The 115,343-nt window shown below is 37.5% G+C and carries 114 protein-coding genes, 1 riboswitch and 2 other annotated features (2 of these 117 cut by a window edge); of the genes, 75 read left to right on the top strand and 39 right to left on the bottom strand.

Features of this window, described 5'->3' with window-relative positions; translation table 11 throughout:
- Together prmA and T479_RS14645 are read left to right on the top strand one after the other, a co-directional pair.
- On the top strand, positions 1 to 816 hold the 3' portion of the coding sequence (gene prmA, locus T479_RS14650; protein WP_024363048.1) for a 50S ribosomal protein L11 methyltransferase. 126 nt of this gene lie to the left of the window's left edge; 816 of the gene's 942 nt are visible here — the last part of the coding sequence; its start codon lies beyond the left edge, outside the window; its stop codon occupies positions 814 to 816.
- Between the two features lie 75 nt (positions 817 to 891).
- On the top strand, positions 892 to 1,629 hold the full coding sequence (locus T479_RS14645; RefSeq protein WP_025220033.1) for a 16S rRNA (uracil(1498)-N(3))-methyltransferase: 738 nt from the start codon (positions 892 to 894) through the stop codon (positions 1,627 to 1,629).
- A 379-nt stretch (positions 1,630 to 2,008) separates the two neighbouring features.
- Here the strand turns inward: T479_RS14645 and T479_RS14640 are convergent, their stop codons facing one another.
- A complete protein-coding gene (locus tag T479_RS14640) occupies positions 2,009 to 2,833 on the bottom strand; it encodes a methyl-accepting chemotaxis protein (protein ID WP_025220032.1) in 825 nt (274 codons plus the stop codon).
- Between the two features lie 407 nt (positions 2,834 to 3,240).
- Here T479_RS14640 and mtaB point away from each other — a divergent pair, with 407 nt between their 5' ends.
- The 5 genes from mtaB to T479_RS14615 all read left to right on the top strand — a co-directional run bounded on the left by mtaB (position 3,241) and on the right by T479_RS14615 (position 6,773).
- Positions 3,241 to 4,590 (top strand): tRNA (N(6)-L-threonylcarbamoyladenosine(37)-C(2))-methylthiotransferase MtaB, encoded by a 1,350-nt coding sequence (gene mtaB, locus T479_RS14635; protein WP_024363045.1) that lies wholly within the window; start codon positions 3,241 to 3,243, stop codon positions 4,588 to 4,590.
- 226 nt (positions 4,591 to 4,816) lie between these two features.
- A complete protein-coding gene (deoC, locus tag T479_RS14630; protein WP_025220031.1) occupies positions 4,817 to 5,488 on the top strand; it encodes a deoxyribose-phosphate aldolase in 672 nt (223 codons plus the stop codon).
- Positions 5,489 to 5,681: 193 nt separating this feature from the next.
- Positions 5,682 to 5,909, top strand: a complete 228-nt coding sequence (locus tag T479_RS14625; RefSeq protein ID WP_024363043.1) for a spore coat associated protein CotJA — start codon at positions 5,682 to 5,684, stop codon at positions 5,907 to 5,909.
- Between the two features lie 4 nt (positions 5,910 to 5,913).
- Complete coding sequence (locus tag T479_RS14620) at positions 5,914 to 6,165, top strand: spore coat protein CotJB (protein WP_029747265.1); 252 nt, start codon at positions 5,914 to 5,916, stop codon at positions 6,163 to 6,165.
- Between the two features lie 38 nt (positions 6,166 to 6,203).
- Positions 6,204 to 6,773 carry a manganese catalase family protein gene (locus T479_RS14615; RefSeq protein WP_024363041.1) on the top strand — a complete coding sequence of 190 codons (570 nt, stop codon included), beginning with the start codon at positions 6,204 to 6,206 and terminating at the stop codon, positions 6,771 to 6,773.
- A gap of 182 nt (positions 6,774 to 6,955) precedes the next feature.
- Here the strand turns inward: T479_RS14615 and T479_RS14610 are convergent, their stop codons facing one another.
- Both T479_RS14610 and T479_RS14605 read right to left on the bottom strand, forming a co-directional pair.
- A complete protein-coding gene (locus tag T479_RS14610; protein ID WP_024363040.1) occupies positions 6,956 to 7,612 on the bottom strand; it encodes a potassium channel family protein in 657 nt (218 codons plus the stop codon).
- Between the two features lie 25 nt (positions 7,613 to 7,637).
- Positions 7,638 to 8,975: a TrkH family potassium uptake protein gene (locus tag T479_RS14605; RefSeq protein WP_025220030.1), complete on the bottom strand. Its 1,338-nt coding sequence runs from the start codon at positions 8,973 to 8,975 to the stop codon at positions 7,638 to 7,640.
- 128 nt (positions 8,976 to 9,103) lie between these two features.
- Positions 9,104 to 9,246, bottom strand: a riboswitch (cyclic di-AMP (ydaO/yuaA leader).
- 255 nt (positions 9,247 to 9,501) lie between these two features.
- Between T479_RS14605 and rpsU the strand changes: the two genes are divergently transcribed.
- The 13 genes from rpsU to recO all read left to right on the top strand — a co-directional run bounded on the left by rpsU (position 9,502) and on the right by recO (position 21,221).
- Positions 9,502 to 9,675 (top strand): 30S ribosomal protein S21, encoded by a 174-nt coding sequence (gene rpsU / locus T479_RS14600; protein ID WP_004227078.1) that lies wholly within the window; start codon positions 9,502 to 9,504, stop codon positions 9,673 to 9,675.
- A 352-nt stretch (positions 9,676 to 10,027) separates the two neighbouring features.
- A complete protein-coding gene (locus T479_RS14595; RefSeq protein WP_025220029.1) occupies positions 10,028 to 11,359 on the top strand; it encodes an NfeD family protein in 1,332 nt (443 codons plus the stop codon).
- A gap of 25 nt (positions 11,360 to 11,384) precedes the next feature.
- Positions 11,385 to 12,368: a flotillin-like protein FloA gene (gene floA, locus T479_RS14590; RefSeq protein WP_370510659.1), complete on the top strand. Its 984-nt coding sequence runs from the start codon at positions 11,385 to 11,387 to the stop codon at positions 12,366 to 12,368.
- 27 nt (positions 12,369 to 12,395) lie between these two features.
- On the top strand, positions 12,396 to 12,887 hold the full coding sequence (locus tag T479_RS14585) for a YqfB family membrane protein (protein ID WP_024363036.1): 492 nt from the start codon (positions 12,396 to 12,398) through the stop codon (positions 12,885 to 12,887).
- A 54-nt stretch (positions 12,888 to 12,941) separates the two neighbouring features.
- Entirely contained in the window at positions 12,942 to 13,202 is a 261-nt protein-coding gene (locus tag T479_RS14580) for a hypothetical protein (protein WP_024363035.1), read from the top strand.
- Positions 13,192 to 14,304, top strand: coding sequence for a sporulation protein YqfD (locus tag T479_RS14575; protein WP_024363034.1), 1,113 nt, complete (start codon positions 13,192 to 13,194; stop codon positions 14,302 to 14,304). Before T479_RS14580 ends, T479_RS14575 begins: the two co-directional genes overlap by 11 nt.
- Before the next feature lie 2 nt (positions 14,305 to 14,306).
- Positions 14,307 to 15,263, top strand: a complete 957-nt coding sequence (locus T479_RS14570) for a PhoH family protein (protein WP_024363033.1) — start codon at positions 14,307 to 14,309, stop codon at positions 15,261 to 15,263.
- Positions 15,264 to 15,741: 478 nt separating this feature from the next.
- Positions 15,742 to 17,862, top strand: coding sequence for an HD family phosphohydrolase (locus T479_RS14565; protein ID WP_024363032.1), 2,121 nt, complete (start codon positions 15,742 to 15,744; stop codon positions 17,860 to 17,862).
- Positions 17,863 to 17,871: 9 nt separating this feature from the next.
- Complete coding sequence (gene ybeY, locus T479_RS14560; RefSeq protein ID WP_024363031.1) at positions 17,872 to 18,345, top strand: rRNA maturation RNase YbeY; 474 nt, start codon at positions 17,872 to 17,874, stop codon at positions 18,343 to 18,345.
- On the top strand, positions 18,346 to 18,696 hold the full coding sequence (locus T479_RS14555; RefSeq protein ID WP_024363030.1) for a diacylglycerol kinase family protein: 351 nt from the start codon (positions 18,346 to 18,348) through the stop codon (positions 18,694 to 18,696). It begins immediately after the preceding gene.
- A 241-nt stretch (positions 18,697 to 18,937) separates the two neighbouring features.
- Positions 18,938 to 19,351, top strand: coding sequence for a cytidine deaminase (locus T479_RS14550; protein ID WP_029747264.1), 414 nt, complete (start codon positions 18,938 to 18,940; stop codon positions 19,349 to 19,351).
- The gene (gene era, locus T479_RS14545; RefSeq protein WP_025220028.1) at positions 19,338 to 20,255 is read left to right on the top strand and encodes a GTPase Era; all 918 of its coding nucleotides are present in this window, start codon (positions 19,338 to 19,340) and stop codon (positions 20,253 to 20,255) included. Before T479_RS14550 ends, era begins: the two co-directional genes overlap by 14 nt.
- A gap of 171 nt (positions 20,256 to 20,426) precedes the next feature.
- A complete protein-coding gene (recO, locus tag T479_RS14540) occupies positions 20,427 to 21,221 on the top strand; it encodes a DNA repair protein RecO (protein WP_024363027.1) in 795 nt (264 codons plus the stop codon).
- A gap of 29 nt (positions 21,222 to 21,250) precedes the next feature.
- Here recO and T479_RS14535 read toward each other — a convergent pair whose 3' ends face one another.
- The gene (locus tag T479_RS14535) at positions 21,251 to 22,678 is read right to left on the bottom strand and encodes an S-layer homology domain-containing protein (RefSeq protein WP_025220027.1); all 1,428 of its coding nucleotides are present in this window, start codon (positions 22,676 to 22,678) and stop codon (positions 21,251 to 21,253) included.
- A gap of 734 nt (positions 22,679 to 23,412) precedes the next feature.
- Between T479_RS14535 and T479_RS14530 the strand changes: the two genes are divergently transcribed.
- Entirely contained in the window at positions 23,413 to 25,131 is a 1,719-nt protein-coding gene (locus T479_RS14530; protein ID WP_025220026.1) for an HD-GYP domain-containing protein, read from the top strand.
- Between the two features lie 295 nt (positions 25,132 to 25,426).
- Here the strand turns inward: T479_RS14530 and T479_RS14525 are convergent, their stop codons facing one another.
- Complete coding sequence (locus tag T479_RS14525; protein ID WP_024363023.1) at positions 25,427 to 26,812, bottom strand: glycine--tRNA ligase; 1,386 nt, start codon at positions 26,810 to 26,812, stop codon at positions 25,427 to 25,429.
- Between the two features lie 166 nt (positions 26,813 to 26,978).
- Positions 26,979 to 27,155: a binding site (T-box leader), on the bottom strand.
- A 137-nt stretch (positions 27,156 to 27,292) separates the two neighbouring features.
- On the opposite strand from T479_RS14525, the gene T479_RS14520 reads away from it, so the two are divergent.
- From T479_RS14520 to T479_RS14450, 14 genes are all read left to right on the top strand, one after another.
- Positions 27,293 to 27,925: a transcriptional regulator CcpN gene (locus T479_RS14520; protein ID WP_024363022.1), complete on the top strand. Its 633-nt coding sequence runs from the start codon at positions 27,293 to 27,295 to the stop codon at positions 27,923 to 27,925.
- A gap of 18 nt (positions 27,926 to 27,943) precedes the next feature.
- Positions 27,944 to 28,756 (top strand): pyruvate, water dikinase regulatory protein, encoded by an 813-nt coding sequence (locus T479_RS14515; RefSeq protein ID WP_024363021.1) that lies wholly within the window; start codon positions 27,944 to 27,946, stop codon positions 28,754 to 28,756.
- 208 nt (positions 28,757 to 28,964) lie between these two features.
- Positions 28,965 to 30,797 carry a DNA primase gene (dnaG, locus tag T479_RS14510; RefSeq protein ID WP_029747262.1) on the top strand — a complete coding sequence of 611 codons (1,833 nt, stop codon included), beginning with the start codon at positions 28,965 to 28,967 and terminating at the stop codon, positions 30,795 to 30,797.
- Positions 30,798 to 30,829: 32 nt separating this feature from the next.
- The gene (rpoD, locus tag T479_RS14505; protein WP_024363019.1) at positions 30,830 to 31,957 is read left to right on the top strand and encodes an RNA polymerase sigma factor RpoD; all 1,128 of its coding nucleotides are present in this window, start codon (positions 30,830 to 30,832) and stop codon (positions 31,955 to 31,957) included.
- Positions 31,958 to 32,242: 285 nt separating this feature from the next.
- Positions 32,243 to 32,806 carry a hypothetical protein gene (locus T479_RS14500; RefSeq protein ID WP_024363018.1) on the top strand — a complete coding sequence of 188 codons (564 nt, stop codon included), beginning with the start codon at positions 32,243 to 32,245 and terminating at the stop codon, positions 32,804 to 32,806.
- Between the two features lie 489 nt (positions 32,807 to 33,295).
- Positions 33,296 to 33,646, top strand: coding sequence for a cytochrome c550 (cccA, locus tag T479_RS14495; RefSeq protein ID WP_024363017.1), 351 nt, complete (start codon positions 33,296 to 33,298; stop codon positions 33,644 to 33,646).
- Positions 33,647 to 33,804: 158 nt separating this feature from the next.
- Positions 33,805 to 34,497 carry a tRNA (adenine(22)-N(1))-methyltransferase gene (locus tag T479_RS14490; protein WP_024363016.1) on the top strand — a complete coding sequence of 231 codons (693 nt, stop codon included), beginning with the start codon at positions 33,805 to 33,807 and terminating at the stop codon, positions 34,495 to 34,497.
- A 1-nt stretch (position 34,498) separates the two neighbouring features.
- The gene (locus T479_RS14485; RefSeq protein WP_025220025.1) at positions 34,499 to 35,620 is read left to right on the top strand and encodes a Nif3-like dinuclear metal center hexameric protein; all 1,122 of its coding nucleotides are present in this window, start codon (positions 34,499 to 34,501) and stop codon (positions 35,618 to 35,620) included.
- A gap of 15 nt (positions 35,621 to 35,635) precedes the next feature.
- Positions 35,636 to 35,860, top strand: coding sequence for a hypothetical protein (locus T479_RS14480; protein WP_025220024.1), 225 nt, complete (start codon positions 35,636 to 35,638; stop codon positions 35,858 to 35,860).
- Between the two features lie 543 nt (positions 35,861 to 36,403).
- Positions 36,404 to 36,787, top strand: a complete 384-nt coding sequence (locus T479_RS14470; protein WP_211345496.1) for a lactococcin 972 family bacteriocin — start codon at positions 36,404 to 36,406, stop codon at positions 36,785 to 36,787.
- An 88-nt stretch (positions 36,788 to 36,875) separates the two neighbouring features.
- Positions 36,876 to 38,888: a bacteriocin-associated integral membrane family protein gene (locus tag T479_RS14465; RefSeq protein ID WP_025220021.1), complete on the top strand. Its 2,013-nt coding sequence runs from the start codon at positions 36,876 to 36,878 to the stop codon at positions 38,886 to 38,888.
- Between the two features lie 21 nt (positions 38,889 to 38,909).
- On the top strand, positions 38,910 to 39,536 hold the full coding sequence (locus T479_RS14460) for an ABC transporter ATP-binding protein (protein ID WP_025220020.1): 627 nt from the start codon (positions 38,910 to 38,912) through the stop codon (positions 39,534 to 39,536).
- 147 nt (positions 39,537 to 39,683) lie between these two features.
- Positions 39,684 to 39,932 (top strand): DUF2164 domain-containing protein, encoded by a 249-nt coding sequence (locus T479_RS14455; protein WP_025220019.1) that lies wholly within the window; start codon positions 39,684 to 39,686, stop codon positions 39,930 to 39,932.
- 147 nt (positions 39,933 to 40,079) lie between these two features.
- Positions 40,080 to 40,970, top strand: coding sequence for a PhzF family protein (locus T479_RS14450; protein ID WP_025220018.1), 891 nt, complete (start codon positions 40,080 to 40,082; stop codon positions 40,968 to 40,970).
- Between the two features lie 85 nt (positions 40,971 to 41,055).
- On the opposite strand, the gene T479_RS14445 is transcribed toward T479_RS14450, so the two are convergent.
- Positions 41,056 to 41,253, bottom strand: a complete 198-nt coding sequence (locus T479_RS14445) for a YwbE family protein (protein WP_024363006.1) — start codon at positions 41,251 to 41,253, stop codon at positions 41,056 to 41,058.
- Positions 41,254 to 41,303: 50 nt separating this feature from the next.
- A complete protein-coding gene (locus T479_RS14440; protein ID WP_025220017.1) occupies positions 41,304 to 41,840 on the bottom strand; it encodes a tubby C-terminal domain-like protein in 537 nt (178 codons plus the stop codon).
- 285 nt (positions 41,841 to 42,125) lie between these two features.
- On the opposite strand from T479_RS14440, the gene T479_RS14435 reads away from it, so the two are divergent.
- The 4 genes from T479_RS14435 to T479_RS14420 all read left to right on the top strand — a co-directional run bounded on the left by T479_RS14435 (position 42,126) and on the right by T479_RS14420 (position 46,823).
- Positions 42,126 to 42,974, top strand: coding sequence for a MurR/RpiR family transcriptional regulator (locus tag T479_RS14435; protein ID WP_025220016.1), 849 nt, complete (start codon positions 42,126 to 42,128; stop codon positions 42,972 to 42,974).
- A 64-nt stretch (positions 42,975 to 43,038) separates the two neighbouring features.
- A complete protein-coding gene (locus T479_RS14430; protein WP_025220015.1) occupies positions 43,039 to 44,400 on the top strand; it encodes a GntP family permease in 1,362 nt (453 codons plus the stop codon).
- A gap of 85 nt (positions 44,401 to 44,485) precedes the next feature.
- The gene (gene garR / locus T479_RS14425) at positions 44,486 to 45,385 is read left to right on the top strand and encodes a 2-hydroxy-3-oxopropionate reductase (RefSeq protein WP_025220014.1); all 900 of its coding nucleotides are present in this window, start codon (positions 44,486 to 44,488) and stop codon (positions 45,383 to 45,385) included.
- Positions 45,357 to 46,823 carry a four-carbon acid sugar kinase family protein gene (locus T479_RS14420; protein ID WP_025220013.1) on the top strand — a complete coding sequence of 489 codons (1,467 nt, stop codon included), beginning with the start codon at positions 45,357 to 45,359 and terminating at the stop codon, positions 46,821 to 46,823. The genes garR and T479_RS14420 overlap by 29 nt, the downstream gene beginning before the upstream one ends.
- 530 nt (positions 46,824 to 47,353) lie before the next feature.
- Here T479_RS14420 and T479_RS14410 read toward each other — a convergent pair.
- Both T479_RS14410 and T479_RS14405 read right to left on the bottom strand, forming a co-directional pair.
- Positions 47,354 to 48,619, bottom strand: coding sequence for a dicarboxylate/amino acid:cation symporter (locus tag T479_RS14410; RefSeq protein WP_024362999.1), 1,266 nt, complete (start codon positions 48,617 to 48,619; stop codon positions 47,354 to 47,356).
- A 259-nt stretch (positions 48,620 to 48,878) separates the two neighbouring features.
- A complete protein-coding gene (locus tag T479_RS14405; protein WP_025220011.1) occupies positions 48,879 to 49,925 on the bottom strand; it encodes a TRAP transporter substrate-binding protein in 1,047 nt (348 codons plus the stop codon).
- 112 nt (positions 49,926 to 50,037) lie between these two features.
- On the opposite strand from T479_RS14405, the gene T479_RS14400 reads away from it, so the two are divergent.
- Together T479_RS14400 and T479_RS14395 are read left to right on the top strand one after the other, a co-directional pair.
- Positions 50,038 to 51,618 carry an ATP-binding protein gene (locus T479_RS14400; RefSeq protein ID WP_428842421.1) on the top strand — a complete coding sequence of 527 codons (1,581 nt, stop codon included), beginning with the start codon at positions 50,038 to 50,040 and terminating at the stop codon, positions 51,616 to 51,618.
- Between the two features lie 55 nt (positions 51,619 to 51,673).
- Positions 51,674 to 52,375, top strand: a complete 702-nt coding sequence (locus tag T479_RS14395; RefSeq protein WP_024362996.1) for a response regulator — start codon at positions 51,674 to 51,676, stop codon at positions 52,373 to 52,375.
- Positions 52,376 to 52,507: 132 nt separating this feature from the next.
- Here T479_RS14395 and T479_RS14390 read toward each other — a convergent pair whose 3' ends face one another.
- Entirely contained in the window at positions 52,508 to 53,476 is a 969-nt protein-coding gene (locus tag T479_RS14390; protein ID WP_024362995.1) for a 4-hydroxy-3-methylbut-2-enyl diphosphate reductase, read from the bottom strand.
- Positions 53,477 to 53,545: 69 nt separating this feature from the next.
- Positions 53,546 to 54,085, bottom strand: coding sequence for a 4-hydroxy-3-methylbut-2-enyl diphosphate reductase (locus tag T479_RS14385; RefSeq protein ID WP_024362994.1), 540 nt, complete (start codon positions 54,083 to 54,085; stop codon positions 53,546 to 53,548).
- A gap of 392 nt (positions 54,086 to 54,477) precedes the next feature.
- On the opposite strand from T479_RS14385, the gene T479_RS14380 reads away from it, so the two are divergent.
- Positions 54,478 to 56,166, top strand: coding sequence for a methyl-accepting chemotaxis protein (locus tag T479_RS14380; protein ID WP_025220009.1), 1,689 nt, complete (start codon positions 54,478 to 54,480; stop codon positions 56,164 to 56,166).
- A 90-nt stretch (positions 56,167 to 56,256) separates the two neighbouring features.
- On the opposite strand, the gene T479_RS23290 is transcribed toward T479_RS14380, so the two are convergent.
- From T479_RS23290 to T479_RS14360, 5 genes are all read right to left on the bottom strand, one after another.
- Positions 56,257 to 56,430, bottom strand: coding sequence for a FeoB-associated Cys-rich membrane protein (locus T479_RS23290; RefSeq protein ID WP_081769960.1), 174 nt, complete (start codon positions 56,428 to 56,430; stop codon positions 56,257 to 56,259).
- 16 nt (positions 56,431 to 56,446) lie between these two features.
- The gene (gene feoB / locus T479_RS14375) at positions 56,447 to 58,426 is read right to left on the bottom strand and encodes a ferrous iron transport protein B (protein ID WP_025220008.1); all 1,980 of its coding nucleotides are present in this window, start codon (positions 58,424 to 58,426) and stop codon (positions 56,447 to 56,449) included.
- A complete protein-coding gene (locus T479_RS14370) occupies positions 58,423 to 58,650 on the bottom strand; it encodes a FeoA family protein (protein WP_024362991.1) in 228 nt (75 codons plus the stop codon). The genes feoB and T479_RS14370 overlap by 4 nt, the downstream gene beginning before the upstream one ends.
- A 330-nt stretch (positions 58,651 to 58,980) precedes the next feature.
- Positions 58,981 to 59,685: a response regulator gene (locus tag T479_RS14365; RefSeq protein WP_024362990.1), complete on the bottom strand. Its 705-nt coding sequence runs from the start codon at positions 59,683 to 59,685 to the stop codon at positions 58,981 to 58,983.
- Positions 59,678 to 62,386, bottom strand: a complete 2,709-nt coding sequence (locus T479_RS14360) for an ATP-binding protein (RefSeq protein WP_227665361.1) — start codon at positions 62,384 to 62,386, stop codon at positions 59,678 to 59,680. The genes T479_RS14365 and T479_RS14360 overlap by 8 nt, the downstream gene beginning before the upstream one ends.
- 265 nt (positions 62,387 to 62,651) lie before the next feature.
- On the opposite strand from T479_RS14360, the gene T479_RS24350 reads away from it, so the two are divergent.
- Genes T479_RS24350 through kdpC form a run of 4 tightly spaced genes read left to right on the top strand, consistent with a single transcriptional unit; the run spans position 62,652 to position 67,183 of the window.
- Positions 62,652 to 62,732 (top strand): potassium-transporting ATPase subunit F, encoded by an 81-nt coding sequence (locus T479_RS24350; RefSeq protein WP_108029786.1) that lies wholly within the window; start codon positions 62,652 to 62,654, stop codon positions 62,730 to 62,732.
- A gap of 23 nt (positions 62,733 to 62,755) precedes the next feature.
- Positions 62,756 to 64,450, top strand: coding sequence for a potassium-transporting ATPase subunit KdpA (gene kdpA, locus T479_RS14355; RefSeq protein WP_024362988.1), 1,695 nt, complete (start codon positions 62,756 to 62,758; stop codon positions 64,448 to 64,450).
- A gap of 15 nt (positions 64,451 to 64,465) precedes the next feature.
- The gene (kdpB, locus tag T479_RS14350) at positions 64,466 to 66,529 is read left to right on the top strand and encodes a potassium-transporting ATPase subunit KdpB (RefSeq protein ID WP_024362987.1); all 2,064 of its coding nucleotides are present in this window, start codon (positions 64,466 to 64,468) and stop codon (positions 66,527 to 66,529) included.
- Positions 66,530 to 66,541: 12 nt separating this feature from the next.
- Positions 66,542 to 67,183, top strand: coding sequence for a K(+)-transporting ATPase subunit C (gene kdpC, locus T479_RS14345; RefSeq protein ID WP_025220006.1), 642 nt, complete (start codon positions 66,542 to 66,544; stop codon positions 67,181 to 67,183).
- A gap of 87 nt (positions 67,184 to 67,270) precedes the next feature.
- Here the strand turns inward: kdpC and T479_RS14340 are convergent, their stop codons facing one another.
- On the bottom strand, positions 67,271 to 68,326 hold the full coding sequence (locus T479_RS14340; protein WP_024362985.1) for a 2,3-butanediol dehydrogenase: 1,056 nt from the start codon (positions 68,324 to 68,326) through the stop codon (positions 67,271 to 67,273).
- Positions 68,327 to 68,625: 299 nt separating this feature from the next.
- On the opposite strand from T479_RS14340, the gene T479_RS14335 reads away from it, so the two are divergent.
- The 5 genes from T479_RS14335 to T479_RS14315 all read left to right on the top strand — a co-directional run bounded on the left by T479_RS14335 (position 68,626) and on the right by T479_RS14315 (position 72,888).
- Positions 68,626 to 69,927 carry a DEAD/DEAH box helicase gene (locus T479_RS14335; RefSeq protein WP_024362984.1) on the top strand — a complete coding sequence of 434 codons (1,302 nt, stop codon included), beginning with the start codon at positions 68,626 to 68,628 and terminating at the stop codon, positions 69,925 to 69,927.
- A gap of 12 nt (positions 69,928 to 69,939) precedes the next feature.
- Positions 69,940 to 70,836, top strand: coding sequence for a deoxyribonuclease IV (locus T479_RS14330; RefSeq protein ID WP_025220005.1), 897 nt, complete (start codon positions 69,940 to 69,942; stop codon positions 70,834 to 70,836).
- Positions 70,837 to 71,099: 263 nt separating this feature from the next.
- Positions 71,100 to 71,915, top strand: a complete 816-nt coding sequence (locus tag T479_RS14325) for a lipid II flippase Amj family protein (RefSeq protein ID WP_024362982.1) — start codon at positions 71,100 to 71,102, stop codon at positions 71,913 to 71,915.
- Between the two features lie 260 nt (positions 71,916 to 72,175).
- Entirely contained in the window at positions 72,176 to 72,679 is a 504-nt protein-coding gene (locus T479_RS14320) for a DUF6773 family protein (protein ID WP_025220004.1), read from the top strand.
- A gap of 14 nt (positions 72,680 to 72,693) precedes the next feature.
- Positions 72,694 to 72,888: a helix-turn-helix transcriptional regulator gene (locus T479_RS14315; protein WP_024362980.1), complete on the top strand. Its 195-nt coding sequence runs from the start codon at positions 72,694 to 72,696 to the stop codon at positions 72,886 to 72,888.
- 66 nt (positions 72,889 to 72,954) lie between these two features.
- On the opposite strand, the gene T479_RS14310 is transcribed toward T479_RS14315, so the two are convergent.
- The 6 genes from T479_RS14310 to T479_RS14285 all read right to left on the bottom strand — a co-directional run bounded on the left by T479_RS14310 (position 72,955) and on the right by T479_RS14285 (position 77,008).
- A complete protein-coding gene (locus tag T479_RS14310; RefSeq protein WP_025220003.1) occupies positions 72,955 to 73,590 on the bottom strand; it encodes an ABC transporter ATP-binding protein in 636 nt (211 codons plus the stop codon).
- A gap of 13 nt (positions 73,591 to 73,603) precedes the next feature.
- Positions 73,604 to 74,302 (bottom strand): hypothetical protein, encoded by a 699-nt coding sequence (locus tag T479_RS14305; protein WP_025220002.1) that lies wholly within the window; start codon positions 74,300 to 74,302, stop codon positions 73,604 to 73,606.
- Positions 74,299 to 75,036 carry a hypothetical protein gene (locus T479_RS14300; RefSeq protein WP_025220001.1) on the bottom strand — a complete coding sequence of 246 codons (738 nt, stop codon included), beginning with the start codon at positions 75,034 to 75,036 and terminating at the stop codon, positions 74,299 to 74,301. Before T479_RS14300 ends, T479_RS14305 begins: the two co-directional genes overlap by 4 nt.
- On the bottom strand, positions 75,020 to 75,913 hold the full coding sequence (locus T479_RS14295; RefSeq protein WP_025220000.1) for a hypothetical protein: 894 nt from the start codon (positions 75,911 to 75,913) through the stop codon (positions 75,020 to 75,022). The genes T479_RS14300 and T479_RS14295 overlap by 17 nt, the downstream gene beginning before the upstream one ends.
- Positions 75,914 to 76,110: 197 nt before the next feature.
- The gene (locus T479_RS14290; protein WP_025219999.1) at positions 76,111 to 76,500 is read right to left on the bottom strand and encodes a hypothetical protein; all 390 of its coding nucleotides are present in this window, start codon (positions 76,498 to 76,500) and stop codon (positions 76,111 to 76,113) included.
- A gap of 271 nt (positions 76,501 to 76,771) precedes the next feature.
- Positions 76,772 to 77,008 carry a Nif11 family protein gene (locus T479_RS14285; protein WP_024362974.1) on the bottom strand — a complete coding sequence of 79 codons (237 nt, stop codon included), beginning with the start codon at positions 77,006 to 77,008 and terminating at the stop codon, positions 76,772 to 76,774.
- A gap of 108 nt (positions 77,009 to 77,116) precedes the next feature.
- Here T479_RS14285 and T479_RS14280 point away from each other — a divergent pair, with 108 nt between their 5' ends.
- Genes T479_RS14280 through T479_RS14270 form a run of 3 tightly spaced genes read left to right on the top strand, consistent with a single transcriptional unit; the run spans position 77,117 to position 79,166 of the window.
- Positions 77,117 to 77,863: a metal ABC transporter ATP-binding protein gene (locus tag T479_RS14280; protein WP_024362973.1), complete on the top strand. Its 747-nt coding sequence runs from the start codon at positions 77,117 to 77,119 to the stop codon at positions 77,861 to 77,863.
- A gap of 14 nt (positions 77,864 to 77,877) precedes the next feature.
- Positions 77,878 to 78,741 carry a metal ABC transporter permease gene (locus T479_RS14275; protein ID WP_025219998.1) on the top strand — a complete coding sequence of 288 codons (864 nt, stop codon included), beginning with the start codon at positions 77,878 to 77,880 and terminating at the stop codon, positions 78,739 to 78,741.
- Positions 78,738 to 79,166, top strand: a complete 429-nt coding sequence (locus tag T479_RS14270) for a Fur family transcriptional regulator (protein WP_024362971.1) — start codon at positions 78,738 to 78,740, stop codon at positions 79,164 to 79,166. The genes T479_RS14275 and T479_RS14270 overlap by 4 nt, the downstream gene beginning before the upstream one ends.
- 80 nt (positions 79,167 to 79,246) lie before the next feature.
- Here T479_RS14270 and T479_RS14265 read toward each other — a convergent pair whose 3' ends face one another.
- Entirely contained in the window at positions 79,247 to 79,582 is a 336-nt protein-coding gene (locus T479_RS14265) for a hypothetical protein (RefSeq protein ID WP_025219997.1), read from the bottom strand.
- Between the two features lie 310 nt (positions 79,583 to 79,892).
- Positions 79,893 to 80,981 (bottom strand): 3-phosphoserine/phosphohydroxythreonine transaminase, encoded by a 1,089-nt coding sequence (gene serC, locus T479_RS14260; RefSeq protein WP_025219996.1) that lies wholly within the window; start codon positions 80,979 to 80,981, stop codon positions 79,893 to 79,895.
- A 241-nt stretch (positions 80,982 to 81,222) separates the two neighbouring features.
- Here serC and T479_RS14255 point away from each other — a divergent pair, with 241 nt between their 5' ends.
- Positions 81,223 to 81,759 (top strand): hydrolase, encoded by a 537-nt coding sequence (locus tag T479_RS14255; RefSeq protein WP_025219995.1) that lies wholly within the window; start codon positions 81,223 to 81,225, stop codon positions 81,757 to 81,759.
- 395 nt (positions 81,760 to 82,154) lie between these two features.
- Here the strand turns inward: T479_RS14255 and T479_RS14250 are convergent, their stop codons facing one another.
- Together T479_RS14250 and T479_RS14245 are read right to left on the bottom strand one after the other, a co-directional pair.
- Positions 82,155 to 82,664 carry a PCYCGC motif-containing (lipo)protein gene (locus T479_RS14250; RefSeq protein WP_025219994.1) on the bottom strand — a complete coding sequence of 170 codons (510 nt, stop codon included), beginning with the start codon at positions 82,662 to 82,664 and terminating at the stop codon, positions 82,155 to 82,157.
- Between the two features lie 79 nt (positions 82,665 to 82,743).
- Complete coding sequence (locus tag T479_RS14245) at positions 82,744 to 85,056, bottom strand: YhgE/Pip domain-containing protein (protein ID WP_025219993.1); 2,313 nt, start codon at positions 85,054 to 85,056, stop codon at positions 82,744 to 82,746.
- Positions 85,057 to 85,249: 193 nt separating this feature from the next.
- Here T479_RS14245 and T479_RS14240 point away from each other — a divergent pair, with 193 nt between their 5' ends.
- The 6 genes from T479_RS14240 to T479_RS14215 all read left to right on the top strand — a co-directional run bounded on the left by T479_RS14240 (position 85,250) and on the right by T479_RS14215 (position 91,938).
- On the top strand, positions 85,250 to 85,729 hold the full coding sequence (locus T479_RS14240) for a thioredoxin family protein (protein ID WP_024362965.1): 480 nt from the start codon (positions 85,250 to 85,252) through the stop codon (positions 85,727 to 85,729).
- Positions 85,730 to 85,871: 142 nt separating this feature from the next.
- The gene (locus T479_RS14235) at positions 85,872 to 86,573 is read left to right on the top strand and encodes a tetratricopeptide repeat protein (protein WP_025219992.1); all 702 of its coding nucleotides are present in this window, start codon (positions 85,872 to 85,874) and stop codon (positions 86,571 to 86,573) included.
- Between the two features lie 215 nt (positions 86,574 to 86,788).
- Positions 86,789 to 88,969, top strand: a complete 2,181-nt coding sequence (locus T479_RS14230) for a bifunctional diguanylate cyclase/phosphodiesterase (RefSeq protein WP_052599506.1) — start codon at positions 86,789 to 86,791, stop codon at positions 88,967 to 88,969.
- Positions 88,970 to 89,268: 299 nt separating this feature from the next.
- The gene (locus tag T479_RS14225; protein WP_024362962.1) at positions 89,269 to 90,468 is read left to right on the top strand and encodes an NAD(P)-dependent malic enzyme; all 1,200 of its coding nucleotides are present in this window, start codon (positions 89,269 to 89,271) and stop codon (positions 90,466 to 90,468) included.
- An 81-nt stretch (positions 90,469 to 90,549) separates the two neighbouring features.
- Positions 90,550 to 91,107, top strand: coding sequence for a hypothetical protein (locus T479_RS14220; protein ID WP_024362961.1), 558 nt, complete (start codon positions 90,550 to 90,552; stop codon positions 91,105 to 91,107).
- Positions 91,108 to 91,278: 171 nt separating this feature from the next.
- Positions 91,279 to 91,938 (top strand): alpha/beta hydrolase, encoded by a 660-nt coding sequence (locus T479_RS14215; RefSeq protein WP_024362960.1) that lies wholly within the window; start codon positions 91,279 to 91,281, stop codon positions 91,936 to 91,938.
- Between the two features lie 64 nt (positions 91,939 to 92,002).
- On the opposite strand, the gene proC is transcribed toward T479_RS14215, so the two are convergent.
- Positions 92,003 to 92,803, bottom strand: coding sequence for a pyrroline-5-carboxylate reductase (gene proC / locus T479_RS14210; protein WP_024362959.1), 801 nt, complete (start codon positions 92,801 to 92,803; stop codon positions 92,003 to 92,005).
- Positions 92,804 to 93,108: 305 nt separating this feature from the next.
- On the opposite strand from proC, the gene cyoE reads away from it, so the two are divergent.
- Positions 93,109 to 94,059, top strand: coding sequence for a heme o synthase (cyoE, locus tag T479_RS14205; protein WP_024362958.1), 951 nt, complete (start codon positions 93,109 to 93,111; stop codon positions 94,057 to 94,059).
- Positions 94,060 to 94,099: 40 nt separating this feature from the next.
- On the opposite strand, the gene T479_RS14200 is transcribed toward cyoE, so the two are convergent.
- The 6 genes from T479_RS14200 to T479_RS14175 all read right to left on the bottom strand — a co-directional run bounded on the left by T479_RS14200 (position 94,100) and on the right by T479_RS14175 (position 98,793).
- Positions 94,100 to 94,834, bottom strand: a complete 735-nt coding sequence (locus T479_RS14200) for a metallophosphoesterase (protein WP_025219990.1) — start codon at positions 94,832 to 94,834, stop codon at positions 94,100 to 94,102.
- Between the two features lie 322 nt (positions 94,835 to 95,156).
- Positions 95,157 to 95,606, bottom strand: a complete 450-nt coding sequence (locus tag T479_RS14195; RefSeq protein WP_025219989.1) for a helix-turn-helix transcriptional regulator — start codon at positions 95,604 to 95,606, stop codon at positions 95,157 to 95,159.
- Between the two features lie 182 nt (positions 95,607 to 95,788).
- Entirely contained in the window at positions 95,789 to 96,193 is a 405-nt protein-coding gene (locus T479_RS14190) for a hypothetical protein (RefSeq protein WP_024361300.1), read from the bottom strand.
- A 146-nt stretch (positions 96,194 to 96,339) separates the two neighbouring features.
- On the bottom strand, positions 96,340 to 97,668 hold the full coding sequence (locus tag T479_RS14185) for a hemolysin family protein (protein WP_025219988.1): 1,329 nt from the start codon (positions 97,666 to 97,668) through the stop codon (positions 96,340 to 96,342).
- A gap of 31 nt (positions 97,669 to 97,699) precedes the next feature.
- Positions 97,700 to 98,122, bottom strand: coding sequence for a MerR family transcriptional regulator (locus T479_RS14180; RefSeq protein WP_227665360.1), 423 nt, complete (start codon positions 98,120 to 98,122; stop codon positions 97,700 to 97,702).
- Between the two features lie 185 nt (positions 98,123 to 98,307).
- On the bottom strand, positions 98,308 to 98,793 hold the full coding sequence (locus T479_RS14175; RefSeq protein ID WP_227665468.1) for a hypothetical protein: 486 nt from the start codon (positions 98,791 to 98,793) through the stop codon (positions 98,308 to 98,310).
- A 197-nt stretch (positions 98,794 to 98,990) separates the two neighbouring features.
- Between T479_RS14175 and T479_RS24210 the strand changes: the two genes are divergently transcribed.
- The gene (locus T479_RS24210; protein ID WP_255313805.1) at positions 98,991 to 99,119 is read left to right on the top strand and encodes a hypothetical protein; all 129 of its coding nucleotides are present in this window, start codon (positions 98,991 to 98,993) and stop codon (positions 99,117 to 99,119) included.
- Between the two features lie 154 nt (positions 99,120 to 99,273).
- Here the strand turns inward: T479_RS24210 and T479_RS14170 are convergent, their stop codons facing one another.
- The 4 genes from T479_RS14170 to T479_RS14155 all read right to left on the bottom strand — a co-directional run bounded on the left by T479_RS14170 (position 99,274) and on the right by T479_RS14155 (position 101,981).
- Complete coding sequence (locus T479_RS14170) at positions 99,274 to 99,846, bottom strand: 5' nucleotidase, NT5C type (RefSeq protein ID WP_024361296.1); 573 nt, start codon at positions 99,844 to 99,846, stop codon at positions 99,274 to 99,276.
- 13 nt (positions 99,847 to 99,859) lie between these two features.
- On the bottom strand, positions 99,860 to 100,975 hold the full coding sequence (gene ispG / locus T479_RS14165) for a flavodoxin-dependent (E)-4-hydroxy-3-methylbut-2-enyl-diphosphate synthase (protein WP_024361295.1): 1,116 nt from the start codon (positions 100,973 to 100,975) through the stop codon (positions 99,860 to 99,862).
- 96 nt (positions 100,976 to 101,071) lie between these two features.
- Entirely contained in the window at positions 101,072 to 101,416 is a 345-nt protein-coding gene (locus tag T479_RS14160; protein ID WP_024361294.1) for a protein YqfZ, read from the bottom strand.
- A 55-nt stretch (positions 101,417 to 101,471) separates the two neighbouring features.
- Positions 101,472 to 101,981 carry a DUF1189 family protein gene (locus T479_RS14155; RefSeq protein ID WP_024361293.1) on the bottom strand — a complete coding sequence of 170 codons (510 nt, stop codon included), beginning with the start codon at positions 101,979 to 101,981 and terminating at the stop codon, positions 101,472 to 101,474.
- Positions 101,982 to 102,176: 195 nt separating this feature from the next.
- On the opposite strand from T479_RS14155, the gene T479_RS14150 reads away from it, so the two are divergent.
- The 4 genes from T479_RS14150 (at position 102,177) to T479_RS14135 (ending at position 107,863) form a co-directional block, all read left to right on the top strand.
- Entirely contained in the window at positions 102,177 to 103,808 is a 1,632-nt protein-coding gene (locus T479_RS14150) for a Na/Pi cotransporter family protein (RefSeq protein ID WP_024361292.1), read from the top strand.
- A gap of 63 nt (positions 103,809 to 103,871) precedes the next feature.
- Positions 103,872 to 104,351: a DUF456 domain-containing protein gene (locus T479_RS14145; RefSeq protein WP_024361291.1), complete on the top strand. Its 480-nt coding sequence runs from the start codon at positions 103,872 to 103,874 to the stop codon at positions 104,349 to 104,351.
- Between the two features lie 186 nt (positions 104,352 to 104,537).
- Positions 104,538 to 105,143: a superoxide dismutase gene (locus T479_RS14140; RefSeq protein WP_024361290.1), complete on the top strand. Its 606-nt coding sequence runs from the start codon at positions 104,538 to 104,540 to the stop codon at positions 105,141 to 105,143.
- 515 nt (positions 105,144 to 105,658) lie between these two features.
- Positions 105,659 to 107,863, top strand: coding sequence for a peptidoglycan D,D-transpeptidase FtsI family protein (locus T479_RS14135; RefSeq protein ID WP_025219986.1), 2,205 nt, complete (start codon positions 105,659 to 105,661; stop codon positions 107,861 to 107,863).
- A gap of 58 nt (positions 107,864 to 107,921) precedes the next feature.
- Here the strand turns inward: T479_RS14135 and T479_RS14130 are convergent, their stop codons facing one another.
- Positions 107,922 to 108,116, bottom strand: coding sequence for a hypothetical protein (locus T479_RS14130; protein WP_036204720.1), 195 nt, complete (start codon positions 108,114 to 108,116; stop codon positions 107,922 to 107,924).
- A 235-nt stretch (positions 108,117 to 108,351) separates the two neighbouring features.
- Here T479_RS14130 and T479_RS14125 point away from each other — a divergent pair, with 235 nt between their 5' ends.
- From T479_RS14125 to trpE, 8 genes are all read left to right on the top strand, one after another.
- Complete coding sequence (locus tag T479_RS14125; RefSeq protein WP_024361287.1) at positions 108,352 to 109,317, top strand: PstS family phosphate ABC transporter substrate-binding protein; 966 nt, start codon at positions 108,352 to 108,354, stop codon at positions 109,315 to 109,317.
- 64 nt (positions 109,318 to 109,381) lie between these two features.
- Entirely contained in the window at positions 109,382 to 110,329 is a 948-nt protein-coding gene (gene pstC, locus T479_RS14120; protein ID WP_024361286.1) for a phosphate ABC transporter permease subunit PstC, read from the top strand.
- 1 nt (position 110,330) lies between these two features.
- Positions 110,331 to 111,209, top strand: a complete 879-nt coding sequence (gene pstA, locus T479_RS14115) for a phosphate ABC transporter permease PstA (protein WP_024361285.1) — start codon at positions 110,331 to 110,333, stop codon at positions 111,207 to 111,209.
- A 54-nt stretch (positions 111,210 to 111,263) separates the two neighbouring features.
- Positions 111,264 to 112,055 carry a phosphate ABC transporter ATP-binding protein PstB gene (pstB, locus tag T479_RS14110; protein ID WP_172583046.1) on the top strand — a complete coding sequence of 264 codons (792 nt, stop codon included), beginning with the start codon at positions 111,264 to 111,266 and terminating at the stop codon, positions 112,053 to 112,055.
- An 18-nt stretch (positions 112,056 to 112,073) separates the two neighbouring features.
- Positions 112,074 to 112,733, top strand: coding sequence for a phosphate signaling complex protein PhoU (gene phoU / locus T479_RS14105; RefSeq protein WP_024361283.1), 660 nt, complete (start codon positions 112,074 to 112,076; stop codon positions 112,731 to 112,733).
- Between the two features lie 192 nt (positions 112,734 to 112,925).
- Positions 112,926 to 113,798 carry a hypothetical protein gene (locus T479_RS14100; RefSeq protein WP_025219985.1) on the top strand — a complete coding sequence of 291 codons (873 nt, stop codon included), beginning with the start codon at positions 112,926 to 112,928 and terminating at the stop codon, positions 113,796 to 113,798.
- Positions 113,799 to 113,914: 116 nt separating this feature from the next.
- Positions 113,915 to 114,982 carry a mechanosensitive ion channel family protein gene (locus T479_RS14095; RefSeq protein WP_025219984.1) on the top strand — a complete coding sequence of 356 codons (1,068 nt, stop codon included), beginning with the start codon at positions 113,915 to 113,917 and terminating at the stop codon, positions 114,980 to 114,982.
- Positions 114,983 to 115,021: 39 nt separating this feature from the next.
- Positions 115,022 to 115,227 (top strand) — a binding site (T-box leader).
- Between the two features lie 68 nt (positions 115,228 to 115,295).
- Positions 115,296 to 115,343: the start of an anthranilate synthase component I gene (trpE, locus tag T479_RS14090; protein WP_025219983.1), read on the top strand. It continues 1,338 nt past the right edge of the window; only the first 48 of its 1,386 coding nucleotides appear in the window; it begins with the start codon at positions 115,296 to 115,298; its stop codon lies off the right edge, out of view.

Genomic DNA, 115,343 nt, shown 5'->3' with positions numbered 1-115,343 from the left:
GAAGATCAGTATGGAGAAATTTATGCGCTAAATGAAGATGATTTTCCAAAAGAGGGAGTCATCGTTAAAGCTTACTTATCAGAGTCTAGCTTTTTAAATGAAACAGTCGAAGAGATTAAGGCGGCCATTACAAATTTAACGAAATTTAACATTGATATTGGCGAAAATGTTGTTTCGATTGTAGAAGTGAACGAGGAAGATTGGGCAACAGCGTGGAAGCAATATTATCACCCTGTTAAAATTTCGGAACGCTTTACAATTGTACCGACATGGGAAGACTATTCACCCGTTTCAACGGATGAGTTAATCATTGAGTTAGATCCTGGCATGGCATTTGGAACAGGAACACATCCAACGACAGTAATGTGCTTACAAGGGCTGGAAAAGGTCGTGAAAGAAGGCGACACGGTTGTTGACATTGGCACAGGTTCAGGGGTTCTGTCCATTGGTGCTGCAATGCTAGGTGCAAAAAGTGTGCATGCCCTTGATTTAGACGAAGTTGCTGTACGTTCTGCTAAAGAAAATGTTGCGTTGAACAAAGTAAGCGATACAGTGCAAGTTTTCCATGGTAACCTATTGGATACTGTCAAGGAGCCAGCAGATGTTGTTGTTGCCAATATTTTAGCGGAAATCATAATGTCCTTTACTGACGATGCATTTACGATTGTCAAACCGGGTGGATTATACGTCACTTCAGGCATCATCGGAGCGAAACGAGATGATGTAAAAGCAGCACTAGAAGCTTCTGGCTTTGTTATTGAAGAAGTATTATTAATGGAAGATTGGGTAGCAATTATCGCCCGTCGTCCACTATAAATGAACCGAGGAAGCGCAAATTGTGAGCCGAGTGCTGACGATTTGGCGCTTCTTCTATTGAGAGGAGTGAGCAGTATGCAACGCTATTTTATTGAGACGGCCATTCATGAAGCGCGCATTACAGGTGAAGATGCCCGTCATATTATGCGTGTTATGCGGATGAAAGAAGGTGCTGAAATCATCGTTGTGGCACAAGACACAGCTTATATTTGTACGATTACGGCCTTTGAAGATGAGGATGTCTTAGTGCAAGCGACGGGACAAACCATTCCATCCCCTGAACTACCAGTGCGTGTAACAGTGGCGTGTGGGTTACCTAAAGGCGATAAACTAGAGCTTATCACGCAAAAGGCAACGGAGCTAGGCATGTATGCTTTATTACCATTTGAAGCGGAACGTTCCATTGTGAAATGGGATGTGAAAAAGGGTGCGAAAAAACAAGAGCGCTTGCAAAAAATTGCAAAAGAGGCAGCGGAACAATCACATCGCACACATATTCCCAAAATCTATGAACCGATTCACTTTAAGCAGCTTGTGTCACAAATAGGAGACTTCGATGCGGTTTTTATTGCAGATGAAGAGGATGCCAAAGCCGAAAAACGAACAAGGTTTGCGGATAAGCTAAAAACCATGGTTGACAAGCAAGCAAAATCCATCCTTATCGTCTTTGGACCAGAAGGTGGGATTGCGCGTAAGGAAGCTGAAATGTTAATGCAAGCAGGTGCCCAAACAATGTCTCTAGGACCAAGAATTTTACGAGCAGAAACGGCGCCTCTTTATGCATTATCTGCAATATCGTATGAATTTGAATAAAACTGCGGTTTAGCCTTGTGGTATTGCTATTTTTTGCAAGTGGAACTGTCACGGAGTAAAGCATTTTACCAGTGTGTATATCCCTTTGTAAAGCGCGTTTTAAGAAAGCTGCTGTCTGCACATGCAGGTGGCAGTTTTTTAGTGCGATTGCCGTCCAATGGTTGTAGGGAATTACTGCTAGATAAGAAAAGCATGATGCAATCGAGCGAATTTACCGTAGAAGCAAATTTTAAAGTAGTGCTGAGAAGGGGAGAAAATTTTTGAAAAAATAGATTGGTTAATGTCAAAGGATTACAGGAATAAAAAAGCCCAATTGTTAGCTTTATCTAACAATTGGAGCGATTACAGTGCTTGAAAGTTGCCTGTTAGAGCAGTTTATTTATTTTAAGGCTTCTTGCATAAAAACTTTCATCTTGCTACTTAATACTGTTAATTCACCAATAATTTCGCTGAAATCTTGAACTAGTTGAGCCTGTTCATTTGTTGCACCATTAATTTGCCCCATGTTTTGTTTCAGATTTTCAAGGCTACTATTAATATTTCGTAATGACGTTTCAATACTTTCTGTCGCGTTCGATGTTTCAGAAGAAAGTTTTCTTACTTCTTGTGCCACAATATTAAAACCAGCGCCATGTTGACCAGCACGAGCTGCTTCAATCGATGCATTTAAGCCAAGTAAATTTGTTTGACGCGAGATGCTTTTTATTAAATTTGTTACTTCGTGTGTTTTTTTAGCATCATCTAGTGCGTGCTGTGCTTGCGTGTTAATTTCGTCACTAGTGGCTGCTAGCTCCTCAGAATGAGAAGCTACGTTATGTACTTTATCTTGTAAACTGTTAATAATAGCTTCCATTTTATTCATATATTCTTCAAGTTTAAGTTTGTTGTCGATTGGTAAACCAAAAGCAAGTGCTCCCACAACTTTACCATGTTCACGAATTGGAAAAGCAAATGCATAAATGAAAATTCCGTAAACGTCTTCTGGGATAATGATATCTGAATTTTGCCCTTTTAAAGCAGTGTAAATATTCTCATCGTTAGCGTTTACTTTGTGCCCGTCTTGATAACCTACATCGATGCGTTTACCAGCTAAACATTTTACAACAGTTTCAGTTTCTTTATCAATAACCGCTACTATTGCTTCTTCTTTTAATGCTAAGTGAATATAGGGTACTGAAAGAGATAATGCTTCAAGAATGTTCATACTAATTCCTCCGTTTTTTGTAAACCGTTTAAGGGCACTATTAGTTATGTAATCATACAATTACATTGAAAGTATATCATTTCACCAGCTTTGTTGCTATATTGGAAAAAAGAAATGTATTTTATAATATGACAATAAAAAACAATTAAATGATAAAAAAGGATGGCAATTACTGATAGAAGGTTTCGTTTTCAAAGGTGATATTATATTGAGATAATTGATAGCAGAGCGTGTTAAAGTTCGGCAGTAGCTATTTGTTATGCTTAGTTATTTTATAAAAAAATCTAATAAGTACTGATTTTAAAAGGTTTGTGTTATTATAGTTCTCGTATCTAAAATAAGAACACAAAAAATACTTATAAATACGAAACACAATGTTATGTGATGTTGAAAGGATGAAATTAATTATGAGTTACGCGCCTCCAAAAACCGTATCTCTATATACGCTAGGTTGTAAAGTAAATCATTATGAAACAGAAGCTATTTGGCAACTGTTTAAAGAAGAAGGCTATGAACGTACGGAGTTTGATCATAAAGCGGACGTTTATGTGATTAATACATGTACAGTAACAAATACGGGTGATAAAAAATCACGTCAAGTTATTCGCAGAGCTGTCCGTCAAAATCCGGATGCTGTTATTTGTGTAACAGGCTGTTATGCGCAAACATCGCCAGCAGAAATTATGGCTATTCCTGGTGTTGATATTGTGGTAGGGACACAGGACCGTACAAAATTACTAGGCTATATTGAACAATATCGTAATGAGCGTCAACCGATTAATGCTGTACGCAACATTATGAAAAACCGTGTATATGAAGAGTTAGATGTACCGGCATTTACAGACCGAACACGTGCATCGTTAAAAATCCAAGAGGGTTGCAATAACTTCTGTACATTTTGTATTATTCCTTGGGCGCGTGGTTTAATGCGCTCTCGTGATCCACAAGAAGTTGTCAAACAAGCCCAACAGTTAGTAGATGCCGGTTATCTTGAAATTGTGCTAACAGGTATTCATACAGGGGGCTATGGTCAAGACTTAAAAGACTATAACCTTGCACAGTTGTTACGTGATTTAGAAGCGAATGTAAAAGGATTGAAACGTTTACGTATTTCTTCTATTGAAGCAAGCCAACTAACAGATGAAGTCATTGAGGTTTTACGTGACTCAAAAATCGTTGTCAATCATTTACACATTCCAATTCAATCTGGTTCGGATACGGTTTTAAAACGTATGCGTCGAAAATATACGATGGCATTTTTCGGTGAGCGCTTAACAAAATTACATGAAGCTTTACCAGATTTAGCTGTTACTTCCGATGTAATTGTTGGTTTCCCAGGGGAGACAGAAGAAGAATTTATGGAAACCTACAACTTTATTCGTGACCATAAGTTTTCTGAATTACATGTTTTCCCATTCTCACCTCGTACAGGCACGCCGGCAGCACGTATGGAAGACCAAGTGGATGAGGACATTAAAAATGAGCGCGTGCATCGTTTAATCGCTTTAAACGACCAACTAGCAAAGGAATATGCTTGTCGTTTTGAAAATGATGTGTTAGAAGTAATCCCAGAGGAATTTGTTCATGATGGTAGTGATGAAGAAGGTTTATTAACAGGTTATACTGATAACTATTTAAAAGTAGTATTTGAAGGACCTGAAAACCTTATTGGTCAACTTGTAAAAGTCAAAATTACACAAGCAGGCTATCCACATTCTAAAGGGCAGTTTGTACGTTTACTAGAAACGGTAAAATAATTGATAAAGGATTGTCTATCTGTTGAAGATGGACAATCCTTTTTACTTCATAATAATAAGCTTGTATGGGCATGATAAAATTTAATAATTTATAAAATTAGTGTTTGAGCACATATTTTTATTGGCTAGACTGGCTCTCGTGTAACGATTATTAGACGGAAACGTGAAAACATGTTATCATTCCAAAGAGGTACGGACAACTTAAGTTAGAAGGAGCGCTTGTTAAATGAAAACAAATTATGCAAGTATGATTGATCACACGTTATTAAAGGCGGAGGCAACGAAAGAGCAAATTGAAAAGTTATGTGCTGAGGCTAAAGAATTTGGCTTTGCATCAGTTTGCGTAAATCCAACTTGGGTAAAATATTGCAGCGAGCTATTACAAAATTCAAATGTTTTAGTTTGTACAGTTATTGGTTTTCCGTTAGGTGCTAATACAACCGCTGTAAAAGTATTTGAGGCAAAAGATGCAATTGCTAACGGTGCACAAGAAGTGGACATGGTTATTAATATTGGGGCATTAAAAGACCAAAACTTTGAATTAGTGCAATCAGATATTGCTGCAGTGGTAGAAGCGGCTAAAGGCAGTGCGATTGTTAAAGTGATTATCGAAACATGCCTACTAACCGAAGAAGAGAAAGTAAAGGCATGTGAACTTTCAGTGGCTGCCGGAGCAGATTTCGTCAAAACGTCAACAGGTTTTTCTACAGGTGGAGCAACAGCAGAGGACATTGCCTTGATGCGCAAAACAGTTGGTCCAGAGCTAGGTGTAAAAGCTTCTGGTGGCGTTCGCAGTTTAGAAGATATGCAAAAAATGGTCGAAGCAGGTGCTACCCGAATTGGGGCAAGCTCTGGTGTAGCGATTGTGAAAGGCTTAATTGCAGATTCTAATTATTAATGTTCACATCATTTAATAGCGGTCTTTAGAAAATAGTGTATGGGGGATTTCTCCGGTACACTATTTTTTTAATTACCACTAAAGACCGTACTTCCAATCAACCATCTATATTACGCTAACTTGTCTATAGAATAATTAATTTTTCTTTCTCATATACTCGAATGACGTAAATGCGTTTTGAAAGGAGGATTTTATGTTTACGCAATTTAAATATTGGCGGCCTTATATCAGTCCATTCGACCCTTGTAAACCGATTGAAGTCAAAAGTTATTCAACACCTCCGCAATTGTATATAGGCTTTCAACCACCTGGACTACCACAATTTCAAACTGCCAAGGAAGCGCTGAAATTTGGCACTTTATGGCCTCAATTTTTTAGTCCATATCCGAATCCTGAGAGAGGTGAGATGAAAGGTGAGTAAAAAAATGCCACCAGAATTTTATGAGCTTCTCGAGGAAATTCAGGCCATCGATTTTGTTTTAGTTGAATTAAATCTTTATTTAGATACACATCCTCACGATTATACAGCGATCACACAATTTAATGAAAATGCTGAAAAAAGTATGCGCTTAAAAATTGATTTTGAGCAAAAATATGGACCACTCATGAACTTTGGAAGAAGCTATTCGAATTATCCGTTTAATTGGGTCGACACGCCATGGCCTTGGCAAGTGTAACATCTTATGAAAAATGTTTGGATTAGGGGGAAAGATGTTTGTGGTATTATGAAAAAAAGCTCCAATATCCAGTGAAAGTTAGTACATGTAACCCGATGCTTGCGAAATTTTTAATAGAGCAGTACGGGGGTGCTGATGGGGAGCTGGCTGCAGCACTTCGGTATATGAATCAGCGTTACACTTTACCTGATAAAGTAGTTGGTTTGCTGACGGATATAGCGACGGAAGAGTTTTCACATCTCGAAATGATTGCGACGATGATTTATAAATTAACGAAGGACGCCACGCCACAGCAGTTAAAAGAAGCGGGAATTGGTGATTATTATGTGAATCATGATAAAGCTTTGTTTTATCAAAATGCAGCCGGTGTGCCATTTACCGCAAGCTACATTCAGGCAAAGGGGGATCCCATTGCTGACCTTTATGAAGATATTGCTGCAGAAGAAAAGGCACGTGCCACATACCAATGGATTATCGACTTATCCGATGACCCTGATTTGAATGATAGTTTAATTTTCCTAAGAGAAAGAGAAATCATCCATTCCCAACGCTTTAGAGAAGCGGTCGAACTATTAAAAGAAGATGGTAACACAAAGAAAATTTTTTAAAATACGACATAAGGGATATTCGTACAGGTTTGCTTCTGTAACAAAACGTAGATGAGATAAAACTTAGCTGATAAGGCAAACGTTTATGGATAACAACACCGTAGTGAAAATCAACGGTAAAGCAATAAAGTGTTAGATTATTGGTAGTCAATCTAACACTTTTTCTCATTTTGCTAATTAGCCTATTCAATATTGGAAAATTGCGCAATATCTTTACGATGACCAATCATGACTAAAATATCTTCTTGTTCAATTAATTGTTCTGGAGATGGAGAGATAATGATATCTACTCCTCTTACAATGGCAATAACACTGACATTGTATTTAGCACGTAGATCTAAATCGCGTAAATTTTTATTAGCCATTTTGGGAGGAATCATTATTTCTTCTATACTATAGTCTTTCGATAACTCAATATAATTTAACATATTAGGGGAGAGCAACTGATTTGCTACTCGCTCACCCATATCGCGTTCAGGATAAATAATCCAATCTGCGCCTACTTTATCTAATACTTGCCCATGTCTTTTCCCAAGCGCTTTAGCAATAATTTTTTTTATGCCAAGTTCTTTTAGCAATGAAACAGTTAAAATACTGGATTGCATATCGTTACCTATAGCAACAATGACACAGTCGAAATTTCCTATTCCAATGGAGGTTAGCGCCTTCTCTTCAGTCGTATCCGCAACGACTGCATGTGTTACATAAAGCTCGGCATCTTCAACCCGCTCCTCGTTAATATCGATTCCAAGCACCTGTTGGCCAGCTTCATGTAATCTTCTAGCAACACTTACTCCGAATCTACCTAAGCCGATGATGGCATATTGATTGATGGTCATAGTCGTTAGCTCCTCTTGAATTTAATTAACCGATCATTATATTTCCTTTTGGATGATGGAAAGCTTCTGGCTTTCGTCGTTTTGTAATAGCAAAAGCAATCGTTAGAGGACCAAGTCTACCAGCAAACATTGTTAAAATAATGAGTATACGACCAGCAGGCGTCAATTCAGGAGTTAGCCCCATGGAAAGTCCAACAGTACCAAAGGCAGATGTAGCCTCAAACAAATACATCATAAAACTATGTTTTTGTTCGGTAATGCTAAGAAAGATGGTGACAAACACCACAATGACCATCCCGCACATTGCCACGGTTAATGCCTTTAAAATGGTTTCAATCACAATTCTACGACGAAATAAAACAACATCTTCCTTCCCTCTAATTTGCGCCCAAAGCGTAGCAGCTAAAACGGCAAACGTTGTTATTTTAATCCCACCAGCGGTAGAACCAGACCCTGCTCCGATAAACATCAATAAAATAGTTAAAAACAATGTAGAGTGAGTCAAATCTCCGATAGGTAAAGTATTCGATCCAGCAGTCCTTGGTGTAACAGCCTGATAGAAAGAGCCTAAAATTTTACCCATTCCCGTTAAATCACCAATTGTTTTACTATTGGTATATTCAAATAAAAATATTAAAAGGGTAGAACCCACTGTTAAAATAACTGTGGCTGATAATACAATTTTAGAATGGACCGAAAGACGCTTTGTTTCACGATATTCATATAACTCATTCATAACGATAAACCCTAAACCACCAATTGTAATCAGCGCACAAATGGTTAACACAACAAATGGATCAGCTACATACGCTGTTAAACCTTGAAACCCTCCCATTAAGTCAAAGCCAGCATTATTAAAGTTCGAGATCGAGTGGAAAAAACCAAAGTAAATGGCTTTGCCAATCGGCATATCAAATGAAAATCGAATCGATAAGATAAGCCCTCCAATTAGTTCAATCAGTGCTGTAAATAACAAAATTCTTTTCACCAATTTCACAAGACCAGCCATCGAAATATTATTAAAGGCTTCTTTTAACAATAGCCTTTCTTTTAAAGAGATTTTTTTCCCTAACAACAAAAATAATAATGTTGCAAAAGTCATAAATCCTAAGCCCCCGATTTGAATAAGAGCCAGAATAACGATTTCACCAAACATTGTAAAGGTGTCTCCTGTATCAACTACAATTAAACCTGTTACACATGTGGCGGAAGTAGCAGTAAACAAGGCATTTAAAAAAGGTAGGCCATTTCCATCCTCTGTAGCAATCGGCAAAGTGAGCAAACATGCCCCAATAAAAATAATAATGGCAAAACCAAGTACAAGAATTTTTGGTGGACTTAAATAATGTATCAATTTTTTCATCGATGTCTCCTAACTGTTTACAAAACATGTGAGCCTTTCATATCCATATTTGGGCATAAGAAAAAGACCCTCATGGTTAGAATGTTGGATTGGGCATCACAAAAAAACTAATGAATGGTGGTCTTTATGACCTCCTTCGCTTTAGCCGACGAAGTTAGCTGACGGGTAGGATGGCGAAAGAGAACTCATCCCTTCTACATATGCAGAATTAACCCCAAAATATTGGGTCCTCCGTACTCACAAAAAATTTGAGATTTGGCTGTTATGAAATTGAATGGGATTATTTTACGCCCAACTAATATTTTTTGTAAAGCCCTTATTTAAAATAAAATTTCTTCACCTTATTGTTCACGTTAAAGCGCTATAAAATTCGGACAAAGTGGGTGTAAAAAATTCTCTGAACTATTTCGAATACTTTCTATTGACCGTTAAAAGACAATACGGTATAATTTTTTAGTACACAACAGTTAGTTATTAGCCTAATTCGATTGTGTATTGACGTGTGTTCGGAGGGAGGGAAAGAGAGATGTCAAAAACTGTCGTTCGCAAAAACGAATCGCTTGAAGATGCTCTTCGCCGCTTCAAACGTACTGTATCAAAAAGTGGTACAATTCAAGAAGTTAGAAAGCGCGAGTTCTACGAAAAACCTAGCGTAAAACGTAAAAAGAAATCAGAAGCTGCACGTAAACGTAAGTGGTAATTTAATTTCCCATTAAAAATCCCTACGTTCAAAACACGCAATTGTATGATTCACTGAGCAGACAATGATATACCTGGAATTAATTGCACTAGCGATTAATTCTGGGTATTTTGCATGATGCTCCATTTTGCGGTACATATTCGAAAAAAAGGCCGAATGAAGTCACTCAAGATTTCATTCGGTTTTTTCATATCCATTATCAACACAACTATTAAATCCATCCAACCGAAGATAAAAAACAACCTTTCATTAAAATTTCACTGTATAATAAAAATAAACAATATTTTGTGAAACTTATTACAAAGTCTCTCGTATATACAGTAGAGAAGCATGTTAGAAGGGAGGGAAAAAGATGCGACAAAAAAGGAGAATACTAAACTATATCATCATCATTTGGATGACAGTTTTGGTAGCGTTTCCATTGACTACAGCTTTCGCGAGTAGCAAGGTTTACCACGTACCGATTCATGATGAAGTAGAACGTGGACTTCACGCATTTTTGGAACGAGCTTTTAAAGAGGCAGAAGAAAATTATGCAGAAGCGATTGTACTGGAGATACATACGCCGGGTGGATTCGTCAATGCAGCTAGTGACATCGCCATGCTTATGGATGCCACAGAAATTCGTACAATTGCTTTTATTAACAAAGATGCGCATTCCGCTGGTGCTTTTTTAGCCTTACATGCAGATGAAATATATATGGTACCAAATGGAACAATTGGCGCAGCGGCTGTCATCGATTCAGTGGGGAATGCAGCGGACAATAAGGCGCATAGTGCGTGGTTAGCACAAATGCAGGCAGCAGCCGAAACATCTGAACGTGACCCGAAATATGCATTAGCAATGGCTGATCCAAAGATTAATTTGCCAGAATATCGTGCTGGGGGAGATAATTTATTGACATTATCTGCTGCAGAAGCAAAAAAGGTCGGCTATTCTGAAGGAACGGTTGCTAACTTTCAAGAGCTTTTGGCGGTAACGGGGCTAAAAGGTAGTGATATTGTACCGATTGAGCCAACATTCGCTGAAAAAATTGCTCGTTTTATTACGAACCCGCTAATTATACCTATTTTGTTGTCCGTTGCTAGTTTAGGGCTTGTTATGGAGCTCTATTCGCCTGGATTTGGCGTTCCGGGTATAATGGGGTTGTCAGCTCTCGGATTATTTTTCTTCGGTCATATGGTGGCAGGCTTTGCAGGATATGAAACATTGTTACTTTTCATCGCAGGGCTAGCCCTCGTTATCGCAGAATTTTTTGTCCCCGGAGGCATTGTTGGTATTTTAGGTGGTGTGCTTATAATACTTAGCTTGCTGCTAGCAGGTGCGAATATAACACAAATGATTATAGCGATCGTTATTGCACTTGTAGTAGCCATAATAGGAATGGTGGTCCTGATGAAATTTTTCGGTAAAAAAATGCATGTTTTAAACAAGTTAGTGTTGATGGATGCAACAACGACGGAAGAAGGCTATGTGTCTAACGTTAATCGCACAGAGTTGTTAGGAAAAGTGGGGGTAACAATTACACCGCTTCGTCCCGCAGGTACAATTCGTTTTGTTAATGAGCGTATTGATGTAGTATCAGAAGGTGGCTACGTTGATGTAGGCAAAAATGTAGAAGTAATTAAAGTTGAAGGCTCACGCATTGTCGTGAGACAAACAGAAAAAGAGATGGAGGAATAACAACATGGGATTTGATTTAGCTCTAATGGGTCCAATTGTCGGGCTAGTCTTATTATTTATTGTAGTCGCTGTATTCTTTACTTTTGTACCAGTGGCGCTGTGGATTTCAGCTCTTGCAGCAGGTGTCCGCGTTAGTATTTTCACATTAATCGGAATGCGCTTACGTCGTGTCATTCCATCGCGTATCGTCAATCCGTTAATTAAAGCCCATAAAGCTGGCTTACCAGTAACTATTAATCAGTTAGAAAGTCACTATTTAGCAGGTGGTAATGTAGATCGTGTCGTAAATGCACTAATTGCTGCTCACCGTGCGAATATTGAACTAACATTTGAACGTTGTGCTGCGATTGATCTTGCGGGTCGTGATGTATTAGAAGCGGTACAAATGTCGGTTAACCCAAAAGTAATTGAAACACCATTTATTGCAGGTGTTGCAATGAACGGGATTGAAGTAAAAGCGAAAGCACGTATTACTGTGCGTGCTAACATCGAACGTTTAGTCGGTGGTGCAGGGGAAGAAACAGTTATTGCCCGTGTAGGTGAAGGGATCGTTTCTACAATCGGTAGTGCAACAAGCCATACAACAGTCCTTGAAAATCCGGATATGATTTCGCAAACCGTGTTATCTAAAGGCTTAGACTCGGGAACAGCATTTGAAATCTTATCGATTGATATTGCGGATGTTGATATCGGTAAAAATATCGGTGCGGAATTACAGATTGAACAAGCGCAGGCGGATAAAAACATCGCCCAAGCGAAAGCTGAAGAACGCCGGGCGATGGCGGTAGCAAATGAGCAAGAAATGATTGCCCGCGTTCAAGAAATGAAAGCGAAAGTAGTGGAGGCAGAAGCAGAAGTTCCGCAAGCGATGGCAGAAGCTTTACGCTCTGGTAATCTTGGTATTATGGATTACATGAATTATCGTAACATTCAAGCGGATACAGCTATGCGTGATTCTATTTCTAAAGTAAGCCTAGATAAATCAGAACCAAATGAACCGAACGTATAACATACGGAAAGGAGCGAGTGCTAACAAATGGAACAACTCATTATTATTGCAATTATTGCCATAGTCAGCTCGCTTTTCGGAAAATTAAAAAACCCAAAAGAACAAAAGCCAATGCCCCCTTTCAATAAATCGGCTCAACCTTCCACTCATATGGAAGTAGATGAGCCGATGCAACATCAGCCAACGACTAAAAGGCAGAGCTTTGAGGATTTTGCACGAGAGTTTTTAGGGGAAATGAAAGCGGAAATGACGACAGACATGCCGGAAAAACGAGTGGAACCAAGAGAGGAAAGTGTGAAGGAACACATTCCTAGCTATGTAGCACCGCCGTTAACGCCGACTGAACCTTCTAGTCGTAAAATTGAACGACCTAGCCTTGGTCGTTTAGCTGCAGGGAAAAAAGAAAGAACAGTTGCAGCATCCAATAATGGATTTCAACTACCAAATTCTCAAAAGGCAATTGTGCAAGCAGTGGTAATGGCTGAAATTTTAGGTCCACCAAAAGCAAAACGAAAATAACTAGCATGTCCTCCTTTTTTGGCGCATATATTGCCGAAGAAGGAGGCATTTTTTATGAAAAAATTATTTCAATTAACGCCACTACTTGAATTAACACAGTATGAAACATTAAAAATTATCGGTCCATATCGCTTTTTACATGCGGACGCTACATCGTGCTCGTTTATTTATGCAGATTATCATATTATTGTGCGTGGAAAATCCGTTGCTATAAATGCAATTAAAGAAGAAATGCTTCATCTTTCAGTAGAGGATTTGCAAGAATTACATGTGAAAATGACTAAAGATTTGGGTGTGAGCAATCATGTGGAATAATCGACCGATTATCATACGTATAAAGCGTCATGAAAATGTTCATCCTTTTATTCAAGCATTGCATGCGCAACACATACCATTAAAGCGTGTCGTCTTTCGGGAGCAAGAAGTGACATTTGAAACGCATATGGGGTACTTGTCTAAAATTCGTCGTATACGCAGTCGCTATCGGCTTAAAATGACTGTTCATTATGCAGATGAACAACATGTTTTTCGAGCTCAACTTTGGACATTGCTTGGTTTGTTTATTATGATTTTAATCCCTTTACTATGTGCGCAAGTAGTTTGGCGCGTCGATATTGAAGCGGCTACACCAGAATTGCAACAACAAATAGAGCGAACGTTTCAAGAAACTTTTAGGCTAGAAACACCTATGACGAAAAAAGTGTTACCGTCAGATGCAGTAATTCGGCAAAGTCTGTTAGAAAAGCATCGAGATTTAGCATGGGTGCATATTGAAAAACACGGTGGTCGAGTTATTTTAAGACCACAGGAATCGCCTAAGAAAACGGAGCTGACAACAGAAAAACTTGCCACGCATTTAGTCGCTACAAAAAGTGGTGTTATTACACACTTCAATATTCAACATGGTGAGCGGAAAATTTCTGTAAATGATACAGCGTATGATGGGGACGTTCTAGTTAGTGGTGTCATTGAAAGTGGGGATGATCATGTTTTTGTTGGGGCAAAGGGAGAGGTATTTGCTGACTATTGGCTTGAATGCACATTTAAAATACCAACGAAGCTAACGCTCCAATCTTTGCAACAAAAGCAATGGCGTGTAGTCGTGAAAGGTATTCATAAAGAAGCGGTTGATTATGTACAAAAGAAAGACTTACCAAGTTGGCTAGATCCTTATGTTTCCATTGTGGAGGAACAGCAAACAAAAACGATGGAAATTACATTAGATGAATCTAAAATAGACACGTTGTTAATGCCACTACTTCATGAAAAGATGTTGCAATCCCTTCCTGCAAAAACAGTTATTAAGAAAGAAAACCTTTTACAGGCGAAGTGGGGGAATGGTACAGTTGAAGGGAAAGTTCTATTTTTAGTCAATGAAAACATTGCAAGTCCAATACAAGGGCCACAAGGAGAATGATTATGTCAGAACATTTAACTGTATTACAAGTGGATAATCCAAATGAAGCGGTCATGTTACTAGGTATATCTGATGCGAATATGAAATTGATTGAAGAGGCACTTCGCGTTCATATTATTACGCGCGGTGAGCAAATTCAGCTTGCAGGTGAAGAAGAGGCAAAAGAACAAGCGACATATCTTTTACATGCATTATTAAAAGTTATTCGCAAAGGCATTAATATCGACCAACGGGATGTAGCAACCGCAATTGAAATGACACAAAAAGGAACAATTGAATATTTTGCAGAACTTTACGATGAAGAAATTGCACGCACGACAAAAGGGAAACCAATTCGTGCTAAGACAATTGGTCAACGAGAATACATACAAGCGATTCGTCACAAAGACGTTGTTTTCGGTATTGGTCCAGCAGGTACCGGAAAAACGTATTTAGCGGTAGTAATGGCTACACAAGCGCTTAAAAATGGGCATGTAAAGCGTATTATTTTAACTCGTCCTGCCGTAGAAGCAGGAGAGTCATTGGGCTTCCTTCCAGGCGATTTAAAGGAAAAGGTGGATCCGTATTTACGTCCACTCTACGACGCATTAAACGATATTTATGGCTCGGAACAAACTCAACGTCTAATTGAGCGAGGAACGATTGAAATCGCGCCATTAGCGTATATGCGAGGACGTACATTAGATGATGCTTTTGTAATTTTAGATGAAGCGCAAAATACAACACATATGCAAATGAAGATGTTTTTAACACGTCTTGGCTTTGGTTCAAAAATGGTTATTACTGGCGATAAAACGCAAATTGACCTTCCTAAAAATACAGAGTCAGGATTGATTGTTGCGGAACGCACGTTAAAATATGTCAAACCAATACATTTCCAAATTTTAGAGCAAGGCGACGTTGTCCGCCATCCAGTCGTAGCAAAAATCATCCAAGCTTATGAGGAGCAACAACTTTAAAATAACCGCCTAAGGCGGTTATTTTAAAGTCTGTACCGAAAGCGAAGCGACAGGTACAACGATAGAAAAGTCTGTACGGAAAGCGAAGCGACAGGTACAACGATAGAAAAGTCTGTACGGAAAGCGAAGCAACAGGTACAACAATAGAAAAGTCTGTACCGAAAGCGAAGCGACAGGTACAACGATAAAAAAAGTCTGTACCGAAAGCGAAGCGACAGGTACAACGATAACCCTGAACACAGCGTAGCGGTGGAGGAGACTTAAGCAACGCCCGCGGAAAGGGAGCAATCCGTAACGGAAATCAATGGCAAAAGTCTGAGACCAAAGCGAAGTGACAAGTCAGCGAATTATGCATATATAAGGTTAAATGTGACGGCTATACATATACGTATAGCTGTTTTTTTGCTTTCTTTATACATTTTTCGGGAAAAATGTTTTTTGAATTGGTATGATAGAAGATAGATAGGGGAGGTGCCAAATGGAGAAACAACTTCAGAAAATTACGGAGCTTATTGGATTCCGCTACTTTTTGATTGTCGTTCTCATCCTTACAGGAGCATTACAATTTACATTTATGTATGGCAATGTAAAGGGTGTTACATATGATTTTAAACCGTTGCAACTTGCGTCAGAAACAGTAAGATCAACGAAAACCATCGAAGATACCGTGAAGACACAGCAGGAACGAGAAAAGGCTGCTAACGCAGTTACGCCCGTCTATCAATTTTCTGAAGACGTCGCTAAGCAACGTGTAGCAATCGTGACGTCTTTATTTGATTATGTCCTCGAAGTGAAAAAGGATGTCGAAAGTAGTAAGGACCCTGTTGCAACTGTCGACCAAGTGGCAAAGCTCCGGAAAAAATTAGAATCCATTGATGTGGATCAAATGCCTGTCGTCTTTACCGATGCACAGTTAGAAGGCTTATTACAACAAAGTGAAGCCGATTTAAAGCGAACAAGCATACAACTATCAAAACTTGTACAAGAATACCTAGAAAAATCAATTCGAAAAGAAAATGTGTTAGCTGCTCAAAATGATTTTGAAACCAAAATACGTGGACAGCGTGGCTATCCTGATAGGATTTTAAGTACCGTCGTATCAATTGGACGTGCTAGTATTATCGAAAACGAAACCATTAATGAGGAACAAACGAAAGTTAGAATAGAACAAGCAAAGGAAGCCGTTGAACCAACACGTATTCTACAAGGTCAAATCATCGTACAAGAAGGTCAGATTATTGATAATGAGGCTTATCGCCAGTTAGAGCTACTGGGTATGGTGAGTAATAAAGCATCACTGAAGCCGATTGCAGGGCTAATTATTTTAACGTTCATTCAAATGATATTTATGTATATTTATTTTGATCGCTGGGAAATCGAAGAACAGAAAAAGCGCAATGCATTACTCGTAACAGTTATTGTGTATAGTTTTTCAATCCTGCTAATGAAGTTTATAAGCTTAGTGGCAGATGGGTTTGATGTGACAATTGCCTTTTTATTCCCAACAGCGTTAGCTACAATGCTTGTACGTCTACTCGCTGATGATCGAGCTGCAGTCCTTATTACTGTCATGACAGCTGCTTCAGCAGGGGTTATTTTCCAAGAAGGATATTCTTCTGTAATGCAGATGGAAATTACTTTGTATATCATATTTGGTGGCTTTGCGAGTCTATTCTTTATGCGTAGTGTAGAAAAACGCTCGCATATTATGCAGGCGGTTGCCGTGATTTCTGTTGTAAATATGGGCTTTATCGCATTTTATTTATTAATGACACAATCATCTTATGGTTTATCTGAGCTATTGTTTTACTTTATAGCCGCGATATTATCAGCACTACTATCTGGTGCGCTAACGATGGGACTATTGCCATTTTTTGAGTCAGCCTTTAGTTTGCTCTCCACATTACGTCTCATTGAGCTATCCAATCCAAATCATCCATTGCTGAAAAAGCTACTAATGGAGACACCGGGAACATATCATCATAGTGTAATGGTAGCGAATCTAGCTGAAGCGGCATGCGAAGCGATAGGTGCGGACGGATTGCTCGCACGTGTCGGTTGTTATTATCATGATATTGGCAAAACGAAACGACCAGCTTTCTTTATTGAAAATCAAATGTCAGGTATGAATCCGCATGATTCCATGCCTCCAGAAACAAGTGCTGAAATAATTATTGCGCATACAACTGATGGCGCAGAAATGCTAAGACGTTATAAAATGCCACAAGAAATTATTGATATTGCGCTACAACATCATGGTACAAGTCTACTTAAATTTTTCCTTTACAAAGCGAAGGAAGAAGGAAAAGTAATAGATGAGGCAAAATTCCGTTACCCAGGACCAAAACCTCAAACGAAGGAAGCCGCGGTAATAAGCGTTGCTGATAGTGTGGAAGCGGCGGTTCGTTCGATGAAAGAGCCAAATGCTGAGAAAATTCATAAACTCGTTCGAGCAATTATTGATGACCGTGTACAAGATCATCAGTTTGATGAATGCGATATTTCGATAAAAGAGTTAAAATGTATAGAGCAAGTACTTTGTGAGACGTTGAATGGGATTTTCCATTCCCGTATTGAATATCCAAAGGCAGATAAGTAGGAGGCACTAATGATTTTAACGATTGATTTTACAGATGAAACAAATGAAGTGACAGCACAACATACGGAGCTTGTAGAAAAGCTTTTACAACATGCTGCAAAAGTGGAAAAGATTGAACCTGAAACAGAAGTATCAGTAACTTTTGTCACAAATGAGGCTATCCAAGAAATTAACCGAGAATACCGCGATAAAGATCAACCAACAGATGTGATTTCCTTCGCGCTAGAAGAATTAGGCGAGGGAGAAATGGAAGTAACATTTGAAGGCATGCCGCGCATTTTAGGTGATATTATAATTTCCACGGATCGCACTAAGGAACAAGCAGAAGAATATGGACATTCATTTGAACGAGAATTGGGCTTTTTAGCTGTCCATGGCTTCTTGCACTTATTAGGTTATGACCATATGGTACCTGAAGATGAAAAGGTGATGTTCGGCAAACAAGAGGAGATTTTACAAACTTTTGGCTTAGGACGTGACTAAATGAACTTACGCAAATATTTACGTTCATTTGGATATGCTTTTGAAGGAATAATCACAGCATGTAAAGAGCAAAATTTTCGATCTCATTTGCTTAGTGCGTGCATTGTTATCATTGCAGGTTATTTCACAGGTTTATCACGAGTTGAATGGTTGATTGTGCTATTATTAATAGCACTGATGTTTGCGCTTGAAATGATCAATACTGCGATTGAGCGAGTTGTAGACTTAGCATCAACAGACATTCACCCACTCGCTAAGCAAGCTAAGGATGTTGCAGCGGGTGCGGTGCTTGTATTTGCAGTATTCAGTGCTATAATCGGTTTACTTATCTTTATACCGAAATGGTTTTAGTTTTGTTCCATTACAAGCTACCACTTCGCTATGTGAGGATAAACGCCAACTATGCTCTTATGCATGTGTGGTTTAAACGCTGGCAAAAATCAATTGAAAACCCCAGCAAATGTCACAGATTTTGGAGAGGCGCTTTTCAAGCAGGCTCGAAAAAATCTAGACGCAATTACGCTGTGGCGTAATGGATAGTGCCTAGTCAAAGAGGCATATTTGATTTTTATGTAGAGGAGAATTAGCATAGATGAAGATAGATATGCATGCATTACTAGAAGAGTCAAAAAAAGCACGCGAGAAGGCATATGTTCCCTATTCAAAATTTAAAGTGGGAGCTGCGCTTTTGACTAAAAATGGCGATATCATCCACGGCTGTAATATTGAAAATGCTGGCTATAGTATGACGAATTGTGCGGAGCGTACGGCGTTTTTTAAAGCCATTTCAGAAGGTGTTTATGATTTTGAGGCAATTGCGATTGTAGCGGATACAGAAGGCCCCTGTGCGCCTTGTGGAGCTTGTCGCCAAGTGATGGTGGAGTTTTGCCCACCAACAATGCCTGTCTATTTAACAAATTTAAAAGGTGATGTCACGGTAACGTCAGTTGGCGAATTAGTACCGTTTGCATTTACAACGGAGGATTTAGAGAATGCTGGAAAATAATACTGGCTATAAGTCAGGCTTTATCTCAATTATTGGAAGACCAAATGTCGGGAAATCTACATTTTTAAACAGAGTCATTGGTCAAAAAATTGCCATTATGAGCGATAAGCCACAAACAACACGAAATAAAGTACAAGGTGTACTGACAACAGATGATAGCCAAATGATTTTTATTGATACACCAGGAATCCATAAGCCAAAGCATAAGCTAGGCGATTTCATGTTAAAAGTATCTAAAAATACATTGCGTGAAGTGGACGTTATCATGTTTATGGTAAATGCGGAGCAAAAGCTTGGAAAAGGTGACGAATTTATTTTAGAAATGCTCGAAGGTAATCCAACGCCTGTGTTTCTAGTAATAAATAAAATCGACCAAGTTCACCCAGATGAATTAATGGGTATTATCGACAGTTATAAGGAACGTTATGACTTTGCGGAAATTGTGCCGATTTCAGCACTTCAAGGTAATAATGTTGAAAACTTACTAGCAACACTTACTAAATATTTACCTGAAGGCCCACAATATTATCCTGCCGATCAAGTAACAGACCACCCCGAGCGCTTTATCATTTCCGAGTTGATTCGTGAAAAAGTGTTACATTTAACACGTGAGGAAATTCCGCATTCCATTGCAGTAGTCATTGATAAAATTCGTCGTGATGAAGAAAACGAAGGAAAAATTCGTGTAGCCGCGACAATTATTGTAGAGCGTGATTCTCAAAAAGGCATTGTGATTGGGAAGCGTGGAGCATTACTGAAAGAAGTAGGAATCCGAGCTCGTAAAGATATCGAAATGTTATTGGGTTCTAAAGTGTATTTAGAGCTATGGGTAAAAGTGCAAAAGGATTGGCGTAATAAATCGACACATCTTCGTGACTTTGGATTCCGCGATGATGAATATTAATTTTCTTCGTAGGGCTTAATGGTTTCAACTGAAGTCTACCGTATCGAGTTATTGCAGTGGACAAGTGTTAGTTGAAGTAATGCTTGATTCAGAAGAAGGGAAAATGGAGCTGTCCAAATATGTTGGAGAGCTCTATTTTCATGGAAAACTTGAAAAAAAGGAGGGGGATGGATGCTTTATAAATGGGAAGGTATTGTGCTAAAGGTGCGTGCGTACGGGGAATCCAATAAGATTGTGACGCTACTAACGCGAGAAGCTGGTAAAGTAGCAACGATGGCGCGAGGGGCCAAAAAACCTTCAAGCAGATTATCAGCTGTGACACAGCCCTTTACATATGGCATGTTTATGGTGCAGCATCATACAGGTATGGGCACTTTGCAACAGGGAGAGCATCTCAATTCAATGCGTCATATACGTGAGGATATTATAGCGACAGCCTATGCGAGCTATATTATGGAACTAGTGGAACGTGTAGTGGAAGAGGGAAAAGCAGAACCTTTTGCATTTGAAGTACTCTTGCAAGCATTACAAGCAATTGAAGATGGCTATGATCCGGAAGCTATTACCCTTTTTGTAGAGTGGAAAATGCTCCCTTATACGGGTGTGCAACCGATACTCCATGCTTGTGCTTCTTGTGGTGCAGTGGATGGAGAATTTGCCTTTTCTTTTGCACAAGGAGGTTTCTTATGCCACCGCTGTTATCAGCATGATCCATATATTATTCGCCTAACACCAACACAGTTAAAGTTAATCCGAATGTTTTATACCGTTCCAATTGATCAGATTGGTAAACTGGAATTGAAAAAAGAAACAAAATATTTCATAAAAAAAATTATTACAACGATTTATGAAGAACAAACTGGAATCCGCTTTAAAACAAAAAAATTTATTGAGCAATTAGAAAGAACGCCTGAATTACAGTTAAGACCATCTACAGATAAAACAGAAATGCCAGAGGACAATTAATGTACCCTCTGGCATTTTTACATAATGAATTAGTAGTCTTCCATATCATCGTATAAATCGTAATAAGTTGCCCATTTACCTGCAATTTTCATAAATTCAACATTTAAATATGCAGTTTCTCCATTTTTTCCAGTTACATGTATCATGGCATTGCCCTCTGCTAACGGTGTTACAATCAATTTGTTTCCATTAAGTACTGCTTTGACTGGTACTTTGTAAGTTGGATCAGAACCATCATCTAAATCTTCTAATGCAGCTTGTACCGGTTCAAATGATAAATAATCGCTTGTAAATGTTAGTTCGTCGGTTAATTCGTAAAGGTCAATACTACGTACAAAATCATACGTATATACATCAGCCGCCATTATTTGTTGCTGGGTACCATTTGTGAAAGTTAATAAGTATTGTCCATCTTTAAAAATCGATAGTGTTGTATTATTATTTTTCGTTTCTAGTGCATAGGAATCCGAAGATAAAGCCTGTCCATCGGCTGTTTGTATACTTACTTCTGTAGGTGCGAACGTTAAATCCGTTTCATTTAAGTTGAGCGGTAGATGTTCTAAATAGTCTTCTTCCTTTACTTCTTCAAGCGTTGTTTGTAGCTTACCGTCTACAGTTTTTACATGAACTAAGAAAAAGAAATCTGTGAACTCTTCTGTCTCTTCGCTAAAACCAGAAATGACTAATTTACCAGTACCTTCTTTTAAAGGCTTAATCGTAATGGTATTTGTCATCATCTCTTCGTCATCCCATGTGAAAATATCCTCTGCGGGTTCAATTCCACCATAAGAAGCGAAAATATAATCTTGGTTAAAACGACTTGCAGAAATCGTAGCATTATGTTGAGTGTTTTCTGCTCTTACTACAAAAGAAGCTAGTTGAGAACGTTTTACATAGCTTTGAGGGCCAAAGGTAGTCGGTGTCGTGCCTTTTGTAATGTTATTAGAAAATAATGTTTGAATATATGGCTCATATTCACTGCCAGCTTCTACATCTGTAAAGGGAATATCAATATCATCAGTAATTGTTAAATCAAAGCCCTTGACAATCATTTTCGACAATTGACCACGTGTAATTTGTTTCGTTGGGTTGAAATAACCATTAGAGCCTCGGATAATCCCTGCTTCTGCTAGTGCAGCGATGGCACCGTAGTTTTCATTGTCAGGGGTAATGTCCTTAAAGTTAGGGTTTTTTACATGAACAGTATCAAGATTTAAAATGCCTGCTAAAATTTTGGCAGCCTGTGTACGGGTAATAAAATTTGCGGGCTTGAACGTGCCATCTGGATAGCCGGATATAATTCCACGCTCTGCTAAGTTTATGATTGCTTTCCCTTCCTCTGTTGAGGGATTTATATCGGGGAATGATGAAGCAGCATATGCTGGGGGTGCTATGACAATGGCGCTCGTTGCGATAGTTGTTGCCATAACCAGTTGATAAAAACGATGTGTATTCAATTTGTTTCCTCCAATGTCCATTTTTATAGCTTGCTTTTTTCTAGTAAAGATCCTTCCTATGTACAGTTTCAAACTTCCGGACGATTGATTGCGAATGGTTGGTATTACTATGTATTGTTAAAAATACGTACTTTAACACAAAAGATTAACTATAATAATATATTTATAACAAATTGTTGAAGGTGAGAATAGAGGGAATATTATCCACTATAAAATGGGAATTATGAGATATAAATAGCAATGAGCTTATGCTACTAGGAAAAAAAGATTAGTAGATAACATTTAGTGAGAAATTTTTTGTTTTTTAAGCCATTCTTTATATTAATAGAAAAATGGCTATTTTTTATAAATATACATTTATCTATATTTTTAAATAGGTCAAATGAAATATAACATTGCCTGAATATCGATAAAAATAAATAAAATAAATAAGAATAAATAACTAATTTTTAGGCGGTTTATAATATATGCATAGTATTAACTAATCATTTAAGCCCCATATACTAGTTGAAAAGGCATTTTAACCTATGATATTGTAAAGATACAAAGAAATGTCATATTAATTATTCTTGTATAATTATACGAATTAAAGTTTAGGAATGTAATTTCAAACTATTTTAAAACCATGCCTCTATCAGCAAAACGTACTATTGTACGTTATTAGATTAATGCAGTCCTATGGAAAAGGGAGGGAGGTCACATAATGCTCTAACCATGCGTGTGTGGCTGATAAAATGCTAAAAAAAGTGATATTATGTATTGATGAAGTAGAAGCCGGTGATATTTTAGCAGAAGATATTTTTTCCGAGTATCGCCTATTAGCTAAAAAAGATTTAGTGCTAACTGAAAGAATTATTGCATTACTTAAACTTAGAAGAGTAGAAGAATTGTCAGTTTATCTATCATCAGATTCAGTAAGAATTGTTCATGATTTAAGTATACAACGTACAATGGAGTACGAAGATATTTTTGCACCACTGTTGGAGAAAAATGAAGAGATAGATGAATATCAAGTAGCGGTCAGTAATCTATTTATGTCAACGTTAGAAAATGTTGTACATGAATTACGTTATGGTCAAATATTAAAAAGTACGCAGGATACGGCATATGTCAGAGGTATATTTGAACGGATTTTAGCAGAAAAGAGTCGCTACGATTTGCTTATGCGTTTAAAGGAGTGGGATGAATACTCATTTGTCCATTCATTTGATGTCTTTGTTCTTGGAACAATTTTTGCAAGACAATTAGGCTTAACGGACATTGAGATGCTTGCCAGAGGTTATTTATTTCACGATATCGGCAAAGTTTTTATTCCACAAGAAATCTTAAGTGTAAAAAGAAAACTGTCCGAAGATGAATTTGATATAGTCAAAACACATACGACGAAAGGCTACGAGCTTCTTATAGAAAATGGTGAAGCTGATATTGCCTATTTGGCGCGCGATCACCACGAACGCTTTGCTGGAAAAGGGTACCCTAACCAACTGTGTGCAGATGATATGAGTGAAGGTGTTCAGTTATTACAAATTATTGATGTCTATTCTGCAATGACCTCAAAGCGTGTATATCATTCTGGATATGGTGCGACGGATGCTTTAGCAGTTCTATATCGTGATCGGCATTTATATAATGAAAAGTTTATGAACAAATTTGTAGAATGTCTTGGCATCTATCCTGTAAACTCAGTTGTGTTACTATCAGATAATCGTAGCGCTCAAGTAGAGCTTGTCTATGATATGTTCCCAACATTGCCGAAAGTAAAGTTACTAGATGAGCAAACGTCCATGAACTTACCACTGAATTATAGTGTCAAAATTGTTAAAATGATTGATTATCGTGCCGATAGTTTTGAGGAGATTTTTAATTTATTTATCGAGCAGTTGATACGTAATGATGAAAATTCTTTAAGGATACATTTTAATAAATTGATTGACCATTTACATCCGAAAGAAATTGTTTTAAAAATTTTTCTCCCAGCTTTTCGTATTCTTCGACTACTAACGAGAGAAATACAAACCGATATGAAGAAATATAAAAATTCCATACTCATATTAAATAAATTGTTGGAAGAACAATTAAATGTTTTGTACATGGATTATCAGCATGAGCAAACAACTATTTTAGTTGTTGAAACGGCTGTTCGAGAAAATTTTTTCATCAAACTTGTTCAGAGTATTTTGTATATTGACAAAATTGTACCATTCTTTATTAATCCGGGAGATGACCAGCGCATTACGCAACTAATGGAGCATTGTGGAGTCAATGTTGCCTATTTTATTGAGGAAGAATTGACGATAGATAGACGAGTGCGTCCTATGCGCGAAGGGACATTTCTCTATTACTCTTTAAGTGATATTGAGGAACTATTAGTAAACTTAGTAGGGATGAGTATGAAAAAGTTTCTATTTGAAGAAAAAATGCAAGAGCGATTATTTATATCGTTAAAAGCATAAAGCAAGATATTTATGACGACCAAATCAACAGTTGATTTGGTTTTTTTGTAAGCTTGCAAGAGGGATTAGATAAGGCTGTTGCAATTTAAAGGGGGAGTTCGATTGGCAATTGATAGTATCATCGAATTGAATGAACAAAATATAGTTCAAAGTGGATGCTTTTGTCTACGATATACACTAGTGTTACAGCTTACGTGTATGCCCACAAAAAGCATCGCCGAAGCAAAAACGTGTTAGATTGACTGTAATCAATCTAACACGTTTCCTTTGCTTAAAACCTAACTAATCGTTTGAATTAAAATTGAAGATGCTTTTCGATATATGCTTTCACATCAGCGATTGGCATACGTACTTGTTCCATTGAATCACGATGACGAACAGTTACTTGACCATCTTCTTTTGAATCGAAATCGAATGTAATACAGAATGGCGTACCGATTTCGTCTTGACGGCGGTAGCGTTTACCGATTGATTGAGACTCATCAAAATCAACAGGGAATGATTTGCGTAACGCTGACCATACATCTGCAGCTTCATCAGATAATTTTTTAGAAAGTGGAAGAACAGCTGCTTTAAATGGTGCTAAAGCAGGGTGGAAACGTAATACGGTACGTTTGTCATCACCTTCAAGCTCTTCTTCATCATAGGCGTCACATAAAAATGCTAATGTCACACGGTCAGCACCTAAAGATGGTTCGATACAATATGGTACATAACGCTCGTTTGTTACTGGATCAATATAAGTGAAATCTTCGCCTGAATGTTCCATATGTTGTTTTAAGTCGTAGTCTGTACGATCAGCTACACCCCAAAGCTCGCCCCAGCCGAATGGGAATTTAAATTCGATATCAGTTGTTGCATTTGAGTAATGCGATAATTCATCTTCCTCGTGGTCACGTAGACGCATAGAATCTTCTTTCATACCTAAGTTTAACAACCAGTTTTTACAGAATTCTTTCCAATAGGCATGCCACTCAAGATCTTCACCAGGCTTGCAGAAAAATTCAAGCTCCATTTGTTCAAATTCACGAGTACGGAATGTGAAGTTCCCTGGCGTAATTTCGTTACGGAAAGACTTCCCGATTTGTGCGATACCAAATGGTGTACGTTTACGCATAGAACGTTGTACGTTTTTAAAGTTAACGAAAATTCCTTGTGCTGTTTCTGGACGAAGGTAAATTTCATTTGTTGAAGATTCTGTTACACCTTGGAATGTTTTAAACATTAAGTTGAACTGACGAATATCAGTGAAATCTGCTTTGCCGCAATCAGGGCAGACAACATCGTATTTCACCATTGTTTCTTTCATTTGATCGAATGTCATACCATCAACGATAATTTCATCACCTTTTGCTAGCGCAGCATCTTCAATGATTTTATCTGCACGGTGACGCGCTTTACAAGCTTTACAGTCTACCATTGGGTCGTTGAAGTTGCCAACGTGACCAGATGCAACCCATGCTTTTGGATTCATCAGGATAGCCGCATCGATTCCAACATTATGTTCAGATTCTTGGACAAATTTTTGCCACCAAGCTTTTTTGACATTGTTTTTTAATTCCACACCCAGTGGACCATAATCCCAAGTATTTGCTAAACCTCCGTAGATTTCAGAACCCGGGAAGACAAAGCCACGATGCTTTGCTAAAGATACAATTGTTTCCATTGATTTGTTAGCCATAATAATAGCCTCCTTCGTAATTTTTCCTTGCATTTGAGTGAAACGTAACTGTCTGATAGGACGAATAGATAGACAACAATCATGATAGATTACCCTCATATTTGTTGAAAATAAGAATTCGCCATATCCAAAATAAAAATAGCACCCGTCTCCGGGCACGAAAATGCCCAGGGACGAGTGCTAATACCCGCGGTTCCACCCTGATTGTTTTAAACGCTTTGTTTAAAACCTCTTTTCAAAAAGTTAGCTCAAGGAGTGCCTTTCTCTGTTGCTATGTAGACTTTCACCATCTTCTACTCGCTAAATAAATGAACAGATACTTTTTTCCTATCATCGCCTGTATAACGCAAGATTGCTCGAAAATACATGGAGAGCAAGCGTCTGTGTCAATATTGTAGCATGTAGTTCTTTTCTTCGCAATAACCATTAAAATAGTATATAATAATTGAGCATAAGTATAACACTATTAGATTTGAGGCGGTGAGTCCAATCGAACTCAATAAACGTCAGGAAGACATTTTACAAATTGTGAAAGAGAACGGCCCGATAACAGGGGAACATATTGCAGAACGTCTCAATCTGACAAGAGCGACTTTAAGACCAGATTTAGCCATTTTGACAATGGCTGGCTTTTTAGATGCTAGACCAAGAGTTGGTTATTTCTATTCTGGTAAAAAAACATCCGTAACATTAACGGATAGCATTAACAATTTAAAAGTTAAAGATTTTCACTCTGGACCTGTTGTTGTACCTGAAACAATGACGGTGTATGATGCCATTTGCTTCATGTTTTCAGAGGATGTCGGGACCCTTTTCGTTGTCGATAAAAACGAATTTTTGACAGGTGTTCTGTCTCGTAAAGATTTACTGCGTACAAGTATTGGCACGCAGGATTTAAATAAAATTCCTGTACATATTATTATGACACGAATGCCAAATATCTCGTACTGTGAAAGATCCGATTCGTTAGTTGTTGCAGCTAATAAGCTAATAGAACGAGAAGTAGATTCATTACCGGTAATCGAACCACAAGAGGGTGGATTGACGATTGTAGGTCGTCTCACTAAAACGACCATTACACGTGCTTTCCTGTCGCTTGCGCAAAATGTCTAAAAATTGAAGGGGAACAGCATGAAAAGACTACGAGTTTTTGTTGTATCTGATTCAGTCGGCGAAACTGGGGATCAAGTAGCCAAAGCCGTAATTAGCCAGTTCCGACCAGGCTTGGAAAATACGATTATTCGGCGCTTTCCACATATTCAAACAGAGGAGCTTGTTCGAAAAATTGTGTGCCTCGCTGCAAAACAGAAGGCATTTGTTGTCTATACACTTGTTCGACAAGACATGCGTACATTACTACATGATTTATGTGAGAAAGAAAAAGTACATGCTGTAGATATTTTAGGACCAGCGTTGAAATCGATGGCAACCTTTATGGAAGAAATGCCATTAGAGACACCGGGCATTGTGCATCAACTTGATGACGACTATTTTAAAAAAATTGAGGCGATAGAATTTGCGGTGAAATACGATGATGGCAGAGATCCACGAGGCTTATTGCAAGCTGATATTGTACTTGTGGGTGTTTCACGTACATCAAAAACGCCTCTTTCACAGTATTTAGCACATAAACGTTATAAGGTGGCAAATGTACCATTAGTCCCGGAGGTCGCGCCACCAGAAGAATTATTTAAAATCGATCCGAAGAAATGCTTTGGTTTAGTTATCTCTCCTGATAAATTAAATTCAATACGAAAAGAAAGATTAATGACATTAGGGTTAAATGATGATGCCATCTATGCTCAGCATGTCCGTATTTTAGAGGAGATTCAACATTTTGAACAAGTTGTTGAGAAAATAGGTTGTAAAGTGATTGATGTAACAAATAAAGCTGTAGAGGAAACAGCGAATATTATTATTGAACAGCTAGCAAGTTGTAAATAAGAAACCAAATTGTGTAAACCACCTCGGGGTAGTAGAGGCGGTTTTTTTGAGTGGGTTTTGAAATTGGTATAGATAAATACTAATTTTTGTTTTATAATAATAAAATTGTGGTAAAAATATTTAAAAAGAGAAAAATCCTATTTTTTTGTCGAGAAATAAAGGATTTTTAAAACGGATATCGAATTGTGTTCTAGAACGTAAATTAAAGATGGTGATGAATTTGGCAGGGAAAATACCAGAAGAAGTGATTGAGCAGATTCGTACACAATCGGATATTGTCGATGTTATTAGCGAATATATGCAGCTAACAAAGCGCGGGCGCAATTGGTTTGGTCTCTGTCCTTTTCATGGAGAACAAACGCCATCTTTTTCTGTGTCAACCGACAAACAGATTTTTCATTGTTTTGGTTGCGGTGCAGGCGGTAATGCCATTACTTTCGTCATGGATATCGAAGGGATTTCTTTCCCAGATGCAGTCGTCAAACTAGGTGAACGTGTGGGTGTACATTTAGATGTTGGTCCAACTTTGCCTCAAGCGACGACAAAGATTTCAAAAGCGGAAGAAAGGATGAAAGAAGCACATGCTTTTGCGGCAGATTTTTTTCATCATTTATTGCTGAACACAGAAGATGGGGAAGAGCCTTTAAATTATTTGCTAGAAAGAGGATTTACAAGGGAACTTATCGAATCTAATAGCATTGGATGGTCTCTCCCAAGCTTTGATGCATTAACGATATTGCTTGAAAGAAAAGGTTATAACTTACAAGAAATCGCAGATAGTGGTCTAGTAATCAAACGTGAAGGAGAAGAACGCTATTTTGATCGTTTTCGGGGACGTATTATGTTTCCAATTCGAGATGAGAACGGTAAAATTATTGCCTTCTCAGGGCGAATTCTGTCATCGACAGGTGAAGAGGCAAAATATTTAAATAGTCCAGAATCACCAATTTTTCAAAAGAGTGAAGTGCTATATAACCTAGACAAAGCACGAACCTCTATTAGAAAAAATCGTCAAGTAGTGTTGATGGAAGGTTTTATGGATGTTTTAGCTGCAACTTCAGTTGGTGTAACAAATGCCGTAGCAACAATGGGTACTTCGCTTACGAATCAGCATATCACAAAGCTAAAGCGCTTAGTAGAGCAAGTTACGATTTGCTATGACGGTGATAATGCTGGATTTGATGCGGCGAAACGAGCGGCACAGTTATTACAAACGGAGCGCATGAAAGTGAATATTGCGGTGATACCAGATAAACTAGATCCTGATGAGTATATTCAAAGTCTAGGTGGACAGGCTTTTAAGGAACAGATTTTGGAAAACCCACATACGTATATTGCTTTTATGATGATGCATGCTAGACGAAATAAGAATTTTCAGTTTGAAAATGATACGCTTCAATATATTCAAGAAGTACTCGAACAATTAGTGGGTAGCTCCTCACCAATTGAACGAGATTTGTATATCCGACAGCTATCGAATGAAACAACGATTTCGGAAGAAGCAATTTATGCCCAATTCCGAAAACTAGAGGCAAATCAGGTACGCACTGCGAAAGTGGAAATGCCAACGCATACACCTTCGATGCCAGTCACGCAGCGACAAAAGCCTATGGACGCAGCAGAACGTGCCGAACGTTTATTACTGGCTCATATGCTTCATAATATAGATGTAGTGGACAGGGTATTACGTAGTGAGCAAAAAGAGCCTTTTGTACGAGATGCATATATGGCAGTTTTTGTTCGATTGGTAGGATTTTATGAGGAATATGGTCATCCAGATTATCAGCGCTTTGTCGAGATATTAGATGACGCTGAATTACGCAAAATTGTGATGGAAGCTGCTTTAGTGGAAAGGGATCCAGACCAAGCAGAGTCAGAGGTTACAGATTCTATTCGACAGCTTCAAAAATATAGAATTGAGCAGGAAATTCATCAAAAGATGCATGAGTCAAAGGAAGCGGAGAAGATGCACGAGTATGCGCGTGCACTTGAAATCGCCCAACAGATTATTCATTTAAGAAAATCGTTATCGGCGATTTAACCCGATTCGGTTGTTTAGAAGGAGGAAGGTTTATGGCGGACAAGTCTGAACGTTCAAAAGAGGTAGAAGTAGAAATTACATTAGATGAAGCAAAAAAATTACTACAAGAAAAGGCGAAAACAGAAGGTGAAATTTCAATGAAAGAAATTTCAGAGAAATTACTGCCCTATGAGTTGGAAAATGAAGAAGTTTTTCATTTCGCTGAAGATCTTGAAAAACATAAAGACATTCAAATTATCGGTAAAGAAGAATTTGAAGAAGAAAGCTTAATGAAAGAAGAAGCTAACGAAGAAACGTTCGATTTAAATGATTTAAGCGTACCACCAGGGGTAAAAATTAATGATCCTGTTCGTATGTATTTGAAAGAGATTGGTCGTGTAGATTTACTTTCTGCTGAGCAAGAAATTGCACTGGCAGAACGTATTGAGCAAGGGGATGAAGAAGCGCGTAAACGTTTAGCTGAAGCGAATTTACGTCTTGTTGTATCAATCGCCAAACGCTATGTGGGCCGTGGAATGTTATTCCTTGATTTAATTCAAGAGGGGAATATGGGACTTATTAAGGCAGTTGAAAAATTCGACTATCGTAAAGGTTTTAAGTTCTCCACTTATGCAACATGGTGGATTCGTCAAGCGATTACACGTGCGATAGCAGACCAAGCACGTACAATACGTATCCCTGTGCACATGGTAGAAACAATTAACAAATTAATTCGTGTGCAACGTCAATTATTACAGGACTTAGGTCGTGAACCGTCTCCAGAAGAAATTGGCGAGGAAATGGATTTAACACCTGAAAAAGTACGTGAAATTTTAAAAATCGCGCAAGAACCAGTATCTCTTGAAACGCCAATCGGTGAAGAAGACGATTCACATTTAGGGGACTTCATTGAAGACTCAGAGGCTCAATCTCCTTCTGATCATGCAGCCTATGAATTGTTAAAAGAACAGCTAGAAGATGTATTAGATACATTAACAGACCGTGAAGAAAACGTACTACGTTTACGTTTTGGCTTAGATGATGGACGTACACGCACGTTAGAAGAAGTAGGGAAAGTATTTGGTGTAACACGTGAACGTATTCGTCAAATTGAGGCAAAAGCACTTCGTAAATTGCGCCACCCTTCTCGCAGTAAACGTTTAAAAGATTTCTTAGAGTAAAACAGAACTTCAAACTTATATATGCAAACCCCGCCACTTAAATTTTGTAGCGGGGTTTGTTGTTTATAAGCTATTTTTAAAGTAGCTGTCCTTCTTTGGGGCATTTAGCAGTTTGAACACTATTAAACCATGTAAATTTAACATAATGATATAAGAGATGTAAAAATACATAATTTGAACGGATGATAAGTTCCGTTTTTTGCGACTTTTTACAGATGTTCTTTCTTTAATTGTGAGATAAAATTGTAGTACAACCATTATTAAGCAATGTTTGGAGAAAATACGATGACAAATCCACGGAAAAAAATTATTTTAAATGAGATATTGTTTTGGAAGCAAAATAAGCTATTACCAGAGCACTACTGTGACTTTCTAGCCACTCTTTATGCAGAGGGAAATGATGTGGAAGAGCTAGAGGAAGCAACTCATAAACAGGCAGTATTGCCTTTAGAAAAACGAAAAATGATGTTCTTCATAGTGGGATTATGCTTGGGTATGCTACTGCTCTTGTATATTTATTTTACAGTCACTTCTTTATTGCTTTTATTAACAGGTATTGTAGCCATTGCTACAATTACATTATTCATAATGGCTTTTCGAGTTGCGACCAAAAATAACTTATTAGCACCTGTCTTTCATATTATTGCTGCTATCTTGTTATTTAGCTTATCTATTCGCATGTATACTACATATTTTAGTGGAAATAATACTGTGCTGTTTGTCATTATCGCTGCAAATTGTGGGGTATGGCTAGTATCAGGTATCAAAATGAAGTTGCTTTATTTCACAGTATCTGGTGGTCTCGGGTTATTAGCACTTATTGGTTATTATTTGTATAATTTTATGTAAAAAAATACACCGCTATGACGAACTTTTCATTCATAGCAGTGTATTTTATTTTTGTAATATAGTAGTATGACTTTTTTAAAAAAGTATAAATAGAAGAAAAAATAGAAAAAACATCGAATAATAATATATCAAAATAATAGTATAACCTATTTGTGAAATTGTTAGGATAAATCAACAGCATAATAGGACATAAAGGTTTTATACGACAGCTATTAAATTTTTCATTGGACGTATATGATTGCCAATATGGTGGCAAAATATTGGCGAGAAGTGAAAGAGTTGAGTTATTAGAAGGTACATTATCAGTCCATATTTTGGGTTTAACAAGACATAATTTATCCAATTGATACAGAAATGTCGAAATTGTTACAAACAAAGGAAAACTTAGCGAATGGGGCTTTTCGTTTCTTGTTTAATGCAGTACAATATTAGATGTTGACTGATTCTATATTATAATAGAAGTAGACTTATTATGAGGAGGGGAAACATATGAAAAACAATCCAGTCGTTCCTTACATCTTGATTCTGGCATTTGGTATAGGTCTTATTTTCTTCATGTCTTTACAAGGCGCAGATAACAAGAAAGAAATTGCTGCTGAACAAGAGGGCGGTGGCGAAACTACAGAAGCTAATGATGATGGTTCTGCATTAGTACAAACTTGTATCGGTTGTCACGGTGGTGACTTAACTGGTGGTGTTGGTCCAAACCTACACGGTTTAGATGAAGCTCGTATCGTAGACGTGTTAACAAACGGTATCGAAGGCACACCTATGACACCAGGAATGAAAAACGAAGCGGAAGCAAAAGCAATCGCTGAGTACATTTCTACTCTAAAATAGTTTTAAAAAATGGCTGTACTAAAAAGTGTCTCTACGCTTTTAGTACAGCTTCTATTATGATGGAGTTGCTCAAAAATCTGAGACAACTCCATTTGTTTTTTTGTTCAACATCATACATACTAGAGTGGACTCTATATTTATAAGGTAGGCGGTTTAAAATGAACGCACAAAAATTATCAAAACGTTTAGAAACAGTGGCAAAATTTGTTCCAACTGGTGCGGTTGTAGCAGATATTGGCAGTGATCATGCATATTTACCATGCTATTTAATTCATAAGGGGATTGCTGCGAGCGCAGTAGCCGGCGAGGTTGTAAAAGGGCCGTATGAATCGGCGCTAGGACAAGTAAAAAAAGAAGGGTTAACGGAGAAAATTACTGTTAGACTGGCAGATGGCTTAGCTGCAGTGGAGGCAACTGATCATGTAGATACTGTAACAATAGCTGGCATGGGTGGACCACTCATTGTGTCGATATTAGAGAAACATCCACAAAGCTTACAAGGTGTTACACGTCTGATTTTGCAACCTAATATTCATGCAAAAGTTATCCGGGAATGGGCTTTAACAAATAATTGGGCCATTCTCGATGAAGATATTTTAGAAGAAGATGAAAAAATTTACGAAATTCTTGTCTTACAAAGAGGAGCGATGACGTTATCTCCATCGGAAATCTTATTTGGTCCTAAATTATTGTTACGTAAAGCACCAGCTTTTTTAAAGAAATGGCAACGAGAAAAAGAAAATTGGCAACGTGTTTTACAGTCCATTGAAGGGGCAGAGCCAACTCTTGAAATTGAGGAAAAACGTGCAGAATTAACAGCACTACTTGATTTAGTGGAAGGAGTTTTATAGCATGAAATCAGTAAATGGTCAGGAAATTATACAACTATTTGAATCATGGTCACCAAAGCATCTTGCATGTATGGAGAATGATCCAATTGGACTTGCCATTGGAACGTTAAATAAACCTGTAAACAAAGTATTAGTGACATTAGATGTGAATGACGCCGTAGCAGACGAAGCGATTGCCCAAGGCTGTGAACTGATTATAGCGCATCATCCGCCTATTTTCCGTCGACTAGCGAATATTCGTACGGACAATCCCGCTGGACAATTATACGAAAAACTTATTAAACATGATATTGCGGTCTATGCCGCACATACAAATTTAGATGTAGCGGAAGGTGGCGTCAATGATTTATTAGCTGATGCATTGCTGCTCGAAAATCGCTCTATTTTACAAGAAACGTATGCTGAGGATGTTTTAAAACTAAGCGTTTTTGTACCGACTGCCGATGCAGACGTGCTGCGTGAGGCATTAGCAAAAGCGGGAGCAGGTCGTTTAGGTTCTTATGAAGCGTGCAGTTATACATCGAGTGGAGAAGGGCGTTTCCGTGCACTTGAAGGGGCAAATCCGCATGTTGGTTCTATTGGAGAATTACATGTCGAGGAAGAAGTCAAAGTGGAAGTGGTTTTGCCCGCGTCCATTAAAAACCGCGTATTGAAGGCACTGTTAAATGCCCATCCATATGAGGAGCCTGCGTATGATATCATTCGCTTGGAGCAACAAACGAATCGTATGGGATTAGGTCGTGTTGGCTATTTACCAAAAGAAATGTTGTTACAAGATTTTGCAGAGTTTGTAAAGAAACAACTAGATGTACCAACTGTTCGTGTTGTCGGCGATTTGCAGTCAACAGTAAGAAAGATTGCACTAGTAGGTGGAGATGGAAATAAGTATATTTATACGGCAAAGCGTGCAGGTGCCGATGTCTTTTTAACAGGCGATATGTATTTCCATACGGCACAGGATGCACAAGCAATTGGTTTGCAAATTGTAGACCCAGGTCATCATGTTGAAAAAGTAATGATTACGGGTGTTGCGAAAAAAATGGCAACATTGTGTGAGACCAAAAAATATAGAGTAGAATTTGTCCAATCTACTATTCATACAGAACCATTTTTATTTGTTTAAGAGAGGGGAATACATGTGGCAAATGGGAAACCTGCTGGGAATAATGCAGGCAAGTTATGGATTATTATCGGCTTACTAATTGCTGTGTTTGGTGGCGGTATGACACTTATGACAAATATGATGAATGAGAAAAAAATAAATGCCATGACTGCGCAATGTGAAAACGATGGAGGCAAAGCCATCGTGTCAAAAGAAAAGAGCTTTCTAGCAACAAATTATTCGTTTGAATGTAAAAAATAGTATGATTCGCGTATGAATGAACGCAACTTTTAAAGGAAGTTCCTTTAAAGGTTGCGTTTTTTTGCTATGGACTTACAGATAAATCTACTATTTTTTTATTGTTATATAAATATTTAAAAAATATTGATTTTTCTATCATCTTATGCTATATAAAAAATAATTAAATGAGAATCCATTGAGAATGTAAATTGTAGGAATATGGAACAGTGTTGACGATAACAAAATGCTAGAAATAGGAGGTATATTTCTATATGAAAAGAGGCGATAAAATTAAAAAGATTCCAGCACCGTATCTTACTCTAATGCTAATTTTTCTTTCGTTAATAATATTAATCAGGAATTATGATAGTCAGCCTACTTGGATAACGGTTTTTGCGATATTTAGCATTTTAGGATTTTCCGTATTCACCTATTTGGATAGAGATAAATTTTTCAAAAAGTAAAGTACTTAATAAAACATAGCTATTATGCAAAATTCTTCCTTGTCAAATGAAAGGAGGTGAGCCATATGTTAGCCAAAAAACTGTGAGGGTGAAAATAGTAGTGTTAGCGTTGGTGGCATTATTGTTATTGCCATCTGGGGTTTTGGCAATGTCTTATAATGCTAATGATCCTCTATTTGCTGCATCATCTACGGTTGCCACACAAAGTGATCCATTCAACCGAGGAGACATTTCTCGTAAATGGCTAGCACCAGGACCAATCACACAATATCCAAATGAAGGTGGCACTTGGGAGTATGGATTTTGGGATGTTAAAGTGCGTTCCTACTACACAGTGGATCGCTGTCATGGAAGCACGGTAAATCTGAATGGTAATATATCAAGATCAGCTGAAACTAGAGCAGGAAAAAAATCAATTGCTGAACTTTGGGCGGTGCAGTTACCTACCCATAATGATCGATATTACTATTGGGTATGCGATTAAGTACTAAAGCTTTAATCCTTTAGGGGCTTGGAATGTCTTTCACAGTAGGCTTTCCAAGCTTCTCAATAAAAGATTAGGGGGAGTGGTTATGCTTAAAAAAGCAGTGCAACTGACATCTTTGATTTGTGTAATGATGCTGTCTCTGCTTATTTTTCAATATACGTCACTTGTCCAACAGCGGTTGCCATTAGGCACTACGAATCAATTTGATTTAAATCTTGCTGAAACCACTATTGTAAAAGATCAATTGGTTGCGGATCTTAACCGACTAACAGATCAATATAATGCAATTGTAGTCAAAACTTCAGTTGATCCAGAAAACTACGACAATAAAAAAGATATTATTTATTTTGGGACTGCTAAACCAGCATTTCATGGCTTGCTTATAGAGCACAATGCGATTAAGTGGTTCGAATCTGCTCTAACAGGTGACTTGCTTTCAACTGCAGAAATAGGCACCCGTTCTTTATCAGGCACCTATGCTTTTAACGCTGGAAAAGATTTTCAAGTAGCAGTAAATGATTGGGCGCAACAGCATCAAATTGGGCTTTTATGGGTTCCAGAACCATCTATACTAAGAATCATTTTTGCATACTTATTTCAAAATGGTACAGGAAATGCAGTGCTCGCTTCCTTGCTGTTATTAGTAACGACCATTAGTACGTGGATATTTCAACACGCAAAAGCAAGGTCTATTCGATTATTAGGCGGTGTCAAAACAAGGAAAATCCATGTGGAGGATACAACGACAATTTTATCTTTTATCTTTGTCGGATTTTTGTTAGGTTTGTTCATTTCATTAGGCTATGTAGGTGTCGTAAAGGACATTCGACAAATTCCATTCGTATTGAATCCTCTACTACTTTGTCTAATACTATTCTTAATTGGCGTTGCCATCATCACAGCATTGCTTTCGCTAATTGCTAGTCCAAAAGCTGCCCATATAGCCAAAAGACAAATTCCGTTGAAGCGGTTTTCCATAATGGGAAAGCTAAGTCATGTTCTTGTTATAATTTTATCGCTAATTGTTATCCCGACCATTATCACATCTATACTAATAACCAATCAACTGTCAAAAGACTATGCGCTTTGGGACAAAATGCACAATATCGTTCGGCTATCCATGTCTGACTTGGATTCATTAGAACAAGAGTCGACACTTCCCGAGGTAGAAGCTTTTTTTTCTAAAATGCAAAAAGCTAATAATGTAAGCCTTTCTTACGTTATTGATAAAGCGATTTTTTTAGAGCCATCTGAGATGAGTGGCTATGATCATATTATTATGACAGATCGAGCTTGGATTGATTTGCTAGAAATAGGTGTGGAAACAGAAGGCAAGGGCGGGAAACTCATTGCAAAAAATGTTAAAGATTTACCAGATGAATTGGCTTCCTTTTTAGAAGGGCAAATTCCGCTATGGACGAAACATAATGATGTTTATCCAGCGCAAGGTTTAACTTTTTACGAATATGTGGGAATGAAATTTCTTGCATTACCACCAAATGTTGGTTTAGCAGGGGAAACAGTGCAAGCAGAAAATCCGTTAGTTATACTGATAGATGGTCAGCTAACAGACATTGTAAAAACGAAAGGGTTCTTAATATCTTTAGCTTCTAGTGGAAATATCGTTTTTTTTGATGAGAATCATTTACAAGCAGCTTTAGCTAACTCCGTTATGAAACCTTCTATCACGTCGATTAATGGGATAGCAGACGTTGCTTTGGAAACGGCTCAAAGGTTTAAACAACAATACGTTTACTATATTGTATCAGGAATACTTATTGTCGTAACAATGCTGTTGACTGCTATATTAAATGGCAGACTGTGGGCAGGCACGAATGGTAAACGTATTTTTACCTTGCACACCTTTGGTTACCCATACACATCGATTATTAGACCGGCTTTAAAGCGACAACTAATGACAATCATTTTAACAACAATTATCGGTTCCATAATTGGTTATTTTATCCACTATATGCAACTTAGCGTTATACTTTCATCTGCATTGCTTGTCGGAATCTTATATTGGCTAGGTAGTTACATTTCCTTTCAAAATTCCGCAAAACAAGCATTTTATCGTACGAGTCATCGGCACAATTAATGTCTTAAAGGAGTAATGAATATGATTATTCAAACGAAAAATATTGGCATTGAAATTAGTGGCAAAACGATTTTTTCTAATATTTCTCTTGAGATCAACCCGAATGAAATGATGGCCATTACCGGTCCATCTGGTAGTGGCAAAACAACACTGTTAAATTGTTTAGGGCTTATCCAATCAGTTAATAGCGGGGACATCCTAATAGAAAATCAAAATGCTAGTAAATGGAAGGAAAAAGAAAAAACAAGTTTTTGGAAAGATAAAGCGGCATTTATTTATCAAGATTATGGGATTATTGAGGATGAAAACATTAGTTATAACGTGACATTAAATAAGCAACAAGCAAAGGCAAAGATTGTGGAGGAAATTCTACATACGGTTGGACTTGGGGAAAGAGGTCAGGAAATGGCGGCTGTGTTATCAGGAGGAGAAAAACAGCGACTAGGCGTAGCGCGTGCAATTTATAAGAAGGCTTCAATTATCTATGCGGATGAACCAACAGCATCACTTGATCAAATGAACAGAGAAGTCATTATTAATCTACTAAGAAAGTGTAGTGAAAACGGTGCTAGTGTGATTATTGCAACGCATGATGAAAGGCTTGTAAGTGTTTGTGATCGAAGTATAAATTTGAATCCATTTATGTAAAAGAAGCGAAACGGTGGAATATTGTTCTGGTGTTCCAGGGCTTCATGACAACCTACATTTAAATGTAATAAAAATAAAAATTCACTATACAAATTTCTACCTTCGTCTATACTTGATTTAACGCAATGCAGAAGGGAGTGGCGAATTGTGTTTATTCGTTTAACTAAGGAGCAACAAGAACAAATCATCGCTGATATACAACGCTTTTTCTATAATCAACGTGAAGAGGATATTTCCGATTTTGATGCAGAAAGGGTATTTGATTTTATAAAAGAGAATATTGCTCCATATATTTATAATGCGGCCATTTCAGATGCAAAATATGTAGTGGAAAGTCAATTATCAGCGCTGGACGAAGAACTTATCGCTTTGGAGCGCCCGATAAAAATAAAATGACAGTGCCAGTCACCCAAACAATTATGAAAATTCAAAGAAACTTCTCCATTGGATAATCAAATGCATTATGATAAAGGTAGCGGAATTCATTAGAAAAAAGTTCTGGCAAATACCTTGATAACATTCTAACAAAAAGTGGGGAAGTTTATGCAAATAGTAACTGTTCAACATTATGATGCATTTAGTACGGAGCCTAATAAGGGGAATCCTGCTGGGGTTGTAGTGGAAGGAAGCCAATACAGTGAGCAAGAAATGCAAGAGATTGCTAAAATGGTAGGCTTTAATGAAACTGCCTTTGCCTTGCCATCTAATCAAGCAGACATACGTATCCGATATTTTACACCAGGGCACGAGGTGGATTTATGTGGACACGCCACAATGGCAACCATTTATGCTCTACATACACAAGGGTTTTTAGCAAATAAATCAAGCATTACAATTGAAACGAAGGCGGGGATATTGCCAATCCTGCTGGAAGAAAAAGAGGAAAAGCTATACATAACAATGCAACATGCGGCACCACAATTCGTAGATTTTAACGGTTCTAAGGCAGCGCTTGCACAGTCGATTGGTTTAAACGAAGATGAATTACATGCAGAATTACCCATTGTCTATGGAAGCACAGGCTTATGGACTTTATTAATACCTGTCCAGCACTTAGCCTCGTTTGAAAAAATGAGTCCACAAACTGCTACATTTCCGTCTATATTACAAGAAATGCCAACAGCATCGTTACATCCATTTTGTTTACAAGCATTCGATAAGTCGGCAGATATGCATGCTAGACATTTTTCATCGCCATACTCTGGCACAATACAAGATATCGTAACGGGGACGGCTTCAGGCGTCATGGGAGCATATTACGCAAAGTACATCGATTCTGAAGTGTTTTATCCAAAAACACTCGTTGTTGAGCAAGGTCAAGAGCTTGACCGAGATGGTCGCGTCCATGTTCATGTAAACAAAGTAGATGGTGAATTGGACATTTCAATCACAGGAACAGCTGTCTATGTAAAGGAATTAAAAGTCCAAATTTAAGTGCCAGTCACTCAAACAATTCTCACACAATTTCAAACAAAAGAGACTGTTCTTTATTAGAACAGTCTCTTTTGTTATACGTTCTTTACTTTTGTAGTATGTCACACACTCTACCTATTTGGCCATCTGTTAAACGAACTTTAATACCATGTGGATGGTTCGAGGAGTTGGTTAAAATATCTTTCACGATACCTCTCGTTTTAACACCTGTTCGCTGATCTTTTTTAAGAATTATATTGACCTCTAGGCCCGGATAAATATCTTTTCGATTTTGACCGTTCATACTGTACCTCACATTTATATAGCATGACTCAAATTATAGCATATGTGTCGTTAGTTACCTATGGCAAATAGAGATTGAAAAAGTGAGGCTACTAAAGCGACAAATAAAGTATCATCTGATTGAAACAGTTTAAAGACAATTCCTTCGCGACGAATCCCACTATCTACAAAGCTTGCACTCGCAATTTTTTCATCATTGCAATATAAAAATGCGGTTGAAGTAAAGTCTTTCTCAAAGCGAAAGACGAGACCATCCATTGTAAAGGAATAGGAAGATTCCAATAATTGAACCGTTTTTCGCTGAATAGGTATCATGCTTCCATCTGGCATGATTAAGTGATGGCTTACACCTTGTGTTATCAGTGTGGAACGCACTTGAAAAAGAGCTTCTCCTTTCGTAGTGCGCGTTTCATAGCGATGTGGCAACGATTGTTGTGTTGCTACTAGTGCAGCTACATTCAGTACTTTTACAATATTGGAACGTTCGACAGGTTGGAGAATACAAACTGTTTCATGGTGACTATTTAGGATAGGGTACTTTGACGGTCTATCAAATGCTTGGGAATATGTAAGTGTAAATGTTGCCATAAAAAAACCTCCAATTTACTTACTATACGAGTAAGCAAGACTGGAGGTTTCATTATTGAGTGTTGGGAATCATTTTAAATTTGTGCATGCTGTCTGCTCCGAATCGATGTTATTTCTTCCTGTGAAACGGCATTTCACTTTTTTGTAATTTCACTACATTTTTTAATATATATATGATTAAATTAAAATAATAATAACAATATTATGTCTTTTTTTCTAAAAAAACTTGTATCATGCTTTTTTTTTGTAGTAAAATTACAAATAAATTTGGGAGGTGATTTTCAATTGTTAAGCTTTGAAGAAAGAATTAATAGCAAAATGAGCTCGCTAACTATTTCTGAGAGGAAGGTAGTCGAGCAGCTAAAAATGCATGAGCAACCCTTTTTGCTGTCAATGAACGAACTTTCACTATTAAGCAAGGTGAGTGAGCCGAGTGTTGTTCGACTGTATAGAAAGCTTGGATATGCTAGTTACCAAGAGTTAAAAGTAGCACTTGCTCAAGAACAAGTAAATAACGGTATCACATCAATAGGGAATTACAATGAGATTAAGGATGAAGATCTTGCTGATGTCGTTTTCGATAAAATGGCCGATCAGCTTGCCACAGCGATGTCGATGACGAAAGAAAAAATAAACGTTCAACAGATGGAAGAAGCGGTTCAAATTATCTCAAAAGCAGACAGAGTGTTTTTTTTCGGACAAGGTCTTTCTGGTAACATTGCAGAAGACGGTGCTCATAAATTTATGAGAATGGGCGGTACGATAATTGCTGTAAAGGATCCACATTACCAAGCGATTTATGCTAACCATATGTGTAAAGATGATGTTGTCATTGTCATATCGCATTCTGGAGAAACAGTCAATATTATAGAGGTAGTGAAAATGAGTCAAAAAAGTGGAGCGTTTGTCATTGTTATTACATCGAATTCAAACACAACGCTTGCTCAAATGGCTGATACGTTGCTTCTTACGCAGGCGCAAGAGACAGAAAAGCGATCGGATGCGATGGTCAGTCGCCTCGTGCAACTTGCTTTAATTGACACCTTATTTACAAGGGTTGTTGCAATCGGAGGGAGTCATGTAAAAGAATCCATTAATCGTTCAAGATTAGCTGTTACTAGAATGAAGAAGTAAATGATAAATAAAATGTAAGCGTTGTCACCTTAACTAACTTTTTACTTAAGGAGGATACACTACAATGTTAACAGGTCATACACTCATTTTTGGATTTGTTCTTGCTTTAATTGTTTTATTTGTCCTTATTATTCGATTCAAATGGGATGCCTTTGTCTCTCTTTTAGTGGTTGCCCTTGGTCTTGGCTTATTGTCAGGCATTCCTGCGAAAGAAATCCCTGGCATTATCGCTACCGGATTTGGCAATACACTAGCTGGTGTTGGTATTTTAATCGGACTTGGAATATTATTTGGTCAATTTTTAGCATCATCAGGGGCCATTAATAAAATTGCTACTGGGATGCTAAGCGTCTTTGGGGTGAAAAAATCTCCTTACGCTATTGCAATGACATCGATTACTGTTTCAATTCCTGTATTCTTTGATGCAGCGTTTATTATTTTACATAAATTAATCCAAAATATTTCTCTTAAAACAAAAATAGCACTTTCTACTTTTGTTGCAATTCTTTCGATTGGATTAATTACTGCCCATAGTTTAATTATCCCGACACCAGGGCCATTAGTGGTTGCTGACCAAACAGGCTCGGATATCGGAGTATTTCTTCTTTATGGATTGCTTGTTTCCATTCCTGGCGTACTCGTAGGTGGCGTCATGTATGGAAAGTTTATCGGGAAGCGCATTGCAAATAATGGACGTCTTGATGATTATGAAATGTCTGAAGGAAATAGCACAATTGCTGACAGAAAAGAAATTTCAACAGTTCTTTCATTTAGCATACTCGCTTTACCAATTATTTTGATTTTATCGAACACATTCATGAATTTACTATTCAGAGGCAACCCAGAACATTTCGTTCCGACCTTTTTTTCCGTTATTGGAGATAAAAATGTTGCACTGTTAATTAGTTTAGTTGTCGCAATGTTTGCCTTAAAGCCATACATCAAGGAAGATTCTAAAACTGTGTTTGCCAAAGCGTTTAATCAAAGCGGTTTGGTCATCCTTATTACTGGAGCAGGTGGTGCCTTTGGTAAAGTGGTTCAAGAAACAGGCATTGGTGATTTACTTATTGCTATGATGCAAGGGCTTAATGTGCCTGCCTTATTACTTGCATTTTTATTTTCGCAAATTCTTCGTGCATCGCTTGGGTCTGCCACGGTGGCGTTAGTGACAACATCTGCAATCATGGGTCCGATAGCGACGGAACTTGGCGTATCGCCAGTCCTATTGGGTCTTGCAATTTGTGCAGGCGGGGTCGGTTTATCACTTCCTAACGATTCAGGTTTTTGGGTAGTAAGTAAATTTGGACGTTTATCTATAACAGAAACAATAAGAGTTTGGACAATTGGGGGCTTCTTATCAGGTGTAACCGTATTACTATTCGTCTACATTCTCAGCATATTCCAAGGGATTTTACCAGGGTTATAATTTACTTGTTTAATAGCGTTGCTTTAGATACGAAAAAGGTATTTATCACTGATTAATAAACAACTAGATTGGAGCTGAAGTCAAAATGAAGAAAAAAATAGGATTTATTGGACTTGGCATTATGGGGGCACCAATGGTTCGCAACCTTTTAAAAAAAGGTAATGATGTGACTGTATACGATATAAATACAACCACAGTTGATATGCTTGCACAAGATGGTGCTAACAAGGCAACTTCTAGTAAGGAAGTAGCATTAACAAGTGATGTGGTGATTACAATGCTACCGCAAGGGGCAGATGTTTTCCAAGCTATTTTCGGCGAACATGGGGTAATGGAAGGTGCTCGTCGGGATATGATTATTATCGACATGAGCTCAGTCACACCGTCAGAATCAAAAGAAATGTTTGAGCTCTCTGCCAATCGAGGCGTCCATTTCCTTGATGCACCAGTTAGTGGTGGAGAGCCAAAGGCAATTGATGGAACATTGACAATTATGGTTGGTGGAAAGGAAGAGGTATTTGAAAAGGTAAAAGACATTCTTGGGAATATGGGGAGTAACATTGTCCATGTTGGTGATCCAGGTTGTGGCACTACAGCAAAGCTAGCCAATCAAATCATTGTAAATTTAAATATTGCTGCTATTTCCGAAGCACTTGTGCTAGCGACAAAAGCCGGTATTAATGTGGGGAAAATGTACGAGGCAATTCGTGGAGGACTTGCGGGAAGCACCGTAATGGATGCTAAAATTCCAATGATTCTTAATCGAAACTTTCAAGCGGGTGGCCGTGTCGACATTAATCTGAAAGATATAAAAAATGTAATGAATACTGCACATGAGCTAGCTGTTCCACTGCCATTATCGGCGCAACTTTTAGAAATTTTTTATAGTTTAAAGGCAGATGGAAAAGAGAGATTGGATCACGCAAGCATTGTTCAACATTATGAGAAATTAGCGAATGTTGAAGTTTCAAGAGAGGGGCAATAATCGTGGTAAAGAAAAAACATCGGAAGTGTTATCGAGCCTTCTTGAAGCGAATCATAAGCAAATTCAACTAAAATTAAAGGATGAGCTAAGGAGTTTTCATCATAAAATCGTTGTTCTTGATGATGACCCAACCGGTGTTCAAACCGTTCATGGTGTTTCGGTTTATACGGATTGGACAGAAGAAAGCATTAAGCAAGGATTTCGCGAAAAGAATCAGGTTTTTTTTCTGTTAACAAACTCCCGCAGTTTTTCAGCAGAGGAAACAGCAGTCGTCCATCGGGACATCGCACACCGTGTACATGCTATTTCTTTGCAAGAAGGAAAGCCTTATGTGTTGATTAGTAGAGGGGATTCCACATTGCGAGGCCATTACCCTCTAGAGACGGAAACATTGAAAACTTCAATTGAAGAAATTTCTGATACAACGTTTGATGGGGAAATTATTATTCCTTTTTTTGAAGAAGGCGGTCGTTTAACAATCCATAATATTCATTATGTTCAGTATGGAGATGAACTTGTTCCAGCAGGTGAAACTGAATTTGCAAAAGACCGTACTTTTGGTTTTGTTTCCTCTCATTTGGGCGAATGGATTGAAGAAAAAACAAAAGGTGCTTATACAAAAGAAGATACAATTTATATCACGCTTGAAGACTTACGCTCACAAAATATGAAAGCCATACAAGCGCAATTACTAGCTGCAAAAAATTTTAGGAAAATCGTTGTCAATGCAGCAGCTTATAGTGATGTTGAAGTATTTGTTATTGCCTTGCTTCAAGTCATGAAAGCAGGGAAATCATTTATTTTTAGGAGTGCCGCTTCATTAACAAAAGTTTTAGGCGGTATTTCATATAAGCCACTTTTATCAAGAGATGAGCTGATGACAGATAAGTCGTCCAGCGGGGGACTGATTGTAGTTGGTTCCCATGTGCAAAAAACAACAGACCAATTATACGCACTTCTGGATAGTGGTCTTGTCACAGGGGTAGAGCTTGACGTTCATCTTGTACATGATGATGAGAAGTTTCAACAAGAGATTCAACGTGTTCGCACTACTTGCGAAGAGTTAATCAGTGCAGGTAAATCTGTAGTGTATTACACTCGTCGCGAGAGGCTAGATTTAGGAGAAAACCAAGGTGAAAACGAACTTCAATTAGCCGTTAAAATTTCAAATGCTGTGACAAGTATTGTTTACAACTTACAGGTACAGCCAAAATACATTGTTGCAAAAGGCGGAATTACTTCTTCAAGCGTGGGAACAATTGGACTATCGGTTAAGCGTGCGACAGTAGCTGGCCAAATAAAACCCGGAATTCCCGTATGGAAAATAGGACAAGAAAGCAAATTTCCCGATTCATGTTACATCATTTTCCCTGGCAATGTTGGCACAATCAATACGCTAAAAGAAGTGATTGAAGTGTTGGAAGGAGAAATAAAGTAACCATTTTGAACATATTTAACCTTTTAGAGAAAAGATAAACCGAACTTCTTGCTACTAATGAAGGCGTTACGGTTTTTCTTTTTATGTTAAAATAGTTATTTATTCCATAGAAAAGGGAAGTGGAAAAATTGATGATTTGGTGTACATTCTTTCCTATGTTTCAGCGAACTAGGAAAAGTTTATGCTGAAAACGGCTGTGCAGGCATTTTTTTGTTCGTTAGTCCTACATATACTATTCGTTTTCATTATGTATGGATGGTCATATAGTAAAGAGATTTTCGGAAAGGTAAAACTAGGGGAGAGATATGTAGCAGAAAGTCATACTGATGTGATGTTCGTTTTTATAGGTTCCCCGATCGTTTTTATAGTGACGTCGTTTTTGGGAATAGCAATAGTAAGTGCTTTTCTGATTCGCTTGACTACAAAATTTCTTAAGACACGGGGCGTGCAAGAAAACTAGCAAAAGGATTGACTTACTATAAAAAAACATCCAATCTACTAACTTTACTAGTAGATTGGATGTTTTATGTTTAAGCGTTGTGAATCATTTCACCTGAAAGAGCGCGTTTTTCTTGGTCCGTATCAAATTCTTTTTCCATCTTCGATACGACAACTGTTGCTACACCGTTACCAATTAGGTTAGTGACAGCACGAGCCTCAGACATAAAGCGGTCTACACCTATTAACAGAGCTATACCTTCTACAGGAATCATCGGGAATGCAGCAAGTGTTGCAGCTAGCGTAATAAAGCCTGAGCCTGTGACACCGGCAGCACCTTTAGAAGTTAACATTAAAATCCCTAGTAAAGTAAGCTGATGCCAAATATCTAAATCTACCCCATAAGCTTGGGCAATAAAAATAGCCGCCATGGATAAATAAATGGAAGTACCGTCCAAGTTAAAAGAATAACCTGTTGGCATAACAAGTCCAACTACTTGTTTTGAACAACCGTAATTTTCTAATTTGCGCATCATAGAAGGTAGCGCAGATTCTGAAGAAGAAGTACCGATTACGATAAAAATTTCATCTTTGATGTATTTAATAAATTTAAAAATATTAAAGCCAAAGTAACGTGTAATTAAACCAATAATGACAACAATAAATAGGAACATTGTAAGGTACACAGAGAGCATTAAGAAACCTAAATTACCAAGCGATTTTAAACCGAAGTTCCCAATTGTGTAACTCATCGCACCAAATGCACCAATTGGAGAAATTTTCATCACCATATTGACAATTTTAAAGAAAATATCTGCAACGTGTTCAAAAAATTTGATAACAGGTTTTGCTGGTTCACCTATAGCAGCAGCAGCTAAACCGAATAATACTGCAGAAAATAAGACAGGCAATAACTCGCCATTTGCAAGTGCACCAACTACATTATCAGGGATAATTTGCATTATAAATGCTCCAAATCCATGCTCAGCAGCAGCAGCTTGCTCTGTATATTGAGCAACATCTGCAGCATTGGCTGCATCAGTATTAAATCCTTTACCAGGTTGAATAATATTTACTACAAGTAAGCCAATCGCAAGTGCGAAAGTAGAGACAATTTCAAAATAAATTAATGCTTTCCCACCAATTTTTCCGACCTTTTTCACATCGCCCATGCTACCAATTCCGATAACGACCGTTAAGAAAATTATAGGTGCAATTAACATCTTAATTAATTTAATAAATATATCAGCTAGTATTTTTAAGCTAGCACCGAACTCTGGGAATGCGGCTCCAACAATAATACCGAGTACGATGGCAATCAGCACTTGTACCGTTAAGTTTTTAAAATTTATACGCATAATACTTCCCCCTTGAAAAATGTATAATTTGTGAACGCTTTCATGTGGTTATCATAGCTGAAATTTTCCGACAATAGTTTTTATGACCGTAAAGTTTCTATTGTTCATTTTGTTCATTTTTCGTTTCGATAGTTTGGAAGTTAGTAATATCAAGGGTTGAAGGCTGTTTTATAGTAGATTATAAATTATTGAATCTATTATAATACAAAAGAAAAAATCCTCACGAAAAGTGAGGATTTAGCCAAAATGACCAAAAAGTTTAGGGAGAAACAATTTTTTGGATTTCAGATAGTATATGATGCTGTTTGACATCTGCTTTATAGAAATCATAGACAGGAGCTAGTTTTTCTTGAAATCGTTGTCGTTCTGCATCACTCATTGTGTAAATTTCAAAATCGTTCTCTTGCTGTAGTTTACGTAAATCATTGCTGTTCATAAAAACTGCTTGCTTAAATTGCCAGTCAGTAGTTTCTTTCATCGCTTCCATTAGTTGTTTTTGAACTTTGGGTGGTAGCTGTTCCCAAAATTTTTCATTCATTAAAACCGAATAACCTAAAATACCATGTTTAGTTAATGTCATATTTTTTTGAACTTTGTAAAAGCCTTTGGAAAAAATATTAGATGCCGTGTTCTCTTGTGCATCGATAGCGTGTGCTTCAAGGTCAGTAAAAATTTCACTAAAGGAAATCGATACTGGCGTTGCACCTACTAAGCTGAATTGTTTTTCAAGTGTTTTGCTTGGCATGGTACGTATGCGTAACCCTTGTAAATCCTCAAATGAATGAATTGGATGCTCGGCAGTTAAATGTTTAAAGCCATTATGCCAAAAACCGAGGCCGCGAACATTAAAAGGCTTCAGCTCATCTAGTAATTGTTCACCGATGGGTCCTGTCAAAACTTCACGTACTTCATCATCTGTATGAAAAAGATAGGGCAGATCAAGTACTTGCCAATCTGGTAGGTAAGAAGTCATTTTAGAAAAAGTAGGGATAATCATTTCAACTTTTCCATCTTGTAACGCTTGGAATTCATTTTCATCGTTATATAGCGAGGCATTTGGATAGACATGTACTTTAACCTTACCATTTGTTTTTTCTTCAACAAGTTCTGCAAATTTAGTTGCAGCTTGTCCTTTCGGCGTATTCTCCGCTACAACATGACTTAAATGGATGGTAATTTGTTTGTCGAGTCCTTTTTGTTCATCATCATACGGCAAGGTTTTCGAAAACAGAAAACCTTGCTGTATACTAAATACAATCGTTAAAACGAAAACAGTGGCAATCGTTCCAAAAATAAAATTTTTCATATAATACACCCAATTGATTCGTATTTTCACATGTTTTTGTTATTCTAACATAGGGAGAAAGCTAATACATAGTAAGAAGGAGGCAATGATATTGAAATTTCAAAAATTATCGATGAAGGGAAAAATCATGTCTCTTACTTTTTTTATACTCATGCTTTCCTTTAGTATTGGTGGTACGTTTTTACTAGGGTTTGTGATGAACGAGCAAAAAGAAAAGTTAGCAGAACAGGCGTTATTGGTAGCAAAAACCGTATCACAGTTACCAGAATTAAAATCGGCCATTGCAAACAGCGATTTTTTAGAAGCAACTAAACATATTAATCCTGTTGTGGAAGAAATTCGGGATATTAACGGAGCACAGTATATTGTGGTTCTCGATATGCAACGACGCAAGTATTCCCATCCGAACTCGGAAGAAATAGGGACCATATCACAGTCAGGTGATTTAAACGCGGCATTTTCGGAGCATTATTATACATCAATCGCGCATGGTGAACATGGCGATATGGTGCGTGCTTTTGTCCCGATTATGAATGATGACGGACGTCAAATTGGCGTAGTGATTGTAGGGTTTAGTGTGTTAACAGTTAGCGAGCTACTATCGTCTATACAAAAAGAGCTAATCATTACATTAGTTATGTCATTGTTATTTAGCGCATGGGGTGCTCAAACTTTAGGGCGACATATGAAAAAGCAAATGTTTGGATTAGAACCACACGAAATTGCTAAAATGTATGTGGAACGAACTGAAACATTTAACGCAATGCATGAGGGAATTATTGCCATTGATAAAGAATTTACAATTACAATCTTTAATGAAAAAGCATGTGATATATTAGGCGTAGCACACCGACCTTCGGCATTAATAGGCAAAAAAATCTTCGAAGTATTACCAGATACACGTCTACCCGAGATATTAGCGCTAGATCGCCCACTATATAATCGTGAACTTTATATCAATAATCATAGTATTATGAGCAATCGGATTCCTATACAGGTAAATGGTGAAACCGTTGGTGCGGTGGCTATGTTCAAGGATCGTACAGAAGTGAAAAAGCTAGCCGAAGAACTTACAGGTGTAAAGGCGTTTGTACAGGCATTACGTGTCCAAACGCATGAACATAAAAATAAATTGCATACGATTGCTGGTCTTTTACAGCTTGGCCATTATGATCAGGCACTTACTTACTTAACGCAAGTAAAAGAAGAACATGATGAAATTACGAAGTTTTTAAATGAGCGCATTAAAAATGAAAATATATCGGGTCTATTGCTCAGTAAAATTGCTCATGCGAAAGAGCATGGGATTACACTTGAAATAGACAGAGCTAGTCGTCTGACAACATTTCCGAAAAATTTAGATCATCACGATTTTGTTATTATTTTTGGAAATCTAATCGAAAATGCCTTTGATGCATTAAAGGATAGTCCGATGGAAGAAAAGGTTGTGCATATTTCGGTGGATGAAGATGAAGATGTACTGGCAATATTAGTAACGGATAACGGTGTCGGCATGTCAGAGGCAGTAAAGGCACATATTTTTGATAATGGCTATTCGACGAAAGAAAAAAAGGGTCGAGGAATTGGACTATATTTAATAAAAGAAATTGTCCAAAAAGGACAGGGTGAAATTGAAGTAATAAGTGAGCCGAACAAAGGGACGAGCTTTTTATTAACATTTTATCATTCTTAATATACAGCGATTTTTTCGCTAATGAGTTGTACTAGAGTATATGGAGGGCTTGACAGTGACACAAATAAACGTGTTATTAATAGAGGACGATCCGATGGTGCGGGAAGTAAACCGTCAATTCATCGAAAAAGTAGCCGGATTTGAGGTAATAGGACAAGCCTCAAACGGCGTAGAGGGCATAGAGCAAATTTGTTCACTACAACCAGACCTTGTATTTATGGATATTTTTATGCCAGAGCAGGATGGCCTAACAAGCTTGCGGAAAATTCGAGAATTGAAAATACCAGTCGACGTTATTACCGTAACAGCAGCCAATGATATGGAAACCGTTAAACAAGTTTTGCACCTTGGTGTCTTCGATTATATCATGAAGCCTTTTTCATTTGAGCGCGTACAAGGAACGCTGGAAAATTACAAGCGCTTTAAGCAACAAATGCAAACAGAAAGAGAATTTACGCAAGGAGAGCTCGATCAATTATTCCATTATCATAATGAGCAAGAAAAACGTGAGCTAGCAAATGAAGAAAAGTCTGAAAAAACGTTGCCGAAAGGCTTTAATCGAGCAACACTTGAAAAAGTGGTCCATTATTTACAATCAGTGGACGGTGCATCAGCAGAAGATGTTGCCAGTGGGGTGGGCATTGCGCGTGTAACAGCAAGACGGTACTTAGATTATTTAGAAAAACAACAGGAAATTACGATGGATGTCCATTACGGTGGCATTGGTCGCCCAATTAATTATTATTTTAGTAAATGACACTAAGGTGTGCTGAGCGGAAAGTAGCGCCGAAGCGGACAACAACGGCGTAGCAAAAAAGTGTTAGATTGATGACAATCAATCTAACACTTTTTCGTTTTGTTCAAGTACTTTAACATCGCCCTAAGTCAATTAGTAAGGCATAATTTTATCGACAGGTTTAGGCGTTTTAATTTTTGGTAAAATTTTATCAAGTGTCACCGTCCGTTGGATCGTATGCGTTGTTTCGTCTTTTTCATCGAATTGCTCAAGGAAAGTAATAACCTCTTTTACAATAGGGGTTGGAGTTGAGGCACCGGCAGTGACAGCAACAGTATTAATTCCTTTTAACCAATCAATTTTAAGCTCCGAAACGTCTGCAATACGATACGAAGGTGTGCCAGCAATTTCTACTGATACTTGTGTAAGACGGTTTGAGTTATTAGATTTTGGATCACCAACAACAATTAGTAAATCAGCTTCCCCTGCTTGTTTGGCAACTGCTTCTTGACGTACTTGTGTCGCTAAACAAATTTCTTTATGAACTTCGATATGTGGGAACTTTTCTTTTAAACTATCCATTAAATGTGCAACGTCCCATTGACTCATAGTCGTTTGGTTCGTGACGAGCAATTTATCATTCGTTAAGTTTAATGCATCGATATCCGATGAAGATTGTACTAAATGAACATGGTCTGGAGCAACACCAATTGCCCCCTCTGGCTCTGGATGACCTTTCTTACCGATATAAATAATATCATAGCCCTCAGCTGATTTTTCACGAATCAAATCGTGTGTTACTGTTACGTCAGGACATGTAGCATCAATGGATACTAGGCCTTTGCGTTTCGCAATTTCACGAATTTCAGGTGAAACACCATGTGCTGTGAAAATAACAGTGCCTGTTTCAACCTGTTCAATAATTTCTAAGCGATTATCACCATCTAGTGTAATGATACCATCCTCTTCAAAGGCATCTGTAACATGCTTATTGTGCACAATCATCCCTAAAATGTAGATAGGTCTTGGTAATGTTTTATCGAGTGCGGCGTTACGTGCAATGACCATCGCATCAACAACACCGTAGCAATAGCCACGTGGATTAATTTTTAATACTTGCATGGTTGTGACTCCTTTCAAGCTTACCTACCTACATTATAACGGACAGGCACGGCGAATACAAAGAAACGTTCACTCCATAGGTGGCTGGAAAATGCGCGGCTTCGATGGAAGTGGTTGTCGCGGAGTAGTCGACGCACTTTGTTGTGTTGAACGTCTAGTTCTTGTTGAACCTGCGACATTGCTAGCAGCGGCTGCATCAGTTGCTGCCGCTGCCGCACCCGCCGCCGCTCCAGCTGCAGGGAGCCCTGAAAAACCTTTATATAGTTTTAATAGTGAAGGAATGTTTTTTACCATAGGCATTGCTTGTTGTATATAAGGGGTATACGTTTTGGCAGAGTTAAATAAACTATTTGCCTGTTGTAAAAATGAACCGATTTTAGAAGGCTCCTGTACAGGTGGTGTCGGCATTTGCCCTCCGAATGCCCCCCTCATGCCCCCAGACATTGGAAAGCCACCTGGAATTCGTGGTTGAGGAAAGCCTCCAGGCGGGTAAAAGGACTGCGGTGGCATTTGTGGAGGTGTTGGCATCCGCATTTGCATGGGCATTTGCGCAGGCATTTGCATGCCATTTGGATACATAGGGAATTGATAAGGTGGTCTAAATACCATAATGATCTCCTTTCATTGTACGTTTTTCATTGATGACATACCTGATTATAGATATGATATGCAGACGCTGATGTTAGCGTTCGACAACGACTAATAACTAGAAAGTGGAAGAAATCGTAAGGAATCATGAAAGAATAGCTGTAAAAACATCGTTCCATCAACTGCTTTGTAAATAAAATTCTAAAAAAATACACAATATTTTTACTTGAGCAAGCGTATAATAATTTGTTGGTAAGTGCTAACTTAGGCAAAAAGAATGTGTATTATGGATTATATTAGTGGAAAAATGAATAATAGCGATTGGATTGTAAGAAATATGTTACAGTTATGTAAATGTGGTTTGTTATTTTTACAAAACTGTAATAGTCGGGTCCAATTGAGGAGGGTTTTTTGTGACAATTAAATTAAGAAGTGTGTTATCGTTTGGTATTATTATATTGCTTGTTCTAGTAATGGGGATTGTTCAACAACGAAATGCATCTTCGCAGCTAGAGGAAATACAAGTAATAAAGGAAAAGACATTTCAATCTACATTGCTAGCAGATGAAATGAAGTTGTCAGTTGTGCAGGTACAACAGTATTTAACGGATATTAGTGCCACACGTGCCCAAAATAATTTAGATGATGGGTTTGACTTGGCACAAAAATATAGTGAAATTTTTTATCGAGACTTAGAACAATTGAAAAGCCTTCATCCCCAACAGCAAGAAAAATTAGATACGATTAAACGTGCATTTGATGCCTACTATAGCACTGGGCAGAAAATGGCAACTAGTTATATAGAAGGTGGCCATGAGGCTGGTAATCAAATAATGCTTGAATTTGATACAACGTCAATAGAAATTAATGAAAAAGTAGATGTATTCCAACAAGATAGCATTGCCGAAATGCAAAAAAAATTAGACAATGTTGAACATCTTGTCGACCATAATAGAGACGTGTTCTTATGGATATTTGGCATTATTTTAGTCATTTGTTTAGCAGTTGGCGTCTTGTTAGTTCGTTCAATTGTTGTGCCAGTAAATAAATTGGCGGCAGCGGCTGAAGTGATTGCAAAAGGCGATTTATGTCAAAAGGATATAGAAGTTCGAACAAATGATGAAATAAGAAAATTAGCAGATTCATTTAATTTGATGAAATCTAATTTACATTCACTTATTCATAACATGACATTGAATGTGGAACATACCACTTCCGCAGCGGAGCAATTAGCAGCTAGTACGGACGAGATATCACATTCTTCAAACGATATTGCCAATCTTGTCGAACGAATGGCTTTTAGTGATAATCAATCTGCTGCAACTGGGCGGGAGAGTTCAATAGCGATGGATGAAACTGCACAAGGTGTTCAACGTATTGCAGAAGCTACACAAATGCTTCATACAAAAGCAATTAGTACACAATCTGCTGCAAACGAAGGCGAACAAACCTTACAAATTGCAGAAAAGCAAATGTCGATTATTCAACAATCATCTCAATCAACAAGTGATCGAATCGATCAGCTAAGTACTCAATCTGCTGAAATTGTTAATATTACAAAAGTGATTTCTGCTATTACGGAACAAACGAATCTGTTGGCACTTAATGCCGCAATCGAAGCAGCCCGTGCAGGAGAGCATGGGAAAGGTTTTGCAATTGTTGCAGATGAAGTACGCAAACTAGCAGAGGAATCCAAAGAATCCGCAAAACAAATTGTCGAGCTAGTAACGCTTATTCAACAAGATACGCAAGAAGTGGAAAAGGCGGTAGGGGAAACAGTATGCAATGTTGAGGAAGGCGTGAAATTTATTCGCAATGCCCAACATTCCTTCGATAATATTTTAAAATCTATTGAAGAGATGACGGACCAAATTGAAGATGTCTCGGCTTCAACCCAACAAATTTCAGCAAGTACAGAAGAAATGGCCGCCTCGGTAAATGAAATGTCTTCCGCTGCTGTCCATGCTGCTGAACAGTCAGATGCCGTTGCAGCGACCATTGAAGAACAAGTGGCAACTATACAGGAGATTAACACGGTTGCTAAATCGTTAAGTGAGGAAGCGTTATCAGTGAAAGAAGTTATCAATAAATTTAATATCTAATACGTTGTCGTTTCATATGCGAAATACAAAAGGCATGACTCCTATACTTGGGAGCCATGCCTATTTTAATACCTTTGTAAAGTTGCTATGTTAATGTTGATTGGAATCGTTTATTTTAGCCGGAGGTGCGCATGTATTGGTTGTACAACTTTTCTGTAAAGAACAGGCTGCACATTTCCCTTTTTTCTGTTTCTTAATGCTCTTATATAAAGTAACCCCTGCATAGCCAAAAATAATACTGCCAATGACTACATTGATGATTATCGACATCTTCTACACCTCAAATAAATAGATTCCCAATTGCGTAAACAACGAGTGCAATTAAATAGGCAACAACAAACGGATAAATAGTAGCGAATAACGTCCATTTAGTAGATTGTGTTTCTCTTTTAATAGCGCCAACCGTTGCTAAACAAGGCATGTAGAGCAACACAAAAACTAAAAAGGTATAGGCACTTAATGCATTAAAATGGGTTGTCATAGTGGACGATAATACACCTTCATTTACACCATAAATAATTGCCATTGTTGAAACAATTACCTCTTTTGCTAAAAAGCCTGATATAAGGGATGCTCCAGCTTGCCATGTCCCAAATCCAAGTGGTATAAAGAGGACCCCAAAAGCGCCGCCAATCATTGCGAGAAAGCTTTCATCCATCGCTACATTTGTGCCATGTGGTCCTATATAGGATAATAGCCAAATGATAACGGAGCCCGCAAAGATAATTGTCCCAGCTTTGCGAAGAAATCCTTTCCCTTTTTCCCATGTTGAACGCCAAAGGGTTTTAAACTGGGGCATATGATAGGAAGGCAATTCCACAAAGAAAACTGACGTCTCATTTTTTAGGAGTGTCATAGACAATAACTTTGTGACAAGTAATGCTATTACAATTCCTAATAGATATAAAGATAAGACAACCAATGATTGATGTTTTGCAAAGAATGCTGCGCCAAACAAAGCATAAACCGGTAACCGAGCTGAACAACTCATAAAGGGAGCTACAAGAATAGTTAAAAGTCTTTCCTTTGGTTGTTCAATTGTTCTAGCCGCCATAATGCCGGGAACATTGCAACCAAAACTGATAATCATGGGAATAAAAGCTTTCCCGTTCAAGCCAAAGAATTCCATTAGACGGTCCATAACGACTGCAATTCTTGCCATATAGCCCGAATCCTCTAGTAAAGAAATAAAGAAAAACAAGACAAAGATTTGAGGAATAAAAACGATTACCCCTCCAACACCGGCGATAATACCATCACAAATTAAATGAATAATAAAAGATGATGCGCCGATTGCCGTTAACCCATTATAAACCGTTTCACTAAAAGGTCCACCAACAAAGCGATCCAAAAGATCTGAAAGGGGCCCCCCAATCCAAGCAAACGTTGCTTGAAACATGAAATACATCAACGCTAAGAAGATTGGCACACCTAAAACAGGGTGTGTTAAAACTTTATCTATATGTTCGGTCCATTGTTTTTCACTTTTCTCTTGAATGACCAATTCATTTTTTATGGTTGCGATGTAGCTGTCCCGTTGATTTGTAATGGCGCCACTTAACGACTCGCCTATTTCAGTTGCTAGTGCCGTTCGAATCGTTTGTATTTTATGCAAGTAGTCCTCGTTTTGTAAAAAAGCATCGATAGCCTGATTGCCCATTAAAAATTGAATCGCACACCATCTTTTTTGCTCAGCAGCCACATTTTGTAGCAGGTCTTCAATCGTTGTAATGGCTGTTTCGATAGGGGTATCGTATGTTAACGTAAAATGTTGTTCGAGTTGGGAAGTGCTTTCTAATGCTTGATAAATCCCCTCGATGCCTTTTCCTGTACGAGCGACAATTGGAATTACAGGTACACCTAAAGTACTTTGTAATTTCTCTATGTTAATGGAGATGCCTTTTTTCTTCGCAACGTCCATCATATTTAAGCAAATAATAATAGGCTTTCTTAGTTCTAACAAATCGAGTGTTAGTTGCATATTTCGTTCAAAATTGGATGCATCGATAATATTTAAAAGCCCATCTATTTGTTCTTCTAGTAAAAATGTAGTAACGACGCTTTCATCTCTAGAAATAGGATTAAGTGTATAAACACCAGGCAAATCGATTATTTCTTTATTGAGCTTCTTTACCTGTCCTACCTTTTTTTCAACCGTTACACCACTCCAATTGCCAACATATTCGTATGAATTTGTTAATGTATTAAATAATGATGTTTTTCCAATATTAGGGTTTCCTATTAAAGCTAATCGCCTCATAATTGTTCTACCTTTATGTTCATTAAGTCTTTTTTACGCAGGCCGATTTTCTGACCTTGGCATTCCATTATACAGGCGCCAGAAAACCAACCTTTTTGAACCATACATACTTGGCAGCCCTCTTTTATGCCAAATGCATTTAAACGTTTCATTAAGAGTGCATCGACTTGCTGTAGGTCTTTAACTTTAACTTTTTCACCCAATTGAACCGCATGAAGGTCCATGAAATCTACCTACTTCCTTGTGAGTGATAATCATTGTCAAAATAAATAATATAGTATCACCTTTTATGCAATCTATCAATAAGAGGTTTACAGTAGGAAACAATATGAAAGTCGCTTTAAGCTATAAGTATGGTTGGGGGATAGTCATGCTTCCTTTAAAGCAGGTAGAAAGTTAAAAGGAGACAATCCAATAGGGGAAGTTGTCTGTCGCCAATGAAGTGGTGTCATGTCATGTAACTGGCACCTTATTCAAAGGCATAACGGACTTTTCCCCAATAGGAGTGTGGTTACTAGAGGTAAATGCGCTTGCTAACTTGCCCTATCGGTTTTTTAGTCATCATCATGATAACGAAGCATGCGATAGCCAACACGAACGTGTGTCTGAATGTACTTTGGTTGGGATGGATTATCTTCTATTTTTTTGCGCAGGGTTGCCATAAAAACTCGAAGACTAGGGACGTCCGATTGTAGTACATTTTGCCAAATTTCCTTCAATAAGAAGTTATGTGTCAACACTTTGCCTACATGCTTGGATAGCACGACTAATAGTTTATATTCGATGGGGGTTAAATGTACTTCCACACCGTTGACAAACACTGTGTTAGCCAAGTAATCAATTTCTAAATGACCATTGACAAACACGGCTGATTCATTTTCTATTTGATGTTCGCTGACCGTTCTTCTTAAAGCTACTCGAATGCGTGCAAGTAGCTCTTCGACACTAAAAGGTTTTGTAACATAATCATCTGCACCTGCATCAAGCGCATTAATTTTATCGAGCTCTGCACCGCGGGCACTAACAACGATAATCGGCGTTTGTGTCCAACTGCGGATTTTGTGAATAAAGTCTAGGCCATCCATATCAGGCAATCCTAAGTCAAGGATAATTACATTTGGTTTGAACGTTATGGCTTTTTGTAAAGCACTTGAACCATCTTGCATAATATCGAATTCGTAATTTTGGGTAGTTAAGGTCATTTTAATTAAATTGCCAATTGCTATGTCGTCTTCAACGACTAAAATCCGTTTATTCATCGATACTGACAACTCCTTTTTTTAAAGTAAAACGAAAGATGGTTCCGTTCGGGTAGTTATCTTCAACTACTAATTTACTATCGTGTAAAGTTAAAATCGTCTGACACAATGCTAATCCTAACCCTAAGCCTCTTCGGCTATCACTGCGCTGCACTTTCCCAGTGATAAATGGTTCAAACAGCTTTTCTTTTAATGAATCGTCAATACCTGGTCCATTATCAGCTATACTAAAATGTACATATTCGCCTTCCTCTTTTGCGATAAAAGAGATGTCACTACCAGCAGGTGTATACGTTAGGGCATTATTAATAATATTAATAAGCACTTGAATAATCAGACGTGCATCCATCAAAGCCATGACTAATTCGGGCTCTACATGATAAGAAATATGATGCGTATTGTTGCGTGGAATTACATGTAGCAACGCCTCTTGAATAATATCCTCCACTAGCTCCAACTGCATCTCGAGGGCAAATTGTCCATCCTCTAACATCGAAACGGCTAGTAAGTTTTCGACCATTTGCACAAGCCATCTTGAATTTTTATAGATATCTTCATATAACCGAGTTTTTTCTATATCTGGAATTTGAACTGTATTTGTTAACAATATATCCGCATTCCCAGAAATCGTAGTCAGTGGTGTCCGTAAATCATGCGAGATAGCACGCAAAAGATTTGCTCTCATTTGTTCAAGTTCAGCTTCTCTTGCAACTTTTTCATTTAAGTTTTGCAAATACCATTTATCTAACGCAAACGAAAAATCATTCATAATGGCATTTAAAATATGGCGTTCAAATGCTGGTAATGGGGTTTGCTTTGAAAGCGCAATGCCAACGACACCCTTTACACTGCCACTTGAAAGAACGGGCAAATAATAGCCGTTTACTTCTGGGAAAATGTCAGTTGACACGCCAGCAAAGTGGTTATTGTTGATGACCCAATGAACGACGCCTAGTTCATTTGTATTTTTAAATAGGGTAGCTACTTTCGTATTTTCAGTATTTGATAGAGTTGGTGTTGGAAAAAAAACAGATTTAGCAATCATGTTATTTTCTATTTCAAAAAATTGGACAGGTTTCTCTACTAATTTAACAATTTGAGACATGCCTTCTGTAATGATATCTTCAATGGACTTAGCGTGTTGTAATTTGCGATTCGTTTCAAGCAACACTTCCATTCGATAGGATTTTCGGACGGCTACGATGGCCTGCTCTTTTATCTTTTTCGTTAAGCTACTTGTAATAATGCCAGAGAAAAACATAATCATAAATGTCATCGGATAGTCTCGATGATATGCTTCCAGTGAAAATCGTGGCTCTGTAAATAAAAAGTTGAATAATAGTACAGCTACAGCCGAGCTAATAATAGTCATGAGCCATCCAGATGACCAAATCGCAAGAATTAACACACTAAGAATATAAATTGTAATAATATTCGATTCGCTGACGCCCATTGTGAAGAAAAATAAGGCTAAACATGACGCCAAGCTAAACACGACGGACATCTTCAACAAATCTAACCATTCAAAAGTTAGTCGATTGCGTAGATCTGGAAAATAAAATTGTTCGTTTTCTTGGTCTGGCACGATATGAATAGCGAGATTTGGTACATAATCATTGAGTCGATCGATGATTTTTGCATTGGGCTGCCACCATTTCTTTTTCATCACCGTCCTGCCGAGTACCAGTTTTGTGACGCCACTCATTTGAGCATAATTAGCAAGCGCTGCTGCGACATCATTCTCCTGCACGATTACGACATGTCCGCCAAGTTGTTCGGTCAATTTAATATGCTGTTGTAACCGCTCGGAATTCGCGTCGTTATCGTCACCTTCTTTCACCTTTTGTACATAAAGCGCCGTGAATTTACCATGTAAGGCTTGAGCAAGTCTGGCAGCAGTGCGAATGACTTTTGCGTTGGTTGGGGAGCTACTAATACCAACTAAAATATGCTCTTCAATTTGTGTCGTTTGCCTAATCGATTCGCTGTCATTTATTTGTTTGTAATTAATCGTATCTGCCGTTCTACGCAGGGCAATTTCCCGCAGTGCTACTAAATTTTGTTTGCGAAAAAAAGATGCTAACGCTTTTTCAGCTTGTTGTTTGGAATATATTTTTCCTTCTATTAAGCGTTGAATTAACTCATCAGGTTCGATATCTACAATTTTAATGAGCGCGGCTTGATCGATTAAATAATCTGGAATACGTTCGCGCACTTTTACCCCAGTAATTTCTTCTACAACATCATGAAGACTTTCAATATGTTGAATATTAACGGTTGTATAGACATGAATGCCTTTTGCTAGTAATTCTTCCACGTCTCCAAAACGTTTTGTATGTCGCATAACCGGAACGTTGCTATGAGCCAACTCATCGATAAGGACAATTTCCGGTTTACGCTCCAATACCGCATCAATATCCAATTCTTGGAAAGTTCTCCCTTTATAATGGATTGTTCTAGTAGGTATTTGTTCAAGCCCATCAAGTAATGCTAATGTTTCTGGTCGAGGATGTGGCTCTATATAGCCAATTACTACATCTTTTCCAAGTTTTTTTGCTAAATGTGCGGCATCTAGCATAGCATACGTTTTTCCGACGCCGGCTGCATACCCAATAAATATCTTCAATCTACCGACAGTTGTTTGTTCCTGATGAAACCTTGTTAAAAGCTCTTCGGGAGTGGGGCGCATTTTTTCCATCATCCTTCACCTCATTTGTATTATAGCGTTATCTGCCATTAAGAAAGTGTAAAGATTTAACACCTTTATCGTTTCTTAATACAAAGAAGCGATTTCCTAACACTACATTAATTTGAAAGTCAGTATGATAAAAACATCAAATAGAGAGAAGGGTGATGCAATTGATGGATTTATATATGGTTGGCTTATTACTCATTAGTTTTGCCAGTCTATATGCGTTAACGACTTGGTGCTACAAGCTAGTCGAAGAGTAAGGGGAGGAATTGCTATGTGGATTGTTATTGGAATAATACTTATATTGCTTTTTGGATATTTAGGGCATGCCCTATTATATCCGGAAAAATATTAATAGGTATTTAGGAGGAATAGAGTATGTGGCAAATAGCCATTGTTTGTATTATTTATTTACCGCTTGTTATCCTGACCGGCCATTATCTTTTTCGTGTGACAATGCATAAAAAAACATGGCTCGATCCATTAATGGATAAAGTGGATCATGTGATTTATAAGGTATGCGGCATTAAACAAGTGGATATGACAGGTAAGCAATATGTATTGTCATTAATTATTTCAAATGCTTTTATGGTTTTTATCGGATACATTCTTTTACGCATTCAATCTTTTTTGCTGTTAAATCCAAATGATATAGAAAATATGGAGGCATCACTTTCTTTTAATACCATCATTTCGTTTATGACCAACACCAATCTACAACATTATAGTGGTGAATCTGGTTTAAGTTATTTGTCACAAATGCTTGTTATTATTTTTATGATGTTTACATCTGCAGCGACTGGCTACGCTGCTTGTATGGCGTTCTGTAGACGATTAGTTGCAAAAAGTGATACATTAGGCAATTTCTTTGTAGATTTTGTGCGTGTGATTACACGTGTATTAATGCCTATTTCCATCGTAGTTGCCATTATTTTAGTATCGCAAGGAGCACCTCAAACATTCAGTGCCAATCAAACCGTTCAAACAATCGAAGGAAAAATGCAAGATATCGCATTGGGACCAGTTGCCTCACTTGAATCTATTAAACATGTAGGTACAAATGGAGGTGGGTTTAATGGTGCTAATTCCACAACGCCTTTTGAAAACCCTACGGTTATATCAAATATCGTAGAAATGCTATCTATGATGTTGCTACCAGGTGCTTGTGTTGTTGCCTTTAGTCTAATGGTTGCTTATAGAAAGAAAAAAACAATATTCGGCAAGCAAGGGCTAGCGATCTTTGCTGCAATGGGTATGCTATTTCTTATAGGGTTAGTGACAGTGTATATTGCTGAGCGTGCGGGTAATCCCCTTATTAGTAACCTGGGAATTACTCAGGAGCTTGGTAGTATGGAAGGAAAAGAAATGCGCTTTGGGGTAGCCCAATCTGCCCTTTTCACTACAGTCACAACTGCCTTTACAACGGGCTCGGTCAATAACATGCACGATACATTAACCCCAATTGGTGGAATGGTGCCGATGTTTAATATGATGTTAAATGTTGTATTTGGGGGCAAGGGTGTTGGGCTGATGAATATGATGATGTATGTCTTACTAACGATTTTCATCGCATGTTTAATGATTGGTCGTACGCCACAGTTTTTAGGAAAGAAAATTGAGGAAAAGGAAATGAAGTTAATAGCACTTTGTATTTTAATTCATCCTGCAATTATCCTACTGTTTTCTGCGCTTGCTGTTGCCACAACATCTGGGGTAGCTGGTATTACAAATCCAGGGGCACACGGTTTATCGCAAGTACTATATGAGTTTGCTTCAGCATCTGCCAACAATGGCTCTGGCTTTGAAGGATTAGCTGATAACTCAACGTTTTGGAATGTGACGACAGGGTTAGCTATGTTTTTTGGTCGCTATTTAACCATTATCCTTCAATTAGCAATTGCTTCACTACTTGCTAAAAAAATGTGGCACAGCGATTCAGTTGGAACATTGAAAACAGATACCTCAATGTTTACATTTTTGCTTGTTGCCATTGTACTGATGATTGGTGCGCTAACATTTTTACCCGCATTAGCACTTGGACCAATTACGGAGCATTTACAAATACATTCCTAATGAGGAGAGAATCAAATGGAAACTGTAAGAAAAGGTTTTATCACGAGCGATTTAGTAAAGAGCTCATTGATAGGCGCATTGAAGAAATTTAATCCAGTTACGATGATAAAAAATCCCGTCATGTTTGTCGTAGAAATCGGTTTTATTTTTGTTCTGTTGTTATCGTTTTTTCCTAATCTACTTGGCGGCGCGGAAGGAGAGCATGCTCAGCTCTATAATGCCATTGTCGCTATCATTCTCTTTGTTACGATTTTATTTGCTAACTTTGCAGAATCCATCGCTGAAGGGCGTGGAAAAGCACAAGTACAAACGTTAAAAAATACAAAGACAGATACACAAGCACGCGTCCTTTTAGCGGATGGTACAGAAGTGATGAAACAGGCACATGAGCTGAAAAAAGGGGATATTGTTTTAGTGCAAGCAGGGGAAGTGATTCCAAATGATGGCGAGGTCATTGAAGGGATTGCCACAGTCGATGAATCAGCCATTACTGGTGAGTCTGCACCAGTTGTAAAAGAACGCAGTGGAGATTTTTCATCTGTTACTGGTGGTACGACTGTCACAAGCGATTGGCTAATGATTGAAATTACTTCACTGCCAGGAGAGTCGTTTTTAGATAAAATGATTGCCCTCATCGAAGGAGCAAGTCGGAAAAAAACACCTAATGAAATAGCGTTAAATACATTGTTAGTTAGCTTGACAATCATCTTTTTATTAGTGGTCGTGACATTATATCCAATGACTACTTATTTAAATGTACACATTTCCATTGCAACGTTAATTGCACTGACAGTTTGCTTAATACCAACGACCATCGGCGGTTTACTTTCTGCTATTGGTATTGCTGGTATGGACCGAGTGACGCAGTTTAATGTCATTGCAATGTCTGGTAGAGCTGTGGAAGCTTGTGGAGACGTAGATACACTTATATTAGATAAAACAGGCACAATAACGTACGGTAATCGCATGGCAACTGAGTTTTTACCAGTCAAAGGAGTTGACCAACAAACTTTGATGCAAGCTGCATGGCTTAGTTCGCTGACAGATGATACACCAGAAGGGAAATCTATCTTATCATTGGCATGTGATTTAGGGGTAACTACAACGGATGAACAACAACTGATTCAATATAGTGAGCATATTCCCTTTACTGCACAGACAAGGATGAGTGGATTGAACTTGCAGGATGGGACGATCATTCGAAAAGGGGCTTATGATACGATTAAACAAGATAGTCTTGCAGCAGGACAACATATTCCTACAAATTTGGAACAGTTAGTGCATCAAGTATCTGCTGTTGGGGGCACACCACTTGTTGTGTCGTTGAATCATAATATCTTGGGTGTCATCCATCTGAAAGATGTTGTAAAATCCGGTTTGAAAGAACGCTTTGAACAATTGCGAGCAATGGGCATCAAAACAATTATGTGCACAGGGGATAATCCACTAACAGCAGCCGCTATTGCTAAAGAATCCGGCGTTGACAGTTTTATTGCTGAAAGTAAGCCAGAGGATAAAATAAAGGTGATTAAAGATGAGCAGGCACTTGGAAAAGTTGTGGCGATGACTGGGGATGGTACCAATGACGCACCAGCTTTAGCACAGGCGAATGTCGGTCTTGCTATGAATTCAGGAACGAATGCAGCAAAAGAAGCTGCCAACATGGTTGATTTAGATTCAAATCCAACTAAAATAATTGAAGTTGTAGAGATTGGAAAACAATTATTAATGACGCGTGGTGCACTTACAACATTCAGTATTGCAAACGATGTGGCAAAATATTTCGCTATTATACCTGCTATGTTAATGGTTGCAGTACCTGAAATGAATGCGCTCAACATTATGCAACTTCATTCGCCGACAAGTGCCATCATTTCCGCTTTAATTTTCAATGCGGTGATTATTCCGATGTTAATTCCCATTGCGATAAAAGGCGTAAAGTATAAGCCGATGAGTGCTACAAAATTATTACAGAAAAACTTATTTGTTTATGGACTAGGTGGTATCCTTGCGCCGTTTATCGGTATAAAGGTGATCGATTTACTAACAGGGCCACTGTTAACCATGCTTGGTCTATAGGAGGAAAATAATATGAATAGATTTTGGGACAATGTCAAGCAAGCGATAATGGTTTCTTTCATCATGTTTGTAGTCTGTGGTTTAATTTACCCTGTGACGGTAACGGGTATCGCACAAGGGCTATTTAAGCATCAGGCGAATGGTAGCATTGTGGAAGTTGACGGAAAAGCTGTTGGTTCGGAAAAGCTTGGGCAAGCCTTTACATCAGCAGCGTTTTTTAAGGGCCGCGTTTCATCCATTAACTATAATGTTTATACACAAGAAGATATTGTACCAGATAACAATGGTGAGATAGCTTATGGTGGCGTGAGCTCTGGAACGTTCAATTATGCTCCGTCCAATCCAGAATTAACAAAACGTATAGAGGGAGATATTCAAGCGTTTTTACAGGCGAACCCGACTATAAAAAGACAGGACATTCCTGCTGATCTTATGACGGCCTCCGGATCGGGTTTAGACCCACATATTAGTGTGCAAGCAGCGCGCATTCAAATCGATCGAATTGTCAATGCAAGCGGGCTGTCAGAGAAGGAAATCGAAAAAATTGTGGAGGCTAATACAGAAGGGCGGGCGCTCGGTCTATTTGGGGAAGAGAAAGTGAACTTCTTAATGGCGAATTTAGCTATCTTTAAACAAATGAAGGACAATGAATAAGTAGTGTAAAGTATAACTTCAATAGGGCAGATAGAGAGAATGGTATAGAGGTATTTTCTCTATCTGCTTACAATAAAAGGGTCTATATTAGCTTTGTGAATTGACAAGAATTTTAATATGGTTTTTCTCTTTCATTAACGCTTCAAAGCCTTCTGTTACAACATCATCGAGCCCAATGCGCTTAGTTACAAGTTTGTCCGCTGGGAAATATCCTTTGGTCATTAACTCCATAACAGCTGGGAAGATATCTCGATAGGCAATAATACCTTTCACAGTACGCTCAGATAATACAATATTATTTGGCTGGATAGAAGCGCTTGATTCCCATATCGAAACGATGATTGTTTCACCTTCGAACGTAGTGGAGTCAATAGCTTGCTGTAAAACAACAGGAACGCCAGTAACTTCAAATGCCACATCCACACCGCCATTTGTTAAGGCATGAAGACGTTCAACAGCATCTTCATCTTGCGGATTAATAACAGCTGTTGCTCCTAGTTCCATCGCCTTTGCAGCACGTTCTGCTGAAAGTTCTACCGCATAAATTTCGGAAGCTCCAGATGCCCGTAATGCTTCGATAACAAGAAGACCAATTGGCCCTGTTCCAAAAACTGCGGCTTTATCGCCAGCTTTTAATTTGCTTTGGCGAACTGCATGTAAAGCTACTGCGGCTGGTTCTACAAGAGCACCTTGTTCATAAGAAAGTCCTGCTGGCATTTTGTGTACCATGTGGTCATCTACCACAGTATATTCTGACAATCCGCCACCGCCGCCAGAAAGTCCGTGGAAACCTAGTTGTTTACAAATGTTGTACTTCCCTTTTTTACAAGCAGCACATTCGCCACAAGAGAGAATAGGTTCGACAACGACAGCATCTCCAATTTTTACTTTTGTAACACCTTCACCAACTTCAACTACCTCGCCAGAAAACTCATGGCCCATTACAATAGGCGCTATATCTTTACTGATAGAGTGTGGCTGTTCAACTGGAATAAAGATTGGTCCTGCTGCATACTCATGTAAATCGCTTCCACAAATGCCTGTCCAATGTACTTTAATTTTTACTTTACCGGATGCAATGGAAGGCTCCTCAATGTTTTCTACACGGATATCTCTTGCTTTATACCATCTTGCTGCTTTCATCACTATCAACCTCCAATACTATTATTCATGTTTATATTAACATGTGGAAAATATGCAAATCATTAGTTGGACAAAAATTGACATAAAAAATACGAAATGTCCATTAAATTATTTCACATTTTTCACACTTTACTTTTTTCATTGCATAATAGTCGTAATTAAAGTAAGTTTGTTAAGGGTTAGCGTTGCATCGATGAAAAAAACAAGAGAATATTGTAAATGCTTATGTTAATAGTACGTAAACATCCCTAAAAGGCCGAATCATGGTACAATGGGAAAGATGTAAGGAGGAACGAATTATGTCAAAATATACTGATTATAATTTTCAGCCATTTTTGCAGGACGCAATTGCAAAGCTTGGCTTCACAGAACCAACACCAATACAAAAGGAAATTATTCCACTAATCCTGAAAGGGAAAAGTGCGATTGGACAAGCACATACGGGTACAGGGAAAACACATAGTTTCCTTATTCCAATCGTACAACGCATTCAAGTCGACAAACAAGAGGTACAAGCGGTTATTACCTCTCCAACACGCGAGTTGGCTCAACAAATTTTTGATGCGTTAAATCAATTAATAGAAGGAACAGACATTCAAGCGAAATTATTTATTGGGGGTACGGACAAACAACGCTCCATTGATAAGTTAAAAACGCAACCACAAATCGTTGTTGGTACACCAGGACGTATTCGTGACCTTGTTTCAGCTCAAGCGTTATTTGTGCATACGGCACCAATGTTAGTTGTGGACGAAGCGGACTTAGCGTTCGATATGGGCTTTATCGAAGAGATTGATGGCTTTGCTTCTCAAATGCCAGAAAAGCTTGAAATGTTCGTGTTCTCTGCAACAATTCCCGAACGTCTACAGCCATTCTTAAAAAAATACATGGAAGCGCCTGTTCATGTTCATATGAACGATAAACGTCCCGTGGCAGAAGGTATTGATTTCGTCCTTGTACCTGTTCGTTCGAAATCTCGTAACAGACGTTTACAGGATGTTATTGAAGGCATTAACCCGTTTTTAGCGGTCATTTTTACCAATACACGTAAAAATGCAGAGCAAGTTGCGGGCTATTTAAACGAGCAAGGGATTCGTTGTGGTCAAATTCATGGTGATTTAACGCCACGTGATCGTAAAAAAATGATGAAGCAAATTCGCGATTTAGAGTTTCAATATATCGTAGCAACAGATCTTGCAGCGCGCGGTATCGATATTCAAGGAATTTCACATGTCATTAACTATGAAATTCCAGAAGATCTAGAATTCTTTATTCACCGTGTTGGACGAACAGCACGTGCAGGCAATAAAGGAACAGCGATTACATTATTTGAGCCTTCTGACGAGGATGCATTAGCTCGTATTGAGAAAATGGGTATACCGTTTGTACAAAAGGATGTCAAAGATGGTGAATGGTCGGAACTAAAAGAGCGTCATGCACGTAAAAACCGCGTGAAGCACGAAAATGAGATTGATGCGAAAGCAAAATCTTTAGTACGTAAGCCGAAAAAAGTAAAACCAGGCTACAAACGTAATATGAAATGGGAAATGGAAAAAATTAAAAAACGCGAACGTCGCATAAAAGCTCGCGGCAAAAAATAAGGAGGCATAAATATGTTACTTGGCTCACATGTTTCAATGAGTGGCAAAGAAATGCTACTTGGCTCTAGTAAAGAAGCTCTTTCTTATGGTGCGAACACCTTTATGATTTATACAGGTGCTCCACAAAACACGCGTCGAAAATCCATTGCAGACCTTAATATTATGAATGGTCTGTTGCACATGAAAGAGCACGGCATGACAAATATTGTTGTGCATGCTCCTTATATTATTAATATTGCTAATACAGAAAAACCAGAAACATTCCGTCTCGGTGTAGATTTCCTACAATCTGAAATTGAACGCACTGCTGCGTTGGAAGCTACACAAATAGTTTTACATCCTGGTGCCCATGTAGGTGCAGGGGCAGATGCTGGTATTGCTAAAATTATTGAAGGTTTAAATGAAGTACTATCGCAGGACTATCCCGTGCAAATTGCATTAGAAACAATGGCAGGGAAAGGAACAGAGTGTGGACGTTCTTTCGAAGAGCTTGCAAAAATTATCGATGGTGTGACACATAACGAGCGCCTTTCTGTATGCTTTGATACATGCCATACACATGATGCTGGCTATAATATTGTTGAAGATTTTGATGGGGTATTAAACGAGTTTGATAAAATAATCGGTGTAGATCGCATCAAAGTTCTTCATATAAATGACTCTAAAAACGTTCGTGGTGCAGGTAAAGACCGCCATGAAAATATCGGTTTTGGACATATCGGATTTGATGCATTAAAATACGTGGTTCATCATCCGCAATTAATGGCGGTACCGAAGATTTTAGAAACACCATTTGTTGCTCTAAATAGTGATGCGAAAACTAAAACAGCACCGTATAAATATGAAATTCATATGCTACGTAGTGGAGAATATAAGCCAGAGCTTATTAACGCCTTACGAGGAGAGTAAGAGAACCGTAGACCAACGCAATGCAAATTGTGTTTGGTCTACGGTTTTTTATGAATCGCGGGTAAACGAGGCTATATCGCGGGTATTTGAACGGCTTCCGCGGGTAAAGAGAGTTTTATCGCGGGTATTTAAACACCAATCGCGGGTAAACAGTTTAAATTCGCTGGTATCTTACGCTGGTATCTCAATCGTGCGGTTCGGAACTATTTTGAAATTCAAACGTCTACATGTGAAATAATGGGAAAGAACATTAGGTATAGAGAATGGAAATAATTACTGATAAATTAATTATGATTGCTTTATTTATTCTCATCATTCATTCAATCGAGACACTTGCCTATGCGGTACGTTTATCAGGGGCACGTGTAAAGTTACTAGCTTCAGCTTTATCTCTGTTTAATGTAATGGTGATGGTTTCAAGGCTAGCGAATATGATGCAACAACCGTTTACGGGGAGTTTAGTGGATACAGCGCCTGCTGACAATGCGCTAGCTTTTGTAGAAAGCCAATATCGCTTTATTATAGGAGCGGCATCCTTAGGGACACTAATGGGGATATTATTACTGCCGACTTTCGTAGCCATCTTTTCACGAGGCATCATTCATTTGGCTGAGGAAAGAGGGTCGATTCCAGCTTTATTGAAGAAAGGATTCACATTTGACTATGTAAGAAGAGGTATTAAACATATTCGCAAGCCAAGCTTGGCTTATGTAAAGGGCATTGGTTTACGAGATATTCCAGTTAAATTATTTGTGATGAACATTGTGATTACAGCGATTTATACTATTGGTGTTTTATCTTCTTTATATGCGGGTTTATTAGTCCCTGAATTAAAGGCAACAGCTGTCATGGCGTCTGGATTAATCAATGGCGTAGCAACAATTTTGTTAATTATTTTTATTGACCCTAAAATTTCTATACTTGCGGATGATGTTATCAATCAGCGGGGAAGTTATCTTGATTTAAAAAGAGCATCTGTTATGATGATGACCTCTAGATTTTTAGGAACGATTTTGGCGCAAGTATTATTTATACCTGGGGCACATTATGTAGCTTGGTTTGCAAAGCTTATTACTTAGGTGCTAAGACAGAAATAGCTGTTAAAACGAGGCATTCATCTACTGGAAGAAGTAAGAATTACAACATATCGTAAGCTTAATCATATAATATAGTTTAGATTTTAAGGCACATTTTCTACAAGGAAATGTGTCTTTTTTTATGTCTTCACTGTAAATAACTTTGCATTTTGTAATTTATAAATAACTAAATGCAATTTATATGTTGCAAAAAGCAATATGATTTCATATACTAATAGTAATAAAACAAATGGAGGGAAATTATGTATAAGAAACAAAAAAAGCAAGTAGATGAACGTGTTAAAAATTTACAAAATAAAATATACAAAGAGATGTATGTGCTGATTATGATTGTCTGTTCCATTTCTATTGTAATAAAGTTCTTTAAAATGGGCGTGTCCTTGGACAATGTATTAACAGAGTGGTTGATTATATGTGTGTCATCTGTTTATTATTATGTTAGGACGGCTTATCTAGGTATCTTAACAGATGAAGTAGAGGTTCATGATAGTAACAGTAAAATAAAATTACAGACGAAAAATATCATTTATGGAGTGGCTACTGGTTTGGTACTGGCGATTTTTTTTGGTCTTAATAGTGCCTTTAACTATGCGGATAGCACACAACAAGCATATAAATATTTCTTCATGGTTTTCTTAGTATCGCTAGTTATCTATGTACCATTTTTTGCAGGATTTTTAGGCTTATCATATATGGCTGCAAAAAAGAAAAGTGACCAAGTCGTACAAAAAAATCTAGAAGATTAACAGTGGTGATAAGTATGAAAAACATCCGTTTAAAAATGGCTCGAATAGAGCATGATTTGTCACAGGAAGATTTAGCTCAAAAAGTAGGGGTTACCCGCCAAACAATCGGTTTAATTGAAGTTGGGAAATATAATCCGACGTTAAACTTATGTATTGCGATTTGTAAAACGTTAAATAAAACGTTGGATGAATTATTTTGGGAAGAGTAAGACAATAAAAACCGCCATTAGCCCTTCGCTAAATGGCGGTTTTTCGCTTAACTTTAGAAAATAAATTCAATAGGTTTCAGTTAACACGCCTTCACGCAGTCTATAAACTTGATCGCATAAAGACTCAATATCATTTTTATTATGGGATGTTAATAAAATAGTTGCTCCTCGCTGTTTTTCAGCGTTAATAATGTCATAGACATTTTGTACAGAATTTTCATCCAAACCATTCATGGGTTCATCTAGTAAAATCAATTCAGGTGTTTCCATAATGCTTTGAGCAATGGCTAGTTTTTGTTTCATCCCAAGAGAGTATGCTTTAACAGGGCGTTTATCTTCGGGGTCTAAACCTACTTTTGCTATCGCAGCTTTTATATCCTGGTCAGTAATTTGATTGCGAATCGCTGCTAAAAATTTTAAGTTGGAGAATCCTGAGTAGTGCTCTAAAAAACCAGGTTTTTCAAGGATAACACTTGCACTTTTAGGAAACGAAAGATCTTGATGTAACACATCTCCGAATAATTTTACTGTTCCAGCACTGGGCTTCACTAAGCCGCAAATTACCCGAAACAACATTGATTTCCCTGAACCGTTGTGCCCCACAAAACCATAAATGTTGCCCCGCTCTAGCTGAAAACTAATATTTTGTAGCACCATGCGTTTTTTGATAATCTTGGAAACGTTTGATACTTCAATCGACATCTAGCAACCCTCCCTAATAATAATCATTTTTTAAGCCGATTCGAACAATAAATACACACATAAGACAAATAAATAGCCCTTCAATCACTAGAATGACAGCGAACATGTTTGCGTCGAAATTTCCCATTAGCCCATAATAGAACGGAATATAAGGAGCTGATCGTTTAATACCTGCAAAAAATAGGACGATTAGTAAAACCGTCGCTATTTTTGCTGAAAATAATAATTCGATTATTTTCCATAGCAATGCATGACAGTACATATTAATGAGTAGAAAGAATGCCTGTAGAACAATCAAGATATCAAATTGTAGCGTCACGTGAGCTTTTAAAAAAAGGGAAAAGCTCATAATATAAGTGATTGCGACATAGCACGCCGTGAATATAAGTAGGATTAGTAGCCGATTAAGCCAAAACCAACCTTTTGTTGGATAGCGTAATAGCATATTGTAGGAAAAAGAAGTGGAGCGAGGCTTCCAAACAATTTGAATTAATAGCACATAACCAAACCATAACAAAGTCCAATACATCCAAGTAAGTTCCTCCACTTTACCTAAAAGGGCATTATATGCTTGGTACAATGTCAGTCCATCAAAAAGAGATGTCATATGGAGTAGCAATAAAGTAGTACATAATGGATAGACAATACAAATACAACTAATTTTAAGGGCATCTTCTCGCAGTAGTTTCCACTCTAACGAAAATGTTGTCATGAATCATCATCTCGCACGTAAAAGTCTAGTTTATTGACTAAGTAATGAATGGCATTGATTAATAATATCGTAACAGCCACTAGCATAAAGAATGACCAAATAGGTGAAGTAAATTCACTTTTGTAAAACAAAATAGGTACAATGTGTATTGTGATTTTATCAACCATAAAAAGAGCCATGACTAAAATCGCACTAATAAAATTATTTTTGAGTAGCTGTTGGATCACTATGTATAGCAAACCACAAATAGCCGTAACACAATAAAACATATACATAAAGTAAAGCAAAGAACCGTTTTCTTTAGGCTCAGGCACATATAATAATAGGGCACTGTAATTTGTGATATAAGGGAAAAATAGCCACTTCGCTAGCGATGTGCTCAACATACTACTTCCGAAAACAATCGCTGTAAAAAAGGCGGTCACGATAAAAACGAAGCAAACTTTATACGAAGCAAATTGCTGCCGGTGACAATATCTTCTAAGTAATAGCCAATCATTGTCTTTAGATGAAAAAGGCGCTAATAATATTAAAAATAATAAGGTATAGAAATTTTCATAACGAGACGCTAATATAAAGTCTTTCACCGTATGCCATCTAGTTGCCACTGACATGATAGGCAATACTTCAAACAAATGTAGAGTTATCATAAAACATGCCACAATCCAAAAGAGCCATTTTTTCAAGCGAATATCCTGTAGACAATAGGTGTAGTACTTATAATACATCTTCATGTTTCTTCATCCCAATTAAGTAAATGATAAATGTAATGAAAATTTGCAACAGAAATTCGATAATCATAATAGAGATGGAGTTATCTCCATGTATACCTTCCGGAGCTAAAAAGTAAAATGGAGCCCATTTTGCGTGATTGGCAGCTAAAAACCAAATGCTAGTATAAATAATTTGTGGCATAAAAATTAATAAATAATAATTTTTAATAAACATAGATAGGGCTAGTCCCATACAAACATACACACTAGCAAACAATCCTCCGATAATATAAAATACAGCAACATATGCGTATGGAGACATGCTTAGTAAATCGGAAAAAAGAGGTTGAATATCGCCTTTGAAAGCACTTAAAACATTATCGGGTATTGCCAAAGTCCCCTCTACAAACCCTTTATAAATATTTGCATAGGCTGTATAGTCCCAATGATTTGTAAATAGATTAACAAGTACTACCCCTAAACATAGTGGCAGTACGAACATAAAAAAGGCAGTTAGAAAAGTAGAAGCAAACTTTGCAGTGTAATATTTCCGTCTATCCATGCGCATAAAAATAAAATGTTGATAGCCGCTTTTTCTTTCACGAAAAATTGAGTCTACAAGTGCAATAGAAATTAACAACGGAAATATTAAATAATACAATTGAGATGCAAAATTATTAGTAAAACCGAGCCATTGTTTATGCGGAGATACGAAATTGAGCATATCATCTACAATAGGTTTTTCAAAGTGTTGATTATAAATTCTCTCTGATAATAAATATTCTTCATTATGCTCTTTAACGCCTATCCATACAGCAATGACAACAAGCAATACCAAGGCACAAATACTAAGATAAAAGTTTTTATTATTAAATAGTTTTTTATATTCAAGTAGCATTGCTATCCTCCTTTCTAAAATAAAGAAAGGGTTGTCCTAAGATAGACAACCCTATCCTAGAAAAAACTATAATATAATTTTTCAATGGGTTTTATAGAAAAGAGATAGAGTACTCTTAGTTACTTATTTTGACAAATTTTTCAAAGTGAATAAATTACTTTAGTAGAACTATTATCAATTTACTATTTATTGTTATTTTAAATATCTGGATAAAATCTACCTGCAATGTCTACATTTACGTGTGTAAAAGCGCTATTTTCTGCGACAAGCGTTACGCTGTTGCCAACAGCGCTTTGATCTACTGTAAAGGTACGTGTATCATTGTCACCTACCCTTGTAGCTGTTGGAGAAACTTTCTTCCCACCGGAATCCACAATCCACATATTTGCAGTGTAGGTACTACCAACGATAGAGTTTTCCACCTTTGATTGACTATTCGTATCTTTTGTTCCTGTTGCTAAATTAATATTAATAGAAAAAGGAGGCAGTTTTTTCGCATAGCTGATAGGACTTGTCCCTGCACTTGCTATACCTGCACTAAGCAATAATCCTAAAGCACAAACTGTTGTTGCTAGTCTTTTCTTCATTTAAAATCCAACTCCTTACTTTGTATTTTAAAATGGAAAATAAACCAATGACATCGACAACATCGTAACTAAGAGATTATTTCTTTTCTTATCCATAATTATAAAATTCTCAATATTTAAAATCAATATTTTGTTTCCTGAAGGAAAAAGATTTTCTTAGGGAGGTTTTGAGAGATTGAATTTTAAATTAGAACGATTATATTTGAACAAATTCCCATCTATAGAAGGGGAAAAGCCCGAAAGTCTAAATTGACTTTCGGGCAATACTCTATTATTTAGTAAAAAGTGCAATAAGCTGGCGAGAACGTTTTCGTCCGAGTACTGCTTCCACTTCACTGAGTACATCTTTTGGAATACCTAAAAAGAGCCAAGAAAAAGAGAATTGCTCTAGATAAGGTCGAAGCTTTTTCACTTCAGAAGTGGTAATGTCAAAACCTTCGGCACGGGCAATCGCTACAACTTCTTTATCACTACTTTGAGATAATTGTTGCAAAAATTGAATACTCACAAACAATCCCTCCTTTTAAGTTTTGTTTTCTTTACAAATACTAAACTTTCATTTATACTTACAATTTGTAAATCGTAATGATTTTGAATTAGAAAGAAGCGATCATGCATGAAACAAGCATTAATTGACATTGAAAATGTGTCATTTCAATATGACTATACACAAGTATTAAAAAACATCTCATTTCGTGTGGAAGAAGGAGATTTTTTGGCGCTCCTAGGACCGAATGGCTCTGGGAAATCGACATTACTGAAAATTATTTTAGGTTTATTAAAACCGATGTCTGGTGAAATTACATTATTTGGAGAGCCAAGTGCAACGTTTAAACATCGTGAATGGATTGGCTATGTTTCTCAAAAATCCAATGCCTTCAACTCTGGTTTTCCTGCAACGGTTCAAGAAGTAGTTATTAGTGGATTATCAAAAAAATTAGGGCTCTTTAAGCGTCCTTCGAAGGATGCCAAAAGCAAAGTATACGAGGCATTAAAAGCCGTAGGGATGGACGCCTTTATGAAACGAAATATTGGCGAGTTATCTGGTGGACAACAACAGCGCGTATTTATTGCACGTGCTTTAGTCAGTGAGCCACGATTACTAATTTTAGATGAACCAACAGTCGGCATTGATCACGAGAATGTGCAGTCCTTTTATGATATGCTGGCGAAATTGAATAGGGAACAAGGAATTACGATGATTCTTGTTACACATGATGTTGATACGGTATCAAACCGCATTAGCCATGTTGCTTGCCTTAATCAAACAATTCATTTCCACGGCTACAAAAACGAATTTGATTCGATTTCTCAGGATGCGCTAGACGCTTGGTATGGCCATTCGGTGAGAAAGATTCACTAAAAGGAGAAGGCACAATGATTGAAGCAATTTTTCACTATGAGTTTTTACAAAATGCCTTTTTCTCTGGCTTATTAATTGGCATCATCGCACCACTATTAGGTGTATTTATCGTAGTTCGTAGGCTATCACTGATTGCTGATGCATTATCCCATGTTACACTTGCGGGGATTGCTGGTAGCTTATATGTAAGTCAGTCTGTTGCTGCATTAGCAATGCTCAACCCAATTTACTTAGGCATACTTGCTTCTGTGAGTGGCTCGATATTAATTGAGCGTTTACGCCGTTTATATAAGCATTATGAAGAACTTGCCATTCCGATAATTATGTCTGGTGGAATTGGCATTAGCGCAATTTTTATTTCACTTGCCAGTGGCTTTAGTACCGATTTAATGAGCTATTTATTTGGTTCTGTTTCGGCTGTGTCGAGGCAGGATTTATGGGTCGTTATTGGGATTGCGATTGTAGTTATTGTGTTTTTATATTTCTTCTTTAAAGAATTATTTGTGCTATCGTTTGATGAGGAATATGCCAAAGCAAGTGGTTTGCCAGCTCGCTGGGTTCACCTGTTGTTTATGATTGTGACAGCACTTGTAATTGCTGCTAGTATGCGCATCGTAGGTATTTTACTTGTTTCATCTTTAATGACTTTGCCAGTGGCTGCCGCCATGCGTCTGGCTAAAGGTTTTAAACAAACGATACTCTATGCAATTGTATTTGGCGAGGTAGCAGTGTTCATAGGATTAGTAAGTGCATTTTACTTAGATTTAGCGCCAGGTGGTACGATTGTCGTTACGTCTATTCTTATTTTATTGCTAGTTATTATCGTGAAGAAAATGATGTTAAAGGTATCTGTAAAACAAGGGGAGGAAGCACTGTGAATATTTCAAGAGCGTGGGAAATTTTAAAAGAAAACGGCTATAAAAAAACAGATAAACGTGAGTTAATTTTAAATATGTTTGCGGAAACGGATAAATATTTAACCGCTCGAGATTTATTAGATGTGCTGAAAAAAGATTTTCCAGGTATGAGCTTCGATACAATTTATCGTAATCTTTCAACGTTTGTAAAGCTTGGCATTTTAGAAGAGACTGAGTTGTCTGGTGAACGAAATTTTCGTATGCATTGTGAATCTGAACATCATCACCATCATTTCATTTGTATGGATTGTGGCAATGTAAAAGAGCTGAATGTTTGCCCGATGGAAATGTTAGGTGAGAAGCTTCCAGATTATGAAATTGAAAATCATAAATTTGAAATTTACGGAAAATGCCCAGAATGTAAACATGAAACCCTGTCAAATTAGTTTTGACAGGGTTTTTACTTATATCAAAGGAGTATGTTTAGAAGGAAAGGGTATACTCCATTCTCAGTGAAAGAAGGCTACTATGCTCTTACTACACGAATAGCATCTATTTTTTTGCAATCGATAATAAGTGGTGATGTTGAACCAGCTTCTAGGAAATAAGCACAGCAATTTCGTGCATTGAAGCTCACAAAAGTTAAACCAAGGAAACTAAGACCGCCTGCTAAGAAAACATCAACTACAGCCCCAACTTCTAATTTTCTTAATTGCTCACAGATGCAGCTTCTGCAGTTGTTCACTGCTTTGTGGCATTTCTCTTCTTTACATTCATGTTCTTTTTTGTGGCTACATTTGCAAGGTTTATGGCATTTACAAGGAGCCCAGTTCATATGAGTAACATAACGTCTATCTTCCATTCATATTACCTCCTTTCTCCATCACTTAATGTAAAGCTATTGCCTTACACTAATAATCTATGTTTTGTTGAAGAATGGAGGGTGGTAATATGTCCGATAAACAAAGAAAAAACTATTTTTTTCTTTTAATAAATGTTGTTAAAGTTTATTTTATATGGCAAAGGTGTGATTGTACCGATATGGTTGTCATAGAGATAGAAGTCTATCGGTGGGGAATAGGAAAGAATGTTATGTTTAAAGAGCAGAACATGCATTTTAAAAAAAGAAACGACGAATGTTGTTATTTTTACAAGCATTCGTCGTTGTTTCATTATTGTTGTTTTTGTTGGAATGCTACCATGAAATCGCGAAGTGCTTCGCAAGTTTCTAATGGCACAGCATTATATGTTGATGCACGGCAACCACCTACTGAGCGGTGACCATTTAAACCGATAAATCCAGCTGCTTTTGCTTCAGCTAGGAATTGTTTTTCAAGTTCTTCATCAGCGACGCGGAACGTGATGTTCATTAATGAACGGCTTTCTGGCGTTGCGTGACCTTTATAAAAGCCATTGCTGTTATCGATCGCATCGTAAATTACTTGTGCTTTTGCTTCATTAAGTTTAGCAACAGCTTCGACGCCACCTTTAGCTTCCACCCATTTCAATACTTCACCTAACATGTAGATACCGAATGTTGGTGGTGTATTATATAATGAGTTACCATCCGCATGTGTTGTATATTTAAGCATTGTTGGAATTTCTTTATTTGCTTTTTCTAGTAAATCCTTGCGAATAATAACGACTGTTACACCAGAAGGACCAAGGTTTTTTTGCGCACCTGCATAAATGATACCAAATTTACTTACGTCTACAGGTTTAGATAGGATGTCACTTGACATATCTGCTACTAAAGGAACATGACCTGTTTCAGGGAATTCTTTCCATTGAGTACCATAAATTGTATTGTTAGAAGTAATGTGCACGTATGCATCGTCTTCATTAAATTGAATATCTGTTAATGCTGGGATATTACGATATTTATTTTCCTTTGTGCTTGCTGCTTCAACAGGTGTACCGAATAATTTAGCTTCTTTGAATGCTTTTTCTGACCATGAACCAGATAATACATAGCTTGCTTTTTTATCGGCTTGGAGGAAGTTCATCGGTACCATTGTGAATTGAAGGCTTGCCCCACCTTGTAAGAATAGTACTTCATAGTTTTCTGGAATAGCATAAAGTTTTTTTAATAGAGCAATTGCTTCGTTATGTACTTCGTCGAAAATTGCACTACGGTGACTCATTTCCATAATAGACATGCCTGAATTACGGAAGTTTACTAATTGTTGTTGAGCGTTTTCTAATACTTCTAGGGGTAGTGCAGAAGGACCTGCGTTAAAATTGTATGCTCGTTGTGTCAAAATGGTACACTCCTTGTTTTGTTTAATAAAAGCACCTTTATTGGATTATAACTTAATTTTCAAGAGAAAAAACAAAATTCTCAATTTTTTATTTATGTACGATGAAAACGAGCATTTTAGTGTCAGGCACGCACACAATTGGCACACAATTTGTTTTATGTATTGCATATTGATGAAAAACTACATAGATAAAAAATTTTCGGTATACTGAAAGGTAAGAAATAGTGAAAGGGGTGTATGTATGTTTACAATAGAACAAGCAAGTCTGATTGTTGTGGATGTCCAAGGCAAATTGGCAACGATTGTAGAGGATAGTGAAACAGTCATTCAAAATGTAGCAAAACTAGTACAAGCGATGGAGGCTTTGGATGTACCTGTGTTATGGCTTGAACAAAATCCAAGTCGTTTAGGTGGAACTGCCTTAGAAATAGCGCAGCATCTTCAGGGGGCCCCGATTGCCAAAATGGCTTTTAGTGCTTGTCAGGAGCAAGCCTTTATCGATGCAGTTAAAGCAAGTGGTCGTACCCAATTTATCGTGACAGGTATTGAAGCGCATATTTGCGTTTATCAAACAGCAAGACAACTGAAAGAACAAGGCTTTGAGGTGGAAGTAGTTGTGGATGCGGTGTCCTCTCGTACAAAAGCCAATAAGGAAATAGGGCTAGATAAAATGAAGGCACTAGGTATATTGCCAACGAGCACAGAAATGATTTTATATGAGCTTTTACAAGGTGCGAATCATCCACATTTTAAAACAGTGTTACAACTCGTTAAATAACGATTTACTTGCCAGCAACCTTTAAATGCATAGCAGACAAAGGCGAGCAAAAAAAGTGACGGGGACATAAGAGAAAAAGTGTTAAATTGAACCTAATCAATCTAACACTTTTTTGCTATGCCGTTGTTGTCCGCTACGACGGTGCTTTCCGCTCAGCACAGTAAGCCGCAACCCTCGCTACGCGCGGAATGCCCGCGGCTAACATTATGTGCTGTTCTGAGCTGGAGTCACCGCCTTCGCTACCAACAACTAGTGAACACTTCTAATTTTTTTAATTGCAAAAGCAAGAATAGCTAAGGTCTCCATATAGCAAAAATTTACGAACAGCTTTCCTCTGTTCCTTAATATTTTTTAGTTTTGTCCCAGCCACCTTTTCTCTTTTGTGTCAGCACTTTTTATGCAGGCATTTCCGTTGGAGTTGGTTTTGCATAACCATTTTTGTATGTTTCATCAATTGTTTGGCGGATTTCTTTTAGAGTCATGCCATCTTTATGCATTTTTGCGGATTGTAGTGCGATTTCCAAACAAACAGCGCAACGTGTGCCATGATCATCCCATACAATTGTTCCGTCTTGCTTTTTTTCTTGAATAAAGCAGTTTAAATTACTTTTATGTCCAACAGATTCTCCACAGCCACAGTAGCATGGCATCCATTCTAAAATTTCGGTTGATTGACCAGCTATTTGGTAGACTAAGCGAATATTTTCAGATTGGCTATCTAAAAATGTTGGCAGGACATCAGCACTTGCTGTCTCTTCCTGAATATCTCCTGTTACATGAGCATGTCCATCATGTGAAGCTTCATTTTGAGTATCTTTTGGCTGTTCTTCCGTCGCTTGTTTGTCAGTTCCGCAAGCACTTAACACGAGCAATACCAACGTAAAAATGGATATTAATTTTTTCAAAAAAACGCCTCCTACATGTTTACAATATTTCCATTATAACATTGGTCACGTCAATATTTATAGCTAGCGTAGTCACAAATCAGTGAAAAATATCTAATCCGCGTGTTTTGTTCATTAAAAGTTCCATTTTTTCGCCTAGCAATTTTTTTAAGAACAAGCCAAACAACAGAAAAACTAACCAGAAGCTTAGTAAGAATGTAAGATCTAGCCATATTTTGGACCAAATGATGCCACCAACTGCTTCTCGCATCATGCCGATTGCATAAGTAAACGGTAAAAATGGATTAATTACTTGGAAAAATGTTGGTAACAATTCAACGGGGTAAGTACCGCCAGAACCAGCAATTTGTAAAACCAACATCACAATGGCTAGTGCTTTACCTACATTTCCAAATACAGATACTAGCGTGTAGACCACTGTAATAAAAACAAAGCTAATGATTAAACCAAAAAGAATAAAGGAAAGAGGCGCATGAATGGAGATGTCTAACAGTAAAATATCACCAATTGTAATAATCAATGTTTGGATAATGGAGATAGTTGCAAAAGTCATTAATCGCCCAAAATATATTTCACGAATGCTATATTGTGGGTTGTCGTGAATATTCACTGCAAGAAGAGAAATCAGCAACAAACAACCGACCCAAATAGATAAAACGGTATAAAATGGTGTCATGGCTGTTCCGTAATTTGCAATTGGAAATATTCTATGTTCTGCTAGTTTGACTGGTTCTTCAAAAAAATCTCGCTCTGCTTCGACATCATTTTTTAATAATTGAACGATTTCAGAGATATCGGTTTCGTTTTCTAATGTCCGTAGCTTATTAGCAAGGTCGATAATCTTTTTACTTAGTGTAGGGAAGTCAGATTGAATGGTAGCTATAGCCTTATTGGCCGTTACTAACGTATTTTTGGCATTGCTTAATCGTTGTTTTGCCTGTGGAATGGAGCTTTGCACTTTCGTTAGCATAGTTGATGCATTTGTTAATGTATCCTTTGCAGCATTCAAGGTTGTATGAATTTGTGGTTCCAGTTTATCTGAATAGTAACTAAGAAACTGATTTAAATGATTTGCAGCATCTTGAGCCGTTTGTTGGACTGCGGCAATATCTTTTTTTATTGTTTGCTCGTCGATATTATTGAATTGTTGTACTTTATTTGAGACATCCGTTACTACAGAATTTAGTTGACGTAATGTAGAGAGCACACTAATCATAGAGTCGCTAGCAATCGGATTTGCTTGTAACTTTCCTTGTATGGACTCCAATTGCTGAATAATACCTTTATTATCTAATAGAGCGATAACATCATTCGATCGCTCCTGTTGAAGCGATGAAATCACCTTTTGGAGAGAGTTTTCCAGTTGTTTACGAGAGGAGGCATCTGCCTGTGTTAACTTCTGTAAAGCTTCCAACGTTTGGATACTATTATTTACTTTATCTTGTGAAGATGTTAACTGCTTTTGCAGTTCGTCTTTAGATTTTGCTAAGGTAGCTGTATCTGTCTGGATAGTTTGCAATTGCTCTAAAAGCTGTGAGAATCGTTGAGCGATTGTTTGTACGCTTTCTAAATCTGCTTTTACAATGGGGGAAAGCTGAGTGAACAGCGTATCTGCCTCGTTTATCAACTGTAAACCATTGTGGATAGTTGTTAGACCGCTAGTTGTCATTTTTTCTATCTCGGGTATTTCACTGATAGTGGTGTCCAATAATTTTTCAGCATCTTTTCCACCTTTTGCAGTTTGAGCTAAAAATGATTCAATATCAGGAAGATGTTGTTCAATTGTGAAAATATAATGTTCAAATTTTTTGAAGTCTGGAATCTCGTGTTCGATTTCAATGCCAATGGTATTGAACATAGAAAAAAGTGTGCCATTGACTGTTGAGATAAATTCACTCGAAACTTGTTGGGTAATAACACCGGCGCCTTTACCTGTAATTTTGGGAGCAATAGGATTAATTTTTTCATTTACATAATAATCAATATGCGCTTTTGTAGGTTGATCGGTCAAAATGGATGTAAGCTTTTCTGAAAAATCGTTAGGAACGATAAGTACTGCAAAATAATCACCATTGTTTAATGAATCGAGCGCTTCTTTTCTTGGGAGAAAGTACCATGAAAAGCTATTGTTTGCTTGTAAATTGCTCATTAATTCCTTTCCAATGTTTAAATTTTCACCTTTAATTGTAGTGCCATCATCTTCATTGACAACAGCAATTTTCATATTTGCCGTGTGCGCGTATGGATCCATCGAAGCATAGATATTCAACCATGCATACAAAGAAGGTAAAAAAATGAGCCCACCAACAATGACAGCAACTACCCAGTTTGATACTATATTTAAGATATCACTTTTATAAATTCGAAAAACATGTTGGAAAGTAGGTTTCATAGTAAATTTCACTCCAAATTCATTTTGCGCATTATAGTAAGTAGGTTTCCATAAATACACTAAATTATGTTTGAATTGTGCGAAAACTTACTATGAAAGACGAATTAGTTTACTAGCTTCTAAAAACACTTTATAATCAATTCCAAATACACTAAAAGTAGGACATTTTTTATGTGAAATCGGAGGAGTTTAATTGAAAAAGCTACTAATTATTGGTTCGGTTATTGTTGTATTATTTGCAGCGATTATTGTACTTACAAATGTATCAAACAAAAACAAACTGGCGAGTGCGAATAATCCATACGGAGACAAAAATCTAAAACAAGAAACAATTGACCAATTAGATGATGAAAATTACCAAAATATTATGTTGCCTGATGAGCTAGAAAAGAAGATTAAAGCTGGGGAAGATGTCAATGCGTATTTCTTTAGTCCAGTTTGTGTACACTGTCAAGCATTCACACCCGTATTAATGCCGGTTGCAGATGATTTAGGCGTAAATATTGCACAGTTAAACGTATATGAATATGGAGATTTATGGGATAAGTATAATCTCGAAGCAACGCCAACTTTTATTCGTTTTGAAGATGGCAAAGAAACTGCACGTTTTGTAGGGGCATTAGCTGAAGAAGATTTACGAGCTTTCTTAGATAAAGAAGTATTAAAAAAATAACGCACAGAAGAGACTGAACCAATGGGACAGTCTCTTTTTTGTTCAAATAGATAGCAAATGAAATGGAGAGTGCTTTATAGAGTGAAGTATGTATAATATATACTATATAGAATGAGGTGTATGAAAACTGGAGGAAGAATGGATGACAATGGAAGAATACTTTTATAATGGAGAGCTGATGAAATGTTATAAGGTTGCTATGCAAATTGCAGATGGGCCTGATAAGGAGTTAGCTACTAAATATATTACTTTGTTGGATGAGTACGATGTTGCTGCATTGCCGAAGCCAACACTTTTCGTGGAAACTCAGCATAGTGAACGAGCGAATGAAAGTTATCCTGAATCAGACGATGTTTTAGCAATACGTGCTATAACAGATGAAGCGGCATTTGCGAAGCGAGTAAAAGCGCTAGAGGACATGGCTAAATCAGGTTCAGCTAATGAAAAGGCACAATCATTTTTTACACAGGGCGAGCTGTTTTTATTTGCCCATCATTACAATGAGAGTGTCCATTGCTTCAAGCAGGCAGTAAAAGCAAATCCTAATAAGGCTTTGTATTGGGGCATAACAGGTCAGACGATGCATCGTTTTGGTTGGATGCCATTTGATGCACTTGCTTATTTAGAGCAAGCCATTGACTTAGATCCGACAAATGCTCGCTGGAAGTGGAATAAAGCCCTTGTGTTAATTCAGCTTGCAAAAGATTTACAGATGGCACCGTTTATAGCGAATGCAGCGATTATATTAGAGGAAGCCATTGCTTCTTGTGGCGAGCATCAGCGATCTCTAAAAGATGCAATCCAAAATACAATTGATAATATGGATAGTTATGTATTTTCATAAAATGAACATGTTAAGACTGAAGATAAACTCGTTAATTACGAGGATATTTTCAGTCTTCTTCCTTTTTTCAACAGTTGAAACATTTTATCCATTTTTCTTTGATTGAATTTTAGGTATATCATGGTAATCTATTAGTAGAATCATCTCAAAATTATTTATACATAATGAATTATTATAAAGTAGCGGTTATCAGCCAAGTGAAAGTAGGGATCATCGTGTGGGAATTAAATAAACATTTTTCTTTATTTAGGAAAGGGATACTATTCATATTATTCTCTAGCGTATTATTGATGATCATTGGTTATTGGAGTGATGAATTTTACGGGATTTTTGGAAAGAGTAATTATGTTTCGATTCATTTGCTAATAGAAATTTTGATCATTGTTGTGACGATGACGATTGCCATCCAATCATGGTTAACAACACCTTATATTCTATCTAATAGAACTCTATACATAGGTGCATTATTTTTAACGTATAGCTTAATTGAAATTGCACATGCACTTTCTTATAAGGGGATGCCGCATTTTATTATGGAGAGCACCCCCTATGCTGCAACATGGTTTTATATTATTGGAAGGTTAGTGTTATCATGTGGTATCTTGCTCATATTTTTTATTAAGGAAAAAGCCATTCTTAATAAAACGTATCGATGGTTCATTTATAGTACGCCATTTGTTATTACTGTTGGATTATTCATACTTATATATGTACCGACTACCCCTATTCTGCCACCGCTTGTTATTGAAGGAGTCGGTCCAACACCGTTAAAAATTTCGTTGCAGTATGTCGCAATGGCATGCCATTTTCTCATCATGTACTTATTACTAAAAAAATTTAAGGTAGCACCCAATATTATATTCTTGTTGTTAGGTAGTGCAAGTTATTTAATCATTAGTGATTTACTTTTTACTACATATCGTGACGTTTACGATATTAAAAATTTTATTGGACATATTTTTCAATTGTGTTCTTTTTATTTTCTTTTTAAAGCCATTTACTTTTCATCAATTGAAAAACCGTTTCAGGATTTAATAGAAATGCAGAAACATTTAGAGAAATCTAGAGAGAAGATGCATTATATGGCTTATCATAACGAGGTGACAAGCCTACCAAATGAACGGTTTTTAATGGAGACATTACATAAGAACTTATATAAATCGAATGTTAAGAAGGCTATTTTAGCTATTGAGATTGAACGCATTTCAGCTATTAAAGCGTCACTAGGTAGTTCATATGCAGATAAATTAATTAGTCAAGTTGCACAGCGGCTAAAGGATATTATACCGGAGCAGTATTTACTAAGTATGCTTCGAGAAGATTATTTTATCGTATTTATTGATGATGCAAATCATACACAACGAATCATGGAGCTTTGTAAACAGTTGCAAATGGCCATGGCGAAATCCTTCCAAATACAACATATTTCTTTAAATGGGCATTTGAATATTGGCATATCTTTATTCCCGACGGATGCCTACAAAGAAGAAGAGCTTGTCAGGTATGCTGTGTATGCGATGCAGGAGGCGAGAAAAGTACCTTCACGCATCGTATTTTATGAAACTTCCATGTCTAGCGATATTACAGAGAAAATTATTTTAGAAAATGATTTACGTCATGCTTTGGATAATCATGAGTTGTTTGTGGAATATCAACCGCAAATAGATTTGCAGACAGGGCAAATTTTATCGGTTGAAGCACTAGTCCGTTGGCAGCACCCAAGTAAGGGCATGATTTCACCAGGTTTGTTTATTCCGATTGCCGAAGAGTCAGGTATCATCATTCCGATTGGACAATGGGTATTAGAAACGGCGTGTAGGCAAGTGAAGCAGTGGGAACAAGCAGGCTTACCACCTATCAAAGTAGCGGTAAATCTTTCTTTAGGCCAATTATTTCAGCAAGATTTAGTGGAGATGATTCAATCTGTACTTGAAGATACTGATTTAGACCCAAAATACTTACAATTAGAAATAACGGAAAGTATGACCATTAATATCGATCATATCACGATGATTTTACATCAATTAAAAACGCTCGGTGTGACAATTGCTGTTGATGATTTTGGTACTGGTTACTCATCGTTATCCTATTTAAAAGATTTTCCAATCGATTGCTTGAAAATAGATCGCTCTTTTGTCCAAAAAATTCAAAGCGACCCTACTGATAAAGCATTAGTTGATATGATATTATCGATGGCTAAACATTTACGTTTGAAAGTAGTGGCAGAAGGAATTGAGGAAGTAGCACAGCTCAATTATTTAATGGCAGGGCATTGTGAAACAGTACAAGGGTTTTTATTTAGTAAGCCGTTGCATCCGACATACTTACAAGATAACTATCAGGCACTTCAAGATAATGCACAAACTATTTTAGAAGCGTTACACGCTCAATGCTGAAACTTTAAAACACCCTTGTTTCGAAAGGAAACAAGGGTGTTTTTGTATGAATCACTTATTTTTGGATAGTATTAAAATGAAAACGATTTCATTTATTTAAAATATTCTAAAAATATTAACAATTTAAAAAGTTTTGTATAGGATTGCACTTGACGACGTTGACTTTAGTTGGATGAAGTAATATAATTTTCAAAATATAACAAGATTAATTATTTAGAATAGTATTACAATAATAATTTTTTTGTTGAGAATAATGGAAAAACTAAATGACATGTAGATAGAAGATAGGAGTTTAGACAATGGATATTATGCAAAAGGCAAAAGAGATGCACAAAGAAGCACAAGGGAAAATGGAGATTGTAGCAAAGGTACCTGTGCAGGATACATATGATTTAAGTTTAGCTTATTCACCTGGCGTTGCGCAGCCTTGTATTGAAATCGAAAACAATCCGCAAGCAGTGTATGATTATACAATTAAAGGAAATCTAGTTGGTATTGTGACAGATGGGACAGCCGTTCTAGGATTAGGTGACATCGGCCCAGAAGCGGCATTACCGGTGATGGAGGGAAAGGCGATTTTGCTAAAACGTTTTGCCAATGTGGATGCATTTCCTATTTGTCTCGCAACAAAAGATGTGGATGAAATCGTACGCACTGTTAAGGCGATTGCTCCAACATTTGGTGGTATTAATTTAGAGGATATTTCTGCTCCGCGATGTTTTGAAATCGAAGATCGCCTTCGACAGGAGTGTAATATACCCGTGTTCCATGATGACCAGCATGGTACGGCGATTGTTGTTGGGGCTGGCTTAATGAATGCGATTAAAATTGTCAACAAGGAACCAAAAGATATGAAGGTAGTGATAAACGGTGCCGGGGCGGCTGGCATTGCAATATTGCGCTTATTACTTCAAATGGGTTATAGAAATGTTGTGATGTGTGATACAAAGGGGATTATTTATGACGGGCGTAAGGAAGGGATGAATAGCATCAAAGACCAGATAGCAAAAATTTCAAACCCATTCAAATTAGTTGGGACATTAGAAGACGCGATTGCTGGTAGTGATGTTTTTGTCGGTGTATCTGTTGCCAATTTATTAACGAAAGAGCATATCGAATCAATGAACGAAAATCCTATAGTATTTGCGCTAGCTAATCCTAATCCAGAAATCACGTATGATAATGCTCGTGCATGGGGTGTACGTGTTATGGGTACTGGCCGTTCAGATTATCCGAATCAAGTAAATAATATGCTTGCTTTCCCTGGTATTTTTAGGGGGGCATTAGATGTCCGCGCTACAGATATAAATGAGGCGATGAAACTGGCAGCGGTAGAAGCCATTGCTTCGTTAGTATCAGCAGAAGACTTATCAGAAGAATTTATTATTCCAAAGTCGATGGATGAGCGTGTAGCGAGCGTTGTCGCGAAAGCTGTTGGCAGTGCTGCAATTGACTCCGGCGTATCGGTGTTATTCCAGCAACCACATCAACATGTCTAAACGTTGTCCGTTTCTTTCTATTTAACAATCATGGTATGATAGAGGTGTAATGATTTGTTGAGATAAGGACGGGTTTCGATCATGGCACAGGAAGTAGCAAATAAATTTATTGAAAATGTATGTTACCATTTAGTACGTAATATGGATATTGAAAAGGTTGAGCAACACTTTAATCAGACGATTGATATGCAACGTCAATCGGCTAGTTCGAAAACAGATTTTTGGGATAGGCTGATGGTGAATATGTTGTATTTTACTGACAATGAGCAAGTTTGGGAAAATCAGCTTATCAATATGCTAGAACAGAAACAATGGGTAAAACCAGCAGTACTTGAAGAAGAATTGCTTATGCATCAAATGCGAATTCGTCAGCAAGTAGCTGAACGAATGGAGATGGCAAAAGAATTGTTCCATCAACAGTATGACGCTGAAGGTCTTACAGAGGAAGCGATTATTTATGACTATGCCTATAGCGCTGCTGGACATTCGATGCGAATGGATTTACTCTCGGTTCTTGTATCAACGCCTGCACAATCCAACGTGCTATTTGACGCTGATCCGCAAGAAACACTTCGCATCATTAACGGATATATAGCCTATCATACAGACGGGCTTATTTCGAAAACAAATTTAACATAAAATTTGTAGGCATCGAATTAGAGAAAATTCTCTAATTCGATGCCTTTGTAGTGTCAGACACACAAACAATTTTCAAACAATTAGGGGAAGATTCCAAAATCAACATCTGTGCAGTATAATTGGGCAATATGTTAAAATAGTTTTGATTTTACTTGAAAGGAATTAATAGCAATGAATACACCATTCACTTTTAAACATACACAACCAGCAAATATGGACCCTACTAAAAAATATCCAGCGATTTTTTTATTGCATGGAATGGGTAGCAATGAAGATGATTTACCGCAATTGGTACAAGATTTTCAAGACCAGTGTCATATCATTAGTTTGAGAGGTCCTATTGCACAAAAGCCGGGTTTTGCCTTTTTCACGATACAGGAAGTGGGAAAGCCAGACCGTGCTATTTTTGATAAAGTGTTAATTGCACTGCAACGATTTATTTTAGAAGCGATTGAAGAGTTTCAAATTGATCCGCATAAAGTATTTGTCCTAGGCTTTAGCCAAGGGGCTGTTCTTGCACAGTCACTAGCTTTTGTTATGGGCAATTTAATTACAGGCATTGTAGCATTAAGCGGATATACGCCAAAATTTGTTACGGAGGAATATGCGATTCGCACGGTCAATCATTTACATGCTTTTATTTCTCATGGTGATTATGATTATGTGATTCCTTCACAATGGGGTATGGAAAGCAAAGAACTGTTTGAGCAATTTGGCGCCACAGTTACTTTCAAGCAATATCCAGATGGACATGGTGTTACACCAGAAAATTGGCGAGATTTAGGCATGTTTTTAGCGCAACAACTACAAGAACAAGATCATATGCAGTAACCCTAAGTAATAGATAAAAGGCATCGGGAATTCAATTTCTCGATGCCTTTTGTTCGTAAAAATTTTATTTAGATAGACTGCGGTCTTTATCTGTTACAGCTGCAACAGCATCATGGATTGTCGTTTCGAAATGATTGCTTTGAAGGGAAGATACGCCTTGAATGGTTGTTCCACCTGGAGAGCAGACTTGATCGACCAGCGCCCATGGATGCTCTTTTGATTGTAAAATCATTTTCGCACTGCCGAGTACTGCATTTGCAGCAATGTCGAGTGCCATGTTTTTCGGCATGCCTTCACGCACAGCAGCGCGAGCTAAGGCATCGATATACATATAGGTGAATGCTGGTGAAGCCCCACCAATTGTTGTAAAGATGGAGAATAAGTGTTCAGGTACTTCAATTATCGTGCCGATTGTTTCAAATAACATGGTGATAAGACGAAGTTGTGTCTCTGTTACTTGCTCATTTGCTGTATAGCAACTTGTTGATGCGCCAATTAGGGCATTGATATTTGGCATTACGCGAATAATAGGCGTGGACTCTGAAAGATAACCATGGAAGTAATTGAGGTTTTTTCCCGCAGCAATGGATACAATCATATGCTTTTCTTGGAGATGTTTTTTGACCTCAGGTAAAACATCAGGTAGCATTTGAGGTTTCACACCTAAAATAATGACATCACATTTTGCCATGAGTTCCTCGATGGAAGTTGTTGCTTGTATACCATAAGAGGTTGCGAGTTTTGTTGTTTTTGATTTTGTACGATTATAGCCATATATATAAGAGGAATCAAAATCTCCGCTATTGCACATTCCTTTAATAATGGCTGTGGTCATATTACCTAGACCAATAAATCCATATTTCACGTGTTAGACACTCCTTCGTTTAGATAGAACATACCCATTAGTATAGTGCAGATTGTTTTTCTTGAATAGCATTATGCAGGAAAGAAGGCAATTAGGTTCAAATTCATGCAAGTCGGTGGTATCATAGAAGGAGTTGTGAATTGACATTATACCTTCTATTGATAAAATCATGTACTTTATGTGAACTTTGAGACATAGCTATCCTAAAAGGGGTAAAATAATAATTTGATATGTTTAATGCAAAAAATGTCTCATTCTATCGAAGGACGTAAGTAGAAATTATAAGAGAAAAGGAATTAAGAGGAATGGAACAAAATCTAAAAACGGACCAAAATCCACAAACTGTAGAAAAAACAATAGAGAAACATTCGCGCTCTAATGTTTTAGCTCAAACAGTTAAAACAGGTATCATAAAATCCAATTTAATTCCTATGTGGGCTGGCTTGTCGCTAGGGATGTATAAAAATAAAATGACATTATTGGACAATATACCAGAAATCATTTTCGCAACAATTGGTTCGGCACTTGTTATAGGTGCGGCAGGAGCTTTTAATAATGTGTATGACCGTGATATAGATGCCATTATGCCGCGTACGAAAAATCGTCCGACTGTAACAGGGGAGATGTCAGCAAAATCCACGATGAGTTTAGCGATTATTATGCTTGTTGTTGGAGTAGCTGTACTAGCATTAGCCTCACCACTAGCTGCATTATTTGGATTTTTAGGTGTATTTTTATATGTTGTGCCGTATACAATGTGGACAAAGCGTCGCACTATTTATAATACCGAAATTGGTAGTATATCAGGCGCAGTACCACCTTTAATTGGTTGGGCAGCTGTATCTACTGATATTACACATCCTGCTTTAATGGGGCTCTTTTGTGTGATGGTAATCTGGCAAATGCCACATTTTTATGCGATTGCGATTCGTAAACATGCGGATTATGAAGCAGCTAACGTTCCGATGCTTCCTGTAATAAAAGGGATGCGCCGCACATATTACCAAACAAATTTTTATTTAATACTGTTAATATTATCAAGCTTTTTATTTGGTTCATTAAGTATTGGTATTATGCTTGTCGCACTTATATTAAGTGTGGCATGGCTTGTAATGAGTATTTACGGTTATCATAGTAACACGGATCAAGTGAAGTGGGCGACGAAAATGTTTGTTTTCTCGCTTTTCCATATGACAATTCTCTTCTCAACAGTTATTATTTATTCCCTAGCTGGGGTCATTTTTAAATTATATTAAATAGCATATTTCGATGAATCATAATTGAAAAGCCAACAAGTTATTCTAAGCTTGTTGGCTTTTCTTTTGCAACAGATGTAATTTGTCGATTTGGCCATTCGAGTGCATGAAGCTGCCCTCCAAAAACAGCACCTCCATCAATACCAATAATATTATTATCGCCGAAATAAACACTGTAGTTAGTTGGGTCTTGATGCAATTTATAGGTTGGTGTATGCCCGAAAATTATAGTTTTCTCACCACTGTAGCCTGTATGAAACTCTTCTCGAATCCATAAAAGTTGTAAAGGATCTGTGTCCGCTAAGGCTTTACCAGGTACAACGCCACCATGAACAAAAATGGCATCCTCCAACTCTATATACGTTTCAAACGTCTCGATAAGCTGTAAATGTTCTTCAAGCTTTGGCAATGTTTGAATAAAGCTAGGTAATGTGTTTTGGGCAATGGCATCTTCAAAATCTTCAGGCTGATAGCCGTAGCTTGCAAGTGTTGCATCTCCGCCACAAAGTGAAATCCAATGATGCCATGCTTTTGGAATACCAGAACGACAAGCTTTGAGCATAATAGCCTCGTGATTTCCTAATAGTACACGTGCACCCGTTGCTTGTAGTTCCTCAATTATATTTAAAACGCCACAAGATGCAGGACCCCGATCAATATAATCCCCTAATAAAAGTAACTTATCTTGTGTGGCGTCGAACTTCAATTTTAATAATAATTTTTCCAGAAGTTCTAATTCTCCGTGTATATCACTAATTGCTAGTATACGTGTCATAAAAAAGCATCCTTTCCAGTATAACAGGCGTTACTAATTATTATATAGAAGAATCTTACAAAATTCGACTTTTCTCGTTTGTTGATGATTTCCTCGGTAAGGAAGAAATATTTTAAGAAAAATGTTGTACGACCTAGTAATTGTTAGCGTTTGTCGTGTGATTCTATCTTATGTCACAATGTTTAAGAGCTATTATTCGTTTGTCCATAGATTTCGAATAGTGGGGGAGGGATGTACTAGTGGAAGATGCGATGTAATTCAGAAGATTAGGTGATTTGAATATAAACCTTTTTTCCAAGGCTTATATTCAAATCGGTTAATATTATTCTTTGAGGTTGTGCCATTCTTGCATGGCAAGTGTTTCGTCAAAGGTTGACAGCAGACGATAGTTGTCTGTATCTAAAATGCGATAATGTTGACTAATGACGTTTTGTTGTAAACGATAGCCTTGCCATTCATTTAGGTTTTTCCACCATATGTATCCGCCCATTGTTTTTTCCTTTGGCGGTAATGTGCCGTTATTGGCGATTAAGTCAACGACTTCAAGTGGATCACCACCTAGCTCATGCTGTAATATGGAACTTTCACGGCATAAAGCACATACTGCAACTGTAGTTGTCCATCCGGTTTTAATGCGGCCTTTTTCAATTTGCACGAGTGTTTTTTTGGAAAGCCCAAGGAGATCGCTCATTTGGTCTTGCGTTAATGCTTTTTCTGTTCGAATTAATTTTAGTTTTTCTGAAACGAGTAAAATGAGTTGTTCACGATTCATTCAAACACCCTTTCTTTCAGGTTGTTACGCTCCATTATACATGAAAAAGTAAAGGAAGGTGTGCAAGTGATGATTTTGAAATTAGAGGTAAAGGGGAGCTTGGGCTAAGCTAAAGAAATAGACTGCTCAAAGAAAAAAGCTTAGTCATTGAGCAGTCTGTTATTTGTGGAACAGGCCATTACTTAATATTCATATTTTTTTGTGTCCGAAATAACACGGAAATGGATTCCTTTAATTTGGGCACTTACTTTATGTCGAAGTGTATCAAGATAGACTAGCTCGTCTCCATCGTTTACACACTCAGCAATTTCCTGTAAAAGTTTAGTGAATGCCTCTTTGAATAATGAGCGCATATTATCAAAGTCAAGACTTCTAAAGCTACCGTCGATATCGAACGCCTCTACAGAATTTAACTGCTTGGAAGCACCAGCAAAGCGGTCATCGTATACTGTGTAGTTTTCATCTGTTACAACGATAATATATAATACTTCTCCTGTAATTGTTTTTAACTCAATATTTGTTTTGTGTTTTTTTACATCCGTAATAATATGGATACCGTCTGAATGATAAAGTTTAAAAAGTTTCATAACAATGCCCCCTGATCATAAAATCATATACAGATTTATTATATCGAAATATGGCTAATAATGGAATGAGACAAAAGTATTTAGATAACTTTGTATAGCCCTAAAGTTGTGAAAGTTATATCAACTGAGCCTTTCGTTTACGTTTATTAGCCTTCTGTAGGAACGGGTGCAGTTTTATGAAGAGGACGCACTTCGATAAAGTGAAGCTGATGACCCTGTTGTTCATAAATGCTAAATACATATTGCGCTAGCTCGATGTTTTTAATCGCTTTGAGCCCGTTGTTGACTGTTAAGAACCAACCACCAAGTGTTTCTACTTCTTCATTATCAAGGGATACTTGCAATAAATTTTCTACATCTTCTACAAGCATTTTTGCATTCAAAATATAATGATTGTCACCAATCTTCCGAATTTCTGCAACTTCATCATCGTCAAATTCATCACGAATCTCGCCAACGATTTCTTCTAAAATGTCTTCCACCGTCACAAGCCCAGAGGTACCACCATATTCATCCATTAAAATCGCCATATGAATGCGATCTTTCTGCATGCGAACTAGTAATTGTTGTATAGGTGTTGTTTCAATTACTCGAATAACAGGGTTAATAAAGTTTTCGAGCACTAAAGAATCATCAGTTATTTGTTCCAATAAGCCATGTGTAAACAACTCTTTTGCATTAATAAAGCCTAAAATATTATCACGGTCACCATCATACACAGGGTAGCGAGTATATTTCTCGGATGCGATAAAGTGAATAATATTAGTGAAGGTTTCATTAATTTCAATACCCGCAATCTCTGTTCGGGGAATCATAATTTCGCGAGCAATCCGTTCGTCAAATTCGAAAACATTATTCACGAACTTTAACTCGGTTTTATTGATTTCACCATTTTTAAAACTTTCAGATAACAGGGAACGCAATTCTTCCTCTGTATGTGAAATCTCGTGTTCATTAGCCGGTTTCATACCAAAGAAACTTAGAAGCATACGCGCCGATCCGTTTAAAAACCAAATGAATGGATACATCAATTTATAGAAAGCGATAATCGGTTTAGCAAAAAGCAATGAGATTGTTTCCGTCTTTTGAATAGCTGCCGTTTTTGGCGCTAATTCGCCGACAACGACATGTAGAAAAGTAGCGATAGCGAAAGCCGAACCGATTGTGAAAATAGGGATAAATTTATCCGAAATGCCGATTGTTTCAAAGAGTGGATGTAACATAAATTCAAAGGTTTTTTCACCAACCATCCCGATACCAAGTGCTGTTATTGTTATACCAAGCTGACAGGCAGATAAGTATTCATCTAAATGGTTGACAACATGCTTCGCAGGTATTGCCTTTTTATTGCCCTCTGCAATTAACTGATCAAGTCTAGAGGAACGCATTTTAACAATCGCAAATTCCGTTGCTACGAAAAAGGCGGTTAAAGCTAATAAAATAGTGAAAATCGATAAATTTAATATGGTCTCCAAATAGTCGTTCTGCAAAACAGAACGTCACCTCCTAGGTATTAATGAGTAGTAATAATGATTGCATTAATGCAATGCTTTCAGGTGAAACATTTTTTTTAATCGTTTGGCTATATTTCGTGTCTTGATTGTTCATTTGTTCCAGTAAAGAAGTTACATCATGCTCTAAATCTTGCATTTTTAAACGTAGTATTTGAACATCGATTTCTTCATAAGTTGTTGTGACATTAAGTGCTTGTTGTATTTCTACGAGTGAAAGTCCTTCCTGCTTGCGTTTCTCGATGAAATGAAGTCGTTCAATCATGGCAGGATCATAATAGCGGTAGTTTGATGGGGACCGTTCTGCCTCCAACAGGCCTAAATTTGTATAGTAATCAATTGTTCTTTTAGTAATGCCAGTTTTTTGAGCAAGCTCTCCGATTTTTAATTTTTCTGTCCCAATGCAAATACCTCCCAACCATCACGTGATGCTTTGATTATAACGTGACAGTTTTATAGCATACAAATAATACGCTTTAAAATTTTTAAAAATATGATTTTTTTGTGAATACGGCTTGTTGCTAAGGGCTTGCTAAAGGAATCGTCAATCGTTACAAAAAAAAGCTCTTCTAAACGATAATATCGTTAGAAAAGCTACAGACCTTATTTATTTAAATAGGTATCGTATAGATGATGTAATGCATCCTCGCCATTCATTTGTAGTATTTTTTCTTGATTTAAAACAAGTGTTACGGCTGTTTGCGCGCTATCAATTTGATCGTCATCTATTGTACACGTAACAGTCACTACACCGGTTTCAGCAAGCTTCTTTTGCATAGGAGTATCCCATGCTTGGTCAGAGAATAATGGTGCTCGCCATGTACCTTGAACATGTAGTTCATTTAATTCGGCGTCATATTCCCAGCGTATGTCACGTAAAATAGTTTTAAATAGGTCATTAATAGTAAATGTTTGGTCTTTGTAGTTAAGCGTTAGCGCTCTTATTGCATGGACATCACGACTAACAGAGCTCGCGGCAGCATCAGCTGCTGAGTTAATGCCCGATGCCGCATCTTTGATTTCAGATAGTCGATCGCCACAGCCGGTAAGTAAGGTAGACAGGCATGCTACAAAAGTGAGTTTTGTCATCCATTTCACAAGGAGTACCCCCAGTTTACTAGTTGTTACTACTATATTAACGAAAAGAAAATTGTGAAGAAAGGGTATGTAACAGGCAGATTGTGACGGTTTTGCAACGATACAACCTTTTCAAATGAATTGGAAATAGCAATGGTTATCTAGAGTGAAATTTTACGTAACTTAAATCAAGAAGGGGAGCGGTTCATATGAAAATTAATGATGAGATACTCGATCGATTAGGAACATATTTTGTTTATCATGCGGTCTATGATAATTATGGAATAACCTTCGAAAATTTTGTGGAGCGTTGGTTGCGTGGGATACTTGAAGTTTAGTGATGTCTATTCAAATCGCAAGGAAGTCCAACGGGTAGGACCACGACAAGTGCTGTTAGGTTCGCTGTTGTATACATCAACGTTGACGACAAAAAGTGTTAGATTGATCACAGTCAATCTAACACTTTTACTTTTTAATATTTTCTTGTCAGTATTACTTAAAGTAGTTCGTAATAAACTGATTTGCTTCTTGCCAATTATACACTCGCACAACATTGTCAGGTACAGCAAGACGGTTATATGGTGTATCGAATAAAATAACAGGTATTTTTAATTCTTCAGCGAGCATCACAGCATTATCATGTTTATCTTCAAAGAAAGCGGCGACATTATGCTTTTTGGCAGTCGCTAATTTATCATGACTTCCGATAAGTTCTATGTGATCGTACGGAATAGCCTGTGATTTAAACCAGTTCATCGTAATATCAGAAACATTCTGACCACGTGCAGAAATATAATATAGCTCATAAGTATGTTGCCAAGCATTTAAAATAGCTTTGGCATCCTTTGCAGCTTCTGATACTTCATACATATAAGGCTCATTTTCCTTAAACCATGCGTTAAATGCAGTGCGATCTACTGGATAAGGAAAGGCCGATAAAAAATCATATTCACAAACATCATCCAGTGTAATATTGACCTTATACTGCTTATTAATATGCGGGATAAGTGTACTCGGACAGGTCACTGTACCGTCAATATCAATACCAAAACGGGGCTTTGTCATGCAAGCACCTCCCTTAGGCGTTCGCTTTTGCAGCTTCTTCAGCCGCACGTTTTTCAGCCATTTCTGCAGCTAGCTTATCAATTTCTTTTTTCAATTCTTCTACCATTGTTTCTTCTGGAACTTTACGAACCGTTTTGCCTTTCATGAATAGCAGACCTTCACCACGTGCACCTGCAATACCGATATCGGCTTCACGTGCTTCACCTGGACCATTTACAGCACAACCTAGAACAGCTACTTTTAAAGGCACATTTAATGTTGAAATATATTCTTCCACTTCATTTGCAATAGAGATAAGGTCGATTTCAATACGGCCACATGTAGGGCATGAAATTAACGTTGCCATGTTAGACGCTAAACCAAATGATTTTAATAGCTCACGAGCAACTTTCACTTCCTCCACAGGGTCGGCAGATAAAGAGATACGTAGCGTATTACCAATACCTTTTGACAGGATTGCGCCAAGGCCAGCAGCAGATTTTACAGTCCCAGCAAACAATGTACCGGATTCTGTAATACCTAAATGTAGCGGATAATCAAAAGCTTGTGCAGCTTTTTCATATGCTTCAATCGCTAAATTGACATCCGATGCCTTCATTGACACGATAATATCGTGGAAATCTAAGTCTTCCAAAATTTTAATATGGTGTAGTGCTGATTCTACCATACCATCGGCAGTTGGATAGCCGTATTTTTCAAGAATGTGTCGCTCTAATGAACCGGCATTTACGCCAATACGAATAGGAATGCCTTTTGCTTTTGCAGCTGTTACAACGGCTTCAACTTTTTCTTTACGCCCAATATTACCTGGGTTAATACGAACTTTATCAATACCATTTTCAATTGCTTTTAAAGCTAATTTATAATCAAAGTGAATATCAGCTACTAATGGAATATGGATACGTTTTTTTATTTCGGCAATTGCATCAGCCGCACGCTCATCTGGCACTGCAACACGAACAATTTGACAGCCCGCCTCTTCTAGTCGCAGAATTTCTGCAACAGTTGCTTCGACATCATGTGTTTTTGTTGTACACATACTTTGAATGAATAATTCATTACTACCACCAATTGTTAAATTACCGACACGTACAGGACGTGTTTTTGAACGGTGACAAATTTCACTCATTAACTTTCTCTCCTTTTCGGGCCACTACTTTCAGCCGTCACTGACACTTATTTTAGCAGTGTAAGAAAATAAGGACAAGGAAGAAACGTTAACTTTTCATTTTCCGCATGCGTTTTCGAATTCAAAAGAGAGGGGAAGCTTAATATTTTCGCCTGGTACAAGTGCTTGTAATTGTAAATGTGGATTTAATTGATAAAAGAGCTCCAGTCGTTCCGGAAAGGTCATCGGCATTTTTGCTGGGTGTAGTGCAAATAAGCTATGGATGGTATCGCCTTGAATTGTTTGGACCGTAATGTAAGCTGGCTCGCGCTGGTCTTCGCAAAGTGTATTTTGCCCATCTTTTGGATAGAAGGCAGCGAGAGATAATGTACCTTCTGTTAAATCTACTTTTACGACAAATGCGATAAGCACAATAGCAACAGTTAACAAGAATGCTCGCAAAAAAAACCCCCTCCTTTTTCTACACTATATTGAGAAGAGAGGGGAATCATGCCTATTATTTTGAAATTGGTTGTTTTGGATATTTTGTAAAGGCGATAATTAATAGAGTAATGGTTAAAAGTAATGACAAGATTGAGAGTATTGTTCGGGCAGTTGGTACGAATTCTGCTAACATGCTTAAAATAGTCGCCCAAGTAATAGCGAATGTTGTAGTGCGCCAAATATGGCGGTATTCACCACGACGTTTCATAACTTTTAAAATAAATAAACCTGCTAGAGCATAGAGCGCAATTTGACCAAAAACTAACATCGTTGTTAGTACAAATAACATGATGAATGTGACTGGGTATAACAGCCATTTTATTTGATCTATGTATTCCGTTATCCCACTTATATCGAGGGTATTAACAGACATATCAGTAGAAAAACGTCCAAATGAAAATACAGTAACAATGGTAATTAATAGAAAGGTATATTGAATGACTTTGCCGATAGGTAGTAAACGATAAGCTGCTAGTTTTTTAGGGTGTATTAAGCTATCGATTAATAATTGTGAGTGTTTCATATTTATATCTCCTCCATCCGCTATTCTAACATGTTCGTGAATGACTAGATATGGATTGCATCACTTTCACTGAGAATGAGATGCTAAAATGTTAACATTGTGTAAAGAAGTTAAAGGTTTTCTTTACTTTTTGTACATTTTCATTTAATGATTAGGAATAGATTAGTAGAGACGTAGGAATTGGAGCGAATACCATTGACAATAGATTGGCAAAGCATATTATTTCAATTTTTAGGCGGATTAGGGGTCTTTTTATTTTCCATAAAATATATGGGAGAAGGGTTACAAAAATCGGCAGATGACAGACTCCGTGAATGGTTGAATCGATTTACAACGAATCCGTTTATGGGTGTGTTAGTTGGGATAATCGTAACGGTTTGTATTCAGTCAAGTTCGGCGACAACAGTAATTACTGTTGGTCTAGTGAGTGCAGGCTTCTTAACATTACGACAAGCAATAGGTGTCATTATGGGAGCTAATATTGGCACGACAATAACTGCATTTATTATCGGCATTAATATAGGTATTTATTTTTATCCACTTCTCGCGATTGGCGCAGCATTTTTATTTTTCTTTAAAAAGGCTATTTATCATCACATAGGTCAAATTTTATTTGGCTTTGGTGGTTTGTTTTTAGGATTGGAGCTAATGAGTGCTAGTATGCAGTCACTGCATGAATTAGCAGACTTCGCATCATTAACCATTCATTTGAGTAATCAACCGGTAATCGGGATATTTTTAGGGACTATTTTTACATTGCTCGTTCAAAGTTCGACAGCGACAGTTGGCGTATTGCAAGGCTTATATGCTGAACAATTAATCGGTTTAGATAGTGCGCTACCGATTTTATTTGGTGAAAATATCGGCACGACAATAACGGCTGTCCTCGCTTCATTAGGTGCTTCGATTTATGCAAAGCGAGCAGCGGCTGCCCATGTGTTATTTAATGTGATTGGGACGGTTATTTTTATGTTGCTGTTTACCCCCTTTATAAATTATGTGCAGTGGATTAGTCAGTTGTTTCATTTAGAAGCTCGAATGCAAATTGCTGTCGCACATGGTTCGTTTAATGTCTTTAATATGTTGATCCAACTACCGTTTATCGCAGGATTATCATTATTAGTAACAAAATTATTGCCTGGACATGACGGTGGTATTGATGTTGCAACGAAACATCTGGACCCATCCTTCATTGATTCTTCGCCAGCCATCGCATTAGGGCAAGCGAAAGAAGAAGTTTTGCGGATGGGTGAACATGCGCTGAGGGGCTTAGAAGAAACGTTTTACTACATGAAAACAGGGGAGTCATCACATATCCCTACCGTATTACAGTTGGAAGTGGCACTTAATCATTTAGATAAAGAAATAACGAATTATTTAGTGATGGTGTCCAAGCAGCCGCTTTCTCATGCTGATTCGGTACGACACCATACCCTATTAACGAATGTGCGTGATATTGAGCGTATTGGCGACCATTTTGAAAATATTTTGGAGCTATTGCAATATAAGGATCACCATGAAGTGAGTTTAAGTAAATCAGCGCGGCAAGATTTAATCGGTATGTTTAGTCTTGCCATCGAGGCGGTAAGGAAAAGCTTAGAGGCGCTTGATACGGCGAGTCTTAGTTTAGCGCAAGAAGTAACAGAGTTAGAGAGTTTGATAGATGATATGGAGGATAAACTAAGACAAAAGCATATTGCACGTTTAAATACAAACGAATGTAGTGGCGCAGCTGGTATTGTTTATACGGATATTGTTAGCAACTTGGAGAGAATTGGGGATCACGCTGTGAATATTGCAGATTCTATTTTAGGAATTCGCCACTAGATTGAAACTTTTGGGCAATATTTTTCGTATGTAAGGCATGCAAGACAAAAGGAGAGAGCTTTGATGGAAGTTGTTGGCTGGATCGTAGTGATTGCCTGCTTTATCGTTTCATTTGTTGGATTAGTGTATCCGATAATCCCAGGTGTTCTATTTTTACTAGGTGGATTTATTCTTTATGGATTATTTTTCTCATTTGCTGATTTAAGTTGGTGGTTCTGGGCAATTGAAATTTTATTTGTTGTCCTTCTCTTTGGAGCTGATACGGTTGCAAATGCTGTTGGTATTAAAAAATTCGGTGGCTCCAATGCAGGAATGTGGGGCAGTACAATCGGATTATTGATTGGGCCATTCGTTATTCCTGTTGCCGGCATTTTAGTAGGGCCTTTTTTAGGCGCCATCATTGCAGAGCTTATTGTAGAGCGAAGAACTTTTAATGAAGCTGTAAAAAGTGGTGTGGGTTCGCTTATCGGTTTTTTAACGTCAACCGTAGCCAAGGCAGTTATTCAAATTGTGATGATTGTCGTATTCTTTATTGCTATTTAAACGTATTGTGGGGGTAACTATAAAGTTTAACAAATTAAAGAAGTGGGTATATTAGAAATTGGATTATTTATTTCGGTCAAAAGGCTGAAATCTTTAATTTGAGGTATTTTTCATTGAATGGTTTGACCAATTTTGATAATCTAAGGATGTACTAATTATTTCTTTATTTTAGGGAGGAACTTAATAATGGCTTACGAATTACCACAATTAACTTATGCTTACGATGCATTAGAACCAAATATCGATGCAAAAACTATGGAAATTCACTATTCTAAACACCACAATACTTATGTAACAAATTTAAACGCAGCAGTAGAAGGTACTGAATTTGCAGAAAAAGACATTAATGACTTAATCGCAAATATCGATGCACTTCCAGCTGACAAACAAACAGCAGTTCGTAACAACGGTGGCGGACATGCTAACCACACACTATTCTGGGAAGTAATCGCACCAGGCGGTTCAAAAACTCCAGTTGGTGAAGTAGCTAAAGCAATCGATGCTAAATTTGGTTCTTTCGATGCTTTCAAAGAAGAGTTTGCAAAAGCTGCAACAACTCGATTCGGTTCAGGTTGGGCTTGGTTAATCGTTGATGGTGATTCAGTAGCAGTTACATCTACACCAAACCAAGACTCTCCAGTTATGGAAGGTAAAACACCAATCTTAGGATTAGATGTTTGGGAGCACGCTTACTACTTAAACTATCAAAACCGTCGTCCAGATTATATCGGTGCTTTCTGGAACGTAGTAAACTGGGATGCAGTAGAAGCTAAATTTCAAGCTGCAAAATAATCATTTGCGATAAAAAAGCAAAATAATTAGGTTTCTGCGGAACTATTGTGAAGCGGAAGTTTACTAATTATTTCTATGTAAAGGGCTATGTATAAGGTGAAAAATCACCTTGGCATGGCCCTTTTTATATGATTTTAGCGCATTCAGTAATGTTGCTTTCGAATAGCAGAAATCCATATATACGGAAGGAAACTTTTCTTGCCAAGTACCGTCATTTAAAATGATGCTTCCTCTAGTTAAGGATTGTTACGGCAGATCATTTCATAAATAGTCGGAAATTACGAATAGGTCGACGAAGCAAACGGCTGGGACTCCTCCAACGAAGTGTGAAAAGCGACCATCTGTAGTGTAAGTGATGTGATTGCTTCTATTTTACATTTTTCAATAATTAGTATTTTAATGATGACAAGGCGAATTATGAAAATGATGCAAGAGTATGCTTTTCTGACGCAACTTCGAATGGTATACTAGGTATCGTGTATTTAAACAGTTATTAGATGAGGAGGGGAATACATATGCGCAAAGCACCGGGGAAAAATCGCGCAGCGAGTGTTAAAGCGAAACATCACTCTAATTTAACATTTCGTATGAATGTCCTTTTCTTTGCTATATTTATCGTATTTTCGATGTTAATTTTTAGACTTGGTTATATGCAAATTGTTAAAGGGGAAGATTATGTTCGTATTTTAGAGCGGACTGAGGAAGTACCTGTCAATACGAGTGTGCCAAGGGGTCGGATGTATGATCGTTATGGGCGTATTTTAGTGGATAATCAGCCTGAAAACGCGATTACGTATACAAAAATGCAGACGACTAAAACGGAGGATATGTTAGCAATTGCTGAAAAGCTGGCTCAATTGATTGAACAACCAACGAATCGTGTCACATTACGCGATAAATTGGATTTTTGGATTTTAAAAAACCATGACGCAGCATATGCAAAAATATCTGATGAAGAGCAAACGAAAATTAAAACACAGGAAAATATTACGACAAGTCAAGCGAATGCAGAAATCGATAAAATTGTGCGTGAGCGCATTACAGACGAAGAATTAGCACAATTAACGGAAGCGGATTTAGAAGTATTAGCTATTTACCGCGAGATGGTATCAGGCTACAATTTATCACCTCAAATCATTAAAAGTGAGAATGTATCTGCAGATGAATTTGCTCGCGTTTCAGAGCGTTTAACTGAGTTGCCAGGAGTCAACACAACGACAGACTGGAAGCGTGTTAAACTATCATCCCTTTCTGTGTTAGGCCGTACAACTGTACCAACAAAAGGGATACCGAAAGAGAAGCTCAATTATTATTTAGCACGTGATTATTCACGTAATGATCGCGTCGGAGAAAGTTATATTGAAGCGCAATATGAAGAGCTTTTACAAGGGCAAAAAACAGTTGTCAAAAATATTACGAATAAAAAAGGGCAAGTTGTTGATACCATTACAACATATGAAGGCGAGCCTGGTAAAGATTTAGTATTAACATTTGATAGCGAGTTGCAAGTCGCTAATGAAAAAATTGTAGAGGAAGAACTGCTGAAGTTAAAAGCAATGTCTGGCTCAAGTTTATTAGATCGAGCGTTCTTAATCATGATGGACCCAAATACGGGAGATATCCTATCAATGGTAGGTAAAAAAATCGAAAAAGATTCGGAAACTGGCAGAAATGTAGTTGTGGATTATGCATACGGCTCGTTTACAACAGCTTATGAGGCAGGGTCTGTCGTAAAAGCAGGTACACTGCTGACAGGCTATAAACTAGGGGCGATTACTCCGAACACAGTATTAGGAGATGAACCAATCCATTTACTTGGTACACCCGTTAAAAGATCGATCTTTAATGCTGGTGGCTATATTTCAATGGATGGTTTAAGCGCACTTGAGCAATCTTCCAACGTATATATGTTTAAAACGGCAATGCTTATTAATGGCACACCATACAGTTACATGATGCCATTGCGATTAAATGATCAAACATTCCCGAAAATGCGTAATTCCTTTGCACAGTTTGGGCTAGGTGTTAAAACAGGTATTGATTTACCAAATGAATTTAGCGGTGTCCAAGGTCCGTCTGGTCCAACAATGGGTGGTAAAACACTCGACTTAGCCATTGGACAATATGATACGTATACACCGCTTCAACTAGCACAATATATTTCAACGATAGCGAATGGCGGCTATCGTGTTCAGCCTCATGTCGTGAAAGAAGTGCGTGATCCATCAAAAGATGGTCAGCAGCTAGGACAATTAGTGACAGAAGTAGGACCGAGAATTTTAAATCATATCGATAATACAGAAGAAGAAATTAATTATGTAAAAAAAGGCTTGCATCGTGTTTATACGGGTTCTCGTGGTACGGCACGTTCAGCATTTTCGAACGCACCTTTTACCGCTGCCGGGAAAACAGGGACAGCCGAAGTAGTATATTATGGACCATTACGTGAACGTTATGGTACAAATACGATTAATTTAACGCATGTTGGCTATGCGCCATATGAAAATCCTGAAGTTGCTTATGCTGTTGTCATTCCATGGGCAACTACGAACCTTAATCAACATTTATCGAATAATAACGTGATTGCAAGACGTGCTTTAGATGCTTACTATGAGCTAAAAGCAAAATATGAAAAGACAAAAGTGACAGATAATAAAGTAGAACAACCAATTTTACCTGCGATTACAAAAGATAAAATCGGTGAAGATGAACAAGAATAAAAAAACCGCTAGCGCATATTATATGCCTAGCGGTTTTTAGTATCTATATAGCTTTTTACTAGCGATTAAGCTGTTGAATCGCCAATTCAAATTGTTCCTTCGGTTTTTCTCCATAAAGCTCAATATTATTATAGAAATACGTCGTCATCATAAAATCAATAGCCTCCTGTAATGACAACTCTCGATGATCCATGATAAGTGTTAAATATGTTTTAAAGTAATCGGCATTTTGTACATTTGCATGATTAATCACAAAGTCAAACTCCTCTTATAATATTTCCTGACACAAATGAATATTATAGCATCTTTGCTAAAGGAAGCAAATCATTTAATTGCAATTGTAAACGTCTCTTTACAATCGTTTACAAAGCATTACATTCCTTTACGTGTCTTTTACGAACGGTTTATACGAATTCAACAATAAGTCATTATAGTAAAGATTGTAAGGCAAAACACAAATAAAAAAGTTAGTGACGGAGGCAAATGAGATGAAAAAGTGGAAGTACTTAACGATGACAGCGGTAATGGGTTCAGCATTAATGCTTGGTGCATGTAGCGGAGACAACTCAACGCAAAACAATAACAATGCAGAAACGAACTCAGGACAAGAAGCTGCTGACGAAAAACTGCAAGGTTCAGTTGCTGGAGATGGTTCATCAACAGTAGCACCAATTATTGAAGCAGTTGTTGAAGAGTATGCAGGTGCACAACCGGATGTCAAAGTATCGGTAGGTGTTTCTGGTACTGGTGGTGGCTTTGAAAAATTCATCGCAGGTGAGACAGACTTTTCAAATGCATCTCGTTTTATAAAGACAGAAGAGAAAGAAAAACTAGACCAAGCTGGAATAGCTTACACTGAGTTAGCTTTAGCATATGATGGTTTATCAGTAGTGGTGAATCCTGAAAACGATTGGGCAAAGGATTTAACTATAGAACAACTAAAGAAAATTTGGACTGAAGATGGCACAGAGAAAAAATGGTCAGATATCGACCCTTCATGGCCAGCAGAAAAAATCGTATTCTACTCACCAGGTACTGACTCAGGTACGTATGATTACTTTGATGAAGTCGTTTTAGATGGTGCTGATCTAGTAAGTTCAGCGACATTATCAGAGGATGATAATATGCTAGTTCAAGGTATTTCTGGTGACAAGTATGCAATTGGCTTCTTTGGCTTCGCTTACTACTTAGAAAATAAAGATAAGTTAAACATTGTTAAAGTCAATGGAATTGAACCAACACATGACACAATTGAAAAAGGCGAATATACGCCACTTTCACGCCCACTATTCACTTATGTGAAAAACAGTGCGATGAAAGATAATGCAGCAGCATATGATTTCGTTAAGTTCACACTTGAAAATGCAGGAGATATGGCAGAAGCAGTAGGTTATGTTCGTCTACCTGAAGAAAAATATGCTGAAGGCTTAAAAACTTTAGAAGGCTTAAAATAAGTAGACATGCATAGAGGGAAAGAGATGGATGCTCTTTCCCTCGCTTATTGGAAAGGAGCACCCAATGGTTTCTCAAAAGGAAAATAAGACATCATCTGTGCAACAATTAATTGCAAATTCGCGCAATCATAAAACTAAGAAAATAGTGGAAAAAGCCATGCCAGCTTTATTATTTTCTGCAGCGCTTATCTCGATTTTGACAACATTTGGCATTGTTTTCACCCTTATTTTTGAAACGTTTGAGTTTTTCAAGCGTGTTTCGATTACGGATTTTTTATTTGGTACACAGTGGCTACCGTTTTCTGGAAAGGAGCCATTATTTGGGATTTTACCGCTTATCGCAGGAACACTGAAAGTTACATTAATTGCAGTTGCTGTAGCAGTACCATTTGGGATTGCTTCAGCCATCTATTTAAGTGAATATGCGAGTGAGAAAACAAGACGTACAGTTAAACCGATTTTAGAAGTATTAGCAGGTGTACCGACAATCGTTTATGGCTTCTTTGCATTAACGTTTGTCACACCAGTGCTACAAGGAATTATTCCAGAGCTTAAACTATTTAATGCACTTAGTCCAGGGATTGTAGTGGGCATTATGATATTACCAATGATTACATCACTATCAGAAGATGCCATGTCATCTGTACCAAACAGTATGCGAGAAGGGGCTTTAGCGCTAGGGGCTACGAAGTTTGAGGTTGCTATAAAAGTAGTGTTACCAGCCGCTTTATCGGGAATTGTGGCATCAGTCGTACTTGCTATTTCCCGGGCAATTGGGGAAACAATGATTGTGTCCTTAGCAGGAGGATCGACACCTAAATTTGATTTAAATGTCACAGATTCCATCCAAACGATGACAGCCTATATTGTACAAGTTTCTACGGGTGATGCTGGTTATGGAACGACGATTTATTACTCGATCTACTCAGTTGGATTCACATTATTTATCTTTACGTTAGTGATGAACTTAATCGCTCATTATATTTCGAAACGCTTCAGGGAGGTTTACTAGCATGCGCTATATCGATGATACAGTCGTCAAGAAACGAATGACTAAACGTATTACATTCAATAAAGTCTGGAAATCCTTATTTTTCTTGGCAACTACATTTGCGCTTGTAATGCTAGCGATTTTGCTCTACCGCATTGTGACGCAAGGAGTAGGTTACTTAAACATTGATTTCCTAACGAATTTTGCTTCACGCTTTGCGGATAAGGCAGGGATTAAAGCTGCATTAATCGGCTCACTTTGGTTAATGGGAGTAGTAGCTCCGGTATCGATTGTTTTAGGTGTAGGAACAGCGATTTATCTAGAAGAATATGCAAAGAAAAATAGATTGAATGATTTTATTCGCATGAATATCTCAAACTTAGCAGGTGTACCTTCAATTGTTTTTGGTTTACTTGGGTTAACAATTTTTGTTCGTATGATGGAACTAGGTAAAAGTATTTTAGCAGCAGGTTTAACGATGAGTTTGCTAATATTACCTGTAATAATCGTGGCTGCTCAGGAAGCAATACGCGCTGTACCGAATGAACAACGTGAAGCTTCTTATGGGATGGGAGCGACGAAATGGCAAACCATTTTACGTGTCGTATTACCAGCTGCCATCCCTGGGATTTTAACAGGTAGTATTTTAGCTTTATCTCGTGCAATAGGTGAAACAGCACCACTCGTAGTAATTGGGATACCTGTTATTTTACAATTTTTACCTAACGATTTATTAAGCCAGTTTACTGCATTGCCGATGCAAATTTATGATTGGGCTAAACGTCCGCAAGAGGCATTTCAATATGTAGCGGCAGCGGGGATTTTAGTGCTGATGATTGTGCTGCTAATGATGAATTCCATCGCTATTTTTATTCGAAATAAATTCCAAAAACGTTATTAATGAGGTGACCTTATGGTACTAGATTTTAAAGAGGAAAATTCAGTTGTCAAATCAATTAATATAAATGTAAAGCCATCTGCTGAAGTTGCGAAAAAAGTAGTGTATGATACACGTAACTTAAATTTATGGTACGGTGATCATCACGGTTTAAAAGATGTTAATTTAAGTATTTATGAAAATGAAGTCACAGCTATTATTGGCCCTTCGGGTTGCGGGAAATCTACTTATTTAAAAACGTTAAACAGAATGGTAGAGCTAGTACCGATAGTTCGTACATCGGGCGAAATATTATACCGTGAACGAAATATCTTAGATAAAAACTATACAGTTGAGGAATTGCGTACTCGCGTAGGGATGGTATTCCAAAAACCTAACCCATTCCCAAAATCAATCTATGATAATATTGCTTACGGTCCACGTATCCACGGCATTAAAAACAAAAAAATTCTAGATGAAATTGTTGAAAAATCATTGCGCGGTGCGGCTATTTGGGATGAAGTAAAAGATCGTCTAAATCAAAATGCTTATGGTTTATCAGGTGGTCAGCAACAGCGTATTTGTATTGCACGTTGTTTAGCAATCGAGCCAGATGTTATTTTAATGGATGAGCCCACTTCTGCACTTGACCCAATTTCTACGTTAAAAGTGGAAGAGCTTGTACAAGAGCTTAAAAAAGATTATTCAATCGTTATTGTTACACATAATATGCAACAAGCGGCACGTATTTCAGACCGTACAGCATTTTTCCTAAGCGGCGAAGTTGTGGAATATGACAAAACAGATGTGATTTTCCAAACACCTTCAGATCAACGTACAGAAGATTACATTTCAGGACGCTTCGGCTAAGCATAGGGGGAACTATAGATGGTAGTACGTGAACGCTTTGAGCAAGAGCTTAAGGAAATTCAAGAACAGTTTGTAGAAATTGCAACAAATAGTATTAATGCATTAAAAATATCTTTTGAGGCATTGTTAGAGCAAGATTTGGAGAAATCATTAAAAATTATTGAAGATGATTTATATATTAATCGACTTGAGGAAGAAATTAATGATCGAGTAATTTTGATGATTGCCAAGCAACAACCTGTAGCGACAGATTTGCGCCGACTTATGGTACTTGTAAAAGCTGCATCTGATATGGAGAGAGTGGGAGATTATGCAGTTAATATCGCAAAAGAGACGATTCGTTTAGGTAAGGAGCCTCTAATCTTCCCAACGACCAATTTACAATCGATGTGTAATAAGACAGTCGAAATGCTTGAAAGTATTATTACAGCCTTTAGGGAAGAAGATACTGTCCGAGCAAAAGAAATTGCTGAACTTGACGATTACGTAGATGATTTATATGGGGCAACAGTAACATTATTACTTCGTGCTGGTGCAGAAAGTCCATCTCATATTTCGCAATTTACACATTTAACATTTGTTTGTCGTCATTTAGAACGTTCAGCGGATCATGCAACGAATATTGCCGAACATTTATTTTACTTAATTAAAGGTAAACATTATGAATTGAATAATTAAAAGAGAAGGGCTGCGACAAAGTGGCCGTTCTCTTTTTGCCCTTTAATACACTATTAAATATAAGAAATCGTGGCAACATTACACTCTACACCTACGTCAACTATTGTAGTGTGTTTATTTGTATTGTCAAAAAATTTTTTTGGTTATACTATAGACATTATCCAAAAAAATGTTCTTAGGAGGTGCTGCTTCGTGAAAGACGGTGTAGAATCACTTATAAAGAAATTTGGTCTAGAGATTTCGTCAGAACAACGCAACTACTTAGATTATCTATATGAAAATTTACATGTAGAAGAGCTAAGTGAGAAGGAACAACATTTTTTTATTGATTATTTTTACAAAAGTGAGACACTGCGTAATATGGCAGCATTTGCACTTGAGCTAGCGGATGTTATGCATGAAATCCGAGAAAACGTTCCAGCTATTGAACAGGCCGAGCGCTTAGCCAACGGTAAAGAGCAACGCATGTACTATGCGCAAAAATGGCAAGAAGCGAGACGTCAAAAGTTAAAGCAGCATACAACTAAAAGTGGAAATGTACTATATGTGCCATTTGTTGATTACAAGGAAGAGCAAGGGCCTATTATTATTTGTCTGGAACAAACTTTTGGCATGGAGAGGTATTCAGCGCTTTGTAAAAGTATGATTTTGCCGTTATTTATGAATGCATATAAAGAGCAAAGAGATTTATATATCGTGCCATACGATTGTCAAATTCACGTGCACTTCCGCTTTGAAAATGGTCATTTAAATCTATCTGATTTTAAAGATTTTATTGAATATAAGGCACAAGGTGAAGCAGCTATTTTGCCTGTGCTACAGTTTGTAAAAGGTTTGCTACAAGAAAATCAGCAATGTGCAGAAACGGAGGTTCTTATTTTTACTGAAGGGAATCCTGTTGATGGACCACATTTATTAGGAAAGCGTGCAAAGACCATGTTAGATGAAATGAAGCAGCGCTATCATGCTGAATTTTCTGTTATTGCGATGAATGAGCATTGTTTTAATGAGCATCACTTCTGGTTTGCAAATAGAGCCATTTTTTCAGAGGATGCGATTCAATAAAAAGCGAAGCTGACCAAATTGTTATTGGTCGGCTTATTTTTACTGTAAATCGTAACATCAATTTTTTTGCACAAGTATAATTGAAAAAGTACATAGGTATGTAAAAGGAGTATTACATGGATTCATTGAAATGGTTATTACCGAACTTGACTGTACCAACGTGGATAGACATTACCATTGCGGTCGCATTTTGTGTTGTGGGATGGTTGTTTCAGCATTTTGTGCTGAAGAAAATCATTACGAGCAGTGTTACATTTTTAAAGAATAGACAGCGTCATTTTCAAGCGACTGTTCTTGGACAATTTAATAAGGCAATCCGATATGCGTTTATGTCAGCAGTAGTTGTCCTAAGTTTATCGAATTTACTTAAAGTATTTTTATTTACACATTTTGCAACAAAGAATTTTGTGTTGTCTATCATGGTGTTTTTTGCCTTTAAAGGCGTATATGATGTGCTTCACTACTATACAAAGAAACCATTAGAGTTAAATAGTGACGAGGAGCAAAATGTTCTTTTACCGTTTTTCCTGCGTATTGGTAAAGTGCTTATTATGATTTTAGCTATGTTTACAATTGCGTCCTTTTGGAACTTTAATCTAAATGGCTTTTTAACAGGAATTGGTTTAACAGGGGTAGCGATTGCTTTTGGTATTCGTGACACCCTAGCACATGTTTTTGGTGGGATGTCCGTTGCACTCGACAATCCATTTCAAATAGGCGATTGGATTGCGACAGAGGATCAAAAAATAGAAGGTACCATTGAGGATATCAACCTTCGCAGTACACTTATTCAAACAGGCGACAAAGGGCTTGTTTATGTGCCGAACTCATATTTAGTGAATCGTCCAATATATAATTTATCAAAACGAGAGAAACGAAAATGTGAGTTGTTTTTATATGTAGCTGCGGAAAACGAAGAAGAAACATTACGTAGTGCTTTAAGCACAATTCATCAGCAAATTCATTTGCATGCAAATACTGAAAAAGAGCTGATTCATGTATATATAGATGAGTTCTATCAAGCATCATATCGGGTTCTTGTTCGTTTTTATGTTGCAACCAATGATACGGCTGTTATGTTAAATGTACGGCAGGATATTTTATTTGTGATTCGCCAAGTTGTTCAAGATTATGAGATAGTACTTGCAGAACAACCGGACGAATGTAAACTTGAGAAAAAATAATTTGAATTGTTCGATATTTTACATTACAATATATACTAATAATCGGCTTAGATGAAGAGTAGTAACTATTATTATTTGTTCAAGAGAGCTAGCGGTTGGTGGAAGCTAGTACAAATAAATAGCGAATGGACTTCGGAGCCCTAATCCAGAAGTTAAGTATGGATTAGCGTTTGCCTACGTTACAAGGCGTTGAGAGGGTCTTTTAAGACCAATAAAGGTGGCACCACGGCTTTTCCGTCCTTTGCGATGGAAAGGCCTTTTTATATGGTTTTTTGGTGTAGTAGAGCAGAGCATAGTGAAGGAGAGATTAAGAATGACAGTTGAGCTTAGCAGATTTGCCATCAAAGTATTACAGGGGGAT

It is taken from the genome of Lysinibacillus sphaericus, from assembly GCF_000600105.1.
GTDB classification, from domain to species: domain Bacteria; phylum Bacillota; class Bacilli; order Bacillales_A; family Planococcaceae; genus Lysinibacillus; species Lysinibacillus sphaericus.
The sequence above is the reverse complement of the archived record's forward strand: the minus strand, read 5'-3'. Positions and strand labels throughout refer to the sequence as shown.

Coding starts and splice junctions, on each gene's coding strand:
- T479_RS14155 (WP_024361293.1), bottom strand. CDS start 101,981: ATGAAACACTCACAATTATTAATCGATAGCTTAATACACCCTAAAAAA.
- phoU (WP_024361283.1), top strand. CDS start 112,074: ATGGTAGTACGTGAACGCTTTGAGCAAGAGCTTAAGGAAATTCAAGAA.
- T479_RS14220 (WP_024362961.1), top strand. CDS start 90,550: ATGGCACAGGAAGTAGCAAATAAATTTATTGAAAATGTATGTTACCAT.
- T479_RS14325 (WP_024362982.1), top strand. CDS start 71,100: ATGGAAATAATTACTGATAAATTAATTATGATTGCTTTATTTATTCTC.
- T479_RS14305 (WP_025220002.1), bottom strand. CDS start 74,302: ATGACAACATTTTCGTTAGAGTGGAAACTACTGCGAGAAGATGCCCTT.
- T479_RS14295 (WP_025220000.1), bottom strand. CDS start 75,913: ATGCTACTTGAATATAAAAAACTATTTAATAATAAAAACTTTTATCTT.
- T479_RS14095 (WP_025219984.1), top strand. CDS start 113,915: ATGGATTCATTGAAATGGTTATTACCGAACTTGACTGTACCAACGTGG.
- T479_RS14190 (WP_024361300.1), bottom strand. CDS start 96,193: ATGAAACTTTTTAAACTTTATCATTCAGACGGTATCCATATTATTACG.
- T479_RS14360 (WP_227665361.1), bottom strand. CDS start 62,386: ATGATGGAAAAAATGCGCCCCACTCCCGAAGAGCTTTTAACAAGGTTT.
- feoB (WP_025220008.1), bottom strand. CDS start 58,426: ATGAGGCGATTAGCTTTAATAGGAAACCCTAATATTGGAAAAACATCA.
- T479_RS14575 (WP_024363034.1), top strand. CDS start 13,192: ATGTGGAATAATCGACCGATTATCATACGTATAAAGCGTCATGAAAAT.
- ispG (WP_024361295.1), bottom strand. CDS start 100,975: ATGAGTGAAATTTGTCACCGTTCAAAAACACGTCCTGTACGTGTCGGT.
- T479_RS24350 (WP_108029786.1), top strand. CDS start 62,652: ATGTGGATTGTTATTGGAATAATACTTATATTGCTTTTTGGATATTTA.
- T479_RS14290 (WP_025219999.1), bottom strand. CDS start 76,500: ATGAAGAAAAGACTAGCAACAACAGTTTGTGCTTTAGGATTATTGCTT.
- T479_RS14315 (WP_024362980.1), top strand. CDS start 72,694: ATGAAAAACATCCGTTTAAAAATGGCTCGAATAGAGCATGATTTGTCA.
- T479_RS14195 (WP_025219989.1), bottom strand. CDS start 95,606: ATGAATCGTGAACAACTCATTTTACTCGTTTCAGAAAAACTAAAATTA.
- T479_RS14450 (WP_025220018.1), top strand. CDS start 40,080: ATGCAAATAGTAACTGTTCAACATTATGATGCATTTAGTACGGAGCCT.
- deoC (WP_025220031.1), top strand. CDS start 4,817: ATGAAAACAAATTATGCAAGTATGATTGATCACACGTTATTAAAGGCG.
- T479_RS14385 (WP_024362994.1), bottom strand. CDS start 54,085: ATGGTATTTAGACCACCTTATCAATTCCCTATGTATCCAAATGGCATG.
- T479_RS14565 (WP_024363032.1), top strand. CDS start 15,742: ATGGAGAAACAACTTCAGAAAATTACGGAGCTTATTGGATTCCGCTAC.
- T479_RS14170 (WP_024361296.1), bottom strand. CDS start 99,846: ATGACAAAGCCCCGTTTTGGTATTGATATTGACGGTACAGTGACCTGT.
- T479_RS14500 (WP_024363018.1), top strand. CDS start 32,243: ATGACAAATCCACGGAAAAAAATTATTTTAAATGAGATATTGTTTTGG.
- T479_RS14400 (WP_428842421.1), top strand. CDS start 50,038: ATGAAGGGAAAAATCATGTCTCTTACTTTTTTTATACTCATGCTTTCC.
- T479_RS14595 (WP_025220029.1), top strand. CDS start 10,028: ATGCGACAAAAAAGGAGAATACTAAACTATATCATCATCATTTGGATG.
- T479_RS14245 (WP_025219993.1), bottom strand. CDS start 85,056: ATGAAACCTACTTTCCAACATGTTTTTCGAATTTATAAAAGTGATATC.
- T479_RS14550 (WP_029747264.1), top strand. CDS start 18,938: ATGAAGATAGATATGCATGCATTACTAGAAGAGTCAAAAAAAGCACGC.
- pstC (WP_024361286.1), top strand. CDS start 109,382: ATGGTTTCTCAAAAGGAAAATAAGACATCATCTGTGCAACAATTAATT.
- T479_RS14255 (WP_025219995.1), top strand. CDS start 81,223: ATGTTTACAATAGAACAAGCAAGTCTGATTGTTGTGGATGTCCAAGGC.
- T479_RS14390 (WP_024362995.1), bottom strand. CDS start 53,476: ATGCAAGTATTAAAAATTAATCCACGTGGCTATTGCTACGGTGTTGTT.
- pstA (WP_024361285.1), top strand. CDS start 110,331: ATGCGCTATATCGATGATACAGTCGTCAAGAAACGAATGACTAAACGT.
- T479_RS14420 (WP_025220013.1), top strand. CDS start 45,357: ATGTTGAAGTTTCAAGAGAGGGGCAATAATCGTGGTAAAGAAAAAACA.
- T479_RS14465 (WP_025220021.1), top strand. CDS start 36,876: ATGCTTAAAAAAGCAGTGCAACTGACATCTTTGATTTGTGTAATGATG.
- T479_RS14310 (WP_025220003.1), bottom strand. CDS start 73,590: ATGTCGATTGAAGTATCAAACGTTTCCAAGATTATCAAAAAACGCATG.
- T479_RS14460 (WP_025220020.1), top strand. CDS start 38,910: ATGATTATTCAAACGAAAAATATTGGCATTGAAATTAGTGGCAAAACG.
- T479_RS14135 (WP_025219986.1), top strand. CDS start 105,659: ATGCGCAAAGCACCGGGGAAAAATCGCGCAGCGAGTGTTAAAGCGAAA.
- T479_RS14330 (WP_025220005.1), top strand. CDS start 69,940: ATGTTACTTGGCTCACATGTTTCAATGAGTGGCAAAGAAATGCTACTT.
- T479_RS14440 (WP_025220017.1), bottom strand. CDS start 41,840: ATGGCAACATTTACACTTACATATTCCCAAGCATTTGATAGACCGTCA.
- T479_RS14625 (WP_024363043.1), top strand. CDS start 5,682: ATGTTTACGCAATTTAAATATTGGCGGCCTTATATCAGTCCATTCGAC.
- T479_RS14640 (WP_025220032.1), bottom strand. CDS start 2,833: ATGAACATTCTTGAAGCATTATCTCTTTCAGTACCCTATATTCACTTA.
- T479_RS14140 (WP_024361290.1), top strand. CDS start 104,538: ATGGCTTACGAATTACCACAATTAACTTATGCTTACGATGCATTAGAA.
- T479_RS14530 (WP_025220026.1), top strand. CDS start 23,413: ATGCTAAAAAAAGTGATATTATGTATTGATGAAGTAGAAGCCGGTGAT.
- dnaG (WP_029747262.1), top strand. CDS start 28,965: ATGGTGATGAATTTGGCAGGGAAAATACCAGAAGAAGTGATTGAGCAG.
- T479_RS14365 (WP_024362990.1), bottom strand. CDS start 59,685: ATGAATAAACGGATTTTAGTCGTTGAAGACGACATAGCAATTGGCAAT.
- rpoD (WP_024363019.1), top strand. CDS start 30,830: ATGGCGGACAAGTCTGAACGTTCAAAAGAGGTAGAAGTAGAAATTACA.
- T479_RS14645 (WP_025220033.1), top strand. CDS start 892: ATGCAACGCTATTTTATTGAGACGGCCATTCATGAAGCGCGCATTACA.
- T479_RS14585 (WP_024363036.1), top strand. CDS start 12,396: ATGGAACAACTCATTATTATTGCAATTATTGCCATAGTCAGCTCGCTT.
- kdpB (WP_024362987.1), top strand. CDS start 64,466: ATGGAAACTGTAAGAAAAGGTTTTATCACGAGCGATTTAGTAAAGAGC.
- T479_RS14525 (WP_024363023.1), bottom strand. CDS start 26,812: ATGGCTAACAAATCAATGGAAACAATTGTATCTTTAGCAAAGCATCGT.
- T479_RS14280 (WP_024362973.1), top strand. CDS start 77,117: ATGAAACAAGCATTAATTGACATTGAAAATGTGTCATTTCAATATGAC.
- T479_RS24210 (WP_255313805.1), top strand. CDS start 98,991: ATGAAAATTAATGATGAGATACTCGATCGATTAGGAACATATTTTGTT.
- T479_RS14570 (WP_024363033.1), top strand. CDS start 14,307: ATGTCAGAACATTTAACTGTATTACAAGTGGATAATCCAAATGAAGCG.
- T479_RS14610 (WP_024363040.1), bottom strand. CDS start 7,612: ATGACCATCAATCAATATGCCATCATCGGCTTAGGTAGATTCGGAGTA.
- T479_RS14335 (WP_024362984.1), top strand. CDS start 68,626: ATGTCAAAATATACTGATTATAATTTTCAGCCATTTTTGCAGGACGCA.
- T479_RS14410 (WP_024362999.1), bottom strand. CDS start 48,619: ATGCGTATAAATTTTAAAAACTTAACGGTACAAGTGCTGATTGCCATC.
- kdpC (WP_025220006.1), top strand. CDS start 66,542: ATGAATAGATTTTGGGACAATGTCAAGCAAGCGATAATGGTTTCTTTC.
- kdpA (WP_024362988.1), top strand. CDS start 62,756: ATGTGGCAAATAGCCATTGTTTGTATTATTTATTTACCGCTTGTTATC.
- T479_RS14300 (WP_025220001.1), bottom strand. CDS start 75,036: ATGAAGATGTATTATAAGTACTACACCTATTGTCTACAGGATATTCGC.
- garR (WP_025220014.1), top strand. CDS start 44,486: ATGAAGAAAAAAATAGGATTTATTGGACTTGGCATTATGGGGGCACCA.
- rpsU (WP_004227078.1), top strand. CDS start 9,502: ATGTCAAAAACTGTCGTTCGCAAAAACGAATCGCTTGAAGATGCTCTT.
- T479_RS14490 (WP_024363016.1), top strand. CDS start 33,805: ATGAACGCACAAAAATTATCAAAACGTTTAGAAACAGTGGCAAAATTT.
- T479_RS14225 (WP_024362962.1), top strand. CDS start 89,269: ATGGATATTATGCAAAAGGCAAAAGAGATGCACAAAGAAGCACAAGGG.
- T479_RS14485 (WP_025220025.1), top strand. CDS start 34,499: ATGAAATCAGTAAATGGTCAGGAAATTATACAACTATTTGAATCATGG.
- era (WP_025220028.1), top strand. CDS start 19,338: ATGCTGGAAAATAATACTGGCTATAAGTCAGGCTTTATCTCAATTATT.
- T479_RS14275 (WP_025219998.1), top strand. CDS start 77,878: ATGATTGAAGCAATTTTTCACTATGAGTTTTTACAAAATGCCTTTTTC.
- T479_RS14235 (WP_025219992.1), top strand. CDS start 85,872: ATGACAATGGAAGAATACTTTTATAATGGAGAGCTGATGAAATGTTAT.
- T479_RS14605 (WP_025220030.1), bottom strand. CDS start 8,975: ATGAAAAAATTGATACATTATTTAAGTCCACCAAAAATTCTTGTACTT.
- T479_RS14215 (WP_024362960.1), top strand. CDS start 91,279: ATGAATACACCATTCACTTTTAAACATACACAACCAGCAAATATGGAC.
- T479_RS14320 (WP_025220004.1), top strand. CDS start 72,176: ATGTATAAGAAACAAAAAAAGCAAGTAGATGAACGTGTTAAAAATTTA.
- T479_RS14515 (WP_024363021.1), top strand. CDS start 27,944: ATGAAAAGACTACGAGTTTTTGTTGTATCTGATTCAGTCGGCGAAACT.
- T479_RS14125 (WP_024361287.1), top strand. CDS start 108,352: ATGAAAAAGTGGAAGTACTTAACGATGACAGCGGTAATGGGTTCAGCA.
- T479_RS14445 (WP_024363006.1), bottom strand. CDS start 41,253: ATGAACGGTCAAAATCGAAAAGATATTTATCCGGGCCTAGAGGTCAAT.
- mtaB (WP_024363045.1), top strand. CDS start 3,241: ATGAGTTACGCGCCTCCAAAAACCGTATCTCTATATACGCTAGGTTGT.
- T479_RS14430 (WP_025220015.1), top strand. CDS start 43,039: ATGTTAACAGGTCATACACTCATTTTTGGATTTGTTCTTGCTTTAATT.
- floA (WP_370510659.1), top strand. CDS start 11,385: ATGGGTCCAATTGTCGGGCTAGTCTTATTATTTATTGTAGTCGCTGTA.
- T479_RS14175 (WP_227665468.1), bottom strand. CDS start 98,793: ATGACAAAACTCACTTTTGTAGCATGCCTGTCTACCTTACTTACCGGC.
- T479_RS14145 (WP_024361291.1), top strand. CDS start 103,872: ATGGAAGTTGTTGGCTGGATCGTAGTGATTGCCTGCTTTATCGTTTCA.
- ybeY (WP_024363031.1), top strand. CDS start 17,872: ATGATTTTAACGATTGATTTTACAGATGAAACAAATGAAGTGACAGCA.
- T479_RS14580 (WP_024363035.1), top strand. CDS start 12,942: ATGAAAAAATTATTTCAATTAACGCCACTACTTGAATTAACACAGTAT.
- cyoE (WP_024362958.1), top strand. CDS start 93,109: ATGGAACAAAATCTAAAAACGGACCAAAATCCACAAACTGTAGAAAAA.
- cccA (WP_024363017.1), top strand. CDS start 33,296: ATGAAAAACAATCCAGTCGTTCCTTACATCTTGATTCTGGCATTTGGT.
- T479_RS14200 (WP_025219990.1), bottom strand. CDS start 94,834: ATGACACGTATACTAGCAATTAGTGATATACACGGAGAATTAGAACTT.
- T479_RS14265 (WP_025219997.1), bottom strand. CDS start 79,582: ATGGAAGATAGACGTTATGTTACTCATATGAACTGGGCTCCTTGTAAA.
- T479_RS14340 (WP_024362985.1), bottom strand. CDS start 68,326: ATGAAAGCAGCAAGATGGTATAAAGCAAGAGATATCCGTGTAGAAAAC.
- T479_RS14370 (WP_024362991.1), bottom strand. CDS start 58,650: ATGGACCTTCATGCGGTTCAATTGGGTGAAAAAGTTAAAGTTAAAGAC.
- T479_RS14620 (WP_029747265.1), top strand. CDS start 5,914: ATGCCACCAGAATTTTATGAGCTTCTCGAGGAAATTCAGGCCATCGAT.
- T479_RS14555 (WP_024363030.1), top strand. CDS start 18,346: ATGAACTTACGCAAATATTTACGTTCATTTGGATATGCTTTTGAAGGA.
- T479_RS14405 (WP_025220011.1), bottom strand. CDS start 49,925: ATGAAAAATTTTATTTTTGGAACGATTGCCACTGTTTTCGTTTTAACG.
- recO (WP_024363027.1), top strand. CDS start 20,427: ATGCTTTATAAATGGGAAGGTATTGTGCTAAAGGTGCGTGCGTACGGG.